The sequence below is a fragment of the Pseudomonas sp. GW821-FHT07G06 genome, from assembly GCF_058986625.1.
The window spans coordinates 1-113,431 of the sequence record NZ_JBYSVW010000003.1 but is presented as its reverse complement, the minus strand read 5'-3'; the positions used below and the strand labels follow the sequence as shown (position 1 = coordinate 113,431).

The window sequence follows — 113,431 nt, the reverse complement described above, 5'->3', positions numbered from 1 at the left end:
GACGCTGACAACCTTGTCGAAGCGACCATCCTGCGGCAAATCGCGATAGTCGAGCAGCTGCAGTTCGACCAGGTCCTCCAGGCCCTCCGCTTTTACGCGCTCCCGGGCCAGAGCCAACTGCTCCTTGCTGAGAGTGATACCGAACACTTTCGCGCCAAACTCTCGCGCAGCAAATCGCGCCAATCCGCCCCAACCACACCCCACATCCAGCAGATATTCACCGGGTTGCAGGCGCAGCTTGCGACACAAATGACGGAACTTGGCTTGCTGGGCCTGCTCGAGGCTTTCGCTGCCGGTCTCGAAGTAAGCGCAGGAATACGCCATGTCGCTGTCGAGCCAAAGCTGATAGAACGCGTTGGAAAGGTCGTAGTGGTAGGAAATCGCCTTGGCGTCTGTATCTTTGTCATGAACGCTACGAACAGGCTGATTGTCATCGTCTTCGTCCAGCAACGCCTGGCTCCATTCATCACAGACGCGGATCACATCGCTGATGGAGCCTTCGAGCTCCAGTTTGCCTTCGACAAAAGCAGCACCGAGGGCATCCAGGCTTGGATGGGTAAACTGGGAGACCATTTGCGGGTCCTTGACCACAATCGTGACGCTGGGCGTCGGTCCCAGATTGAATTCATGGCCGTCCCAGAGTCTCAGGCGAAGCGGTAACTGCAGATTCTGTAAGGCCGGTGGAAGTTGCGCGAGCATGGAGAATCCCCCTTGTTTCAGACGTCTGATCAGAGGGTAGACCATCCTTGAAAAATAGCTGGCTATCGAATTAATAGCCATTTTCAATGATTCGCGACGCCAGAACCGACCGCCGCGAACGCACAAAATGATGTGCCCTCATCTCCAATGACTACGAACCGGGCGCACAGTTCTAAAAAGTTTAAGACCTGTGATTGCCCGGTTTAGAGCGTTCGCCTTCAGCCTTCGTCCTTGAGCTTGAGCTTGAGCTTGAGCAACGGCTCCTGGAATCGCAGCAATCGACCGGCATTGCCCAACACCAGCAAGGTGCTGATGTTATGCAGCAACGCCGCAATCATCGCCCCGGCAGCGCCGAGCCAGCCAAACGCGGCGAAGGCCACAATGGCCAGGGTCCAGCCCAGCCCGATGATCACATTGACCTGCAATGTCTGGCGGCACTGCCGACTCAGACGCACGCAGGTGCCGAGGCGACGCAGGTCACTGCCGATCAGCACGATGTCAGCCGATGCCAGGGCGATGTCTGCACCGCCCGCGCCCATGGCTACACCGACCACACCCGCCTTGAGGGCCAGTGAATCATTGATGCCATCGCCGACCACCATCGGCCGAAAACCGCTGTCGATTTCCTTGAGTACACGGTTGAGTTTGTCTTCGGGCAGGGCTTGCGCTTCGACGTCACTGATCCCGACATCCCGGGCGAGTGTTTGCGCAACGCTATGGCGGTCACCCGTGAGCAACAACTGGCGACCCAGACCCAGTTCACGCAACTCACCCAAGGCAAATTGCGCCTCGGGTTTGACGCTGTCGGCCAGCAACAACCAGGCAAGAAACTCCCCGTTGAGCGCCAGCCCTGCAATCGGACCATCGTGATCGGGAACCGCCGTTGTACTGATGCCCAGTTGCGCGAACAACTCCGGCCGGCCGAGCGCCGCTTCGCCCTGCCCCGTCATCGCCACCACACCAAGGCCCTGGCGTTCATGAATGTCGGTCAGCAGCAGAAAATGTTCCTGGGCCACCAACCCCGCCAGGGCGCGGCTGACCGGATGACTGCTGGCCGAGCCGAGGCTCGCCGCCAGCTTCAGGACGTGGCTGCGATCCTCCAGCGGACTGTCGATGGATTGCAGACGCAAGGTGCCGAAGGTCAGCGTACCGGTCTTGTCGACCACCAGCGAGGTGAGGTCCGCCAACTCTTCAAGGAATGCAGAACTGCGGATCAGAATCCCGTGGCGTGCCGCCACCGCCACACCCGCAATCGCCGTGGCCGGCGCCGACAACACCAGCGCACAAGGACAGGCCGCCACCAACACCGCGAGCATTGCCTGGGCGTTGTTGGTGATGAACCAGGTCACGGCCGCCAGCAGCAACACCAGCACCATGTAGCTGCCGGCGTAGCGCTCCAGAAGACGAGTGATCGGCGGCTTCGAGCGCTCGGCGTTTTGCATCAGGGCAATCACTTTGCCGAGGGTCGACTCATGGCCGGTGCGGGTCACTTCGATTCGCAACAGACCATCGAGGTTGATCGCGCCACCGAACACCGACATGCCAACACCGGCCTCCATCGGTACCGATTCGCCGGTAATGGAGGCGGTGTCCAGACTGGCCTGGCCGGACAACACCCGGCCATCCGCCGGTACCCGGTCCCCGGCGCGCACCTCGACCCGATCGCCGGCCTTGAGTGTGCCGTTGTCGACTTCGATGATGGAGCCGTCCGCCTGTACCTTGCGTGCGTGGCTGCGGGTCAGTTTGCCGAGGGCGTGAATCGCCTCTTGGGAACCGATCACGCTGCGCTCCTCCAGCACGTGGCCGAAAATCATGATGATCGGCAACAGGGCCGCCGTCAGCAGATCCCCGGTGGCCCAGGCACCCAGCATGGCCAGGGCAATCAATTGATCGGTGATGCCGTGCAGGCTTGGATAACGCAGGCTGTACCAGGCCGAGCGCATGACCGGTACAGCAACCAGCAACGAAGCAAACCCCAGCAGCAATTGACTGACACCGGTCTGCTCCGGCGCCAGCCAACGCCAGATCAGGCCCAGCGCCAGCAGGCCCAATGCGAGCATGGCCAGGGTCAACTGGCGTGCGGCGCGGCGCTGTTCGGCCGAAGACAACAGGCTCGGTGTGGCGGCGGTTTGAGCGGTCATTGTGCAGCTCCCTGAATGATCAGGCGGGAATCGTCTTTGGGATCGACCGTAGTCACCGAACCGGCCTGGCCGAGAATTTTCGGCATACGCTCGCGATAGATACGCAGCAACATCTGCGGGTCGATACCTTGCTGCTCCGCCTTGGCCAGGCTCAACACGGTGGCCGTATCGGCAGACGCTTTGGCCAGCCGTTCACTCGCCTGGGCATGGGCCACTTGCAGCGTACGGTCGGCTTGCTCGTTGGCGGTCTGTGTCAGTTTCTCGGCTTCGGTGCGCGCATTGGCGACCGCCTTATCGGCTTGCTGGCTGGCGGTCAGTACCGCGTTGAAAGCGTTCACCGCAGGGCTTGGCAAACTCGATTGCACATCGACCCGTGCCACTTCGATGCCCAAGCCTTGCCCTGTTGCAGCAAGTTCGGCCAGCCGTTGATTGATGCCCTGCACCAGATCACCGCGCAAGCGCTCGCGTCGTTCCGCCGATTGGCTATCGGCACCGATCAGTTCCGGACGAGCGACCAGAATGGTGTCCAGATCCCGTGCGGCCGTGAGCGCCAGTGCACTGCGGGTCACCAGCCGATCCAGAGCCGGCAACACATGTCCGCCCTGAAGCACAAACGCATAGGGCTCGGTGACCTTGTAGAACACCCGCACATCGAGTTGCACCACACCGGCGTCACCCGTTAACAGATAGCCGGAGCCTGCGAGGGCATCGCTGATGGGCGTGGCAAAACTGGCCACGCGATCAGCCTGCGTCGCGGCATCACTGCGCAACAGGCTTTCCACTCGACGCTCGATCACCCGATCCGCCGCGGGCAACAGAATCACCTGCTCGAAGGGTTGCGGCCAAGCCAGAAGCAGCCCGGCATTCTGAATGCGATCCAGCGCGCCGAAATGCAAAACCACGGCGCGATTTTGTGGATCGATCTGCCGCACATTGGAAAACGCCCACGCCAAAGCCGCCAACACGGTCACCGCATACAGCGCAATAAACGCCAGGCGCCCGGCCTGAATCCAGGGGCTGCTCAACTCATTTGTTCCACGTGGAACCAAACTCATGGCTGCGATCCGGACTTGTTGTCGAGACTCGGCGGACCGTCTACCAACACCCGGAACGGTGCGGCATCGGTGCGCAGAATCAGCTTGGTGCCCGGGGTCACCACCGTGCCCAGGGTGTCGAGCGAGCGCAGCAGGTTGTAAAGCTGCGGCGAAGCCGCATAGGCGCGACCATAAATCTGCGCCGCCTCGACCCGCGATTGCGCTTCGATATCTGCCGCTTTCACTGTGGCATCAGCCTGCACAATTCGCGCATCACGTTCGGCAGCAGAACGAATTTGTGCGGCTTCACGCTTGCCGATGGCCGTGCGTTCAGTGGCGATGGTTTCACGCTCGGCGCGCATCCGGTCGACAGTTGCGGTGAGCGTTACCGAAGGCAGCGTCAGTCGTTCGATACCGACCTGCAACACGCGCACGCCATAAGTGGTGAGCAACTGCTGATCGATTTGCTTGCGCAGTTGCGCTTCGAAATCGGCGATGCGCACCTGGCTGGCATCGGTATTGACCAGACTCGCCAGATCGAAACTGCTGGCGGTGGTCTCCAGTGCGGAGCCGACAAAGGTACGAATCTGTCGTGCAGCCTCATCAGGCTGGTTCTGCACCGCACGCATGAAGCGTTGCACATTGTCCGGATCGCCCTGCACCTGCCACGCCACATAGGCCTGAACGATGATGCGCAAACCGTCCCGGGTGCCGACATCCTGCAAACCGCTGGACGTGGTGCGCAGTCGCAGATCCACCGGGATCGCCGCCTCGAACGGCGCCGGCCAGCGCCAGCCCAGCCCCGGATCCAGCAAGACCCGTGAAGGGTTGCCGAAGCGAGTGATCACCGTGGCCTCCCCCGAACGCACCTGTACCAGGCTCGCAGCGGCGACGGCAAACGCCACCAGCAATGCCGCCCAGCCCATACGACGCCACGGGAATGGACCGGCCTCTTGCGGATCGCCGTGGTGATGATGGTGATGGTGATGCCCGCCATGGCCGTGATCGTGGCCGCTGTGGTCATCGTGATCGTGCGTCTGGGACTGGCTCAATTGGCGGCTCCTGGCTGAACGGTTTTACGCGACGGCGCGGGGTCTACCGGCAGCGTGAAAGTACGGAGGTCGATGGTCGGCGCATTGCTGCTGCCGCCCAGACGATGATCGAGCACCAGCAATCTGGCGTTGGCCAACCCCTGGGACAACTGACTGAAATACCGCTCCAGCACGAAGGCCTGGCCAGCGCTGGCATAGGCTTTCTGCTCGGCGTTGAATTTCAGGTCCGCAGCCTCAGCGCCCGCATTGATTTCACGGGCGCTGGCCGTCGCCTGATCGCGGGCGATGCTGGCCTGCAACTGCGCCTGGTTAGTGGCTTCGGCGGCGGCACCGCGTTCACGGGCAATCAAGGCTTGCGCCCCAATCTGCGCCGCTTGCACGCCGTGATAGGCGTTGGCGGCACCGGCCGGCGGGTGAATCGCCTCGACCACCGTGGCGAGAATTTCCACGCCGCTGTCGAGTTTTTTCAGGTCCGCCTGGACGGCGCGGCCGATTTCTTCCGCCAGCCCTACCCTGTCCTCACCCAGTAAACCGTCGAGTGTGCGCGAGGCAAAATCGTGGACCAAGATTCGGCTGGCGGTGCTGCGAATCAACATCGGCACATCGGCACTGTTATAGGTCGCGGCCAATGCCGCCTCATCGCTCAGACCAATGCGATAGACGAAGCGCACATCCATGTTGACGATCTGAAAGCTCTGCCTGTCGGCTCGGCTGCTGGCGATCACCTGGGATTTGTCGTTCACATGGCTGGCGTCCCACAGGCGATTGGCAATTGCCGGGGCCGGGCCTTCGGCAGGGTCGGCCTGGGCAGGGGGCGTGGTTTCGCCAACACTGGTGGCCAACTCGTGAACCACGCCATTCTCGACGCTCAACACCCGGCCCAATGGCCAAGGCAGGCCTAGATGCAAACCCGGGCCAAACACCTCCACCGGCTTGCCGAATCGTTCATAGATGCCACGCCCTTGCAGCGCAATTTCGTGAATGCCCGTCAGCGACCAGCCAACCAGCGAAATCACCGCCAACACCGGAAGGAGCGCCCGACGCATGTACGTGAAGGCCCAGATTTGCCGCAGATCTATACCGAAACGGTTGTGTAATTCGTGCTGCAACGCCAGCAATGGCTGTGGTGGCCAGCGCAGCATGTCGGCGACAAAGCTGCGCGCCAGTAGCTCTGGCTCAAGGCGTTCGCGGCGCGGACTGAACAATGACAACACCGCACGCAGCAACAGTTCTGCCGCCACCAGCCCCGGCAACAGTCCGCACAACACCGCCAGGCGTACGGGCCATACCGAGGTTTCATCGGCAAACAACAGACAAAACGCAGCGAGTACCAGGCTGATGATCGGCACACGGGTCAATTGCGCCAACGCGGCGGCTTCAGGCCATTGCGCGGTGTTTTCCTGTGCCAGATGACGCTCCATCACCAACAGGCCGAAGGCCAGCAGCAATGAGCACGCCGCTCCGACCGTGGCCGCCAACCCCAGCGCTGCCGGGGGCAACCTAAGGTCCCAGGCCTGTTCGACGCCCAATACTGCCAACAATGCCCAACCGCCAAGCCACAGCGTCGGCGCGCCAATTTGCCCGAGCAGGTTGTGCGATTGCCGACTGATCCGGTCCAGCAAACGTTCATACCAGCCCAAAGGCTCGGCAGATTCGTCGACAACGACCACGGGCGCCACGGGATTCATGGCGCGGGCACGCCATTGGGCGACCCACCCGGCCGATTGCAAGCCTGCCATCAGCACCACAAACGCAGCGCTAAAATTCAGCAACAACGCTGCCCACAACGTTTTCGAGGCGAACAGCCCGGCAAAAAACGCCAGCAACGCACCCACGGTGGCGAGTACGCCCGCACCGATGGCGAACTGGCGCAAACGCCGCCCTTGAATGAACGCCTGCTGAAAACGGGGCAACCCGGCCAGCGGCGTTTCATCAACATCGAGATCGACTTGCATACCACCCCAGAGCGTCTTCGCTTACAGGACAATTCGTTACGATATAACGAAAATAGTGAAATTTCCGTATTCAAGCGCGCTATCTAAAGATGCCCAACCTGTCGCTTGGCTGAAGCCTTGACCGAAAGGCTGCAGAACGCACATATTACGTTCGTAATTTTATCCAGGAACTACTTTTACCCATCCCTTCCCCTTTCGATCCAGGAGTACATCCATGAGCACTTATGACGTCGTGATACTCGGCGGTGGCCCCGGCGGTTACAACGCGGCGATCCGCGCCGGACAACTGGGTCTGAAGGCGGCCTGCGTGGAAGGGCGTGCCACACTCGGCGGCACTTGCCTGAATGTCGGCTGCATGCCATCCAAGGCATTGCTGCATGCCTCCGAACTATACGACGCGGCCATGGGCGCGGAATTCGCCAACCTGGGGATCGACGTCAAGCCCAGCCTCAACCTCGCCCAGATGATGAAGCAAAAGGATGAAAGCGTTACCGGGCTGACCAAGGGCATCGAGTTTCTTTTCCGCAAGAACAAAGTCGACTGGATCAAGGGCTGGGGCCACATCGACGGCCCGGGCAAAGTCACGGTGACCGACAGCGCCGGCGGCAAGACCGAACTTGGCGCCAGGGACATCATCATCGCCACCGGTTCCGAGCCCACTCCCCTGCCCGGCGTGGACATCGATAACAAACGCATCCTCGACTCCACCGGCGCCCTGGCACTGACCGAGGTACCCAGGCATCTGGTGGTGATCGGCGCCGGCGTGATCGGCCTGGAGCTGGGTTCGGTATGGCGACGCTTGGGGGCGCAAGTGACGGTGGTCGAGTTCCTTGACCGGATCTGCCCCGGCGTGGACATCGAAGCCGGCAAAACCCTGCAACGCTCCCTGAGCAAGCAAGGCTTGAGCTTCAAGTTGAGTTCGAAAGTGACCAGCGCCACCACCTCCGCCACCGGTGTACAGCTCAGCATCGAGCCTGCCGCAGGTGGCACTGCCGAGTTGCTGGAAGCGGATTATGTGTTGGTGGCCATCGGACGCCGACCTTATACACAGGGCCTGGGCCTGGAGAACGTCGGCCTCGCCACGGACAAGCGCGGCATGCTCGCCAACAAGGGGCATCGCACCGAAGCCGCCGGGGTGTGGGTGATTGGTGACGTGACCTCCGGCCCCATGCTCGCGCACAAGGCCGAGGACGAAGCCATGGCCTGCGTCGAGCAAATCGTCGGCAAGGCTGGCGAGGTCAACTACGACCTGATTCCCAGCGTGGTCTATACCCGGCCGGAACTCGCCAGCGTCGGCAAGACCGAGGAGCAGCTCAAGGCCGAAGGCCGGGCGTACAAGGTGGGCAAGTTTCCCTTCACCGCCAACAGCCGGGCGAAGATCAACCACGAGACCGAAGGCTTCGCCAAAGTGCTGGCCGATGAGCGCACGGACGAAATTCTCGGCGTGCATCTGGTCGGCCCGAGCGTCAGTGAAATGATCGGCGAGTATTGCGTGGCCATGGAATTCAGCGCCTCGGCCGAAGACATCGCCCTGACCTGCCACCCACACCCGACCCGCTCCGAGGCGTTGCGCCAGGCGGCGATGAATGTGGAGGGGATGGCGACGCAGATGTAAGACCCAGAGGGCTTGGGTGGCAGGTCTATCGCCTTCGCGAGCAAGCCCGCTCCCACAGGTACAGCGCAATCCTTGTGGGAGCGGGCTTGCTCGCGAATCAGGCGACTCGGTTTAGAGCGGCAAATGCTCCAGCGGCAACGCTCCCGGCGCCTTCACCGTGTGAATCGCAAAATTGCTGCGGATGTCGCTCACACCCGGCAGCTTCAACAAACGCCCGGTGAGAAACCGGTCATAGGCGCGCAAGTCCGGCACCACCACCTGCAGCAGAAAGTCCGACTCCCCTGACACCAGAAACGCCGAAATCACCTCGGGCAATGCCGTCACCGCCAGGCGAAAGGCTTCGGCCTGTTCGTCGTTATGGCGCTCGACCTTGACCCCGACAAACACCGTCAGCCCCAACCCCACTTCGTCGCGATCCAGATTGGCCTGATAGCCGCGAATCACCCCCGCCTCTTCAAGCATCCGTACCCGGCGCAAGCAAGGCGATGCCGACAGGCCGATCTCGTCTGCCAGTTGCACATTGCTCAGGCGGCCGTCCCGTTGCAGTGCGGCGAGAATCTTGCGGTCGTAGGCGTCGAGTTTCATGGCTTGGCAGATTCCGATGGTGCATGCGAAAGAAAGTGGCAGATTATGCCAATACAGCCCCCGATAGAAGCTGACAACGCAAGCACCTGCCCTGCCCTCCGGCCCTAGACTGGCACCACCGAATCGACAACGAATGGGGTGCAACGTGGACGGACTCTGGATGTTTTTCATGGCGCTGGCGGTGGTCTATCTGTTGCCAGGGCCTGACATGATCCTGCTGTTGCAGACAGGTGCCCGCCAGGGCAAAGGCGCCGCGCTGGCCACCGCGGTGGGATTGGGCATCGCCCGGGGTTGTCATGTGGGACTGGCGGCGCTGGGGCTGGCGGCGCTGTTCAAGGCGGCGCCCTGGACCTTCGATGTGGTGCGCCTGGCCGGCGCCGCGTACCTGCTGTGGATCGGCATTCAGTGCCTGCGAACCACGATGCTACCGAACCTCGGAAGCGCCGACACAACCGGCGAAAAACCGCGCTGGAGCATAGCCATCCGGCGCGGATTGCTGACCAACCTGCTCAACCCCAAGGCACTGTTGTTCTGCTCGGTGCTGCTGCCACAATTCATCAACCCACAGGCCGGGTCGGTGCTCGGACAATTTGCGACCCTGGGCGTGGTGCTGGTCGGTGTCGGTCTGCTGTTCGACAGCGCTTACGCCCTGATCGGCGCGGCACTCGGCCGTTGGCTGCAACGCAGCCCTTCAGCCCAGCGCCTGCAACAATGGTTGTTCGGCAGCCTGTTGATCGGTTTCGCCGTGCGGCTGACCTTTGTGCAACAGGCTTGAACCTCACGGCGCCTTGCGGCGGCGACGCTTGAACAGCAACAGCGCGGCTGCCGCGAACGCCAGTACGCTACCGACCTGCAACGGCGTCTTATAGGGGCGCAAGGTCGAACGCGCCGCGTCGGTGACTTGAGTCACGTAGCGCTTGTCGGCGTTCTCGAAGTCGGGGTACGGGCATTGGTGGCCGAAGTCGGCGGCCCATTCCACGTAAGGCCCTTCCTTGACATAACGCTGATAAATCGCACTTTGCTCTTCAAGGCTGCTGTTCCACCCCGACGCCTCGCACAGCACCGCCGCAAACGCCTGACTGGTGTGAGGCAAGTTATCCGCCGCCCTGCTCGCCAGCGCCGTGGCCACGAAGCGATAGTGATAACGCTGATCGGGCTGGGCGGCGCTGGCCTGCTGACGCTTCACTTCGTCCTCGGCCATCAATGGACCGACCTTGAGTTCGGCGTTTTCGAGGATGTAATTACCGCCGAACGTGGCGTAATCCGGCGCCATTTCGTAGCCCAGGATATCCATGCCCCACTCGCGCGCCGTCCAGGCGGCATTGAACAGTGCAGCGGCGCGACGGGTCGGCCACCAGGCTGAATCTGCCGCCTGGCGTTGCTCGCCGTACAACCTGGCCTTGTGCCGCAAGCCGTCATTATCGAAGTACGCCAGCGCTTGCTCGTAATGGCCTTCGCGCAACAAACGCCGCCCCAGCAGATTGCGCAGGCTCGCCGCCACCGGCAAGGGCACGTAGTTGTCACGTTCCTGCTGGCTGAGCGGTGGCGGGGCCGGCACTTGCGTGTCGACATAGTGCTTGAGTTCTTCGAGGGTCAACACGCGCTCGGCAACGGTGGCGGCGTCGAACCAGTAAATGCTTTGGCTGCGATACAGCTGGTCGAAGGCTTGCAGGTAATCCCCGCGTTGCAGGGCGAGGATCGCACTTTCACCCTCGACCCGGCATTTGGGCTGGAGCGTTTCGTAATCGTAGTCCGGGGTCCGTCGCTCGCCCCAGGATTCATTCTGCGGGAAGGCCTGGGCCGCTTTGGCATAGGCTGCGGCGGCTGCGTTTTTATCGCCGTCGCGCACCGCCAGTTTTGCCCGTAGCCACCAGGCCAACCCGCCATCGCCGGCATGCTCGAGGAACGCCTTGGCGCTGGCGTAATCGCCCTGTTGATAATTCATCGCCGCCAGGCGGTCGGCGTTTTCGAGGCTGCCGCGCGTGCTGTTTTGCAACAGCTTGATCATTTTCTGTTCGTTCGGTGGTTGATCGCCAAACGACCAGCCCAAGCGGCTGATCAAGGACGCGGTCACCAACTGCTGCACGGGCTGGCCCTTGAGCAACTCGGCCACTTGATCATCCGACAGCGTCATCAGGTCCGCCATCAACAGCTTCAACGAGGTGTAGCCCACCGCGGAGCCGTGCAGATTCTGCGTGGCGTACAGCTCGATGGCACGGTTCCAGTCGCCGGCAGCGCGCACGACCCGGGCTTCTTCGCCGAGGCTGGCGACGCCCAGTTCCAGCGGATCGCTGAAGCCGTCGATGCTCAGTTGCCGGGTTTGCTCGAAGGCTTTGCGGGATTGTTCGAGAAAATCCGGCGCCGCATCGGCTTCAGCACTCATGGCGAACAACGCGCGCCCCAGCGAGTAAGCCGCCCAGGTGCTGCGCGAAGCCCGTTGCTCTGCAGGCAAGGCCAGCACTTTCTTGAAATACCCGGCGGCCAAGGCATTGTCACCCGCGCCAAATGCCACAGCGCCCGCCAGGTACCACCTGAGCTCGGGCGGCAGTTGCGCACCTTCGGTTTCAACCTGATGAGCATCCGTCAGGCCGCGCAGGTGTTTCACCAGCACTTGTTGTTCAGCGGAAAGTCCCGCCTGCTCGGCTTGATCCCGTAGTGCTACCGCGTCAGGTTGATCGCTGTAGTCGGCGCCAGCAGTGACGTTCTTCAAGCCGCTGATGGCGTGGCCGAGGCGGCTGATTTCAAAGCTGAAGTTGCCTTCGGGCAGTTCCGCCAGCGACTGGCCACGGTTATCCAGCAGACGCATGGGGAAGTCCGGGCCGCAGGCCAGCGCCGAGCCCAGCGGCAGGCTGAGGCTCAGGCAAAGCAAATGACGCGGCCAGTTACGGGTGAACATTCGAACCTCCTTGATCAATGTGTGCGCAGCGAGCCCAACCGATGGCACGCTGTCCGCCGGCCGGAATTCGGCCATCGCGCAGGCGGGTGAAGGTAAGCAGATCCGGTCGCTGTTGCAACGCGTAACCGGCCAAGGCATCGGCCCCGTCACAGCCGCTGACGGCGAGCGTCAGGCGTTCGGGCCAGGCGCTGTCGAGGTTGCCCTGGTTGCTGATGCCGATGTCATAGAGCCCATTGTCGGCCGAGAGTTGCAGCGTCAACTGACTATCGAGGACATCAGCACGCGCCACGGCGCGCAAGGTGGTCAAGCTCCAGGCCCGGCGGTCGTTGGCCAATGGCAGGCGAAACCAGATCAGGCCCGCCAGATGCTCGGGTGGATCGGCACGCAGCTCGGTGCCGAGGGTGCGCAGTGACTGCGGATCGGCGAGTAATTCCCGACGCAGACCTTCGCGCTCCAGCGTTACTTCGCTTTCCACAACCGGTGCGCCGTCCGCCGACGGCAGCAACGCCACGCCGTAGGCCGGCAGCGCCAGATAGAACGGTTTTGTCGTGACGCGGCTCCAGGCTTTCGCCCATTCCCGGGCCTGATCGGCATCAAACAAGCCACGACGCGGATCGCTCACCGCGTGCACCTGCAACACGCTGCTGTCGACTGTGGATAACAACGCCGGCAGTTCGCGACTGTCGAGCCAGGACGGCAGCGCAGTGATGCTCAGCGGCAGCGAAGTCGGCAATGCTTCACGCAGATGCGCGAGAAATTCGCGGTACGAAGGTAGCCGGGCATTACCGGCATCGTGGTCGATTTCTACACCAGCGAGGTTCAACCCTTGCCCCTGCCAGTCGCTGATCACCTGGCGGATCTGCGCGGTGACCTCTTCCTGATCGAGTGCCTTGAGCTGCCCGTCCAGGCGCACCACCGCAATCACCGGCCGGCCATCGCGCCTGAGCAATACCGGGTCAATGCGGGCACGGCTCCATCCGGCATTGGGGAAGGCCTGCAAGGCCAGCACCCGCAACGTTGAAAAGTCGGCACGGCTGTCCCTGAGGGCGGCGTCGTGGGCCGGCGTCCACTGCCGCTGCCAGACGTAGAGTTGCTGATCCAGCGGCGGTGCGTCGTGCCTTTCGCATCCGGCGGTCAGCGCCAGCGCCAGCAGCAAGGCGATCGAGCGAGTGAAAAAAACCATTGAAACGCCTGTTCCTGAAATGCAGAAAGGGCCTCTGCGGCTAATGCCGTTCAGTTAAGGGATTGGCCAGCACTGATTGACCTGTGGCGAGGGAGCTTGCTCCCGCTGGGCAGCGAAGCGGCCCTAACAAATGGGCCTGCTGCGCAGTCCAGCGGGAGCAAGCTCCCTCGCCACAACTGATCGGCCTTAACCTCTGGGCCCCTTTTCGTTCTGCCCACTACCCTACCCAGCCATCGACCGGCGGGCAATGTTCACGGGTAATCTTCCTTCAGATATCGAGCACCAACGGCTGCGCCCCCTGCGCCGGAATCGCACAGCAAATCAGCACCTGTCCGTCATCCGGTACCTCCGGTGGCGGCAGTGGGTAATGCACCTGACCGCTGACCAAACGCGTCTTGCAGGTGCCGCAGGAGCCGCCGCGACAACTGAATTCCGGGCGCAGGCCACGGCTTTCCGCCAACTCCAGCAAACTGCCGCCCTCCGGCTGCCAGCGCGCTTCCTTGGCCGAGCGCTGGAACACCACGGGCACCGACGTGGTGGCGGCAGGTGGTTGCTCGATGACCACGGCATCGGGGTCCGGACGCCGGCGCAAGGTGGACGGGCCGAAGGTTTCGGCGTGAATCCGCGAGTCGCGAATGTCCAGCTCGCGCAAGCCGTCGTACAGCGCCTGGGTAAAACTTCCGGGGCCACAGACAACAAAGTCCGGCTGATCGTAGTCCTCGACGGTCAGCAGCTCCTTGAGCAGCGCGACGTCGATCCGCCCACTGAGGTCGAAGTCCGCGCCTTGCACCGCCTCGGCTTCCGGTTGGCTGAGCACACGCACCACCCGCACCGCGTCACCGGCGTCTTCGAGCAAGCGATCCAGTTCACCGCGAAACGGCTGGTCGGCCAGCGTGCGCGAACCCTGGATAAACCACGTCGGGCGGATACGGCGGGTACGCAATCCCTGGTAAACCACCTCGCGCAGCATCGACAACAGCGGCGTGATGCCCACCCCGGCCGCCAGCAACACCAATGGCCGACGCTCATGGGGCGCCACGGTGAAATGCCCTTGCGGCGCCCGCGCCTCCAACAGGTCGCCGACCCGAATCCGCTCATGCAAATGGGTAGAGACCCGCCCATCGCGCTTCACGCTGATGCGGAAAAAATCATCGGACGGGGCGCTCGATAAACTGTACGTGCGGATGTGCACTTCACCGTCAATGTTAAAGCGCAGGGGCAAATGCTGCCCGGCCTGGAAAAGCGGTAATCCGGCTCCGTCGGCTGGCTCCAGGTAAATCGAGCGAATGCTGTGGCTTTGCGCTTCAATGCGCGTCACCCGCAACGGCCGCCATTGATCCCCCAGGGCTTTGGCCTGCAAACGCGCCGCGGCCTGCTCCCAGGTGCCGGTGAGCAAACTGGTGGGTGATACGCCGTCGAAGCGCCAGCGTAACGCCAGGGCGGCGGGGCGACGTACGACGTGTTCGACATCGATTGTCCACAGGCGCTCGGCTCCCTGGAACGCCTCGACCTGCGGGCCCTCGAGGATGATTTCGGTGCGCCCGCTGAGCTGCAGCAAGTCACCGGTATTGAAATCGATGAACAACAACCCGGCCCGGGGATTGAGCAGCAGGTTGCCCAAGGTGTTGAAATGCAGGTTGCCGGCGAAGTCCGGAATGGTCAGGCGATTGCCTTCCACGTGTACGAAACCGCTCTGACCGCCACGATGCGATACATCCACCGAGCGCTCGCCGTCGACCTCCACATAACTGGCAACGAAGAACGTGTCCGCCTCGGCGATCATGGCCCTGGCCGCGTCATCCAGTGCGTTGAAGTGTTGCGCGACTCGCGTCGAAGGGTCGGCCAGCGGTACCGAACGAAACTGGCGCAACTGAATGTACTGCGGGCAATTGCCGAAGGACTGATCCACCGTCACCGCGAAACTGCCGGTCGTCATGGCACGGACACGTCCATTGATGCGGTTGCGCCGACGGGTATGCAACTCGATACCCAACAGGCCGATGGCCGCGCCGTCACTCAACTGCGCGGGATCATCAAAGGCAGGCAGGCTGCTGAACTGCAACAAGCCAGGTGCTGGCGAGTGGGCGAATCCGGGCTGGCCTTCAAGGATGCTGGCCCAGGGATGACCGTCGGCATCCACCGCTCCGTACAGCATGAACGGCAGTTGCTGATAGAAGGTGCGGTGCTGGTCCGGCATCTCGCTGCGAATCACCTTACGACCGAAAATCTCCATTCGTTCGGCAACGCCCACATGCGCCTGCAATTGTTTCTCGCCGGCATGCCAGGGTGAACGGTCCATACGGCTTCTCCCTTGCGCCACTGGCGCAGATCGGGGCGGCCCGGCAACACCGGGCCGCGAGCATCAGGCAGTTTTTTGCAGGCCGGCGACGGTGCGCGGCATGCCGACAAAACCTGGCAAGGCTTCGATACGGGCCAGCCACGCGCGAATATTGGGGTACTCGTTCAGCGACACATTGCCCTCCGGCGCATGGGCGATGTAGCTGTAGGCGGCGACGTCGGCAATCGTCGGTTCAGTGCCGACCAGATACGCTGTATCGGCCAGTTCGTGATCGATCACTTTGAGCACGGTATGGGCGTAGGCAATCACTTCTTCAGCGTTGTAAGGCGCACCAAATACAGTGATCAATCGGGCCCGGGCCGGACCGAAGGCAATCGGGCCGGCAGCCACCGACAACCAGCGCTGGACTTTGGCCGCACCCACCGGATCAGCCGGCAGCCAACGGCCGTTGCCGTACCGTTGCGCCAGATACACCAGAATCGCGTTGGAGTCGGCCAACACCACGCCCTGGTCATCAATGACCGGCACCTGACCGAATGCATTGAGCGCCAGGAACGTAGGTTTCTTGTGCTCGCCCTTGGCGAGGTCAACGAAGATCAATTCGGTCGGCAATTTCAGCAGGGACAGCATCAACTCGACACGATGCGCGTGGCCGGAACGTGGGAAGTTGTAGAGTTTGATCGCTTGCATGGTCGACACCTCGGGTCAGTGGTGCTGTACAGGAAGGCCAGCGCCGGTGGGTCGTATCTTCCACTCACAAGCAAAACAACAGAATCACCAGCAAACGCAATCCATTATTTCACTGGGTGAAATAACTCAACGCTCGAGCGCTGGGTGTTCGCGTAGGGTCTTGACCGCGAAATCCACAAAACTGCGCACCCGGGCCGGGGCTTTGCGTCCGCCCTGATAGAGCACGTGGATGGGCAATGGCGGCAGTTCGAAGTCAGCCAGAACAATCTCCAGCTCACCGGCGGCCACCTTGCTCGCCACTTGATAAGACAGCACTCGTGTGAACCCCAACCCCAGACTGGCTGCCGTGATGGCCGCCTGATTCGCTGTCACCACCAGTCGCGGTTCAGCCCGCACACTCAGGGTTTCGCCGTCTTCAATGAATGGCCAACTCCTGAGTTGGCCAATGGCCGATGTCGCAATGATCGGCGCCTGAGCCAGTTCCTGTGGATGCCTGGGTCGACCATGGCTGGCCAGAAACTGTGGTGAGGCGCAGATCACCCGCCGCACCTCGCCCACGCGGATTGCATGCTGATTGCTGTCGGGTAGCTCGCCGATGCGGATGGCCACATCGACTCCCTCCTCGACCACGCTCACCACCCGGTCCACCAGCAGCGCGTTGATGCAGACCTCGGGGAACTGCGTCAGGTAGCTCACCATCAGTGGCGTGACAAACAGCTCGCCAAACAAGACCGGTGCGGTGATGGTCAGTTGCCCACGTGGATGGATATGGCTGCCCGCCGCCGAGTCCTCGGCTTCCTGCACCTCGGCGAGAATTCTCCGACAGTCCTCCAGATATCGCTGACCGGCCTCACTCAAATACACGCTGCGCGTCGTACGCGTGAGCAGTTGTGTCCCAATACGCTGCTCCAGCGCCGCCACCGCTCGGGTGACGCTGGCCGCCGACAGACCCAAACGCCGCGCCGCCGCCGAAAAACCCTGTTCCTGGGCGACGGCAGCGAAGACCTGCATTTCCTGGAAGCGGTCCATGGGCATGTCCTCATTTCAAATAAATAAATCGCAACCGAAGACCGGGATGTTAAACGCGAGCGCCCAACAACATCGTTGGGCACCCGACCATCAACTAAATCAACGGGCTACTGCACTCTAGCGCCTCCACCGTAAAAACGAAGCGTGGCACACACCTCAAAGAGCGGACCGGGGATTATTGATAATTAATGAGGGTTATTTTCTTGCGACGGATGCGACTGTTCGCAATGATCCGGCCCCGCCCGCTGAAGCGGCTAATGCCAGACCGGGAACAAATGCCTTCGGCTCCACTCCCCACTCGCTTCCGGCATGGGTTCGTCAGCGGACGCTATCCACAGCGGCAGAATTCCAGCCTGCGTAATCAGGCGGAATATTCGACTGCTCCTATACTACAAGCCACCCTGTTACCTATTGAGTTTCAGTAGGTACCTCGTTGAATTTTCCCTACATGAAGTAAGGCGTTAGTTATTAACGCTTGGACGACGGTCCATCGATCCTGCGTTCAAGACTCACGGGTAGGGAAGAGTGAACTTCAACTGGCTGGCTAACCTGGTGACACCGCAAGGAGTTCGAAAATGTTGCGCACTAACATTTCCGCTAGAGCACTGTCCGGTGGTTTGCTCGATGTACTGATACGCGCCGGGCTGATTACAGTGCTGGTACTGTTCTGCTTCCAGATCTTCCACCCCTTCCTCAACCTCATGCTCTGGGCACTGATTCTGGCGATCACCCTGTATCCCCTGCATGCGCTGATCAAGCGCAAGGTAGTCAACAAGGACGGTCGTGCCGCCACCCTGATCGTGGTGGTCGCCCTGGCCTTGCTGATGGTGCCGATCTACCTGCTGGGCACCTCGATCAGTGAATCGATCCAGGGCACCCTGGCGATCCTCAAGTCCGATACGCTGCAGATTCCGCTACCCAGCGAAAAAATCGCGTCCCTGCCGCTTGTTGGCCAGCCGCTCTACGACTACTGGATGCAGGCCGCCACCAACATGAGCAGCGTGCTCATGAAGCTGATGCCCTATATCAAGTCCATCGGCCTGACCTTGCTGGGCAAAATGGCCGACGTTGGTGTGGGTTTTCTGTTGTTCATCGGTGCCCTGATCATTGCCGGCGTGTTCATGGCCTATGGCGAAAACGGCGAAAGAAGCGCCCTGGCCATCACCTCGCGCCTTTCCGGCCCGGAGCGCGGCCCACGCATCACCGAGCTCTGCACCGCAACCATCCGCGCGGTGGCCCAGGGCGTGGTAGGCATCGCGTTCATTCAGATGTTGCTGGTTGGTGTGGGTTTCGTACTCATGGGTGTCCCCGGTGCCGGCTTGCTGGCGATGGTTGCGCTGCTGATGGGGATCATGCAATTGCCGGTGCTGCTGGTGACCCTTCCGGTGATCGCTTATGTCTTCGCCACCGAAGGGACGAGCCTGGCCACTGTTGTGTTTGGCATCTATAGCCTAATCGCCGGGATGGCCGACAACGTCCTCAAACCCTTGATGCTTGGCCGCGGCGTCGATGTCCCCATGCCGGTGATTCTGATTGGCGCCCTGGGTGGCATGGTCAGTGGCGGTTTCATTGGTTTGTTCATCGGCCCGGTGGCGCTGGCGGTGGGCTACCAACTGTTCTGGCAATGGGTCCAGGACCAACCGTCTGCCGAGCTACTGAGCGAAACACCAGAGATCGAGGCGTTGAACGAGACACCGCACATCGAGGCCATGAACGATCAGCGTCCCCTCTGAAGAGGTTGCGCTTGATGCCACGTCCTGCTCGCATCAGCCGGCTGCTGCTCTGTGGGACCGCCTTGCTGGGGGGCTGCGTGCAACTGGGCCCGGATTTCCAATCGCCGGCCCAGCCTTGGGTCGATCACTGGAACAGCCCGGCCCTGGAGCTCGCCGGCCAACAACACGCGCAACCTGACAGCCGCCAATGGTGGCGCGTGTTTAACGACCCGGTGCTGGACCACTTGATGGCCGAAGCCGATGCCCACAACCCCGACCTGCAGGTCGCCGGCCTGCGGGTCATGGAATCGAGAGCGCAATTGGGCATCGCCCTGAGTGGACGCTACCCGCAATTGCAGCAGGCCAGCGCGGACAGCCTGTACCTGAACCGTCGACAATCGGGCGGCGCCAACCCCCAGGACACGCATTTCTGGCAACACAGCGTCGGCTTCGATATTGGTTGGGAGCTGGATTTCTGGGGGCGTTTCAGCCGTGCCATCGAGTCGGCCGACGCGTCCTGGTTCGCCGCCCAGGCCAACTATGAAAATGCCCTGGTGCTGTTGCACGCGCAGCTGGCGCAAAACTACTACGCCCTGCGCACCGCCGAGGCACGCCTGGCCATCGCCCGCAGTAACGCCGCCTTGCAAAAACGCAGCTACGAGATCACCGAGCGCCTGTTCAAAAGCGGGGCCGAGGCCGAACTCGACCTGCAACAGGCCAAGACCCAGTACCTGGGCACCCTGAGTACCATCCCGGATTTCGAGAGCCAGGTGGCGAGCTTGCGAAATGCATTGTCCACCCTGACTGGCCAGCCACCCGGCTCCATCCCTGACCTGGATCGCTACACCGGGGTGGTGCCCTTGCTCGATACGGCGGTGCTGCAGGATGTACCGGCGAATCTGCTGGTGCGGCGTCCCGATGTTCGTGCGGCCGAGCTGCAAGTGGCGGCGCAGTCGGCGTTGATCGGTGTGGCCGAGACTGACTTGTACCCCTCCATCAGCCTGTTGGGCAGCATCGTCTGGTCTGCCAGCTCGCTCAACGGTGCATCCAATACCCTCGACATGGTGGCCGGTCCCAGCCTGCGATGGAATATCTTCGACCATGGCCGGATCACCAACAACGTCCGCGTTCAGGATGCGCGCTTGCAGCAGCTGATCGTTATCTACCAGGACAGCGTACGCCAGGCTGCACGCGAGGCTGACGATGCCGCGACCGGTTTGATCAAGGCCCTGGAGCGCGACCGGATCCTCAGCGATGCATCGGTGGCCGCCGAACGTTCGGTGACCCTGGCCAATGCCCAGTACCGCGAAGGCTATTCGGATTTCCAGCGCGTACTGGATGCACAGCGCGCCCTGTTTGCCCAACAGGATATCTACCTGGTCAACCGTGGCACCGCCGTCAACAGCCTGATCGCCCTGTACAAGGCGCTGGGCGGTGGCTGGTACAGCGACCAGCCGATGATCGACCCGGCCACCCGCCAACAGATGCAACAACGGACCGATTGGGGAGACCTGCTCGACGAACCGAAGGAAAATGCCCATGACTGACAGCCCACAACCGGCCGCCGAGAACACCTCGGCACCCGCCGCCGACCCGGCCAGAAAAGCCATCAACTGGGTAGTACTGCTGATCATCCTGAGCCTGGCCTGGTACCTGATGGCCGACCGTTACACGCCCTACACGCAACAGGCACGGGTGCAGGCCTTCATTGTGCCGGTGGCGGCCGAGGTATCCGGCCGGGTGACCAAGGTGCACGTGCGCAACAACCAGGACGTCAAGGCTGGCGAATTGCTGTTTGAAGTCAATCCGGAGCAGTACCAGATTGCCGTCGATCGCGCCCGCGCCGACCTTGAGTCGACCCGTCGCCAGGTGGGCGCCAACACCGCGGGCGTCGACTCCAAGCTGGCATCCCTGCGCGCGTCCCAGGCCAATGAACTCAAGGCTCGCCAGGATAGCCAGCGGCTTGAGCGGCTGTATCGCGAAGACCCGGGCACCATCTCGCTGCGCCGCCTCGAGATCTCCCGCGCCACCCTGGAAGAGTCCATCAGTCAGGTCGCCGCGGCCAAGGCCGAAGTGCAACGGGCGCGGGAACAACAGGGCGGTAACGAAGATGAAAACGCCCAGTTGCTCAGCGCCGCCAGCAACCTCGAAAAAGCCGAGCTGGACTTGAGCAATACCAAAGTCCACGCGCGCTCGGCCGGCCTGATCACCGATCTGCGCACCGATGTCGGCCAGTTCGCCGCCGCCGGTGCGCCGGTGATGACCCTGATCGCCATCCACGACGTGTGGATCAGCGCCGACATGACCGAAAACAACCTCGGCAGTGTCCAGCCCGGGACGCCGGTGTCCATCGTCCTCGACGCCCTGCCAGGGAAAATCTACAAAGGCCATGTGCGCAGCGTCGGCTATGGCGTCGACATCGGCCAGACCACCCAGCCGGGCAGCCTGCCGAAAGTGGAGAACAGTCGCGACTGGCTCCGTCCGGCCCAGCGCTTTCCGGTCATCATCGAGTTCGAACCCGGTGAGTTGACCGGTCCACAAGGCATCCGCTCCGGCGGACAGGCCGAAGTCATGGCCTTCCCGAGCGAAGGCAACCCGCTGAATGTTCTTGGGCGCGTGTTTCTGCGCCTGATGAGCTGGATGTCCTATGCGTATTGAGCGCCCGGCCCGGGTTCAGCGCGCGCTGCGCCTGGGCTTCGGTACGGCGCTGTGCCTGGCGGCGAGCTTCGGCCTGGCCCTGCCTATCCCGTTCCTCGCGCCGATGCTGGCGCTGATGATGCTGGCAGCGATGAACCGGCCGTTGCCGTTCAAGGCCAGCCTGGGTCTGATCCTGATCCTGATGTTGACCACCGGGACCGGCCTGTTGCTGATCCCCCTGCTGCGTTACTACCCGTTCAGTGGCGTGTTGCTGGTCGGACTGTGCCTGTTCATGGCTTTCGGTTACGGCCTGCGTGGTGGTAACCCGCTGGTGGCGACGTTCCTGGTGGTGGGCCTGACCTTGATCAGTGCCGCCGGAACCGCTGAATTCGCCCTGGCACTCGAGGTGATAGTTGCCCTGGTCAAGGGACTGTTCCTGGCCGTCACGACGTTGACCATCAGCCATTGGCTGTTTCCCGACCCCGCCAGCGCCCCACCGGCCAAGCCCGGCCCGAGCCTTACGCCCACCGAAAGCAGCTGGCTGGCGCTACGGGCCACGTTGGTGGTGCTGCCGACGTTCCTGCTGGCCATGATCGACCCGGCCAGCTATCTGCCGATCATCATGAAAGCCGTCAGTCTCGGCCAACAGAGCTGCGCAACCAGCGCCCGCAACGCCGGCCAGGAATTGCTCGGCTCGACCCTGCTCGGCGGCCTGATGGCGATCCTTTTCTGGTGCGCGCTGAGCCTGTTCGTGAATCTGTGGATGTTCTTTCTGTGGATGCTGCTGTTCGGTTTGCTGGTGGCCAGAAAACTCTACGGCCTGGCCAAAACCAAACAACCACCGAGTTTCTGGCTCAACAGCCTGGCAACCCTGATCATTCTGCTCGGCCAATCGGTACAGGACAGCGCAGCGGGCAAGGACGTCTACACCGCCTTCGCCATCCGCATGGGGCTGTTCATTCTGGTGACTTTGTATGCCTGTTTGATGGTGTATTTGCTGGACACGCGGCGGCAACGGCGAATTACGCTCTCCTAGAAACAGAAAAACCCCCTGAAGAGGGGGTTTTTCGTTGTGGATAACTTATTCCACGGTGACCGACTTCGCCAGGTTGCGCGGCTGGTCAACGTCGGTGCCTTTGAGTACGGCGACGTAGTACGACAGCAGTTGCAGCGGGATGGTGTAGAGGATCGGCGACAGGATGTCGTGGATGTGCGGCATGTGCACCACGTGGGTGCCTTCACCGTTGGTCATGCCGGCCTTCTCGTCAGCGAAGACGATCAACTGGCCACCGCGGGCGCGGACTTCCTGGAGGTTTGACTTCAACTTCTCCAGCAGCTCGTTGTTCGGCGCCACGGTCACCACGGGCATGTCGTTATCCACAAGCGCCAACGGGCCGTGTTTCAGCTCGCCGGCCGGGTAGGCTTCGGCGTGGATGTAGGAGATTTCCTTGAGCTTGAGCGCGCCTTCCATCGCTACCGGGAACTGCGCGCCGCGACCGAGGAACAGCGTGTGGTTTTTCTCGGCGAACAGCTCGGAGATTTTTTCCACAGTGCTGTCCATGGCCAGCGCCTCGCCCAGGCGGGTTGGCAAACGACGTAGTTCTTCAACCAGGGTCGCTTCTACGTCTTTGGCCAAGGTGCCACGAACCTGGCCCAGGGAAAGCGTCAGCAACAACAGGCCGACCAATTGCGTGGTGAAGGCTTTGGTCGAGGCCACGCCGATTTCGCGGCCGGCCTGGGTCAACAGGGTCAGGTCGGACTCACGCACCAGCGAGCTGATGCCGACGTTGCAGATCGCCAGGCTGGCGAGGAAGCCCAGTTCCTTGGCGTTGCGCAGAGCGGCCAGGGTATCGGCGGTTTCGCCGGACTGGGAAATGGTCACGAACAAGGTGTCGGGCTGCACCACCACCTTGCGGTAGCGGAATTCGCTGGCGACTTCGACCTGGCAAGGAATACCGGCCAGCTCTTCGAGCCAGTAACGCGCGACCATGCCGGCGTGGTAACTGGTGCCACACGCGACGATCTGTACGTTGCGCACTTTGGCGAACAGCTCGGCCGCCTGTGGACCGAATGCCTGTACCAGCACCTGGTTCTGGCTCAGGCGACCTTCCAGGGTGCGCTGCACCACGGACGGCTGCTCGTGGATTTCCTTGAGCATGAAGTGGCGGAACTCGCCCTTTTCAGCGGCTTCGGCACCGTCGCGATACTGCACGGCTTCGCGCTCGACAGCCTGGCCGTCAACGTCCCAGATCTGCACGCTGTCGCGGCGGATTTCGGCGATATCGCCTTCTTCCAGGTACATGAAGCGGTCAGTGACCTGACGCAGGGCCAACTGGTCGGAGGCCAGGAAGTTTTCCCCAAGGCCCAGGCCGATCACCAGCGGGCTGCCGCTGCGGGCCGCGACCAGGCGATCAGGTTGCTTGGAGCTGATCACTGCCAGGCCGTAAGCACCGTGCAGCTCTTTGACGGTCGCCTTGAGGGCCACGGTCAGGTCGCTCAGACCCTTGAGTTTGTGGTTCAGCAGGTGCGCGATGACTTCGGTGTCGGTGTCCGAGGTGAACACATAACCCAGGGCTTTCAGTTGTTCACGCAGGGCTTCGTGGTTTTCGATGATGCCGTTGTGCACCACCGCCAGGTCACCGGAGAAATGCGGGTGAGCATTGCGCTCGCACGGTGCGCCGTGAGTCGCCCAGCGGGTGTGGGCGATGCCCAGACGACCAACCAGCGGCTCGGTGGTCAATGCCTGCTCCAGCTCACTGACCTTGCCCGGACGACGCAGGCGCTCGAGTTTTTCATCGTTGGTGTAGACCGCCACGCCAGCGCTGTCATACCCACGGTATTCGAGGCGTTTCAGGCCTTCGACGAGGATGGCGGTGATGTTACGTTCTGCGACTGCGCCGACAATTCCACACATGCTATTTCTCCTGACTGACAGCCGCGCATATCAAATTGATGCCGCGGGCCTGAATCTGATCGCGAGCCTCGAGCGGCAGGCGTTCATCGGTAATAAGGGTATGGACGCTGCTCCAGGGCAGCTCCAGGTTGGGAATCTTGCGGCCGATCTTATCGGCCTCCACCATCACGACCACTTCACGGGCGACTTCGGCCATGACCCGGCTCAGTCCGAGCAGTTCGTTGAAGGTGGTTGTACCGCGAACCAGATCGATGCCATCGGCACCGATAAACAGCTGGTCGAAATCGTAGGAGCGTAGTACCTGCTCGGCAACCTGCCCCTGAAAGGACTCGGAGTGCGGGTCCCAGGTGCCACCGGTCATCAAAAGCACCGGTTCGTGCTCAAGTTCGCTCAAGGCATTGGCGACATGCAGCGAGTTGGTCATCACCACCAGGCCGGGCTGTTGGCCAAGTTCCGGGATCATGGAAGCGGTGGTACTGCCACTGTCGATAATGATGCGCGCATGCTCGCGAATCCGCGCGACGGCGGCGCGAGCGATGGCTTGTTTGTACTTGGAAACCGGCTGACCAAGGTCGGCCACCAGTTCTTGAGGCATGGTAATCGCCCCGCCGTAACGACGCAGCAACAGACCATTGCTTTCAAGTGCCGCCAGATCCTTGCGAATCGTAACTTCCGACGTTTCGAAGCGCTTGGCCAACTCATCCACACTGACTTCGCCCTGCTCAGTGAGCAAGGCGAGGATGTTGTGACGACGTTGAGGTGTGTTGCGCTTCGACATGACTTGGTAAGTTTCGATTCGAAAGATAACGGAAGCAATAAAAACCTATCAGCGAAACTTCGTCAAGTGCGGAGTGATGAAAAGACCTGTGGATAAACGAAAAAAGATCGCAGCCTGCGGCAGCTCCTACAAGGGTTTATGTTTTCCCTGTAAGAGCTGCCGAAGGCTGCGATCTTTTGATCTCAAAGGTCAGTGGATAACTCAGCCCTTCTTGACCTTCTCCGGCCGCTTCCAGCCATCGATGTTCTTCTGGCGAGCACGCCCGATAGCCAACTGGGATTTATCCACAGTCGACGTAATGGTCGAACCAGCCGCTGTGGTCGCGCCATCGAGGATATCCACAGGCGCCACCAACGAGTTGTTGGAGCCAATGAACACATCTTCACCCAACACGGTTTTCCACTTGTTCACACCATCGTAGTTGCAGGTGATGGTGCCGGCACCAATGTTGGTGCGCGCGCCGATCTCGGCATCGCCCAGATAGGCCAGGTGACCGGCCTTGGCGCCTTCGCCCAGGTGCGCGTTTTTCAACTCGACGAAGTTACCCACATGTGCGCGAGCTTCCAGCACAGTACCTGGACGCAGACGAGCGAACGGGCCGGCATCGCTGCCTTCACCCAGGATGGCACCTTCGATATGGCTGTTGGCCTTGATGACCACGCCTTTGCGCAGGGTACTGTCCTTGATCACGCAGTTCGGGCCGATCACCACGTCATCTTCGATGACCACCTTACCTTCGAGGATCACGTTGATATCGATCAGCACATCGCGGCCGACCGTGATGTCACCGCGGATATCGAAACGAGCCGGGTCGCGCAGCGTCACACCTTGAGCCATCAAACGACGACCGGCGCGCAATTGATAATGCCGTTCCAGTTCGGAAAGCTGCTTGCGATCGTTGGCGCCCTGCACTTCCATGGCGTCGTGGGGTTGCTCGGTGGCCACCACCAGACCATCGCTCACGGCCATGGCAATGATGTCGGTCAGGTAATACTCGCCCTGGGCGTTGTTATTGGAGAGACGGCTCATCCAGTCGCCAAGACGGGCAAAAGGCAGCGCCAGAATGCCGGTATTGCCTTCGGTGATTTTGCGCTCGGCTTCATTGGTATCTTTCTGCTCGACAATGGCCGTGACCTTGCCCTGCGCATCACGAACAATGCGGCCGTAACCGGTCGGATCATCCAGCTCGACAGTCAGCAAAGCCAATTGCTCTGGCCCCACCTGCTTGAGCAGGCGTTGCAGGGTATCGACTTCGATCAACGGCACATCGCCATAAAGCACCAGCACGTTGTCGGACTGAATGAACGGCACGGCTTGAGCAACGGCGTGACCGGTGCCCAGCTGCTTATCCTGCAGGACGAAGTTCAGATCATCCGCCGCCAGGCGTTCACGCACGGCATCGGCGCCATGGCCGATCACCACGTGAATGCGCTGTGGATCAAGTTGCCGGGCGCTGTGGATAACATGGCCGAGCATGGAGTTGCCGGCAATCGGGTGCAAAACTTTCGGCAAAGCGGAACGCATGCGCGTGCCTTGGCCAGCAGCGAGAATAACGATTTCAAGAGACATGACTGGCTACCAATCCTGGGTGGTCAGCGGCTGCGACCAGGTTGTAAAAATCGGAAAAGAAAAAAGGGTAGCCGAGGCTACCCTTTTTAATCAATCGCACAACAAGCGCAACCTTAGTGGCCGAACTTCTTGCGGATCTGCTGGACGGTGCGCAGCTGGGCTGCAGCCTCGGCCAGACGTGCGGCAGCAGAACCGTAATCGAATTCAGCGCCACGTTCATGCAAGGCCTTCTCGGCAGCCTTAACGGCTTCCTGAGCGGAGGCTTCATCCAGATCGGCAGCACGTTGCACGGTGTCGGCAAGTACCTTGACCATGTTCGGCTGAACCTCGAGGAAACCACCGGAGATGTAATACACCTCCTCTTCCCCGCCCTGCTTGACCAGGCGGATCGGACCTGGCTTCAGATTAGTGATCAGCGGCGCGTGACCCAGGGCGATACCAAGATCACCCAGTGCACCGTGCGCAATCACCATCTCGACCAGACCGGAAAAGATTTCCCCTTCCGCGCTGACGATATCGCAATGGACTGTCATAGCCATCTGATTGCCTCAACCTAAATTAGCGCCCGTTGCCGGGCGCCGGGATTACAGTTTCTTGGCTTTCTCGATCGCTTCTTCGATGCCGCCAACCATGTAGAACGCTTGTTCTGGCAGGTGGTCGTAGTCACCGTTGAGGATGCCTTTGAAGCCAGCAATGGTGTCTTTCAGGGAAACGTATTTACCCGATGCACCGGTGAAGACTTCAGCCACGAAGAACGGCTGCGACAAGAAGCGCTGGATCTTACGAGCACGGTTTACCAACTGCTTGTCGGCTTCCGACAGCTCGTCCATACCCAGGATCGCAATGATGTCCTTCAGTTCTTTGTAACGCTGCAGCACGTACTGAACACCGCGAGCGGTTTCGTAGTGGTCGTTGCCGATCACGTTCGGGTCCAGCTGACGCGAAGTCGAGTCCAGTGGGTCTACCGCTGGGTAGATACCCAGGGAAGCGATGTCACGGGACAGAACGACGGTGGCGTCCAAGTGGGCGAAGGTGGTCGCTGGCGACGGGTCGGTCAAGTCGTCCGCTGGTACGTATACCGCCTGGATCGAAGTAATCGAACCTTGCTTGGTCGAAGTGATGCGCTCTTGCAGCACGCCCATCTCTTCAGCCAGGGTCGGCTGGTAACCTACTGCCGAAGGCATACGGCCCAGCAGTGCGGATACTTCAGTACCGGCCAGGGTGTAACGATAGATGTTGTCGACGAACAGCAGAACGTCGTTACCTTCGTCACGGAACTTCTCGGCCATGGTCAGGCCGGTCAGTGCTACGCGCAGACGGTTTCCCGGCGGCTCGTTCATCTGACCGTAAACCAGTGCCACTTTGTCCAGAACGTTGGAGTCCTTCATCTCGTGGTAGAAGTCGTTACCCTCACGAGTACGCTCACCCACACCGGCGAACACGGAATAACCGCTGTGCTCGATGGCGATGTTACGGATCAGTTCCATCATGTTTACGGTCTTGCCTACACCGGCACCACCGAACAGACCGACTTTACCGCCCTTGGCGAACGGGCAAACCAGGTCGATAACCTTGATGCCTGTTTCCAGCAGCTCGTTGCCACCGGCTTGTTCAGCGAAGGTTGGCGCAGGGCGGTGAATGCCCCAACGCTCTTCTTCGCCGATCGGGCCAGCTTCGTCGATCGGGTTGCCCAGTACGTCCATGATCCGGCCCAGGGTCGCTTTACCGACCGGTACGGAGATGGCTGCGCCAGTGTTGTTGACGTCCAGACCGCGCTTCAAGCCTTCGGTGGAGCCCATCGCAATGGTACGAACCACGCCGTCGCCCAGCTGCTGCTGAACTTCCAGAGTGGTTTCGGCGCCTTGAACTTTCAAGGCGTCGTAGATGCTCGGTACGCTGTCGCGTGGGAATTCCACGTCGATAACGGCGCCGATGATTTGAACGATACGTCCGCTACTCATAGCTGGATCCTCTGAATATTTGAACCGTTAAACCGCGGCAGCGCCGCCGACGATTTCCGAGATCTCTTGGGTGATCGCAGCCTGACGCGCCTTGTTGTAGACCAGCTGCAAATCGCTGATCAAATCACCGGCGTTGTCGGTAGCGTTCTTCATCGCGATCATCCGCGCAGCTTGTTCAGCCGCGTTGTTCTCGACCACCGCCTGGTAGACCTGCGACTCCACGTAACGGACCATCAAGCCGTCGAGCAGCTCCTTGGCATCCGGTTCGTAGAGATAGTCCCAGTGGTGCTTGAGTTCTTGATCCGGGGTTGCCACCAGTGGAATCAACTGCTCCACGGTAGGCTGTTGTGTCATGGTGTTGATGAACTTGTTGGACACCACGGACAGGCGGTCAATACGGCCGTCCAGGTAGGCATCCAGCATCACCTTGACGCTGCCGATCAGATCATTGATCGACGGCTCTTCACCCAGGTGGCTGATAGCTGCAACGACGTTACCGCCGAAGTTGCGGAAGAAAGCCGCACCCTTGCTACCAACTACACACAGATCGATCTCGACGCCGTTTTCGCGGTTTACCGCCATGTCCTTGACCAAAGCCTTGAACAGGTTGGTGTTCAAGCCACCACACAGACCACGGTCACTGCTCACTACGACATAACCGACGCGCTTTACTTCACGGTCGATCATGAACGGGTGGCGATATTCCGGGTTAGCGTTGGCCAGATGGCCAATAACCTGGCGGATGCGCTCCGCATAAGGACGGCTAGCAGCCATGCGCATTTGTGCCTTGCGCATTTTGCTGACCGCCACTTTTTCCATGGCGCTGGTAATCTTTTGCGTGCTTTTGATGCTCGCAATCTTACTGCGAATCTCTTTTGCGCCTGCCATGTAACACCTATCAGGTTAGCAAGCGGGAGCCGCTAGGCTCCCGCTGCGGCTTACCAGGTTTGGGTGGCCTTGAACTTCTCGATACCGGCTTTCAGGCCGCCATCGATTTCGTCATTGAAGTCACCCTTCACGTTGATCTTCGCCATCAAGTCGGCGTGATCGCGGTTGAAGTAAGCAATCAGCGCTTGTTCGAAGCTGCCGATCTTGGCGATTTCAACGTCGGTCAGGAACCCACGCTCAGCGGCATACAGCGACAGCGACATGTCGGCGATCGACATTGGCGCGTATTGCTTCTGCTTCATCAGCTCGGTAACGCGCTGACCATGCTCAAGTTGCTTACGGGTCGCTTCGTCCAGGTCAGAAGCGAACTGGGCGAATGCCGCCAGTTCACGGTACTGAGCCAGAGCGGTACGGATACCACCGGACAGCTTCTTGATGATCTTGGTCTGAGCGGCACCACCCACACGGGATACCGAAACACCGGCGTTCACTGCAGGGCGGATGCCCGAGTTGAACATGGCCGATTCCAGGAAGATCTGACCGTCGGTGATGGAAATCACGTTGGTCGGAACGAACGCGGAAACGTCGCCAGCCTGGGTTTCGATGATCGGCAGTGCGGTCAGGGAACCGGTTTTGCCGGTCACTGCGCCGTTGGTGAACTTCTCTACGTACTCTTCCGAAACGCGGGATGCGCGCTCCAGCAGACGGGAGTGGAGATAGAACACGTCGCCTGGGTAAGCTTCACGGCCTGGTGGACGGCGCAGCAGCAGGGAAATCTGGCGGTAAGCCACTGCTTGCTTGGACAGATCGTCATAAACGATCAGCGCGTCTTCACCGCGGTCGCGGAAGTATTCGCCCATGGTGCAACCGGAGTACGGAGCCAGGAACTGCAGTGCTGCAGATTCCGAAGCGCTCGCTGCAACGATGATGGTGTTAGCCAGTGCACCGTTTTCTTCCAGCTTGCGAACAACGTTGGCGATGGTCGATTGTTTCTGACCGATCGCTACGTAGACGCAGAAAATGCCGCTGTCTTTCTGGTTGATGATCGCGTCGATCGCCAGAGCGGTTTTACCGATCTGACGGTCACCGATGATCAGCTCACGCTGGCCACGGCCGACAGGGATCATGGCATCGACAGCCTTGTAGCCAGTCTGTACAGGCTGGTCTACCGACTTACGCCAGATCACGCCTGGAGCAACTTTCTCGACCGCGTCGGTCTCGGTGTTGTTCAGCGGACCTTTGCCGTCAACTGGGTTACCCAGTGCGTCGACTACGCGACCCAGCAGTTCCTTACCAACCGGAACTTCCAGGATGCGGCCAGTGCACTTGGCGCTCATGCCTTCAGCCAGAGTCTGGTATGCGCCCAATACAACGGCACCTACAGAGTCTTGCTCCAGGTTGAGGGCCATGCCGAAGACGCCGCCCGGAAACTCGATCATCTCGCCGTACATTACGTCGGCCAGACCGTGAATCCGCACGATGCCGTCAGATACGCTGACGACAGTGCCTTCGTTACGGGCTTGGGAGGTCACATCGAGCTTGTCGATGCGGCCCTTGATAATTTCACTTATTTCGGAAGGATTGAGTTGCTGCATTGCTCTGCTGCCCCTTCAAACTCAAGATTTCAATGCTTCGGCAAGTTTCGCGATTTTGCCGCGAATCGAGCCATCGATAACCAGGTCGCCGGCGCGGATGACAACACCCCCAATAAGGGATGAATCTTCCTCGACTTGCAGGCGCACTTCCCGGTTGAGTCGTGCACTGAGAACCTTGGCGAGTTTGTCTTGCTGTTCTTGGTTCAATGCGAAGGCACTGGTCACTTCAACGTCTACCGATTTCTCTTGTTCGGCCTTGTACAGGTCGAACAGAGCGGCGATCTCCGGCAACAGCGGGAGACGGTCGTTTTCGGCAACGACGTGAATGAAATTCTGTGCCTTTACATCAAACTTGTCGCCGCACACGTCAATGAACGTGGCGGCCTTTTCTGCGCTCGTCAGTCGCGGGGCCTTGAGCACGCGCTGCATGGTGTCGTCTTCCGACACCGCTGCTGCCAGGCCGAGCATGGCTGACCAATTGGCCAGTTGCTGGTGGGCCTGAGCGTGCTCGAAGGCCGCCTTAGCGTAAGGTCGGGCCAACGTGGTCAGTTCTGCCATGATCGCCCTCGCTTAGATTTCAGCAGCCAGTTGGTTTACCAGCTCTGCGTGCGCGTTTTGATCGATTGTGGCACCCAGGATCTTCGCAGCACCGCCAACGGCCAGGCTACCCACTTGGGCGCGCAGCGCGTCTTTGACGCTGTTCAGTTCCTGTTCGATCTCGGCCTGAGCCTGAGCCTTCACACGGTCAGCTTCGACGCGAGCCTGTTCACGGGCTTCGTCGACAATCTGGGTACCGCGTTTCTTGGCTTGCTCGATGATTTCAGCTGCCTGAGCTTTCGCTTCGCGCAGTTGCTGACCCGCTTTCTCTTGGGCCAACTCCAGGTCGCGAGCTGCTCGGCTGGCAGCGTCCAGACCATCAGCGATCTTCTTTTGACGTTCGTGCAAAGCCGTGATGACCGGAGGCCATACGAACTTCATGCAGAACAGTACAAAAATCAGGAACGCAACGGACTGGCCAATCAGGGTCGCATTAATGTTCACGCCAACACCTCGCAGTTACGTTGTCCATCACACCAAATTACCCGGAAGATCCGAGTAATTAGCCAGCGATCTGACCAACGAACGGGTTCGCAAAGGTGAAGAACAGAGCGATACCAACACCGATCATGGTTACGGCGTCGAGCAGACCGGCAACGATGAACATTTTAACTTGCAGCATTGGAACCATTTCTGGCTGACGCGCTGCGCCTTCCAGGAACTTGCCGCCCAGCAGGCCGAAACCAATTGCGGTACCCAGTGCGCCCAGGCCGATCAACAGTGCAACAGCGATAGCGGTTAGACCAACTACAGTTTCCATCTTTCCTCCCGACTTTTACGTCGTATGGTTTAGGTTTTTTTAATTTAAAGCGGTAAAACAAATCGTTTCAGAGGCCCCGTGAAGAGCCCCTTCCCGTTTGACCGGGAAGGACATCAGACTAGTCGAGACTGGTCTTAATGGTTTTCTTCGTGCGCCATCGACAGGTAGACGATGGTCAACATCATGAAGATGAACGCCTGCAGGGTGATGATCAGGATGTGGAACACAGCCCACGCCCACTGCAGCACGACGCCCAGGCCGCTGAGCCAGAGCAGACCGCTGCCGAACATCACAGCAATCAGGATGAAGACCAGTTCGCCGGCATACATGTTGCCGAACAGACGCAGAGCCAGGGAGATCGGCTTGGCGATCAGGGTCACGAATTCCAGCAGGAAGTTCACCGGGATCAGCAGGGCCTGAACGAAGATGTTCTTGCTGCCGAACGGGTGCAGGGTCAGCTCGCCGATGAAGCCGCCGAGGCCCTTGACCTTGATGCTGTAGAAAATGATCAGTGCGAAAACCGAGAACGCCATGCCCAGGGTCGCGTTCGGGTCAGTGGTCGACACGGCACGGAACGGGATGTGTGCGTCGCCGGAGATCAGGATGGCCAGTTGAGGAATCCAGTCGACCGGTACCAGGTCGACGGCGTTCATCAGGAACACCCAGACGAAAATGGTCAGTGCCAGCGGTGCAATCACCGGGCTACGGCCATGGAAGCTGTCTTTCACGCTGCCATCGACGAATTCGACCAATACTTCAACGAAGTTCTGCAAAGCACCAGGCTGACCCGAGGTCGCTTTCTTTGCCGCCATGCGGAAAAGAAGAACGAAGATCAGACCCAATGCGACCGACCAGCCGAGGGTATCGACGTGGAAAGCCCAGAAGCCCATTTCCTTGGCTTCTGCTGCGGTGTGGGCAAAGCCCCAGCCGCCGGTTGGGTGCTGACCGAAGGTCAGGTTCTGCAAGTGGTGCTGGATATAGCCCGAAGCGGTTGTTTCTGCCATGGTTGCCTCAAACGCCCTAAGGTCTCGAAAGTCTTGTTCTCATCAGCAGGGGAGCGAACCAGCTGACTGACTGAGTCAGCACGAAGACACCGAATACTGCAATCGGCGCCAATGGCTTCACACCTGCAAACACCAGTGCAAACAGCACTGCCGTCAAAATCAGTTTGCCTGCCTCGCCGGCATAAAAAGACCGGACGATGGACTGGGCTGCTCGGGCGCCGGAAAACCGAAATGCCCTGTGAGCGAAATAAACATTGGGCAGCAAGGCTATCAGGCCTCCGCAAAGTCCCGAGTACCCGGCAACGACTCCCCGCCATTGCCAGAGCGCCAAAGCAGCGATGAGCAAAACGACAAATTGAGCCATTAACACCGGAAAAACTGCCAGGCGATGGAAGGGCAAGCGGTTTGGCGTGCGGGTTTCCATCACTTTTGCTCTCCAATGGTCGGCTGCCAGAATTCAATAACTTGGCATAATTTGTGCCGACAAAATGCGCGCAGAGTATAGGGGCGGTTCTGCCCCTATTCAACTGTCAGGTAGTGATTTCCGACTGCGCGCTACATGAGGAAATGTTTCAGCGAATATGTGCAAGTACGCCTTGAAGCTCATCCAGGGAGTTGTAGCCAATCACCAACTGCCCCTTACCCTTCTTACCGTGGCGGATCTGCACCGCAGAGCCTAGGCGCTCGGCCAGGCGCTGTTCGAGGCGGGCGATATCCGGGTCCGGTTTTGCAGGTTCCACAGGCTCCGGTTTGCCACTCAACCACTGGCGAACCAGTGCCTCAGTCTGGCGCACGGTCAGCCCGCGTGCGACAACATGTCGCGCCCCTTCAACCTGTTGATTTTCCGGCAAACCGAGCAAAGCACGGGCATGACCCATTTCCAGGTCGCCGTGGGACAGCATGGTCTTGATGACTTCCGGCAAGGAAATCAGGCGCAGCAGGTTGGCCACGGTCACCCGGGACTTGCCCACGGCTTCGGCCACCTGTTGCTGGGTCAGCTGGAACTCCTGCTGCAAACGCTGCAGGGCCACCGCCTCTTCAATCGGGTTCAGGTCTTCGCGCTGGATGTTCTCGATCAGGGCGATGGCGATCGCGGTTTCATCCGGTACATCGCGAACCATCGCCGGGATGGTTTCCTGCCCCGCCTGCTGGCTGGCACGCCAGCGACGTTCGCCCGCAATGATTTCAAAACGACCGCTGCCGATCGGGCGAACCACGATGGGCTGCATGACGCCCTGGGCCCTGATCGACTGCGCCAATTCTTCCAGCGCCTGCGGGTCCATGTCACGACGCGGCTGGTATTTGCCGCGCTGGAGCAGATCCAGGGGAAGGTGTTGCAGCTCACGCTGATCGGCTTGCGCCGCTTGTTCTTCCAGCGAGCTGACAGTCGGACCACTCAACAGAGCATCCAGTCCACGTCCGAGACCTCGTTTCTTGACGGCCATGGGGATTCCTTAAGTTGCCTGAGCGGCGGCGATGCGTGAGTTTTTGCGTTGACGACGAACCATTTCGCCCGCCAATGCCAGATAGGCAACGGCACCTCGCGACGATTTGTCGTACGCCAGCGCCGGCATGCCGTAGCTTGGCGCTTCGGCCAGACGGATGTTGCGCGGAATGACGGTGTCGTAGAGCTGTTCGCCGAAGTGTTCCTTGAGCTGCGCCGAGACATCGTTCATCAGGCTCAGTCGCGGGTCGTACATGGTCCGCAGCAGGCCTTCGACCTTGAGGTTCGGATTGAGCAGTTCAGCGATACGCTTGATGTTATCCACAAGGTCGCTCAAGCCTTCGAGTGCGAAGTACTCGCATTGCATGGGGATAATGACCCCATCGGCGGCAACCAGTGCATTCAAGGTCAGCATCGACAGCGACGGCGGGCAGTCGATCAGGATGTAATCGTAGTTTTCCCGGATAGGCGCCAGCGCACTGCGCAGACGGCTTTCCTTCATCTGCATTTCCAGCAGCACCACTTCGGCCGCAGTCAGGTCGCGGTTGGCCGGCAACAGCTGGTAACCACCGTGTTCGGAGAAGTGCATGGCCTGGGCCAGGTCGCACTCACCGATCAACAGGTCGTAGACCGAGTTTTCCAGACCATGTTTATCCACACCGCTACCCATGGTGGCGTTGCCCTGTGGATCGAGGTCGATCAACAGCACCCGGCGCTTGGTCGCGACCAGGGATGCTGCGAGGTTGATGCAGGTGGTGGTTTTGCCCACGCCACCTTTTTGGTTCGCTATCGCGAATACCTTAGCCATTCTTGCTTGTGTTCCCAATCATGCCGTGCGGCGCAGTATCAGCAGATGGCGTTGGCCTTGGCAACCAGGTACGGCCAGGGCGTGTTCGCTATCGAGGTGGAAGTCTGCCGGCAATGCTACCAGCTCATCGGCCGGATGAACGCCCTTCATTGCCAGCCAGCGTGTTTCGCTATCGCCGAGGTGGCGAGTCCAGTTGCTGAAGTTTTCCATGCTGCTGAACGCCCGGGAAATGATCCCGTTGAAGGGTTGGGCAGGCTGGAACGCTTCGACGCGACTGTGGATAACTTGCAGGTTATCCAGTTTGAGTTCGAGTTTGACCTGGGTCAGGAAGCGGGTTTTCTTGCCGTTGCTGTCCAGGCACGTCACCTGGGACTCGGGAAACAGGATAGCCAGCGGAATGCCAGGCATGCCGCCGCCACTACCGACGTCGAGCCAGCGTCCGTTTTCGATGAATGACATCACGCTCAGACTGTCGAGCAGGTGACGGGAGACCATTTCGTCCGGATCACGCACGGCGGTGAGGTTGTAAGCCTTGTTCCATTTGATCAACAGGGCCAGATAACCCAGCAGTTGCGCGTGCTGGGTTTCTGTCAGCGTGACGCCAAGCTGGCGGGCACCTGTGGATAACTCTTCTGCATGTTGCGAAGTGACCAACGAACTCAAGCGCTTTGCTCCAACTGACGGCCCGCGCCGCGTTTTTTCAAATGAATCATCAACAGCGAAATGGCTGCCGGCGTTACGCCCGGGATACGCGAGGCCTGGCCCAAGGTTTCAGGGCGGGTCGCACCGAGCTTGCTCTGGATCTCTTTGGAGAGACCGGAAATATTCGTGTAATCGATATCCACAGGCAGTTTGGTGTCTTCGCTGGCGCGCAGGCGGGCGATTTCGTCCTGTTGACGATCGATGTAGCCGGCGTACTTGGTCTTGATTTCGACCTGTTCGGCGACTTGTGGATCTTCTGCGCCGCCACCAGTCACGGCGATCAGACCAGCGTAGTCGATTTCCGGACGGCTCAAGAGATTCAGCAGGTTGTATTCGTGGGTCAGCGGCGTGCCGAATTTTTCGGCAATCGCATCGCCCTGTTCAGTGCCCGGGCGAACCCAGGTGCTTTTCAGGCGCTGCTCTTCCAGTTCGATGCTTTCGCGTTTTTTGCAGAAAGCCGCCCAACGCGCGTCATCCACCAGGCCCAGTTCGCGACCCTTTTCGGTCAGGCGCAGGTCGGCGTTGTCTTCGCGCAGGATCAAACGGTATTCGGCGCGGGAGGTGAACATCCGGTACGGCTCTTGGGTGCCGAGGGTAATCAGGTCATCGACCAACACGCCGATATAGGCTTCGTCGCGACGCGGGCACCAGGCGTCTTTGCCCTGCGCGCGCAGTGCCGCGTTGGTTCCGGCGAGCAAACCTTGTGCGCCGGCTTCTTCGTAACCGGTGGTGCCGTTGATTTGCCCGGCGAAGAACAGGCCGCCGATCACTTTCGTTTCCAGGCTGTACTTCAGGTCGCGTGGATCGAAGTAGTCGTACTCGATGGCGTAGCCCGGGCGCACGATGTGTGCGTTTTCCATGCCGCGGATCGATTGCACGATCTGCAATTGCACATCGAACGGCAAGGATGTGGATATCCCGTTCGGGTACAGCTCGTTCGTGGTCAAACCTTCCGGTTCGATGAAGACCTGGTGGCTTTCCTTGTCGGCAAAGCGGTGAATCTTGTCTTCGATCGACGGGCAGTAACGCGGGCCGATGCCTTCGATCTCGCCTGCATCGGAATACATCGGCGAACGGTCGAGGTTGGCCGCGATGATTTCGTGGGTACGGGCGTTGGTGTGGGTAATCCAGCAACTGATCTGCCGTGGATGCTGCTCTTTGGAACCCATGAACGACATCACCGGGATCGGCGTATCGCCGGCCTGCTCGGTCATCACCGAAAAATCCACGGAACGGGCGTCGATACGCGGCGGTGTACCGGTCTTCAGGCGACCGACCCGCAAAGGCAATTCACGCAGACGGTGAGCCAGGGCAATCGACGGTGGATCACCGGCACGGCCGCCGGAGAAATTCTGCAATCCAATGTGGATAAGTCCACCGAGGAAGGTGCCGGTGGTCAAAACCACCGAGTCGGCGAGGAAACGCAGGCCCATCTGGGTCACTACGCCGCGCACTTGTTCCTGCTCGACGATCAGGTCATCGGCGGCCTGTTGAAATATCCACAGGTTCGGCTGGTTTTCCAGGATTTCGCGGACAGCGGCCTTGTACAGAATCCGGTCTGCCTGTGCACGGGTTGCACGCACGGCCGGGCCTTTGCGGCTGTTCAACACGCGAAACTGGATGCCGCCTTTATCGGTAGCCATGGCCATCGCGCCGCCGAGGGCATCGATTTCCTTGACCAGGTGGCTTTTGCCGATCCCGCCAATGGCCGGGTTGCAACTCATGGCACCGAGGGTTTCCACGTTATGCGTCAGCAACAGGGTTTTCACCCCCATACGTGCTGAGGCCAGTGCTGCCTCGGTACCGGCATGACCGCCGCCGATGACGATCACTTCAAAACGGGAAGGGAAATCCACCACGCACCTCGTGCCTGCTTAAGTAGGTAATTCAGGAATAGTTTGAGCTCAGGTTTTCGGACCTGGTCGACAAGTATAGGGACTTCGCCCTTCCTAAAGAACCCTTTGCACAAAATTTAACCAGCTGTGGAAAAGTCGGAGTTATAGAAATTAAAAAGAGAGAAATTTATTAAATCTTTGTTTTTATGTTTATTTCTATGCACATGCCTTTCTGTGGATAGAACGCTACAGGCCTTTATTTTCAATATGTACAGCGATTCAAAACCCTGTGTTCATGTGCCAATGAGACCCTTGGATAACCGGTGTAAGCCTGTGGATGAAAGGGGTGGTTATCCACAGAGGCGGTTATGTTCAGTTTTCAGGCCCTGTTATCAACTGACCTTAGCGGCGGTTATTCACAGGGCTTAATCCACAGAAAAGTGTCACTCGCTCGAAATTCAGGCACGAGAATTTCGCTCAAGCAGACAAAGTCCGCTCGGCACTGGAGGGTTTATTCAGAAAAAGAGAGAGCAGACAGGCACGAACGGCCTGTCTGTGAACAACAGGAGGGCTACTTGCCGATGCAGAAGCTGGAGAAAATTCGCCCCAACAGGTCGTCAGAGCTGAAAGCACCGGTGATTTCACCCAGCGATTGCTGAGCCTGGCGCAGATCTTCGGCCAACAACTCGCCAGCACCGGCCAGGGTCAATTGGGCTCGACCATGTTCAAGGGCAGCACTGGCATGACTTAGCGCCTCCAGGTGGCGCCGGCGGGCACTGAAGCTGCTTTCGGACGTTTGCTCGTAGCCCATGCAGGCCTTGAGGTGATCACGCAGCAGCTCCAGACCGACACCTCCGGACCTGGCGCTCAGGCTGATGGTGACGTGGCCGTCATCGCTGATCTCCAGGGCAATGGCTTCGCCCGTAAGGTCGGCCTTGTTGCGGATCAGGGTAACTTTTGCGGGATCGGGACGGGTTTCGAGAAATTCTGGCCACAGTGCGAACGGATCGAGGGCTTCCGGCGCGGTGGCATCGACCACCAGCAGTACCCGATCCGCTTCACCGATGGCTTTCAGGGCACGTTCGACACCGATTTTTTCCACATGGTCATCGGTATCGCGCAGACCGGCGGTATCCACCACATGCAGCGGCATACCATCGATGTGGATATGTTCACGCAGTACGTCACGGGTAGTGCCGGCAATTTCGGTCACGATCGCCGCTTCACGCCCTGCCAGTGCATTGAGCAGGCTGGATTTACCGGCATTCGGACGACCGGCAATGACCACGGTCATGCCGTCACGCAGCAAAGCACCCTGCCCGGCTTCGCGCATGACAGTGGATAACTCGTCGCGAACTTTGTCGAGCATGCTCAGGACATGGCCATCGGCGAGGAAGTCGATTTCCTCTTCCGGGAAATCGATGGCCGCTTCGACATAGATACGCAGGCCGATCAGTTGCTCGGTGAGGTTATGCACACGTGACGAGAAAGCCCCCTGCAGGGAGCGCAACGCGTTTCGCGCAGCCTGGGCAGAACTGGCCTCAATCAGGTCGGCAATTGCCTCGGCCTGGGCCAGGTCAAGCTTGTCGTTGAGGAACGCGCGCTCGCTGAACTCCCCCGGCCGGGCGAGCCGACAACCCAGTTCCAGGCAGCGCTTGAGCAACATATCCAGAACGATCGGGCCACCATGTCCCTGGAGTTCCAGCACATCCTCGCCGGTAAACGAGTTTGGCCCCGGAAAATACAGCGCGATGCCCTGGTCCAGCACCTCGTCGTGTTCACCCAAAAACGGGCCGTAGTGGGCAAATCGCGGCTTGAGCTCGCGACCACTGAAAGCCTTGGCCGCAACGCTGGCCAACGGCCCGGAAATACGCACGATGCCTACACCGCCACGACCTTGAGCGGTGGCGACGGCGGCGATGGTTTCACGAGGAACGCTCATAAACCGGTATCCAGACAAAAGTGACAGATAGCAAAACGCCCCACTAGGGGGCGTCTTGAGTGGTTATCCACAGTGTAAATCAGGCAGCTGCTTTGGCAGCCGCTTCGATCTTACGAGTGATGTACCACTGTTGGGCGATCGACAGGCAGTTGTTCACTACCCAGTACAGCACCAGACCCGCCGGGAACCACAGGAAGAAGAAGGTGAAGATGATCGGCATCAGCTTCATCACCTTGGCCTGCATCGGATCCGGAGGAGTCGGGTTCAGTTGCTGCTGGATGAACATGGTTGCACCCATGATGATCGGCAGAATGAAGAACGGATCCTTGATCGACAGGTCGGTAATCCACAGCATGAACGGCGCCTGGCGCATTTCAACGCTTTCCAGCAGAACCCAGTACAGCGAGAGGAAAACCGGCATCTGCACGAGGATTGGCAAGCAACCACCCAGCGGATTGATCTTCTCTTTCTTGTACAGCTCCATCATGGCTTGCGACATTTTCTGCCGGTCATCGCCATGTTGCTCTTTCAGCGCGGCCAGTTTCGGTGCCACTGCACGCATGCGCGCCATGGATTTGTAGCTGGCAGCCGACAACGGGAAGAAGATCCCTTTGATCAGCATGGTCAGGAAGATGATCGACCAACCCCAGTTACCCACAATGGCGTGGATGTGTTGCAGCAACCAGAAGATCGGTTGGGCGATGAACCACAGAATGCCGTAGTCGACAGTCAGTTCCAGGCCTGGGGACAACTCTTTCAGCACGGCCTGGCTTTTCGGACCAGCGTACAGAACAGCGCTGGTTTCGGCCTTGGCACCCGGTGCAACACTCATCGATGGGCCGGTGTAGCCGATGATGTAGTTGCCTTTGCTGTCTTTACGGGTCTGGACGACGTTGTTTTCGCCCTTGGCCGGAATCCATGCGGTCACGAAGTAGTGCTGCAACCAGGCAACCCAACCGCCAGTGACGGTTTCTTTCAGCGGTGCCTTGTCCATGTCCTTCATGGACACTTTCTTGTACGGCTCGGAACTTGTCCACAGGGCGGCGCCCAGGTAAGTCGCGGTACCGGTCGCCGTGGTCGACGAAGGATCGGCGCTGGCGTCACGCTTCAACTGGGCGAACATCGCACCGGTCCAGGGCTGGGCGCTCTGGTTGTCGATCAGGTAGGAAACGGTTACGTCATACAGGCCGCGTTTCAGGGTGAAACGCTTGATGTAGTTGACGCCGTCCTTGCTGAACTTCAGGTCCACGACCAATTGGTCCTGACCGTCAGCCAGTTGATAAACCTTCTTCTCCGAGGAATAAACCGGACGACCGGCCGGATTTGCATCCGGACCGTTGGTGCCGATCAGACCGCTTTGTGCCAGATAAGTACGTTCGCCGCCGTTATCGAACAGCTGGAACGGAATTTCCGGGTGATCCTGACGACGCGGATACAGCGGCAGGGTCAGCAGGGCAACATCACCACCTTGTGGGTCGACAGCCAGGTCCAGTACATCCGTTTTGATCTGGATGAGGTCCTTGCTCACAGCCACCGGCGTTTCGGCAGGTGCGCTGGTGTCGCTTGCAGCACGTGGAATGTCGTCACTGGCGGAAGCGTTGGAGCCAGATGCCGTATCCGGCAGGCCCGATGCAGTCGTATTGGTGGCAACATTCTGAGTCGGCAGGGCAGCCTGGCCATAGTCCTGGTTCCATTTAAGAACCATTACATAGGACACGATTGCCAGGGCGACGATCAGGATCGTGCGTTTGATATCCATGATTACTCGGCCATCGAAGAAGAACGGGAGGTAGGGATAGGTGGAACCGGGTCATAACCACCGGGATTCCACGGATGACAGCGACCTAAACGACGAAAGGTCAGCCAGCCACCGCGAAGAAGGCCATGATTTTCGATGGCTTCTAACGCGTAGCAGGAACAACTGGGGTAGAAACGACAGTGACTGGCCATCAGGGGACTAATGGCATAGCGATAAAACTGGATCGGAACGAGTGCCAGTTTACGCATCTGGACTGTCTACCCCTACAGTTTCGGTTTTGACTGCTGGTACCGGCGAACTGCGAGCCAGGCGTTTCCAGAGTTTGCCGAAATGCTGAATCAATTCGGGGTTTTCTACGTCACCCAAACCTTTGCGCGCGACGATAACAATGTCCCAACCGACCAGTGAATCCTGGTTCAGGCGAAACGATTCGCGCATCAGACGTTTGAGGCGATTGCGCTCGACGGAGAGCTTTACGCTCTTTTTCCCGATAACCAACCCGAGACGGGGGTGATCAAGATCGTTGTTGCGCGCAAGGAGCAGGAGATTTTTCCCCGGAACCTTGCCGGTAGGGGAGTCAAAGACTGCCTTGAAATGCCGGGGAGTAAGCAGACGCTTTTCCCGACTGAAGTCCTGACTCACCTCCAGTGCCGGCTTATCAAACTGCCAGACGCGCACGACCTTTGGCGCGACGACGCGACAGAACGGCACGACCGTTCTTGGTAGCCATGCGAGCACGGAAACCGTGGGTACGAGCGCGTTTGATAGTGCTTGGTTGGAAAGTACGTTTCATTGTCGTGTTACCTGGTTCGTCCACAACGGGCCGGAATGGCCCCCGTTTTAAGAGACCGGGGATTCTAGAGAAAGCAAGCCTTCAGGTCAATTTCCAACCAGCGTTTCCTTATAAATAGATCTCCAGGCGTTTTGCGCTGAACGAACCGCCGGTAAATATAAAAATAAGAAAGGAAAGTATTTAAAGCTTTTCTGTAAAGCTTATAAAAGCTAGGCTCGCACTCTTCTGTGGATAAGTGGCTTCAGACCTTGTTTTACCTGCTGTACAGAGAATGACAACTACAGTGGAAAACCGTGTTCAGCCTGTGCTGCGCTGTCGGATAACCTGTGTGTGGAAAGCCTGTTTATCCACAGGCAGGTTATCCACCGAGTTTCGCTCCCACTTGTGCAATGACCTTAACCCTGGTTATCCACAGGGCTTATGCACAGACCACTGGTCGTCTTTTTTTCGTATGAAACGGCGATTCTTCTTGGTCGATGAACCACCTTCGTGTGGATAAGTCGGCGTCTGGTCGCTACAATGGCCGCTTGTTTTTGCCTCACCGGCTTTCAACTTAGGGGATATCCGTGTCAGTGGAACTTTGGCAGCAGTGCGTGGAGCTTCTGCGCGATGAGCTGCCTGCCCAACAATTCAACACTTGGATCCGTCCACTACAGGTCGAAGCCGAAGGCGACGAGTTGCGTGTCTATGCACCCAATCGTTTTGTTCTGGACTGGGTCAACGAAAAGTACCTGGGGCGTGTTCTCGAATTGCTCGATGAGCACGGCAATGGCATGGCGCCTGCGCTTTCCTTATTAATAGGCAGCAAACGCAGTTCGGCACCGCGTGCGGCGCCAAATGCTCCCCTGGCAGCCGCGGCCTCCCAGGCCCAGGCTGCTCAAACTCTCGCCAGTCCGCCGCCGCCAGCACCTGCTGCGGCTTCGACCAAGCGCGCCACGCAAAAAGTGGCCGAGGTCACCGAGGAAGAACCTTCCCGTGACAGCTTCGACCCGATGGCCGGCGCCAGTTCGCAACAGGCCCCGGTTCGCGCCGAGCAACGTACCGTGCAGGTCGAAGGTGCGCTCAAGCACACCAGTTACCTGAACCGTACCTTTACCTTCGAGAATTTCGTTGAAGGTAAATCCAACCAGTTGGCGCGCGCCGCCGCCTGGCAGGTGGCTGACAACCCCAAGCACGGTTACAACCCGCTCTTCCTTTATGGTGGCGTGGGCCTGGGTAAAACCCACTTGATGCACGCTGTGGGTAACCATCTATTAAAGAAGAACCCGAATGCCAAGGTGGTGTACCTGCATTCCGAGCGTTTCGTGGCGGACATGGTCAAGGCCCTGCAACTGAACGCGATCAACGAGTTCAAACGCTTTTACCGTTCGGTGGATGCGTTGCTGATCGATGACATTCAGTTCTTCGCCCGTAAAGAGCGTTCCCAGGAAGAGTTTTTCCACACCTTCAACGCCCTGCTCGAAGGTGGCCAGCAGGTCATTCTCACGAGTGACCGCTACCCGAAGGAAATCGAAGGCCTTGAAGAACGCCTCAAATCCCGCTTTGGCTGGGGCCTGACCGTAGCGGTCGAGCCACCGGAGCTGGAAACCCGCGTGGCGATCCTGATGAAAAAGGCCGACCAGGCCAAAGTCGAGCTGCCGCATGACGCCGCGTTCTTCATTGCCCAGCGTATTCGCTCCAACGTCCGTGAGCTGGAGGGCGCGCTCAAACGCGTGATCGCCCACTCGCACTTCATGGGTCGCGATATCACCATCGAGCTGATTCGCGAATCCCTGAAGGACTTGTTGGCGTTGCAGGATAAACTGGTCTCTGTGGATAACATTCAGCGCACCGTCGCCGAGTACTACAAGATCAAGATCTCCGACTTGCTGTCCAAGCGTCGTTCTCGCTCGGTCGCACGTCCGCGTCAGGTTGCAATGGCCTTGTCCAAAGAGTTGACTAACCACAGCCTGCCGGAAATCGGCGACGTGTTTGGCGGCCGCGACCATACGACTGTTTTGCACGCCTGCCGCAAGATCAACGAACTTAAGGAATCCGACGCGGACATCCGCGAGGACTACAAGAACCTGCTGCGTACACTGACCACTTGATGAACACCAGCGCAGCTAATTAAGGCAAGGGACTAGACCATGCATTTCACCATTCAACGCGAAGCCCTGTTGAAACCCCTGCAACTGGTCGCAGGCGTCGTCGAACGCCGCCAGACCTTGCCGGTGCTCTCCAACGTGCTGCTGGTTGTCGAAGGCCAGCAATTGTCGCTGACCGGTACCGACCTGGAAGTCGAGCTGGTCGGTCGTGTTCAACTCGAAGAGCCGGCGGATCCGGGTTCCATCACCGTGCCCGCGCGCAAGCTGATGGACATCTGCAAGAGCCTGCCCAACGATGCGCTGATCGATATCAAGGTCGATGAGCAGAAGCTTGTGGTCAAGGCCGGCCGTAGCCGCTTCACCCTGTCGACGCTGCCGGCTAACGACTTCCCTACCGTGGAAGAAGGCCCGGGCTCGCTGACCTGCAGCCTGGAGCAAAGCAAGCTGCGCCGTCTGATCGAGCGCACCAGCTTCGCCATGGCCCAGCAGGATGTTCGTTACTACCTCAACGGTATGCTGCTGGAAGTCTCGAATGGACTGATGCGTGCAGTCGCGACCGATGGTCACCGCTTGGCGATGTGCAGCATGGTTGCCGAAATCGGCCACCCGGATCGCCATCAAGTGATCGTCCCGCGTAAAGGGATTCTGGAGTTGGCGCGCCTGTTGACTGAACCGGATGGTACGGTTGCCATCGTTCTGGGTCAGCACCACATCCGCGCCACCACCGGTGAATTCACCTTCACCTCGAAACTGGTCGACGGCAAATTCCCTGACTACGAACGCGTTCTGCCAAAAGGCGGCGACAAGCTGGTACTGGGCGATCGCCAGGCGCTGCGCGAAGCGTTCAGCCGTACCGCGATCCTGTCCAACGAGAAGTACCGTGGTATCCGTCTGCAACTGGCCAGTGGTCAGCTGAAGATCCAGGCGAACAACCCGGAGCAGGAAGAAGCGGAAGAAGAAGTGGGCGTCGAATACAACGGTGGCTCTCTGGAAATCGGCTTCAACGTGAGCTACTTGCTCGACGTGCTGGGCGTGATGACCACCGAGCAGGTTCGTCTGATCCTGTCCGACTCCAACAGCAGTGCGCTGGTGCAGGAATCGGATAACGACGACTCGGCCTACGTTGTCATGCCGATGCGTCTGTAATCATGCCCAGCAGAAGCTAGATGTCCTTAAGTCGCGTCTCGGTCACCGCGGTGCGCAATCTGCACCCGGTGACCTTCTCCCCCTCCCCCCGAATCAATATCCTTTACGGCGCCAACGGCAGCGGCAAAACCAGTGTTCTGGAAGCCATCCATCTGCTGGGGCTTGCCCGTTCGTTTCGCAGCACCCGACTGTTGCCGGTCATTCAATACGAGCAACTGGCATGCACGGTCTTTGGCCAGGTTGAACTGGCGGAGGGTGGGCACAGCGCCCTGGGCATTTCGCGGGATCGCCAAGGCGAATTCCAGATCCGTATCGATGGACAGAACGCGCGCAGCGCCGCGCAACTGGCGGAGATATTGCCGCTGCAACTGATCAATCCTGACAGTTTTCGATTGCTGGAAGGTGCGCCGAAGATTCGCCGGCAGTTTCTCGACTGGGGCGTGTTCCACGTGGAACCGCGCTTCATGTCAACCTGGCAGCGCTTGCAGAAGGCCCTGCGCCAGAGAAACTCTTGGCTGCGGCATGGTACACTTGACGCCGTTTCGCAAGCGGTTTGGGACAGGGAACTGTGTCAGGCCAGCGCTGAAATTGATGAATACCGCCGCGCTTATATCAAAGCCTTGAAACCAGTCTTTGAACAAACCTTGAGCGAACTGGTTGAGCTTGAAGGCTTGACGCTCAGCTATTACCGCGGCTGGGACAAGGACCGTGAACTGAGTGCTGTGCTCGCCGGGTCTTTGCAGCGGGACCAGCAAATGGGGCATACCCAGGCCGGACCACAACGAGCTGATTTGCGTCTCAGACTGGGCGCACACAACGCTGCGGACATCTTGTCCCGTGGCCAGCAGAAGTTGGTGGTTTGCGCATTGCGGATTGCCCAAGGGCACCTGGTCAGCCAGGCTCGACGCGGTCAGTGTATTTATCTGGTGGATGACTTGCCGTCCGAGTTGGACGAGCACCACCGTCGCGCGCTTTGCCGCTTGTTGGAAGACTTACGCTGCCAGGTATTTATCACCTGTGTAGATCACGAATTATTGAGGGAAGGCTGGCAGACGGAAACGCCAGTCGCTCTGTTCCACGTGGAACAGGGCCGTATCACCCAGACCCACGACCATCGGGAGTGAAGGCATTGAGCGAAGAAAATACGTACGACTCAACGAGCATTAAAGTGCTGAAAGGCCTGGATGCCGTACGCAAACGTCCCGGTATGTACATTGGTGATACCGACGATGGCAGCGGTCTGCACCACATGGTGTTCGAGGTGGTCGATAACTCGATCGACGAAGCGCTCGCCGGCTACTGCGACGATATCAGCATCATCATCCACCCGGATGAGTCCATCACCGTTCGCGACAACGGCCGTGGCATCCCGGTAGACGTACACAAAGAAGAAGGCGTTTCGGCAGCCGAGGTCATCATGACCGTGCTGCACGCCGGCGGTAAATTCGACGACAACTCCTACAAAGTTTCCGGTGGTCTTCACGGTGTGGGTGTGTCGGTAGTTAACGCCCTGTCGGAAGAGCTGGTCCTGACCGTTCGCCGTAGTGGCAAGATCTGGGAACAGACTTACGTCCACGGTGTTCCGCAAGAGCCGATGAAAATCGTTGGCGACTCCGAAACCACCGGTACGCAGATCCACTTCAAGGCTTCCAGCGAAACCTTCAAGAACATCCACTTCAGCTGGGACATCCTGGCCAAGCGGATTCGTGAACTGTCCTTCCTCAACTCCGGTGTCGGCATCGTCCTCAAGGACGAGCGCAGCGGCAAGGAAGAGCTGTTCAAGTACGAAGGCGGCCTGCGTGCGTTCGTTGAATACCTGAACACCAACAAGACCCCGGTCAACCAGGTGTTCCATTTCAACATCCAGCGTGAAGACGGCATCGGCGTGGAAATCGCCCTGCAGTGGAACGACAGCTTCAACGAGAACCTGTTGTGCTTCACCAACAACATTCCACAGCGCGACGGCGGTACTCACCTGGTGGGTTTCCGTTCCGCACTGACACGTAACCTGAACACCTACATCGAAGCAGAAGGCCTGGCGAAGAAGCATAAGGTCGCCACTACCGGTGACGATGCCCGTGAAGGCTTGACCGCGATCATTTCGGTGAAGGTACCGGATCCGAAGTTCAGCTCCCAGACCAAAGACAAGCTGGTATCTTCCGAAGTGAAGACTGCGGTCGAACAGGAAATGGGCAAGTACTTCTCCGACTTCCTGCTGGAAAACCCGAACGAAGCCAAGCTGGTTGTCGGCAAGATGATCGACGCCGCCCGTGCCCGTGAAGCGGCGCGCAAGGCCCGTGAGATGACCCGCCGCAAAGGTGCGCTGGACATCGCCGGCCTGCCAGGCAAACTGGCCGACTGCCAGGAAAAAGACCCTGCCCTGTCCGAACTGTACCTCGTGGAAGGTGACTCCGCGGGCGGCTCTGCCAAGCAGGGACGTAACCGCAGGACCCAGGCGATTCTGCCTCTCAAGGGTAAGATCCTGAACGTCGAGAAGGCACGCTTCGACAAGATGATCTCTTCCCAGGAAGTAGGCACCTTGATCACCGCGCTGGGCTGCGGCATCGGTCGCGAAGAGTACAACATCGACAAGCTGCGCTATCACAACATCATCATCATGACCGATGCTGACGTCGACGGTTCGCACATCCGTACCCTGCTGCTGACCTTCTTCTTCCGTCAGTTGCCGGAGCTGATCGAGCGTGGCTACATCTACATCGCCCAGCCGCCTCTGTACAAAGTGAAGAAAGGCAAGCAAGAGCAATACATCAAAGACGACGACGCCATGGAAGAGTACATGACGCAGTCGGCCCTGGAAGATGCGAGCCTGCACCTGAACGAGGAAGCACCGGGTATCTCCGGCGAAGCCCTTGAGCGTCTGGTAAACGACTTCCGTCTGGTAATGAAGACCCTCAAGCGTCTGTCGCGCCTGTACCCGCAGGAACTGACCGAGCACTTCATCTACCTGCCGGCGGTCAGCATGGATCAACTGTCCGATCACGCAGCGATGCAGGATTGGCTGGCCCAGTACGAAGTGCGTCTGCGCACCGTCGAGAAGTCGGGTCTGGTCTACAAGGCCAGCCTGCGTGAAGACCGTGAGCGTAACGTCTGGCTGCCAGAGGTCGAACTGATCTCCCACGGCCTGTCCAACTACGTCACCTTCAACCGCGACTTCTTCGGCAGCAACGACTACAAGACCGTAGTTTCCCTGGGCGCTCAACTCAGCACCTTGCTGGACGACGGCGCGTACATCCAGCGTGGCGAGCGCAAGAAGCAGGTCACCGAGTTCAAGGAAGCCCTTGAGTGGTTGATGGCCGAAAGCACCAAGCGCCACACCATCCAGCGATACAAAGGACTGGGCGAGATGAACCCGGATCAGCTGTGGGAAACCACCATGGACCCGGGCTCGCGCCGCATGCTTAAAGTGACCATCGAAGACGCCATTGGCGCGGACCAGATCTTCAACACCCTGATGGGTGATGCGGTCGAGCCTCGTCGTGACTTCATCGAGAGCAACGCCCTGGCGGTGTCCAACCTGGACTTCTGATTCCGGTCGACGCCAACGAAAAGGCCAATGCATCTGCATTGGCCTTTTTTTTGGTTCATCACGTAATTCCGGGAAACTGTAGGTGCCAGCTTGCTGGCGATGACGGCCACTTAAGATTCCGCCTTTACGGCGGGTAACTCGGAAAAACGGAACGCCGCCCGGCCCCAAGTAACCAAGGGCTCTTGCCCCTGACGTTCGACCTCTCGAAGGGGCGCACACCGCAACAGCACCGTGAGGCGAGCTAACGCTCGACCTCGTTGTTTGGTGGTGCACGCGTTCCCCTGTAGGAGCTGCCGAAGGCTGCGATCTTTTGATCTTGCTTTTTCGATCTGGAGATGTCTGAAGATCAAGATCAAAAGATCGCAGCCTTCGGCAGCTCCTACAGATATTTCGTAATCTGTGTTCCCCCGGGAATGCGTAATGAACCTTTTTTATTGCCTGCGACTCTCGCTCGCCGGTGCCACACTCTCCAACCGATACCCATACCCGTAAATCGTCAGCAACTGCCAACCGCGATCCGCTGTCAGGCCAAGCTTGTTGCGCAGGCGATAGATGTGGGTGTCCAGCGGCCGGGACGAGGACATTTCTTCGTGGGGCCAGAATCGTTCGTACAGGTAATCCCGCGACAGCGGTCGACCGAGGTTGCTGAACAGGCAATGCGCCAGGCGGTATTCGCGTTCGGTCATGACGATCGGTTTGCCGTCGCGAGTGATGGTCAGTTCGGCGTCGTCGAACACCAGGTCATTGAAGCTCAACCCTTCGGCGGCGGCCATGCGCTGCTGGCCATGGCGGCGCAGGACCGCGCCAACACGGGCTTTCAGTTCATTGGGGCGGAACGGTTTGCTGACGTAGTCGTCGGCGCCGGCATTCAGGGCCTGAACGATATCGCTTTCGCCGTCGCGACTGGTGAGCATGATGGCCGCGGGCGGCGCTTCCATGTGTTCGCGGGTCCATTGCAGTAATGACAAACCCGAGAGGTCGGGCAGTTGCCAGTCGAGGATCAGCAGGTCGAAGGTTTCCCGCCGTAGTTGGCGCAACAGGTCTTCGGCCCGTTCGAAGCTGTGCAGTGACCACGGCTGCTCTCCTTTCTCGGCCATCTGTTGCAGGGTTTGTTCGACCCGGCGCAGTTCATCCGCCCAGGGTATCGATGGCGTGGGGTTGGGATTGTCGATAGTCAAAGCGGTTGTGGACCGGCACGGCGGGCGAATCGAGTGTCAGAGCGAGGTGGGCCAGGGGACGACATTCAGGCTGCAATTTCCGCTGTTTACGGAATGAAAGCGAACGATCCAGGTTGCTCCGTCGTGTCGACTGCCGGCGATTATTCCGGGCATAAAAAAACCGGCTATATCAGCCGGTTTTTTTACGTCCAAAAAAAACTTATGCACGTTTTTATGGGATTTATCATTCTAAGAAATATGTAAAAAAATCATAAAGTTACGTGCAAATAACGACGGTTTTAAAGGAAACGGTACACAGGTTATCCACAGAATCTCAGACAGTCACCTGATCGTTTGAAACCGGCGCTTGCGGAGCCGGGGGCAGTGAGCCCATTTCCCGTTGCATCTGCTCGTTCCAGGCCTGGACCCGGTCGTTCAATTCAGCAATGGCTCGCGGTCCGGTGCCTTCGGCATACATCGGTGTGCCAATGATCACGGTGATGACGCCCTGCTTCTTCGCCCAACCGGTTTTCGGCCAGAACTTGCCGGCGTTGTGCGCAATCGGCAACACGGGCAATTCGGCGTTGACCGCCAATGCGCTGCCACCGCGCGAGAACTTTCCGATGGTGCCGTAAGGAACGCGCGTGCCTTCGGGGAAGATCAGCACCCAGACATTGTCCTTGAGCAACTCATCGCCTTTCTGCGCCACATGCTTGAGTGCGGCTTTCGGGTTGTCACGATCGATGGCGATCGGTCGCAGCATGGCCATGGCCCAACCGAAGAACGGCACATAGAGCAATTCGCGTTTGAGCACCTGGCTCAGCGGTGAGAAGTAGGCAGAGAGAAAGAATGTCTCCCAGGTGCTCTGGTGGTTCGACTGAATGACGCAAGGCCGTTCAGGGACGTTCTCGGCACCCTTCACTTCGTAGCGGATACCCAGAAACACTTTGCTCAGCCACAAGGCGCAGCGGCACCAGTACACGTTGATGAAGCGATAGCGTGCCTTGAACGGCAGAAACGGCGCGATAAAAAAGCTCAGGCTGCACCACAGCAAGGAGCTGGTGCCCAGCAGCAGGTAAAAGAGGAATGTTCTGATGGCCTGCAGTATCGACATGGTGACGTTTACCAATGCGGGCAATGCCCGTCTATATAAAGCGCACTTCCCTTTCATCCTTTGTCAGGAACAATCGAAGCGCACCACTTATTAACGGCAGTTGTGGATAAGTTCTGCGGCAATCGCCGCCAGATCGTCAAAAATCAAGGTGCCTGCCGGAAGGGTCTTGCCCAAAGTCTTTTCGCCTTTTCCGGTCTTAACCAAAACTGGCTGTGAATCGACGGCTTTAGCGGCTTCCAGGTCACCAAGGCTATCGCCGACGAACCATAGATCAGTCAGCGACACGTTGTAATGTGCGGCGATGTTTTTCAACATCCCGGGTTTCGGCTTGCGGCAATCGCAGCCTTCGTCCGGCCCGTGGGGGCAGTAGACGATCAGGCCGACTTCACCGCCCTGCTCCGCCACCAGCGCGCGCAAGCGCTCGTGCATGGCATCCAGGGTGGCGAGGTCGTAGTAGCCGCGAGCGATGCCCGACTGGTTGGTAGCGACGGCTACCGTCCAGCCGGCCTTGCTCAACTGCGCGATGGCTTCGATCGAACCGGGGAGTGGAATCCACTCCTCCACCGACTTGATGTAAGCGTCGGAGTCGTAATTGATCACTCCGTCCCGATCGAGAATCAGCAGTTTCAACAGCAACTCCTCAGCCCAGCAGCGAAATGTCGGCGACGCCGAGGAACAACCCACGCAGACGCGCCAGCAATGCATAACGGTTGGCGCGGACTTTTGCGTCCTCCGCGTTGACCATCACCGCTTCGAAGAACGCATCCACCGGCTCGCGCAGGGCGGCCAGGCGTGCCAGGGATTCGCTGTACTGACGCGAGGCGGCCATTGGCTGTACAGCCTGGTCAGCCTGCTGGATCGCCGAGTACAGGGAGAACTCGTTGGCATTGTCGAAGTACTTGGCTTCCACGACCGTAGGCACCGAACCTTCGACCTTGCTCAGCAGGTTCGACACGCGCTTGTTCACCGCGGCCAGGGCAGCGGCTTCCGGCAATTTGCGGAAGGCCTCTACCGCTTGCACGCGCTGGTCGAAGTCCAGGGCCGAGCCCGGCTTCAGGGCACGTACCGACAGGTAGGTGGCGACATCGACGCCTTCGTCTTCGTAACGGGCACGCAGACGGTCGAAGATGAATTCCAGCACCGAGTCGTTGAGGCCGGCAGCCTTGACCTTGGTACCGAACGCATCCACGGCGAAGGCCACGGCCTCGGTCAGGTCCAGATCCAGTTGTTTCTCTATCAGGATGCGCAACACGCCCAGTGCCGCACGGCGCAGGGCATACGGGTCCTTGCTACCGGTTGGCAGCATACCGATGCCGAAAATACCGACCAGCGTATCGAGCTTGTCGGCGATGGCCACGGCCGCACCGGTCAGGGTGGACGGCAGTTCAGCACCGGCACCGCGCGGCATGTACTGCTCGTTCAGGGCCAGTGCGACATCTTCCGGCTCGCCATCGTTGAGGGCGTAGTAGTAACCGGCGACACCTTGCATCTCCGGGAACTCACCGACCATTTCGGTCGACAGGTCGCACTTCGACAGCAGGCCGGCACGAGCGGCCCACGCGGCGTTGCCGCCGATGCGTTGAGCGATGAACGCGGCCAGTTTGGAAACACGCTCGGCCTTGTCGTAGACGCTGCCGAGTTTTTCCTGGAACACCACGTTCTGCAGGCGCAGGTTGAAGTCTTCGAGCTTCTGCTTCTTGTCTTGCTTGAAGAAGAATTCGGCGTCGGTCAGGCGTGGGCGAACCACTTTCTCGTTACCGGCGATGATCTGCTGCGGGTCTTTGCTTTCGATGTTGGCCACGGTGATGAAACGTGGCAGCAACTTGCCGTCGGCATCCAGCAGGCAGAAGTACTTCTGGTTGTCCTGCATGGTGGTGATCAGGGCTTCTTGCGGCACGTCAAGGAAGCGTTCCTCGAACGAACACACCAGCGGCACCGGCCATTCGACCAGCGCAGTCACTTCGTCGAGCAGGGCCGGCGGAACGATTGCCGTGCCTTCCTGACGGGTGGCCAGCTCTTCGGTGCGCTTGCTGATGATCTCGCGACGCTCGTTGGCATCGGCCAGCACGTAGGCGGCACGCAGGTCGGCCAGGTAGCTGGACGGCGAACCGATACGCACGCTTTCCGGGTGATGGAAGCGGTGACCACGTGAATCGCGACCGGCTTTCTGGGCAAGGATGGTGCAGTCGATGACCTGGTCACCGAGCAGCATCACCAGCCATTGGGTCGGACGCACGAACTCTTCCTTGCGCGCACCCCAACGCATGCGTTTCGGGATCGGCAGGTCGTTCAGGGAATCTTCGACGATGGTTGGCAGCAGGCTCGCGGTCGGCTTGCCGGCGATGCTCTGGCTGTAGCGCAGTTTCGGGCCGCTCTGATCGATTTCGCTCAGCTCGACGCCGCACTTTTTGGCAAAACCCAGTGCCGCTTGCGTCGGATTGCCTTCGGCATCGAATGCAGCCTGACGTGGCGGGCCATCGAGGTTGATGCTGCGATCCGGCTGCTGGGTGGCCAGCGAGGTGATCAGCACAGCCAGGCGGCGTGGCGCGGCATAAACGGTTTTGGTCTCGTAGTTCAGGCCGGCAGCTTGCAGGCCCTTGTCGATACCGGCAAGAAACGCCTCGGCCAGGGTGTTCAGGGCCTTGGGTGGCAGTTCTTCAGTGCCCAGTTCAACCAGAAAATCCAGAGCACTCATTGTGCAGCCTCCAGCTTGGCCAGTACTTCGTCACGCAGGTCCGGGGTCGCCATCGGGAAGCCCAGCTTGGCGCGAGCCAGCAGGTAGGCTTGCGCAACGGAACGCGCCAGGGTGCGTACACGCAGGATGTATTGCTGACGCGCGGTCACGGAAATTGCCCGGCGCGCATCCAGCAGGTTGAAGGTATGGGAAGCCTTCAACACCATTTCGTAGCTCGGCAACGGCAGCGGCTGGTCGAGTTCGATCAGGCGCTTGGCTTCGCTTTCGTAGAAATCGAACAGTTCGAACAGCTTGTCGACGTTGGCGTGTTCGAAGTTGTAGGTCGATTGCTCCACTTCGTTCTGGTGGAACACATCGCCGTAGGTCACTTTGCCGAACGGACCGTCAGCCCAGACCAGGTCGTAGACCGAGTCCACGCCTTGCAGGTACATGGCCAGGCGCTCGAGGCCGTAGGTGATCTCGCCGGTCACCGGGTAGCACTCGATGCCGCCCGCTTGCTGGAAGTAAGTGAACTGGGTCACTTCCATGCCGTTGAGCCAGACTTCCCAGCCCAGACCCCAGGCGCCGAGGGTCGGCGATTCCCAGTTGTCTTCGACGAAGCGGATGTCGTGGACCAGCGGGTCCAGGCCGACGTGCTTGAGGGAGCCCAGGTACAGTTCCTGGAAGTTGTCCGGGTTCGGCTTCAGGACCACCTGGAACTGGTAGTAGTGCTGCAGACGGTTCGGGTTTTCGCCGTAGCGGCCGTCAGTCGGACGACGGCTTGGCTGCACGTAGGCGGCGTTCCAGGTTTCCGGGCCAATGGCGCGCAGGAATGTAGCAGTGTGGAAAGTGCCGGCGCCTACTTCCATATCGTAGGGCTGAAGTACCACACAACCTTGCTCGGCCCAGTATTGCTGGAGGGCGAGGATCAAGTCTTGGAAGGTACGCACGGCTGGCGTAGGCTGGCTCACGAAATTCACCTGTTTCTTGGGCTGCGATTTAAAGAGCGGGAGTATACCCGATTCATTGCTGCGCACGCCCCCTGGAGCCTTATGCCACGCTGCTTTTGGTGTTCCGAAGATCCGCTGTACATGGCTTATCACGATCAGGAGTGGGGCACGCCGCTACGCGATGCGCAGGGTTTGTTCGAGTTGCTTTTGCTCGAAGGGTTCCAGGCCGGGCTTTCCTGGATCACTGTGCTGCGCAAACGCGAGCATTATCGTCAGGTGATGTTCGGTTTTGATGTCCAGCGCGTGGCGCAGATGAGCGATGCCGAAATCGACGAGTTGATGCTCGATCCGGGGATCATCCGCAACCGCCTCAAGCTCAACGCGGCCCGGCGCAATGCCCAGGCCTGGCTGGCGTTGGAGGACCCGGTGGCGTTTCTCTGGTCGTTCGTCGGTGGCACGCCTGTGATCAATCATTTCAAGGATCGCAGCGAAGTCCCGGCCGTGACGCCGACCGCCGTGGAGATGAGCAAAGGCCTGAAAAAAGCCGGATTCACGTTCGTCGGACCGACCATTTGCTACGCGCTGATGCAGGCCTCGGGCATGGTCATGGATCACACCCGGGATTGCGACCGCTACGCGCAGTTGGCGAACGGCGGTTAGAATAGCCGCCTCGCGCACAGCACAAGATCAGGAGTGACCTGTGGATAAGTTTAAAGGCGCCTTGCTGGTAGGCGCTCTGCGGCTGTTTGCCCTGCTTCCGTGGCGGGCCGTGCAGGCCGTGGGCTCGGCGATTGGCTGGGTCATGTGGAAAACCCCGAACCGTTCCCGCGACGTGGTACGGATCAACCTGTCCAAGTGCTTTCCGGACATGGACCCCGCCGAGCGCGAACGTTTAGTCGGACAGAGCCTCAAGGACATCGGCAAGTCCCTGACCGAAAGCGCCTGTGCCTGGATCTGGCCGGCCCAGCGCTCCATCGACCTGGTGCGCGAGGTCGAAGGCCTCGACATATTGAAGGACGCCCTCGCCTCCGGCAAAGGCGTGGTTGGCATCACCAGCCATCTGGGCAATTGGGAAGTGCTCAATCACTTCTATTGCAGCCAGTGCAAACCGATCATTTTCTACCGCCCGCCAAAATTGAAGGCGGTGGACGAGTTGCTGCAAAAGCAACGGGTGCAACTGGGTAACAAGGTCGCTGCTTCCACCAAGGAAGGCATCCTCAGCGTCATCAAGGAAGTGCGCAAAGGTGGTGCAGTGGGCATTCCTGCTGACCCGGAACCGGCCGAATCCGCCGGGATCTTCGTGCCGTTCTTCGCCACCCAGGCACTGACCAGCAAATTCGTACCCAACATGCTCGCTGGCGGCAAAGCGGTCGGCGTGTTCCTGCATGCGCTGCGCCTGCCCGACGGTTCAGGCTACAAAGTGATCCTCGAAGCCGCGCCAGAGGCCATGTACAGCACCGATACGGCGGAATCCTGTGCGGCCATGAGTAAAGTGGTCGAGCGTTATGTCGGGGCCTACCCGAGCCAGTACATGTGGAGCATGAAGCGCTTCAAGAAGCGGCCACCGGGTGAAGAGCGCTGGTACTGACTTACCTGGCACACTCTGTGGATAACCTTGTAGGAGCGAGCTTGCTCGCGATGGACGTTAACGATGATGCGGGCTGCCTGGTTGAACGCGGCGCCCTTGCATCCATCGCGAGCAAGCTCGCTCCTACATGTATCCACCACCCGTTCTCAAGGGCGCAGAAGATGTCCGAACATCGCAAGTCATTCCGCATCAAGATCAGTCACGAAAACATCGGCGAATGCCTGGGCCAGACGCGCAACCTGTCGACCACCGGCGTTTACGTCAAGCATCCGAAACTGTCGGCGTTGCCCCGGGGCGCGGTGGTCTACGGGCAGGTGCAAGACTTACCCACAGGCGCACCGCGGGTACGCATGGAAGTGGTGTTGGTGGATGCCGAAGGGATTGGCTTGCGCTATCTCTGAGCTGTGCGATCCAGCTTTTTCAGAAACACTGTCATTTCCTTTTCTGCCTGCTTGTCGCCATGGTTGCGAGCGGCTTCCAGGCCTTGTTCCCAGGCTTGGCGCGCGGCCGCAACGTCCGCCAGCGCCAGATGGGCCTTGCCCAGCAGTTTCCACGCCGCCGAATACTTCGGATCGAATTCGACGCAGCGCTGAAAATGCTCCGCCGCCTTGGCGTTCTCCCCCAGATCCAGATAACCCTTGCCCAGGCCGAAGCGCAGCAATGAGTTATCCACACCCTTGGCGAGCATTTTTTCCAGGGATTCGATCATCGGTGGATTCCTTTTTGAGGTAGGTCGGTTAGAGGTCAGGTGCCAGTCCGACCGCTATCGCGAGCAAGCTCGCTCCCACAGGGGCTTTGTGATCGACATATAACCAATGTGGGAGCGAGCTTGCTCGCGATGAGGCCAGTCTGATCACCGAAAAATCCGGATCAGAAGAAGCTCAACCCCACATGGAACAACTTCTCCACATCGCGAATATGTTTTTTATCCACAAGGAACAGAATCACATGGTCGCCTGCTTCGATCACAGTGTCATCGTGGGCGATGATCACTTCTTCGTCGCGGATAATCGCACCGATGGTGGTGCCCGGCGGCAGGCCGATATTCTCGATGGCCTTGCCGATCACTTTGCTTGATTTCGCATCGCCGTGGGCAATCGCCTCGATGGCCTCTGCCGCGCCACGGCGCAGTGAGTGCACGCTGACGATGTCGCCACGGCGTACGTGGGCCAGCAAGGTGCCGATGGTCGCCAGTTGCGGGCTGATGGCGATGTCGATGTCGCCGCCCTGGATCAGATCGACATAGGCCGGGTTGTTGATGATGGTCATCACCTTCTTCGCACCGAGACGCTTGGCCAGCAGCGACGACATGATATTGGCTTCGTCGTCGTTGGTCAGGGCGAGGAACAGGTCGGCGTCGGCGATGTTCTCTTCCAGCAGCAGGTCGCGGTCCGAGGCGCTGCCCTGCAACACCACGGTGCTGTCGAGGTGGTCCGAGAGGTGACGGCAGCGTGCCGGGTTCATCTCGATGATCTTTACCTGATAACGGCTTTCGATGGCCTCGGCCAGACGCTCGCCGATCTGCCCGCCACCGGCGATGACAATACGTTTGTAGGTTTCGTCGAGACGGCGCATTTCGCTCATGACCGCGCGAATGTTCGCTTTGGCGGCGATGAAAAACACCTCGTCGTCGGCCTCGATCACGGTATCGCCCTGGGGTAGGATCGGCCGGTCGCGGCGGAAAATGGCGGCCACGCGGGTTTCGACGTTCGGCATGTGTTCACGCAGCTGTCGCAGTTGCTGGCCCACCAGCGGCCCGCCGTAATAGGCGCGAACCGCGACCAGTTGTGCCTTGCCTTCGGCGAAGTCGATCACCTGCAAGGCGCCCGGATGCTGGATCAGACGCTTGATGTAGTTGGTGACCACTTGTTCCGGGCTGATCAGCACGTCCACCGGAATCGCTTCATTCTGGAACAACTGCTCTTCGCGGGTCAGGTACGCGGCCTCACGAACCCGGGCGATCTTGGTCGGGGTGTGGAACAGGGTATGGGCGACTTGGCAGGCGACCATGTTGGTTTCGTCGCTGTTGGTCACGGCGACCAGCATGTCGGCGTCGTCGGCACCGGCCTGGCGCAGCACGGTCGGAAACGAACCGCGGCCCTGCACCGTGCGGATGTCCAGGCGGTCGCCAAGGTCGCGCAGGCGTTCGCCGTCGGTGTCGACCACGGTTATATCGTTGGCTTCGCTGGCCAGGTGTTCCGCCAGCGAACCGCCGACCTGTCCTGCGCCGAGGATGATGATTTTCATCCAGTCACTCCATTGAATCCGTTTAACCGCGTGCGGCGGCGATCTTGATCAGCTTGGCGTAGTAGAACCCGTCGTGGCCGCCTTCCTGGGCCAGCAACTGGCGACCATGGGGCTGCTTGATACCGGCCGCCGTGGCGAGGTCCAGTTCACGGGCGCCCGGCGTGCGGGCGAGGAACGCTTCGATGACTTCGGTGTTCTCGGTCGGCAGCGTTGAGCAGGTGGCGTATAGCAGAATGCCGCCGACTTCCAGGGTGTTCCACATGGCGTCGAGCAACTCGCCTTGCAGCAGCGCCAGCGCGGCGATGTCGTCGGGCTGGCGGGTCAGCTTGATGTCCGGATGACGACGGATCACGCCCGTCGCCGAGCATGGCGCGTCCAGCAGAATGCGCTGGAACGGCTTGCCGTCCCACCACGCCTGAGTGTCGCGGCCGTCGGCGGCAATCAGTTCGGCGCTCAGTTTCAGGCGTTCGAGGTTTTCCCGCACCCGCACCAGACGCTTGGCTTCCAGGTCTACCGCCACCACCCCGGCCAGCTTTGGCTCGGCTTCGAGAATATGACAGGTCTTGCCGCCGGGTGCGCAGCAGGCGTCCAGTACCCGTTGGCCCGGTGCCAGATCGAGCAGATCAGCGGCCAGTTGTGCCGCTTCGTCCTGCACGCTGATCCAGCCCTCGGCGAAACCCGGCAGGCTGCGCACGTCGGCGGCGGCTTCGAGCACGATACCGTCACGGCTGTACACACAGGGTGTGGCGGCGATACCGGCGTCGGTCAGCAAACCGAGGTAAGCATCCCGGCTGTGATGGCGACGGTTGACCCGCAGGATCATTGGCGGATGCGCGTTGTTGGCGGCGCAGATGGCTTCCCATTGCTCTGGCCAGAACGCCTTCAGGGATTTCTGCAGCCAACGCGGGTGGGCGGTGCGCACCACCGGATCGCGTTCCAGTTCGGCGAAAATCGTTTCGCTTTCGCGCTGAGCGTTACGCAGGACAGCGTTGAGCAAGGCCTTGGCCCATGGTTTTTTCAACTTGTCGGCGCAACCGACCGTCTCGCCAATCGCGGCATGGGCCGGGACGCGGGTGTAGAGCAACTGATAGAGGCCGACCAGCAGCAGCGCCTCAACATCGGCATCGGCAGCCTTGAACGGCTTTTGCAGCAACTTGGCCGCCAGCGCCGACAAACGTGGCTGCCAGCGTGCGGTGCCGAACGCCAGGTCCTGGGTGAAGCCGCGATCACGGTCCTCGACCTTGTCCAACTGCGTTGGCAGTGAACTGTTGAGCGAGGCTTTTCCGTTCAGGACGGCGGCAAGTGCCCTGGCGGCGGCCAGACGCGGATTCATTGAGCGTCCGCCGCTTGACCGAGGACAGTGCCAGTGGCGAATTTCTCACGGCGGCTGTTGAACAGGTCGCTGAAGTTCAGCGCCTTGCCACCGGGCAATTGCAGACGGGTCAGGCACAACGCCTGCTCGCCGCACGCGACGATCAGGCCGTCCTTGCTGGCGCTGAGGATTTCACCGGGTGCACCTTTGCCTTCGGCCAGGTTCGCGGCCAGCACTTTCAGGGCTTCGCCATTCAAGGTGCTGTGGGTGATCGGCCATGGGTTGAATGCACGCACCAGACGCTCCAGCTCAACCGCCGGGCGACTCCAGTCGATGCGAGCTTCGTCCTTGTTCAATTTGTGCGCGTAGGTGGCGAGGCTGTCGTCCTGCACTTCGCCTTCCAGCGTACCTGCGGCGAGACCGGCAATCGCCTGAACCACGGCCGGTGGACCCATTTCGGCCAGACGGTCGTGAAGGCTGCCGCCAGTGTCTTCGGCGCTGATCGGCGTGGTGACTTTAAGCAGCATCGGCCCGGTGTCGAGGCCGGCTTCCATGCGCATCACGGTCACGCCGCTTTCGGCATCCCCTGCTTGCACGGCACGCTGGATCGGTGCCGCACCACGCCAGCGCGGGAGCAGCGAAGCGTGGCTATTGATGCAACCCAGGCGCGGAATGTCCAGCACCACTTGCGGCAGGATCAGGCCGTAGGCGACAACCACCATCAAGTCCGGTTTCAGCGCGGCCAGTTCGGCTTGCGCGTCTTCGTTGCGCAGGGTTGGCGGCTGCAACACCGGGATGTTGTTCTCCAGAGCAAGCTGCTTGACCGGGCTCGGCATCAGTTTTTGCCCGCGACCGGCCGGACGATCCGGTTGGGTGTAGACCGCGACGATCTCGTAAGGGCTGCTCAGCAGGGCCTTGAGATGTTCGGCGGCGAATTCCGGGGTGCCGGCAAAGACAATGCGCAGTGGCTCAGTCATGGGTGACGTCTCTTGAAAAGAAAAAGGCTTGCCGCAGCAAGCCTTTGAAGATGGGCATCAGGCGTTCTGGCGATGAAGCTTTTCCAGTTTTTTCTTGATGCGGTCGCGTTTGAGCGTGGACAGGTAATCGACGAACAATTTGCCATTGAGGTGGTCGCATTCGTGCTGGATACACACCGCGAGCAAATCTTCGGCGATCAGTTCGTATGGCTTGCCGTCGCGGTCCAGCGCCTTGACCTTGACCCGTTGCGGGCGATCGACGTTTTCGTAGAAGCCCGGCACCGACAGGCAGCCTTCCTGGTACTGGCCCATGTCATCGGTCAGCGGTTCGAGCTCGGGGTTGATGAACACTCGCGGCTCGGTGCGGTCTTCGGAGAGGTCCATCACGACGATACGTTTGTGCACGTTGACCTGGGTAGCGGCGAGGCCGATGCCAGGCGCTTCATACATTGTTTCAAACATGTCGTCGACCAACTGACGCACTTCGTCGTCCACTACGGCCACTGGCTTGGCGATAGTGCGCAGACGCGGATCAGGGAATTCGAGGATGTTTAAAATGGCCATAAGCTTGATCAGTGCACGTGTGAAGTAAGGTCGGGTCGATGGCCTGGCGGGTCCGAAGAAATGCAGGCTACCGTTGTAAAACGTAGCTCCCTTCTGTTGACAAGCAAGTTTTGACAAGCAAGCCGGGAGCGAGCCACTGACGGCTCTGGCGTTTCACGCGAATGCACATAATAAAGGGATTCACCGCATGAGGAAATCACTACTCGCCCTGCTGCTCCTGGCTTCGGCAGGCTGGGCGTACGGGCAGGTGCAACTTCGGGAAGATATTCCCACCATAAAGCTGTCGCCTCAGGTTCGCAGCAGCCCGGTGACCGAGGTTATCCCCAGCATTGCGCTCAAATCGATCAACAGCTTTCTGCTGAGCAACCGCATCGTCGACAAGGCCGAGGATTTCACCAAGGCGCCTTACATCGTCGCTGGTGATTCCGAGCGGGTGCTCAGCGGCGCGGGTGACCGCATCTTTGCCCGCGGCCATTTCGATCCGGCAAAACCGGCGTACGGTATCTTCCGCCAAGGCAAGGTCTACACCGATCCGCAGAGCAAGGAAATCCTGGGGATCAACGCCGACGACATCGGCGGCGGCGATGTCGTGGCCATCGAAGGTGACGTCGCCACCCTTGAGTTGCAACGCACGACCCAGGAAGTTCGCCTCGGCGATCGCTTGTTCAGCGGTGAAGAACACGCGATCAACTCGACCTTCACGCCCAGCGCACCGAGCCACGACATCAACGGTTTGATCATCGATGTTCCGCGCGGGGTCACGCAGATCGGCGAGTTGGACGTGGTTACCCTGAACAAGGGGCAGCGCGACGGTCTGGTCGAAGGCAATTTGCTGGCAGTGATGAAAACCGGTGAAACAGTGCGGGACCGGATCACCGGCCAGCCATTGAAAATTCCCGATGAGCGCGCCGGTCTGCTGATGGTTTTCCGTACCTACGACAAACTCAGTTATGGGCTGGTGCTCAGCGCTTCGCGCTCGCTGTCGGTGATGGACAAGGTACGAAATCCGTAAGAGTGCTTCACAAGTTACCAACAGAGTTATCCACAGCTTATTCCCGTTTGTACGGGTGCTCATAACGATCAAGGATGATCCATGTCGCTGTCTGCCGTTACACCGGTTTCCCCCGCGGAACTGGAAGCTCGTTTACGTTTGCACCGTTTGCCGGAACTCGGCCCGGCGCGTTTCAAGAAATTGCTCGAAGCCTTCGGCTCGGCATCCAAAGCCCTCAGTGCACCTGCCAGTGCCTGGCGCGCGCTGGGCTTGCCACTGACCTGTTCCGAGGCCAGGCGTAGCGCTGAGATCCGAGACGGCGCCAGTCATGCATTGGCGTGGCTGGAGCATCCGACCCAGCATTTACTGATGTGGGACCAACCGGACTACCCGGCACTGCTGGCACAAATCAGCGATGCACCACCGCTGTTATTTGTCGCCGGCGATCCCGGCATTCTGGAAAAACCGCAACTGGCGATGGTCGGCAGCCGTCGCGCTTCCCGGCCGGGGATGGACACCGCTGCCGCGTTTTCCCGGAGCCTGGCGGGTGCCGGTTTTGTCATTACCAGCGGCCTGGCCTTGGGCATTGACGCCGCCGCACATCAGGCCGCATTGGACATTGGCGGGCAAACGGTGGGTGTGCTCGGCACGGGGCTCGAGAAGTTTTATCCACAGCGAAATAGACGCCTGGCGGACGCCATGATCGCTTCGGGCAGCGCAGTGCTTTCGGAGTTTCCGCTGGATGCCGGCCCCAGCGCCGGCAACTTCCCCCGGCGCAACCGGATCATCAGCGGTTTGTCCCTCGGGGTGCTGGTGGTCGAAGCCAGTGTCGCCAGCGGTTCACTGATCACCGCGAGGCTGGCGGCGGAACAGGGGCGCGAGGTGTTTGCGATGCCCGGGTCGATCCATCATCCCGGTGCCCGCGGCTGCCATCAGTTGATCCGTGACGGTGCGGTGCTGGTGGAAACCATCGAACATATCCTCGAAGCCTTGCGCGGCTGGCAACGAGTGTCGTTATCCACAGAATCCTTCACCCCTGAAACGACCCACCCCCTGTTGAAGTTGCTGCATGCCGCACCTCTGACCAGTGAAGCGCTGGCCGACGCAAGCGGCTGGACCTTGCCGAAAGTGCTGGCGGCGTTGACGGAACTGGAAATGGACGGTCGCGCTATTTGCGAAAGCGGGCGCTGGTTTGCACGGGTGAGCTAGGTTTTATAAACAAGATCGGTAAACTGCGCAGAGCCTTATTCTGGAGAGTTTTTCATGGTCAACAGTTGGCGTGTGCAACAAGCCGCGCAAGCAATTCGCGCCGGGGCGGTGATTGCCTACCCAACCGAAGCAGTCTGGGGCCTGGGTTGCGACCCGTGGGACGAGGAAGCGGTGGAGCGTCTGCTGCTGATCAAGGGGCGGTCCGAGGATAAAGGGCTGATCCTGGTCGCCGACAACATCCGTCAGTTCGATTTCCTCTTCGAAGACTTCCCCGAATTGTGGATGGACCGCATGGCCAGTACCTGGCCGGGACCGAACACCTGGCTGGTGCCGCACCAGAACCTGCTGCCGCAGTGGATTACCGGCGTGCATGAAACAGTGGCGCTGCGGGTCAGTGATCACCCACTGGTGCGGGACTTGTGCGCACTGGTCGGGCCGCTGGTGTCGACGTCGGCCAACCCGCAGGGACGCCCGGCGGCACGCACGCGGCTTCGCGTCGAGCAGTACTTCCGTGGGCAGGTGGATCTGGTGCTGGGTGGCAATCTGGGCGGGCGCAAGAACCCGAGCGTGATTCGCGATCTGGCGACCGGCAAGGTTGTGCGCCCGGATTAATACCGAGGCGCGCCCTTCGCGAGCAGGCTCGCTCCCACATTGGTTCTGTGTCGAACACAAATCCCCTGTGGGAGCGAGCCTGCTCGCGATGGCGTCAGTCAGGGCAACAGAACCACCGAACCCGTCGTACGCCGCGCCGACAACTCGGTCTGCGCCTTCGCCGCGTCAGCCAGTGGAAAACGCTGACTGATGTCCACGGTCAACTTGCCGTTGATGATCATCTCGAACAACTCGTCGGCCATGCGTTGCAGGTTCTCGGCGTTGTTCGCATAAGTGCCCAGGGTTGGCCGGGTCACGTACAGCGAGCCTTTCCCCGCCAGGATCCCCAGGTTCACGCCATCGACCGCGCCGGACGCATTGCCGAAACTCACCACCAGGCCACGCGGTGCGGCGCTGTCGAGCGAAGTCAGCCAGGTGTCCTTGCCAACGCCGTCGTACACCACCGGGACTTTTTTGCCGTCGGTCAATTCCAGCACGCGCTGGGCGACGTTTTCATGGCTGTAGTCGATGGTCGCCCAAGCGCCGTTGGCCTTGGCCAGTGCGGCTTTCTCGGGCGAACTGACCGTACCGATCAGCTTCACGCCCAAGGCCTTCGCCCATTGGCAGGCCAGAGAGCCTACCCCGCCGGCTGCGGCGTGGAACAGGATGGTTTCGCCACCCTTGAGTTCATAAGTCTGACGCAGCAGGTATTGCACGGTCAGGCCCTTGAGCATCACGCCTGCGGCCTGTTCGAAGCTGATTGCATCCGGCAGTTTCACCAGATTGGCCTCGGGCAACACATGAACTTCGCTATAGGCGCCCAGAGGGCCGCTGCCATAGGCCACGCGATCGCCGATCTTGAAGCGGGTCACGTCGCTGCCGACCGCCTCGACCACGCCCGCACCCTCCGAGCCAAGGCCCGATGGCAGGGATGGCGGTGGGTACAGGCCGCTACGGTAATAGGTGTCGATGAAGTTCAGGCCGATGGCCTTGTTGGTCACGCGCACTTCCTTCGGACCTGGTTCGGCGGGTTGATGATCCACATACTCGAGCACTTCGGGACCGCCATGGGCGCGAAACTGGATACGCTTTGCCATCAGAACTCTCCATAGGTCGTTTTACCAAGCGTCCTATCGGACTCCTAAGCTTGATTTTCGTCAACTGCGAAGGGGTAACTTGCGATGTTATGCTACGCGCCCATTTGCGCAGGCTGAGCTCCAATGGAGCGCCGCGTTGTTTTGCCCGATTCAAGGTGATGACATGACGACCCGCACCGAGGCCGTAAAAGCCTACCTGCTCGACCTGCAAGACCGTATCTGCGCCGCCCTGGAAGCCGAAGACGGTGGCACGCAATTCGTCGAAGACGCCTGGACCAGGCCGGCCGGCGGTGGCGGTCGCACCCGCGTGATTGAAAACGGCACGGTGATTGAAAAGGGTGGCGTGAACTTTTCCCACGTCTTCGGCAGCGGTCTCCCACCCTCAGCCAGCGCCCACCGGCCGGAACTGGCGGGCCGTGGCTTTGAAGCCCTGGGTGTGTCGCTGGTGATTCACCCGCACAACCCCCATGTGCCGACTTCCCACGCCAACGTGCGCTTTTTCATCGCTGAAAAAGAAGGTGAAGAACCGGTCTGGTGGTTTGGCGGCGGCTTCGACCTGACCCCGTATTACGGCAACGAAGAAGACTGCATCCACTGGCATCGCATCGCCGAGCAGGCCTGTGCGCCGTTCGGCCCGGACGTCTACCCGCGTTACAAGGCCTGGTGCGACAGCTACTTCCACATCAAGCATCGTCACGAGCCGCGTGGCATCGGCGGGTTGTTTTTCGACGACCTGAACGAGTGGGATTTCGACACCAGCTTCGCCTTCATGCGTGCCATCGGTGACGCGTACATCGATGCTTACCTGCCGATCGTGCAGCGCCGCAAGAACGACGCGTTCACGGCTAAACAGCGCGAGTTTCAGGAGTTCCGCCGTGGCCGCTACGTTGAATTCAACCTGGTCTACGACCGCGGCACGTTGTTCGGCCTGCAATCGGGCGGGCGTACCGAGTCGATCTTGATGTCGCTGCCACCGCAAGTGCGCTGGGGCTACGACTGGAAGGCTGAGCCTGGCAGCGAAGAAGCGCGCCTGACCGAGTACTTCCTGCAGGACCGCGATTGGTTGGCTGAAGCTTGAACGAGGAATCCTGATGGACCGTTATGTCGTATTCGGTAACCCGATTGGCCACAGCAAATCGCCGTTGATCCACCGTCTGTTCGCCGAGCAGACCGGGCAAAAGCTGGACTACAACACAATGCTGGCGCCACTCGACGACTTTTCCACCTGTGCCCGGACGTTTTTCCTCGAAGGACGCGGCGCCAACGTGACGGTGCCATTCAAGGAAGAAGCCTATCGGCTGGCGAACAGCCTGACGGCGCGGGCGCAGCGCGCCGGTGCGGTCAATACCTTGAGCAAACTGGCCGATGGCAGCCTGCTGGGCGACAACACCGACGGTGCCGGGCTGGTGCGGGACCTGACGGTCAACGCCGGATTCAGCCTCAAGGGCAAACGTATCCTGCTGCTCGGCGCTGGCGGCGCGGTGCGCGGTGCCCTGGAGCCGCTGCTGGCCGAGCAGCCGGTTTCGGTGATCATCGCCAACCGTACGGTGGACAAGGCCGAGTTGCTGGCGGAACTGTTCTGCGATCTGGGGCCGGTTTCGGCCAGTGGCTATGACTGGTTGCAGGAATCGGTGGACCTGATCATCAACGCGACCTCCGCGAGCCTCACGGGCGATGTGCCTCCAATTGCGCCCAGCCTGATCGAACCGGGCAAAACGGTGTGCTACGACATGATGTACGGCAAGGAGCCGACCTCGTTCTGCCGCTGGGCCAGCGAACACGGGGCTGCGGTGGCGATGGATGGCTTGGGGATGCTGGCCGAGCAGGCCGCGGAGGCGTTTTTCCTGTGGCGCGGCGTGCGACCGGATACAGCGCCGGTGTTGGCGGAGTTGCGTCGGCAGTTGGCCCTTTAACTTCAAAGATCGCAGCCTTCGGCAGCTCCTACAGACATTCACAAAACCTTGTAGGAGCTGCCGAAGGCTGCGATCTGTTTAATCCTCAAACCGGATCGGGCATTTCTCCGCGCCTTCGAGCTTCCTCAGCTCTTCTACCACCTGCGGCCGGGCCCGGCGCAAGGTCAGGCTGCGGTCCTGGCGCAGCAATCGTCGCGCTTCCTGGTGCAGCATTTCCACCCCTGAGTAATCGATGAAGTTGATCTGCTGCGCCTCGATCACCACGCGCGCGCCGTGCATGCGTTGCAGGCGTACTTGCAGGTAGTGGCTGGCACCGAAAAAGATCGAACCGCCGACCCGCAGAATGTCCTCCTCACCATCACGTACATGCTGCACCCGTGGCTGGGATGTGCGTTTGAGATAGAAAAAAAGCGAGGCCAGTACGCCGGCGTAGATCGCCGTCTGCAATTCCAGCAGCAGCGTAGCGACGCAGGTCAGCGCCATGACCACGAACTCGGCGCGGCTGACCCGCAACAATGCGCGAATGCCGCGATGGTCCACCAGGCCCCAGGCGATCAACAGAATGCTGCCGGCCATGGCCGGGATCGGGATGTGTTCGATCAACCGCGCGCCGAATATGGCGAACATCGCCACCCACAGTGCCGAAAAAATCCCCGCCAGCGGTGAGCAGGCGCCGGCCTCGTAGCTGAGACCCGAGCGGGTGAAGGAGCCAGCAGACAGCGAACCGGAAAAAAACGCGCCGACCATGTTCGACAAGCCCTGGGCGCGAACTTCCTGGTTGGCGTCGAGCAGTTGCTGCGAACGTGCCGAAATCGAGCGGGCAATCGACAGGCTGGTGACCAGCCCGAGCATGCCGACCGCCACGGCGCTGGGCAGCAGGCGCAGGATCAGATCGAGATCCAGTGGCAACGGACTGAAAGGCGGCAGCTTGCCGGTGAAGGCGCTGACCAGTTGCACGTGCCCGAGCATCGATGGCCAGAGCCAGACCAGCAATCCGCCAAGGATCAGGGTGATCAATAGCGTCGGCCAGCGTGGCAGCAGGAGTTTGAGGATCACGCCCACCACCACGGTCGCCAGCCCCAGCGCCAGCGAAGGTTTGTCGATTTCGCCGATATGGCGCAACAACGTGATGAAACTGTCCAGCGCGGTGGCTTGGCTGGGTAAGTCCAGTCCCAGCAGGTTAGGCAATTGACCGATGGCAATCACCACGGCAGCACCCAGGGTGAAGCCGAGTACCACCGAGTGCGAGACGAAATTCACCAGCGCACCAAACCGCAGCAAACCCAACAGCCATTGAAAGATGCCGGCCAGGAAGGTGAGCAACAGGATCACGGTGACGTAGTCCTGCGTCGCCGGAACGGCCAGAGGACTGACGCTGGCGTAGAGGACAATCGAGATGGCCGCCGTAGGGCCGCAGATCAAATGCCACGACGAGCCCCAGAGGCAGGCGATCAGCACCGGGATGATTGCGGCATAGAGGCCGTATTCCGGAGGGAGGCCGGCAATCAGCGCGTAGGCAATGGATTGCGGCAACGCGAGAATCGCGCCGCTGAGGCCGACGACCAGGTCGCGCCCGATGCTGGCGCGGGTTTGCTTGGGCAACCAACTGAGGAATGGAAAGAGTGAATGGCGGCTTGGCAGGGCCATGGGGCCTCTCGGTGAATAAACGGCGCAATATGTCAGGGTGGTGGGTCAGAAACAGTAGTGCAAGGGCGACTATTGAATCGCGGGCAAGCCCGCTCCCACAAGGATCTCCGAAAACCTGTGGGAGCGGGCTTGCCCGCGATGGCGTCCTTGAGCCTTACAACTTGGCTTTGACCGCCGGCAGCGCGTCCTTGCCATCCACGGTCTTCACTCCATCAAGCCACTTGTCCAACACCGCGGGGTTGGCCTTGATCCATGCCTTGGCGGCGTCGGCGTTACTGACCTTGTTGTTCACCACCTCGGCCATGATGCTGTTTTCCATATCCTGGGTGAAGCTCAGGTTGGTCAGCAGCTTGCCGACGTTCGGGCAGGCCTGTGCATAACCTTTGCGGGTCAGTGTGTGCACGCTGCCGGTGTCACCGAAGTACTTCTCGCCGCCCTTGAGGTAATGCATCTTCAGTTGCACGTTCATCGGGTGCGGGGTCCAGCCGAGGAAGGTCACGAATTTCTGCTTTTTCACCGCGCGGGACACTTCCGCCAGCATGGCTTGCTCGCTGGACTCGACCAGTTTCCACTGGCCCATGTCGAAATCATTTTTCTTGATGATCTCTTGCAGCGAGATGTTCGCCGGTGCGCCGGAGCCGATGCCGTAGATCTTGCGATCGAACTTGTCGGCGTATTTGTTCAGGTCGGCAAAGTTATGCACACCCGCGTCCCACACATAGTCTGGAACGGCAAGGGTGAATTCGGTGCCGTCGAGGTTCTTCGCCAGTTGTGTGACATCGCCGTTGGCGACGAATTTGTCGTAGAAGCCCTGCTGCGCCGGCATCCAGTTACCCAGGAACACATCGACCTGGCCATCCTTGAGCCCGCCAAAAGTAATCGGCACCGCGAGGGTGTCGACCTTGGCCTTGTAGCCCATGCCGTCCAGCAGAAACCCGGTGATAGCGTTGGTCGCGGCGATGTCGCTCCAACCCGGGTCGGCCATCTTCACGGTCTCGCAACTCTGATCGGCAAACGCCGATGCACTGCCCAGAGCCAGGAGCCCGACCGTCAGTACTGTGGATAACCTTTGCATGGACTTCCCCTTAACGTTATTGGTTTTGGCAGGGTTGTGGATAACGTGCTTTACGTTCCAGATCGTCGAGGTCGATGTGGTTGCGCATGTATTGCTGACTGGCGTCCACCAGCGGCTGGTGATCCCAGCTCTTCAGCTTGCCGAGGGTCAGCGCCTCGGCCACGAAACGCCGGCGCCGCTGGCTGGCGAGCACCTGCTGGTGGATTGCCGGAATATTCCATTTCGCCCGCGCCTCAGCGAGAAAATCGTCGAACAACTGGCGATGTTGCGGCGAATGGCTGAGTTCTTCCAGTTCGTGAGGGTCATTGTGTACGTCGAAGAGCAGACAAGGGTCGTCTTCGCTGTAGATGAATTTATAGGCACCGCGGCGGATCATCATCAGCGGGCTGATGGTGCCTTCGGCCATGTATTCGCCAAACACTTCATCGTGGCCACCCTGCCCTTGCAGGTGCGGCACCAGCGAACGGCCATCCAGCGGCAAGCCCGGTTCCAGCGAGCCGCCGGCCAGTTCGACGAATGTCGGCAGCAGGTCCGCCGTGGAAACACTGGCGCTGACCCGACCAGCCCCGAACTGCGCCGGTGCGCTGATCAGCAGCGGCACCCGTGCGGCCATTTCATACCAGTGCATTTTGTACCAGAGGCCGCGCTCGCCGAGCATGTCGCCGTGGTCACCGGAAAACACGATGATGGTGTCTTCGATCAGCCTGGTATCTTCAAGGGTTTGCAGGAGTTTGCCGACGTTGCTGTCGATATAGCTGCACGCGCCGAAATAGGCACGACGGGCATCGCGGATCTTATCCACAGGCAGTGGCTTGTCCCACAGGTCATAGACCTTGAGCAACCGCTGCGAGTGCGGATCGAGGTCATGCGGGTCCGGGGTTGCAGGCAGCGGGATATCGGCATCGTCGTACAAATCCCAGAAAGCCTTGGGAATCGTGTACGGATCGTGTGGGTGAGTCATGGAAACGGTCAGGCAGAACGGCTGGTCGCCCTCCTCGCGGATATGGTCGAACAGGTACTGCTGGGCCTTGAATACAACCTCTTCGTCGAAATCCAGCTGGTTGGTGCGCACGCAGGGTCCGGCTTGCAGAACCGAGGACATGTTGTGGTACCAGGTCGGACGCACGTCCGGTTCATCCCAGTTCACTGCCCAGCCGTAGTCGGCCGGGTAGATGTCGCTGGTCAGGCGTTCTTCGTAGCCATGCAACTGGTCCGGCCCGCAGAAATGCATCTTGCCCGACAGGGCGGTGCGGTAGCCGAGGCGGCGTAAATAATGGGCATAGGTCGGTACGTCGGCGGGGAAGTCGGCGGCGTTGTCGTAGGCGCCGATCTTGCTCGGCAACTGGCCGCTGACCAGGGTGAAACGCGACGGCGCGCACAGGGGGCTGTTGCAATAAGCCGAGTCGAACACCACGCCTTGTGCGGCGAGGCGGCTGAGATTGGGTAACTTGATGGGCGATGGACCGTAGAACGGCAACATTGGCGCGGCCATTTGATCGGCCATGATGAAAAGAATGTTCTTGCGCTTCATGTGATCGCGGCATTCCATAGTGGATGTTTATGCGAGAGTGCTGGCTTCGAGAATGGAACCCAAGCTCTTCGCGGTAAAGCCCATGCACGGCAATGACTAGGATAAGCACAGCTTATGTATGACGCCCTTGGTGACCTGTCACTGGATCTGCTTCGAGCCTTCGAAGCGGCAGCCCGTCAGCGCAGCTTCACCGCGGCGGCGGTTGAACTCGGCACCACGCAGCCGGCCATCAGTCAGCAGATCAAGCGCCTTGAAGAACAACTGGCGACCCGATTGTTCGACCGCATTTATCGCGGTATCGAGTTGACTGAGGCCGGGCTGATACTTTTTCAGCAGGTTCAGCTCGGATTGCAGAATATCGACGCAGGATTGAGCGCAATCAGTGCCCAGCAACAGCATGAGGTGCTGCAGGTGGCCACGGATTTTGCCTTCGCCGCCTATTGGTTGATGCCGCGTCTGCACCGCTTTCACGCGGCCAATCCGCAGGTGGATGTCAGCCTGGTCACCAGTGAACGCAGCCATAACATGCTACGTACCGATATCGACGTGGCTGTACTGTTTGGCGATGGCCGCTTCAAACAGGGTGAAAGCCATTGGCTGTTCAGTGAGGAAGTGTTTCCGGTGTGCAGCCCGCAGTTGCTGGGTGAGCGTTCCCTGCCCTTGCCCCCCCAGGCATTGCTCGAGTTTCCGTTGCTGCATCTGCGTGGGGAAAACAGCAGTAACTGGTTCGACTGGAGTGGTGTATTCCGCGAGTTGGGCATCACCTCGCCCCCGGCACCCGGTCAACTGCGTTTCGACAATTACACCTTGCTGATTCAGGCAGCGATTGGTGGTCAGGGCGTGGCCATCGGCTGGCGCCACCTTGTGGATAACTTGCTGGCGCAAGGGTTGTTGTGTCGACCGATCGGCGAAACGGTGATTTCCCGGCTGGGCTATTACGTGGTTTTGCCCCAGCGTAAACGGCGCGGAGTGTTGATCCAGCAGTTTGTGGATTGGTTGATGGCTGAACAGGCGGGTAGCGCGGAGTCGTTGACGGGGTTGGCGTTTCCTTCGATTGCGGTTTGAGTGTTAAAAGATCGCAGCCTGCGGCAGCTCCTACAGGAGCAGCCAATTCAAGGTTCCGAGGTCTCGATGAAACTGACGTGCTCGCCGATGTGCAGTTTCAGGTGCAATTCATCGGCAATGCCCACGGCGGTGCGGGCTAGTCGTCCGAGCGGTTCGGCCAGCCCCGGCTCGAGGTTGCCGCCGGGTTTGGCGAAATGTTCGATGGTCAGCCCCGGTACCCCGCGCGGTTCGTTAACCAGCGTCCACTGCAAAGGACTGCTTTGCAGTGCCTCGCGGATTTCCTCTGCGGCGTGACGTTGCAGGCTGTCCTCGAGCTCCGGCTCGTCCAGCACCCCGAAATCTCCCACCAGAAACAGCCGGGCAACGCCTGCCCCGTGCAGGCCTTCAATCAAGGCGTCGACTGCCAGCACTTGCTCGACCGGACCCGGTACGATGGTTTTTTCCACGTGTTCGCTGTTGAACGGTAAGCCAGGAGCGTCCAGCAAACAGATGACCACGGAGCTGCCGGCCACACTCTGCTTGACCCGTTGCGCGTCGAACAGGTCGCCAGTCTTGGTGCGCAGCCCCGGACGGGGTGCCAGCGCATTGAGGTCATCGAGAATCGCGATCACTTCATGCTGGCGTCGCAGCATTTCAGCCATCAGCGCACTGCCCAGGCTACTCATGGCACCATAAAGCACCACTTTCACAACGGGGGTTTCGGCATTTTTCATGGCTGGACCCTTTTTTCCAGCGTCTATATGACGTGAGACCCGCAGGCAACGGCGAGGGTTCGAACAGCTTTCAGAGGGATTGCAATGCAGCAGATCACGGGCTATCACGCCCATGTTTACTTCGATGCCGACTCGATCGGACAGGCGCGGGCCCTGTGTGAGCAGGCGGCGCAATTGTTTCCAGTGAAAATGGGCCGTGTGCATGAGCGCCCGGTCGGTCCGCACCCGGACTGGAGCTGCCAGTTGGCGTTCGAGCCGCAGGTGCTGGGCGACGTGCTGCCGTGGCTGGCGCTCAATCGCAAGGGGCTGGTGGTGTTTTTACACCCGGACACTGGCGACGATCTGCGCGATCACACCGAGCATGCGATCTGGATGGGCGCGATTCGACCGCTGGATCTGTCTATTTTTTGATCAGAGTGTTTCTTCAGCCTCGCCGGGCAAGTGTTCGTCCAGATGCAGCCACGGCAAGCGGCTGTCGGTCCAGATGTGCCGCTGCGCCGGTGCCTGCTCGGGGTGGTCGAGGGTGGCGATGGTCAGGTCGATGCTGTCCGGGCTCAGGTGCGTTACCACCGCCAGTTGCGCCCCGCAGTGACCGCAGAAATAACGTGCGCAGGTGGATGAAGAATCGTACCGCGACGGCGTCCCGGCCAGCCATTGAAAGGCGGATGCCGGCACGGTGATCCAGGTGGTCACGATGCCGCCGCTGACCCGTCGGCAAATCGAACAATGACAGTGGACGATATCGTGCAGTGGCCCGCTGAATTGATAGCGTAGTTGCCCGCAGTGGCAGCCACCGGTGTGAACGTTGTTCATGACATTCCTCCTGCTGCGTAATGACTGACGCCTTCGCGAGCAAGCCCGCTCCCACATTGGCTTTGTGTACGACACAGATCCAGTGTGGGAGCGGGCTTGCTCGCGAAGGCCGTAACCCGGTTCACCTCCCTGCCCCCGTCCGACGACCGGTCGTGCATCCGGTCAAAGCTTTCAATTGCGAAAGCTGGCTGAAAGCTTCCCCGATTAGGATCGCCGCCACTACCGGCAAAAGACCGGTGGCCAATGCGAGTGTTCGATTGCTCGAAAGGCCCATTTAACAACAACAATGGTGATTCTGATGTCCTCTTCTACCCGCCACTTCGCTGCGCCTCCGTCCGTACCTCTCGTGCTTCCCGTTCTGCGCTGATCCCGCCCGATCCGCCCATTCCCTAGCCGCGCTACGCCTGGAGTACTCCCATGCTGACTTTCCTTGGCTTCGCCATGGTCATCACGTTCATGTTCCTGATCATGACCAAGCGCCTGTCCGCGCTGATCGCCCTGATCCTCATTCCAATCATCTTCGCCCTGTTCGGCGGCTTCGGCCCCAAGATCGGCCCGATGATGCTAGAAGGCATCACCAAGCTCGCGCCGACCGGCGTGATGCTGATGTTCGCTATCTTGTATTTCGCCCTGATGATCGACTCCGGCCTGTTCGACCCGGCCGTGCGCAAGATCCTCAAAATGGTCAAGGGCGACCCGCTGAAAGTTTCGGTCGGCACCGCCGTACTGGCGCTCGTCGTTTCCCTCGATGGTGACGGCGCGACCACCTACATGATCTGCGTGGCCGCGATGCTGCCGCTCTACAGCCGCATCGGCATGAGCCCGCGGATCATGGCCGGCCTGATCATCCTCGCCGGTGGCGTGATGAACATGACCCCATGGGGCGGCCCGACCGCCCGTGCCGCCAGCGCACTGCACGTGGACCCGTCGGCTATTTTCGTCCCGATGATCCCGGCGATGCTGGCCGGTGTGGTGGCGATCCTGGCCATCGCCTACTTCTACGGCAAACGTGAGCGTGCGCGCCTGGGTGAACTGCACCTGGTGGGCGATGAAATCGACCACAGCGAAATCAGTGTTTCGCAGTTCCCGGATGCCCGTCGTCCGAAACTGATCTGGTTCAACGGCGCCCTGACGCTTGGCCTGATGTGCACCCTGATCGCCGGCCTGCTGCCGTTGCCGGTGTTGTTCATGGTGGCGTTCAGTATCGCCATGATCGTTAACTATCCTTGCCTGCAACAGCAGAAGGATCGCGTCGCGGCTCACGCCGGTAGCGTACTGGCCGTGGTCGGGCTGATCTTTGCGGCCGGCATCTTCACCGGTATCCTGTCGGGCACCGGCATGGTCGATGCCATGTCGAAAAGCCTGTTGTCGGTGATTCCGGATTTCCTCGGCCCGTACCTGGCGGTGATCACGGCGCTGGTAAGCATGCCGTTCACCTTCTTCATGTCGAACGATGCATTTTATTACGGCGTGTTACCGGTACTTGCCGAAGCCGCCAGTCATTACGGTATAACCGCGGTGGAAATGGCACGTGCCTCGATCGTCGGTCAGCCCGTCCACCTGTTGAGCCCGCTGGTTCCATCGACTTATCTGTTGGTGGCCCTGGCCGGTATCGATTTCGGTGACCACCAGCGCTTCACCCTGAAGTGGGCAGTGCTGGTTTGTATCTGCATACTGATTGCTGCACTGCTGTTGGGGACTTTCCCGATGTTCAGCACTCTATAAGCCCAAGACTCACCACTTCGGGTCCAGGCTTCGCTGTTTGAAGCCCGGGCCCTTTGTGGTTTAACAATCGCTCAAAGGAATACACATGGAATGGCTGACCAACCCTGAAATCTGGGTTGCCTTCTTTACCCTGACCGCCCTGGAAATCGTCCTGGGCATCGATAACATCATCATGATTTCGATCCTGGTCAGCCGCATGCCCAAACACATGCAGGCGCGCACCCGGATTTTCGGTCTGGCGCTGGCCATGATCACGCGAATCCTGCTGCTGCTGTCGATCACCTGGGTCATGCGCCTCACCGCCGACCTGTTCGAAGTGTTTGGCCAGGGTATTTCCGGACGTGACCTGATCCTGTTCTTCGGTGGTCTGTTCCTGCTGTGGAAGAGCTCGCAAGAGATGTATCACGCCCTGGAAGGTGAAGACGAAACCAACGAAGCGCCTTCGGGCAAGGGCGGCAACTTCCTCTACACCATCATCCAGATCGCGATCATCGACATCGTGTTCTCGCTGGACTCGGTCATTACCGCGGTCGGCATGGTCTCCCACGTGCCGGTCATGGTCGCGGCGATCATCGTGGCCGTGCTGGTGATGATGTGGGCTTCCGGCACCATCAGCGAGTTCATCGACAAGCACCCGTCGCTGAAGATGCTGGCGCTGTCGTTCCTGTTGATCGTCGGTACCGTGCTGATTGCCGAATCCCTGGATATGCATATTCCTAAAGGCTACGTCTATTTCGCCATGGCGTTCTCGCTGGCGGTGGAAGCGATCAATATCAAGATGCGCACGGCCATCGCGAAAAAGAAGAAACAGCAGGATCCGGTAAAACTGCGCAAGGACATTCCGGGCCAGTAACCCGGTAGCGCTAAATACGCAAAACCTGTGGGAGCGAGCTTGCTCGCGATGGCGGTCCGTCAGTCAACATCGATGTTGGATCTGATGGCCTCATCGCGAGCAAGCTCGCTCCCACAGTGCTTTGTGTGGCTGTAAGATCGCCGTTTTCATGACAGTTTTGTTTCAATCCCTTCTTTGGCTGTGCGATGCTGGCGCGCAGACCGTTAGCCAACTACAGCTTAAGTACAGAACGTAGAACGTCGCGCGGCACCGTTAACTTGCTCCTTTGGGGCGCTACACCACAGGGGGTCATTATGCTCACCCTGCTCAATTTGCTTTCCGCTGTGGCCCTGCTGATCTGGGGCACACACATCGTCCGAACCGGCATTCTGCGGGTCTACGGCACCAATTTGCGCCATGTCATCAGCCATAACATGGCCAACCGCTGGCTGGCTTTCGCCTCCGGGATCGCCGTGACGGCGATGGTCCAGAGCAGCAACGCCACTGCCATGCTCGTCACTTCCTTTGTCGGCCAGGGCCTGATGGCGCTGACCCCGGCGCTGGCCACCATGCTGGGTGCGGACGTCGGTACGGCGCTGATGGCACGGGTGCTGACGTTCGATCTGTCGTGGCTGTCGCCATTGCTGATTTTTGTCGGGGTGATTTTCTTTCTGTCGCGCAAGCAGACCCGGCTCGGGCAGTTGGGCCGTGTCGCCATTGGCTTGGGGTTGATCATTCTGGCGCTGCAACTGATTGTCGAGGCGGCGCATCCGATTACCCATGCCAAAGGGGTGAAGGTGATTTTCGCTTCGCTCACCGGCGACATCCTGCTCGACGCCCTGGTTGGCGCGCTGTTCGCGATGATTTCCTATTCCAGCCTGGCCGCCGTGCTGCTGACCGCGACCCTGGCGGGTGCCAACGTGATCAGCCTGCCGGTGGCCATCGGGCTGGTGATCGGCGCCAATATCGGCAGCGGCATACTCGCCTTCCTCAGCACCAGCATGCAGAACGCCGCCGGTCGCCAAGTGGCGCTGGGCAGCCTGCTGTACAAACTGATTGGTCTTTTATTGATCATTCCGGTGCTCGACCCGCTGGTGCACTGGCTCGATGGTCTGGATTTCAGCCCTCAGGAAATGGTCATTGGCTTTCACCTGCTCTACAACACCGTGCGCTGCCTGATCCTGCTGCCCAGCCTCGAACCGATGGCCAGGTTTTGCGCCTGGGTGCTACCGGAGCGCCCGCTGGCCAATGGCACGGCCAAGCCCCGGCATCTTGACCCCACGGCATTGGTCACGCCCGGTCTGGCGCTGGCCAACGCGGCCCGGGAAACCTTGCGCATGGGCGACCTGATCGACAACATGCTCGAAGCCATGCTCGACGTGTTGCGTGGCAAGCAAACGGCCGTCACCCAGGAAGTCCGCCGCCTGAGCGACGATGTCGAAGCGCTCTACAGCGCGATCAAGTTGTACCTGGCGCAAATGCCCCGGGAAGACCTCAGCGATCAGGACAGCCGGCGCTGGGCGGAAATCATTGAGCTGGCGATCAACCTGAAGCTCTCCAGCGACTTGATCGAACGCATGCTGCGCAAGATTCAGCAGCAGAAAACCTCGCAGCGCCGGTCGTTTTCCGAAGTCGGGCTGGACGAACTGACCGGACTGCACACTCAGTTGATTTCCAGCCTGCGGCTCGGGATGTCTGTGTTTCTCAGTGGTGACCCGGAAAGTGCGCGCCAACTGGTGCGTGAAAAACGTCGTTTCCGTGCACAGGAACGGCGCCTGGCCCACGCTCATGTCAGCCGTTTACACCGTAAAATCGTGCAAAGTATCGAAACCAGCTCGTTGCACCTGGAGCTGATCGCCGACATGAAGCGTCTGAATTCTTTGTTTTGCAGCAGTGCCTACGTGGTGCTGGAAACATCGGACACCGGTGCGCTGGTGGTCGACGATTTGAGCGACATCACTCATTCACCCTGAACGTCCACAGTCGCCTGAAGTCTGTTGAACTTACGCTGGTCGTATGGAAGCTTGTTATGCGTTGTCTGTTGTTCGCCTGCCTGTTGCTTGGTTCACTCCCGTCATTCGCCCTGGATCGCTTCCAGGTCGAGGGCTACACGCTGCGCAACGGCTTGCAGTTGCTGCTCAAACCCGGCACTGATCGCGGGCATGTGGCAATCCGGCTGGTGGTCGGCGTTGGCCTGGACGATTTCGGCTGCGAAGAAAAGGAATTGCCGCATCTGCTGGAGCACCTGTTGTTCAGCGGCATCGACGCCAGTGGCGAAGGTGGCCTGGAGGAGCGCATGCAGGCCTTGGGCGGTGAGTGGAATGCCTTCACCAGCAATGCCGATACGACCTTCGTCATCGAGGCTCCGGCGAAAAACCAGCGCAAGGTGCTCGACCTGTTGCTGGCGCTGCTGACCCAGACCCGCTTCGACGACAGCGCCATCAACGCGGCCAAGCAAGTGGTCGAGCGTGAAGATGGCGGCCACTACTCGCACCTGCAACGCTGGCTCGATCGTCAGGACCTCGGCCACACGGCCAGCAACCAGTTGGCCGTCGAGTTGGGTCTCAAATGCCCGGAGCGTGCGCAAGTCGATGACCTGACCCGTGAACAACTGGAGCAGGTGCGCAAGGACTGGTATGCGCCGAACAACATGACCCTGATCGTGGTCGGCGATCTCGACAAGTTGCTGCCAGCCTATCTGGAGCGGGCGTATGGTGCGCTGGAAGCAATCACCCCCGGCGAGCATCCGCCACTGCCGCAGATCCAGGCCAGCGCCGCCCATGAGCGCACCTTGCCCCACGGTCTGGTCGGCAACGGCGCCAAGTTGCACTGGCTGGTGCCGGAGCCGGTGCTGGAAGATGGGCACGACCAAACCTTCGATTTACTCAAGGACTATCTGGATTGGGCGCTCTATCGCCAGCTGCGCCTGGCTCATGGTTTATCCTACGGCCCGTGGGCGGAACGCGAAGTGTTCGGCGGCGTGGGTTTCATGAGCCTCAATGCCGACCTTGAACGCGACGACGTGCCCGAGGCCGAACAAGTGCTCGATGACTTGAAGGCCGGACTGCTCAGAGACGGCCTCAATGCCGACACCTTCAACCGCCTGAAGCAGGCCGCGATCGCCCGCCAGGCCTGGGCTGTACAAGGCAACAGTGCGTTGGCCGACTACTACTGGAGCGCCATCGGCGACTACGAGGACGGCCGCTTCACTAATCCGGCCAAGGAGCTGCAGGGGGTGACGCTGGAAGAGGCGAACAAGGCCGTGCGTGAACTGCTGTTGCAGCCGGGGTATTTGCGGATCGAGAAGCCGTTGTTCAGCTATGACCAGTTGATGTGGTTGGTGGTTGGTGGGGCGGGCTTGATCGTGTTGATGCTGGTGGGCTGGCGTTTGCATCGCAGGAAGTAATTACTCTGTTTGGCAAGCAAACTCCTTGTGGGAGCGAGCTTGCTCGCGATAGCGGATTGTCAGCCGACAAAAATGTTGGATGTGCCGGCCTCATCGCGAGCAAGCTCGCTCCCACAGGTGGCGTGGTGTCACTGACCGTGAACCCTCGCCACAGCGCCACACCAGCGTTACCCTGTCGAGGTTTTTTCCTACAACCACTGTGAACCCGTCGAATGCAAAACCTGACCCGTTTCGTACAGCGCATCCTCGAATTGATGAAGCGCTACCCCGGGGTCATTGCGCTTGCCGGTTTCATCTCCGGGGTAGGCAGCTTCATCCTGGTCGATCGCCAGCAAGGCCTGGCGAGCTGGATCACCACCATCATGCTGATCAGCTGGATCTGGCTGATGCTGGAGAACAGCCTGACCAAGTTGTTCACGCGCATTTTCAAGCGCGAAATCCCGGAACCCTTGCTGCGTTATGCAACGCAGATGATCCATCAGGAAAGCCTGTTCTTTGTCCTGCCGTTCTTCTTCATCACCACGACGTGGAACAGCGGCCAGTTGTTTTTCACCGGGCTGCTGGGCGTCGCGGCACTGATTTCGATCATCGACCCGCTGTACTACAAGTGGCTGGCGCCACGACGCTGGGCATTTCTGGCCCTGCACACCCTGACCCTGTTCGCCGCGCTGCTCACCGCATTGCCGGTGATCATGCACCTGACCACCGCGCAAAGTTTCAAATGGGCGCTGGGAATCTCGGTGCTGCTGTCGTTCCCGAGCCTGGCGTCGATCTTCCCGATTCGTACCCTGCGCAGTGCGCTGGCGATTTTGAGTATCACGCTGGGCATTGGCGCCGTCGGGTGGGAGCTGCGCTCGTGGGTGCCACCGGCGACGCTGTGGATGACCGACGTGGCCATCAGTACGCAAATGCAGGACCGCACGCCTGGCGCCAGTCTCGACGAAGTCAGCGCCGAGCAGATCCGCAATGGCGGGCTTTACGCGTACACCGCGATCAATGCCCCGCGTGGCCTGGACGAGCGGATTTATCACGTCTGGCAGTTCAACGGCAAAGAGGTCGACCGTATCCCTCTGGATATTCGTGGCGGGCGCAAGGAAGGTTACCGGGCCTGGACCCACAAGCAAAATTTCCCGGGCAACCCGGCCGGCAAATGGCAGGTCCGGGTGCTGACCGAAGATGGCCAGGTCATCGGCGTGCTGCGTTTCAAGGTCACGGACAGCACAGCGATCAAAGAAAAGTAGTACGGTTCGTGCTATTACGTAGAGCTGCCTAATCACTGAACAAGCACGGAGCTTATGATCAGCAGCACGATGGCCGGCAATGCCCAGTTGGACACGTCGCTCACCCCGGCACGGTTGCGGGTGACGGGCGACTGGACGCTTGCCCATTACGCTGACCTCAAGCTGTTGAGCGAAAAACTCCACGGCCAGTACGACGCCAACACCCCCATCGACCTCAATGGCCTCGGCGCCCTCGACACCGCCGGCGCCTCGCTGTTGGTCGAGCTGCTCGGCTCCGAGCGCCTCGGTCGCTCCGCCGAACATCCTGATTGCACACTCTCCGCCGCCGATCGGGCGTTGCTGCAAACCGTCTACTGCTCTTTGACCGATTTCTGCGTACCGATCAAGGAACCGGAAGTCAGCGTTTCCATTCAGTTGCTGACCCGCATTGGCCGTGCGGTGGACACCGTCTGGCAGGACACCCTGCAACTGTTGGGTTTCGTGGGCCTGATCATCGAAACCATCGTCCGCGGTCTGTTCCGTCCCAAGCGCTGGCGCGTCACGCCGATGATTGCCCACATCGAACAGACCGGCCTCGACGCCGCCCCCATCGTTGCGTTGCTGACTTTTCTGGTGGGCGCCGTGGTGGCGTTCCTCGGGTCGACGGTGCTGGCCACCTTCGGCGCCACCGTCTTCACCGTGGACCTGGTGGGGTTTGCCTTCCTGCGCGAATTCGGTGTGTTGCTGACCGCAATCCTGATGGCCGGGCGCACCGCCAGTGCGTTCACGGCGCAAATCGGTTCGATGAAGGCCAACGAGGAAATCGACGCCATCCGCACCCTGGGCCTCGACCCCGTGGAGTTACTGGTGGTGCCGCGGGTTCTGGCGTTGCTGATCGCCCTCCCGATGCTGACCTTTCTGGCGATGCTGTCGGGGATTATCGGCGGTGCCGTGGTCTGCGCGGTGTCGCTGGATATCTCGCCGGCGATGTTCCTGTCGCTGCTGCAAACGGACATCGGCGTTCAGCACTTTCTGGTGGGGATCGTCAAAGCCCCGATCTTCGCCTTCCTCATCGCCGCCATTGGTTGTCTCGAAGGCTTCAAGGTCAGTGGGAGCGCCGAGTCTGTGGGCGCGCACACCACGTCGAGTGTGGTGCAGTCGATTTTCGTGGTGATCGTGATGGATGCGGTCGCCGCGATGTTTTTCATGGAGATGGGTTGGTGAGTCGTATCCCCAGAGCGCCCTCCGAGGCGGTGATTGAAGTCCGTGGACTGTGCAACCGCTTTGGTAGCCAGAGCGTGCACGAGAACCTTGACCTGGACTTGTACAAGGGCGAGATCCTCGCCGTGGTCGGCGGCTCCGGCAGCGGCAAATCGGTGCTGCTGCGCAGCATTGTCGGGCTGCGCCAGCCCAGCGAAGGGGTGGTGAAAGTCTTCGGCAAGAACCTGCCAACCTTGTCCGAGCACGAGCGCTCGCTGGTGGAACGGCGATTTGGCGTGCTGTTCCAGAAAGGCGCGCTGTTCTCTTCGCTGACCGTGACCGAGAACGTTGCCCTGCCGCTGATCGAGCACGCCGGCTTGAGCCGCAACGACGCCGAGCATCTGGCGGCGGTGAAAATGGCCTTGGCCGGGTTGCCACTGTCGGCGGCGGAGAAGTACCCCGCGTCGCTGTCCGGCGGCATGATCAAGCGTGCCGCACTGGCCCGGGCATTGGCGCTGGACCCGGACATCCTGTTTCTCGATGAGCCCACCGCCGGTCTCGACCCGATTGGCGCTGCCGCGTTCGACCAATTGATCCTGACCCTGCGCGATGCCCTGGGCCTGAGTGTCTTTCTGGTGACCCACGACCTCGACACGCTCTACACCATCACCGACCGGGTGGCGGTGCTGGCGCAGAAAAAGGTGCTGGTGGCGGACGCCATCGACAAGGTCTCGGAAACCAACGATCCGTGGATTCACGAGTACTTCCATGGCCCTCGCGGCCGCGCGGCGTTGACGGCCGCCCAACAGCTCAACGAGGTCTGACATGGAAACCCGAGCCCATCATGTATTGATCGGCCTGTTCACCGTGATTGTGGTGACGGCCGCGCTGTTGTTCGGTCTGTGGCTGGCGAAGTCCAGTGTCGACACCGAGTTCAAGGACTACGAGGTCGTATTCAACGAGGCGGTCAGCGGTTTGTCCAAGGGCAGTTCGGTGCAGTACAGCGGGATCAAGGTCGGCGATGTGATCTCGCTGCGCCTGGACCCGAAAGACCCGCGCCGGGTGTTGGCGCGAATCCGCCTGGCCGGCGATACCCCGGTCAAGGAAGACACCCAGGCTAAACTGGCCCTGACCGGCGTTACCGGGACCTCGATCATCCAGCTCAGCGGCGGCACGCCACAGAGCCCGACGCTCAAGGGCAAGGACGGCAACCTGCCGACCATTGTCGCCTCGCCCTCGCCCATCGCCCGCCTGCTCAATGACAGCGAAGACCTGATGGCCGGGGTGAACACGCTGATGCATAACGCCAACCTGATGTTCTCCACGGAAAACATCGCGCGCATCAGCAACACCCTGGAGCATCTGGAGCAAACCACCGGAACCATTGCCGATCAGCGCGGCGATATCCGACAGGCCATGCAGCAACTGGCTTCGGTGGGCAAGCAGGCCAACAACATGCTGGAGCAGACCACAACGCTGATGCGTAACGCCAACGGGCTACTCAACGAGCATGGCAAGGAAGCGCTGGGCAGCGCCGAGCAGGCGATGAAGTCGCTGCAGGAGAGCAGCGCCACCCTCAACACACTGATCAGCGCCAATCAGGATTCGCTAAACAGCGGCATGCAAGGCCTCAATGGCCTGGGCCCGGCCGTGCGCGAGATGCGCGAAACCCTGTCCTCGTTGCGCGTCATTACCAAACGTCTGGAGGCCGACCCCAGCGGTTACCTGCTGGGCAGTGACAAGACCAAGGAATTCACGCCATGAAGCTGATTCGGATCGCCCTCCTCGCTGGCTTCACGCTGATCGGCGCGTGCTCGATCCTGCCCAAGCCAGAGCTTTTCGAGGTTTATCGATTGCCCTCAGCCCCAAGCAGCACGCCAGCCAGCCATGGCACGCCGCAGCACTGGTCGCTGCGCCTGACCAAGTTCCAGTCCAGTGAAGCGTTGAACAGTCCGAACATTGCAGTCATTCCTCAGGGCGACGTGATCAGTCACTACAAGGGTTCTCGCTGGAGCGACCCGGCGCCGGTGCTGGTGCGCAATCGCCTGCTGCAAGGTTTCCAGCATGACGGACGGGTGATACTGCTGAGCACCGATGACAGCATTTTCCAGACCGATCTTGAATTGGGCGGCAGCCTGCAGGCGTTCCAGACGGAGTACCAGGGTCCGAATGCCAGCGTGGTCGTGCGTCTGGATGCATTGCTGGTGCGCAGCTACGACCAACGCATCCTCGCCAGTCGCCGCTTCGAAGTGCGCCAGCCGTTGAGCAATGTGCAGGTCCCGGCGGTGGTGACCGGGTTCGGTCAGGCGAACGATCAGTTGACTGCGCAGGTGGTGAACTGGGCGGTGGAGCAAGGACAGAAACTGGCGCCACCACCTCGACCATGAAGGCCTGCGCAATTCCTTTGTAGGAGCGAGCTTGCTCGCGAAAAACCTGAGAGCGCCGCGGGGCGTCAGGCTTCCAGCGTTATCGTTCACGGCCATCGCGAGCAGGCTCGCTCCTACGGGGAGACGTCGTATCAGCGCAAAAACGCCTGATGCAACTCAGCCAGCGTTTCAAAGTGATACGCCGGCGCTTCGGCGCTCAGTTCTTCATGGCTGCCGAACCCGTAACCCACCGCCGCTGCATCCAGGCCGTTGCTGCGCGCGCCGATGAGGTCGTGCTTGCGGTCGCCGATCATCAAGGTATTGGCCGGGTCCAGCTTTTCTTCGGCCATCAGGTGAGCGATCAGATCGACCTTGTTGGTCCGGGTGCCGTCCAGTTCGCTGCCGTAAATCACCTTGAAGTGCCTGGCAAAATCGAAATGCCGGGCGATTTCACGGGCGAACACCCAGGGTTTCGAGGTCGCAATGTACAGCTGCCGGCCTTGTCCGCTCAGGGTTTCCAGTAGCGGCGTGACGCCGTCGAACACACGGTTCTCGTAGAGTCCGGTGACCTTGAAGCGCTCGCGGTAGAAATTCACCGCCTCCCACGCCTTGGCTTCATCGAAGTCGTAGAACTGCATGAAGGCCTGCAACAATGGCGGGCCGATGAAGTGTTCGAGTTTGCCCAGGTCCGGTTCATCGATACCCAGTTTGCCCAGGGCGAACTGGATCGAACGGGTGATGCCCTCGCGCGGGTCGGTCAGGGTGCCATCGAGGTCGAACAAAACGGTTTGGTAGTGCATGTTGAGTCCTGAATGAGGGGGCCGGGTCAAAGCTGGTCGTAGCCTTCGGCCAGATGCAGGTCCTTGAGCTTCACGTAGTTCGCCGCGCTGTAGGTGAAAAAAGCGCGTTCCTTGTCCGTCAGCGGGCGGATCTGCTTCACCGGGCTGCCCACATACAGGAAGCCGCTTTGCAGGTGCTTGCCCGGTGGCACCAGGCTGCCGGCGCCGATGATCACGTCATCGTCGACCACTGCGCCGTCCATGACGATGCTGCCCATGCCGATCAACACCCGGCTGCCCACCGAACAGCCATGCAGCATGACCTTGTGGGCGATGGTCACGTCATCGCCGATCAGCAACGGAAAGCCATCAGGGTTGAACGGACCGGCGTGGGTGATGTGCAACACACAACCATCCTGCACGCTGGTGCGCGCGCCGATGCGGATGCGGTGCATGTCGCCTCGGATCACCGTCAGCGGCCAGACCGAGCTGTCTTCGCCGATTTCAACGTCGCCGATCACCACGGCCGAGCCATCGACAAAAGCGCCTTTACCCAGCAGCGGCGTGTGGTTCTGATACTTGCGAAGGTTCACGATAGGGTTTCTCTCTGTTGCTGATAGCTGCGGTGAACGTCGATTGTAATTAAGATGGCTGCATGTTTCTCCAGCCAAGGTATCAACCGTGAGCGTGAACAACCCTCTTTTGCAGTCCTATGACCTGCCGCCGTTCTCCGCCATCCGCGCCGAACATGTACAGCCGGCCATTGAACAGATCCTGGCTGACAACCGCGCCGCCATCGTCGAGATCCTCAAGACTCAGGCCAAGCAGCCAACGTGGGCCGGCCTGGTGCTGGCGATGGACGAACTCAACGACCGCCTGGGTGCCGCCTGGAGCCCGGTCAGCCACCTCAATGCCGTGTGCAACAGCGCCGAACTGCGTGAAGCCTACGAGTCGTGCCTGCCTGCCTTGAGCGCCTACTCCACCGAAATGGGCCAGAACCGCGAGCTGTTCCAGGCCTTCGAAGCCCTGGCCAGCAGTCCTGAAGCCGCCGGTTTCGACGTGGCGCAGAAAACCATCCTGGAACACTCGCTGCGTGACTTCCGTCTGTCGGGTATCGACCTGCCGGAAGCCGAACAGAAACGTTACGCCGAAGTGCAGAGCAAGTTGTCTGAACTGGGCAGCCGTTTCTCCAACCAGTTGCTCGATGCCACTCAGGCGTGGACCAAGCACGTCACTGATGAGGCCACCCTAGCCGGCCTGACCGATTCGGCCAAGGCGCAAATGGCTGCCGCGGCCGAGGCCAAGGGGCTGGACGGCTGGCTGATCACCCTGGAGTTCCCGAGCTATTACGCGGTGATGACCTACGCCCAGGACCGCGCCCTGCGTGAAGAGGTTTATGCCGCGTACTGCACCCGTGCCTCGGACCAGGGACCGAATGCCGGCCAGAACGACAACGGCCCGGTCATGGAAGAAATCCTCGACCTGCGCCAGGAGTTGGCAAAGCTGTTGGGTTTCAGCAGTTTCTCCGAGCTGAGCCTGGCGACCAAAATGGCCGAATCCAGCGATCAGGTCCTGAGCTTCCTGCGCGACCTGGCCAAGCGCAGCAAGCCGTTCGCCGCCCAGGATCTGGAACAGCTCAAGGCCTACGCTGCCGAGCAAGGTTGCCCGGACCTGCAAAGCTGGGACAGCGGTTTCTACGGCGAAAAACTCCGTGAACAACGTTACAGCGTGGCTCAGGAAGCCCTGCGTGCCTACTTCCCGATCGACAAGGTGCTCAGCGGCCTGTTCGCCATCGTCCAGCGCCTGTACGGCATCGAGATTGCCGAGCTCAAAGGCTTCGACACCTGGCACCCGGATGTGCGCCTGTTCGAAATCAAGGAAAACGGCCAGCATGTCGGCCGCTTCTTCTTCGACCTCTACGCTCGCGCCAACAAGCGCGGTGGTGCCTGGATGGATGGCGCCCGCGACCGTCGCCGCACGGCTGGCGGCGTGCTGCAAAGCCCGGTGGCGAACCTGGTGTGCAACTTCACCCCGGCTGACAGCGGTAAACCTGCGCTGCTGACCCACGATGAAGTCACTACCCTGTTCCATGAATTCGGTCACGGCCTGCATCACCTGCTGACCCGCGTCGAGCATGCTGGCGTGTCCGGCATCAACGGTGTGGCCTGGGATGCCGTCGAACTGCCAAGTCAGTTCATGGAAAACTGGTGCTGGGAGCCGGAAGGCCTGGCGCTGATTTCCGGTCATTACGAAACCGGCGAGCCACTGCCTCAGGACTTGCTCGGGAAAATGCTCGCGGCGAAAAACTTCCAGTCCGGCCTGATGATGGTCCGCCAACTGGAGTTCTCGCTGTTCGACTTCGAACTGCACGCGACCCATGGCGACGGCCGCAGCGTGTTGCAAGTGCTCGAAGGCGTACGCGACGAGGTTTCGGTGATGCGTCCGCCGGCCTACAACCGCTTCCCCAACAGCTTTGCGCACATCTTCGCCGGCGGTTATGCCGCGGGTTACTACAGCTACAAATGGGCTGAAGTGCTCTCGGCCGATGCGTTCTCGAAGTTTGAAGAAGAAGGTGTGCTCAACGCCGACACCGGTCGCGCCTTCCGCGAAGCGATCCTGGCCCGTGGCGGTTCCCAGGAGCCGATGGTGCTGTTCGTCGACTTCCGTGGCCGTGAGCCATCGATTGACGCACTCTTGCGCCACAGCGGCCTGAGTGAGGACGCGGCAGCATGAGTGAGGGACCTGTGATTACGAAAAAACGCTTTATCGCCGGGGCGGTCTGCCCGGCATGCAGCGAGCCGGACAAGTTGATGATGTGGAACGAAGACCAGGTCCCGCACCGGGAGTGCGTGGCCTGCGGTTACTCCGACACACTCAATGAGCAAGGGCTGTCGGTGCCCAAGGAGCTTGGCACGCGGGTCAACACCACCGCACCCAAAGCCCCGGACACCAAGGTTCAGGCGGTTCAGTTCTTCCCGAACCCGAAGCTGAAGAAAAAGCCCGACGAACAGCACTGAGTGAAAAAAGCCCCCGTTGCTCCATGCAACGGGGGCAATTACGAAATATCTGTAGGAGCTGCCGAAGGCTGCGATCTTTTGATCTTGCTTTTGCGATCTGGAGATTTCTGAAGATCAAGATCAAAAAATCGCAGCCTTCGGCAGCTCCTACAGTTTCCCGGGATTGCGTGAAGAACTTTTTTATTCGATATGCGCGGATTTGAACCAACTCTTCATTGAGCACGCGGCGAACGGGCTGGTACTGCAATCGCCATTGGCCAGGGCCGTGCGCAGTTTGTCGACGTCGATCTGCATCATGTAGCGGATGCCGTCCTTGAAGTGGGTACTGTCACCAAAGCCGCCCTCGGTCATTTCGTTCAGGGCCTCCTCCTTGCTCCAGCCCTGGATGACAACCCGATACATGGCCGCCATCAGGCCGGTACGGTCAGAGCCGTGTTTGCAATGCATCAGCACCGGGCCTTTGGCTTCGGCAGACTGGATCGCGCGCAGGGCCTTGAGCACATCGGCGTCATCTACATGGTTGGTGCGATAAGGCAGCTGTACTTGTGTGATACCTGGTGTGGACAACCAACTGGAGTCCGCTTCAGGCAGGAAGTTGATCACCGTGCCGACATTGAGTTTCTCCAACAGCGGCACCGCACCCCTGTCCGGCAAGGCGCTGCGGTAGAGGGTTGGCGACATTTGAAAGAGGTTGTATTGCTTCTCGACCGGTTGAGCCCAGTCTGTCGGACGGTGCATGGCGCTGTCGTCAGCAAATGCCGGTGCCAGGTTAACGAGTGTGACCAGCGACAGGCATATTGCAGATAAAAAACGTGATAGTGGCATGCTTGGGCGACCGTTCAGAAAGGGACGGGAAGATGCTGACAAGGTTCAGGCATGCACGGTCAAAGGCCTGTGAGTTGACCGTCAAAGAATTGTGAAGCTGACGGGATGATGAATGCTTCATCAAGGATCGAGCCTCGTTCATTGAAAGAACAATGTTATAGGCGATAAAAATCAAACCCGATCGATTATTAACTTCGACCGGACCTGATTAATAACAATATATTTGCCTGGACCTTTGGTTCAAGGTTTCGCAATGCCGGCGTACGCTTTGGCCAGAGCCAGCAATTTTTCCTTATCATCGGAATTGATGGTTCCGTTACCATCAATGTCTTTGTCGACACTGCGGATACTAAAAGACTGGCCGCCGTCGTATGAGGACGCAATCAGCGTGGTGGAGTCCAGCAAAGAGGTGGTCACGACCGAGTTTTTTTCATCCCAGCCTTCTTCCTTGAGTGCGAACTGCATCGATACCAGTACTTCATTGGGGTCGACTACAGTCGGTCCAAGTTTTTGCAAAAAGATACCGCGGCGATTAAAAAACGACATAAATAAATCCTTTTATAGAATATCGGTGTTTATGTTTTGTAGCGAAAAAATAGTACATGCAGTTTTGTCGCAACAGCCAGGCTTTATATGTTTCTCCTGGTTGCTTCACTCAAGTGTGCATGACCAATAATCAGAAAGTGCCGAACGGCGCTGGTCGAGTGGTTTTGATCGATGTACTGTATGTGCATACAGTCATTGGGTGTTTTTCATGCACACGCCATTTCCTCCCCGTGGCCGCGGCACTGCGACCAACCCGCACAACCGTTTCGCCCCCAGTCATTCGGTGGCCGAAGACGACGGCTGGTATCAGGAAGTCCCGCTCACCCAGGGCACCGAGGTGTGCATTGAAACGGCGAAAACCATCATCACCCGCAACACGTCGCCGGACTTGCCCTTCGATCGTTCGATCAACCCCTATCGCGGCTGCGAGCACGGTTGCATTTATTGCTATGCGCGCCCTAGTCATGCCTATTGGGACATGTCGCCCGGGCTGGATTTCGAGACAAAACTGATCGCCAAGACCAACGCCGTGGATGTGCTGGAGGAGCAGTTGTCCAAACGTGGCTATCAATGTGCACCGATCAACCTCGGCTCCAACACCGATCCGTATCAGCCGATCGAGCGTGAATACAGGATCACCCGTCGAACCCTCGAAGTGCTCCTGCGTTACCGGCACCCGGTGACCATCGTGACCAAGGGCTCGCTGATTCTTCGTGACCTGGACCTCCTGACCGAGCTCGCCAGCCAAAGACTGGTGGCGGTAATGATCAGCCTGACTACCCTGGACGACGAGCTCAAGCGCATCCTCGAACCCCGCGCCGCAGCGCCCAAGGCGCGGTTGCGGGCGATCAGGGTCATGCGGGAGTCGGGCATTCCGGTGGGTGTGCTGTGCTCACCGATGATCCCGATGATCAATGACAGTGAACTCGAAAGTCTGCTCACTGAGGCCCATGCGGCCGGGGCGCAAAGTGCCGCCTACATGATGCTGCGCTTGCCGCTTGAAGTGGCGTCTTTGTTCGAGGAATGGTTGGCGACCCACTACCCTCAACGGGCGACGCATGTACTGAGCCTGATTCGCCAGAGCCGTGGCGGTGAACTCTACGACAGCCGCTTTGGCGCTCGAATGCGCGGCGAAGGTCCCTTCGCCGACCTGCTGGCACAGCGCTTTGCCAAAACCATCAAGCGCCTGGGGCTCAATCGCCGGGAAGGCTTTGACCTGGACTGCAATGCCTTTTGTCCGCCCGGTCGCCAAATGTCGTTGATTTGAGGACAATTGGCCTATGGTTGAGTACTGAGGATTGCGCTCGCGCCTTAGGCTGGTCACGTTTTTTGTGACCTGTAACACGCATTCTAGAGCGTTTTATTCAGTTTCAATTAAGATTCGGCCGCTACCTTGTTCATCGAGTGACTGATGGGTCGAGATGTTTGGCCTGGATGTTTTTTAACCAGCCACTGGCTTCACACCGGACCACACGGGATGACTCCCTGAGCCCGCCAATGAGGATGAATTGATGAGTGACAAGGATAAACAGCCGTTGGCTGCGTCGGCTTCAGCCCAACCCGAGGCCGAAACCGCCGATGCAGCGTTGCAGCATATCGTTGACGGCTTTTTGCATTTTCATCATGAGATCTTTCCTCAGCAGGAAGAGCTCTTCAAGAAACTCGCCACGGCCCAGCGGCCACGAGCGATGTTTATCGCCTGCGCCGATTCGCGCATCGTTCCTGAATTAATCACACAAAGCTCCCCGGGCGATCTGTTCGTGACCCGTAACGTCGGCAACGTTGTGCCGCCTTACGGGCAAATGAACGGTGGTGTTTCCACGGCCATCGAGTACGCGGTACTGGCTCTGGGGGTGCATCACATCATCATTTGCGGGCATTCCGACTGTGGCGCCATGCGCGCGGTACTCAACCCGGACAGTCTGGAGAAAATGCCCACGGTCAAAGCCTGGCTGCGTCATGCCGAAGTGGCCAAGACCATGGTGCAGGAGAACTGCAACTGCTCTAACGAGAGCGAAAGCATGCACATCCTCACCGAGGAGAATGTGATCGCCCAATTGCAGCATCTGCGTACCCATCCGTCGGTTGCCTCGCGCATGGCCAACGGTCAGCTGTTTATCCACGGCTGGGTCTACAACATCGAAACCAGCGAAATCAAAGCCTACGACGCCGATCAGGGCTGTTTCCTGCCGCTCAATGGCAGCCTGCCAATTCCCGTGGCGACGCCCAAAGCGCGCTTCTAACTCTTCCTAAATCGTTGTGTGGTTTAGCCGAGGCTGCCGTTCAGGCAGCCTGGCTTTGCCATGCCTGAAGAAAACTTCGGGAGACTCACCATGCGTGCTGCTCGACTCAAAGCTGTTCTGCCACGGGAGCTGTTGGCTTCGGTGGTCGTGTTTCTGGTCGCCCTGCCCCTGTGCATGGGCATCGCCATTGCCTCGGGACTGCCACCGGCCAAAGGTTTGATCACCGGCATCATCGGCGGTCTGGTGGTCGGCTGGTTGGCCGGCTCGCCGCTGCAAGTCAGTGGCCCGGCGGCGGGTCTGGCCGTTCTCGTCTTCGAGTTGGTCCGCCAGCACGGTATCGCCATGCTTGGGCCCATCCTGTTACTGGCGGGTTTGCTGCAACTGGTGGCGGGTCGATTGAAGCTGGGATGCTGGTTTCGGGTGACGGCGCCTGCGGTGGTGTACGGCATGCTGGCCGGGATTGGTGTGCTGATCGTCCTGTCCCAGGTGCATGTGATGCTGGATGCCGTGCCCAAACCCTCGGGCCTCGATAACCTGGCAGCCTTCCCGGCGGCGCTGGCTCAGGCATTGCCCACGTTTGGCTGGCAAGCCGGTTTGCTCGGGCTGTCGACGATTGCTGTCATGTGGCTGTGGGATAGATTCCGTCCGCAATCCCTGCGCTTCATTCCCGGGGCGCTACTGGGTGTCGGTCTGGCCACGCTTGCCAGCCTGGTGCTGGCGTTGCAGGTCAAACGGGTTGAGGTACCGGCCAACCTGACGGAGGCCATCGACTGGCTGAAGCCGGTGGACCTGCTCAACCTCGCCGATCCGACATTGCTGATTGCAGCGTTTGCCGTGGCCTTTATTGCCAGCGCCGAAACCTTGCTCTCAGCCGCGGCGGTTGATCGCATGCACAGCGGCCAGCGCTCGGACTTCGACCGGGAATTGTCGGCGCAAGGTATCGGCAACATGCTGTGCGGCCTGCTTGGGGCATTGCCGATGACCGGCGTTATCGTGCGCAGTTCGGCGAATGTTCAGGCCGGAGCAACCACGCGGTTTTCGACCATATTCCACGGCCTGTGGCTGCTGGCGTTCGTACTGTTGCTGTCCAGCGTCCTGCAAAGCATTCCGGTGTCAAGCCTGGCGGGCGTGCTGGTGTACACCGGTTTCAAACTGGTGGATCTCAAGGTCTTTCGGGGTTTGGGCCGGTATGGTCGGGCGCCGATGTTCACTTACGCGGCAACCGCGTTGGCCATCGTTTTTACCGACCTGCTGACGGGCGTGTTGATTGGCTTTGGCTTGACCCTGGTGAAATTGGCGCTGAAAGCCTCGCGCTTGAAGATCAGCCTGATCGACCTGCCCCGGGAAGGGGAAATGGAGTTGCGCCTGACGGGCGCGGCGACCTTCCTCAAAGTGCCGGTGCTGACCCGGGTGCTGGGCAGCATTCCGGTGGGTACGACGGTGCATGTGCCGCTCAATAACCTGAGCTACATCGATCACTCGTGCCTGGAGTTGCTGGAGGAATGGGGGCGGGCCAATGCGGGCAAGGGTTCGAAGCTGTTGATTGAATCGCGGGGGCTGAAGCGCAGGCTCGAGGGGCGGGTGCGGACGAATACCGGCGTCGGCGCGGCTGGCTGAAGTACCTGTGTGGGAGCGGGCTTGCTCGCGAAAGCGGCGTGTCAGTCGACATCAACGTTGAATGATTGACCGTATTCGCGAGCAAGCCCGCTCCCACAGGTTTCAGGGATCAGGCAGCCGGCTGATCCAGTTCCAGACCTACGCCCAGGCGGCGGGACATGCACGGCCAGCGTTTCCATGCGGCGCCGGTGTCCGGGCTGCTGAGCTTGTCGCGGTAGGTTTCCACCGACTCCAGGGCAAAACTCTCTTCGTTGAGCATCTCGTCGATGGCGTGATGCACCGCCTCATCCAGTTGGTTGGCGAACTCCTCACCGATCAATTGGTGAGCAATCAGGTTGGCGACAGTCATGTCCAATGGGATCAGTGGCTGGCCGAAATGCTTGATGTACAGGTCGTTGACCTCTTCGACAAACCGGTGCGCCAGATAGGCTTCATCCAGCAGGCCGTCGAGACCGACATGGCCGGCCATGATGGCAGGCGGCTGGAGGAAGTACTGCTCGGCGATTTTCAGCACCGGTTTGATCTGTGACTCAATGCCCGCTTCCCTGGCGACTTCATTGGCTGCATCCAGCAGATCGGGCACTTCTTCGATGTAGGCGGCGACAAATCGCGTCAGCACGCCATTGGCGTCCGCTTCCGGCAATTGGATCGCCGGGTGCAGGTGAGGCAGCTTACTTTCCAGCTGACGCGTCAGCAGGCCGGTCTCGGCTTCGTGTTGTTGGGCTTTTTGGATCTGCTCGCGCAATGCGGCGGTGTTCATGAAAACTCCAGGAAACAAGGCAATGAAATAGGGAAGACATAACTTAGCTGGCTTACGAAAAATGCTAAGACGCATTTGTCATAATTATTTCATCCTTGAGACGGCCCCGTTATATCGGTTTGCCACCACTCGTCTGCATCCTTCTCCATTCGTGCCCTGCAAAGCAAGTTAATGCTGTTTCAGATGATTTACGCCTTCGCATTGCGAGGTCAGAGGTGCTGTCTATACTCGGGGTGGAATGGAGTTAGCTGATGACGCCCGACTGCATATGCAGCAAGGCCCGGTGCTCAAGTTCGTAGTCTGATGCAGCCGCTCCCTTGCCGCAGGTGAAAGCCGGCGGGATAACAAGAACGATAAGGGGAACCCGCAATGATGCGACATCCACATGTCTGGATGGGCCTCCTGTTGTGGTCGATTTTCAGTCAGGCGCAAGCGGCCTGGACTGTGAATATGGCGCCTGGAGCGACTGAAATCAGTCACGCAGTATTCGACCTGCACATGACCATTTTCTGGATCTGTGTGGTGATCGGCATCATCGTTTTTGGTGCCATGTTCTGGTCGATGATTCTCCACCGCCGCTCGACCGGGCAGGTGGCCGCCAAATTTCATGAAAGCACCACCGTCGAAATCCTCTGGACCATCGTGCCCTTCCTGATCCTGGTGGCCATGGCGGTTCCCGCTACCGCGACCCTGATCAAGATGTACGACGCCAGCGAGCCGGAGATCGATATCCAGGTCACCGGCTACCAGTGGAAGTGGCACTACAAATACCTGGGCCAGGACGTCGAGTTCTTCAGCAACCTGACCACCCCCCAGGATCAAATCCACAACAAGGAAGCCAAGAGTGAGCACTACCTGCTCGAGGTCGACAAGCCATTGGTGCTGCCGGTCGGCACCAAAGTGCGCTTCCTGGTGACCTCCGCCGACGTGATCCACTCTTGGTGGGTGCCGGCTTTCGCGGTCAAGCGCGATGCAATACCCGGGTTCGTCAATGAAGCCTGGACCCGCATCGACAAGCCCGGCATCTACCGTGGCCAGTGCGCCGAGTTGTGCGGCAAGGATCACGGCTTTATGCCGACCGTGGTCGAGGTCAAGGAAAAGGCCGATTACGAAAAATGGCTGGCCGATCGCAAGGTCGAGGCCGCGCAACTCAAAGAACTGACCAGCAAGGAATGGACCCTCGACGAGCTCAAGGAGCGTGGCGACAAGGTCTATCACACCACCTGCGTGGCCTGTCACCAGGCCGAAGGCCAGGGCCTGCCGCCGATGTTCCCGGCACTCAAGGGCTCGAAAATCGCCACCGGACCGAAAGAAGATCACCTGAGCATTGTCTTCCACGGCAAGCCTGGCAGCGCCATGGCCGCGTTCGGCAAACAGCTCTCGGAAGTCGATATCGCAGCGGTCGTGACCTATGAACGTAACGCCTGGGGCAACAACAAGGGCGACATGGTCACGCCAAAAGAAGTGCTGGAGCTGAAACAGGCGGAAAGCAAATGACCCGGTCTATTGCGCACGTAAGGAACCGGTCGGGGCTACGCACCCCGGCCTGCCCACCCCATCTGTTTGCAGGAGACAGGACATGACTGCTGTAGTCGATGAACATGTTCATACCGCCACCGACCACGTCCACGGCCCCGCCAAAGGCCTGATGCGCTGGGTGCTGACCACCAACCACAAGGACATCGGTACGCTATACCTGTGGTTTGCGTTCTCCATGTTCCTGCTTGGCGGTTCGTTCGCGATGGTGATTCGCGCCGAGCTGTTCCAGCCTGGGCTGCAGATCGTCCAGCCGGAATTCTTCAACCAGATGACCACCATGCACGGTCTGGTGATGGTATTCGGTGCGGTGATGCCGGCCTTCGTCGGCCTCGCCAACTGGATGATCCCGCTGATGATCGGCGCGCCGGACATGGCCCTGCCGCGTATGAACAACTTCAGCTTCTGGCTGTTGCCGGCGGCGTTCCTGCTGCTGGTGTCGACCCTGTTCACCGCCGGTGGCGGGCCGAACTTCGGCTGGACGTTCTATGCGCCGCTATCGACGACCTATGCGCCGGAAAGCGTGACCTTCTTCATCTTCGCCATTCACTTGATGGGGATCAGTTCGATCATGGGGGCGATCAACGTGATCGCCACCATCCTCAACCTGCGCGCCCCCGGCATGACGCTGATGAAAATGCCGCTGTTCGTCTGGACCTGGCTGATCACCGCGTTCCTGCTGATCGCGGTGATGCCGGTGCTGGCCGGTTGCGTGACGATGATGCTGATGGACATCCACTTCGGCACCAGCTTCTTCAGCGCCGCCGGTGGCGGTGACCCGGTGCTGTTCCAGCACGTGTTCTGGTTCTTCGGCCACCCCGAGGTGTACATCATGATCCTGCCGGCGTTCGGTGCCGTCAGCTCGATCATTCCGGCCTTCTCGCGCAAGCCGCTGTTCGGCTATACCTCGATGGTCTACGCCACGGCGAGTATCGCGTTCCTGTCGTTCATCGTCTGGGCGCACCACATGTTCGTGGTCGGCATTCCGCTGGTGGGCGAGCTGTTCTTCATGTACGCCACCCTGCTGATTGCGGTGCCAACGGGCGTGAAGGTATTCAACTGGGCCAGCACCATGTGGCAGGGCTCGCTGACCTTCGAGACACCGATGCTCTTTGCCGTGGCGTTCGTGATCCTGTTCTCCATCGGCGGTTTCTCCGGATTGATGCTGGCCATCGCCCCGGCGGACTTCCAGTACCAGGACACCTACTTCGTGGTCGCGCACTTCCATTACGTGCTGGTACCGGGGGCGATCTTCGGGATCTTCGCCTCGGCCTACTACTGGCTGCCGAAATGGACCGGCCATATGTACGACGAAACCCTCGGCAAGCTGCATTTCTGGCTGTCGTTCATCGGCATGAACCTGGCTTTCTTCCCTATGCACTTTGTGGGGCTGGCGGGCATGCCGCGACGGATTCCGGACTACAACCTGCAGTTCGCCGACTTCAACATGGTGTCGTCGATCGGCGCATTCATGTTCGGGGCCACGCAGATCTTCTTCCTGTTCATCGTGATCAAGACCATTCGCGGTGGCCCGCCGGCTCCGGCCAAACCGTGGGATGGGGCTGAAGGCCTGGAGTGGAGCATCCCGTCGCCGGCGCCGTATCACACCTTCACCACGCCGCCGGAAGTGAAATGAACGCCTGCCCTTCTGTGGGAGCGAGCCTGCTCGCGAAGAACGATAACGCGGTGTGCCTGCTAAACCGCGGTGTCTGCTTCGCGAGCAGGCTCGCTCCCACAGGTGTCTCGGTCGAGGTTCGAAATCATGGCTGACTCGATTTCAATGAAGAAACTGGTCACGCGCCTGCTGACGGTGGTGGTGGCAATGTTTGTGTTCGGGTTTGCGCTGGTGCCGATCTACGACGTGATGTGCAGGGCCTTCGGTATCAATGGCAAGACCGCCGGGCAGTACGAGGGGGAGCAGACGGTCGACACCTCGCGGCAGGTGCGTGTGCAGTTCTTGTCGACCAATACCGCCGATATGCCATGGGATTTTTACCCCAAGCATGACGAGTTGACCGCTAACCCGGGGGCGGTGAACGAGATGATCTTCATCGCCCACAACCCTACCGATAAGCCGATGAGTGCTCAGGCCGTGCCGAGCATCGCGCCAAGCTCCGCGGCGGCGTACTTCCACAAGACCGAATGTTTCTGCTTTACCCAGCAAGTGCTGCAGCCCGGTCAACGGATCGAGATGCCGGTACGTTTCATCGTTGACCGTGACATGCCCAAGGATGTGAAGCACCTGACGCTGTCTTACACGCTGTTCGATATCACCGCCCGACATCCACCGGTAGCTGTAAACACTGGCGGCTGAGCGTGCCCGATAAGGAGAACAATAAATGGCAACTCATGAACATTATTACGTACCGGCCCAGAGCAAATGGCCAATCATCGCCACGGTCGGCATGTTCGTCACGGTGTTTGGCCTGGCCACCTGGTTCAACGATCTGAAAGCGGCGCGCCCGGAATCCCACGGGCCACTGATCTTTTTCGTCGGCGGGCTACTGCTGGCCTACATGCTGTTCGGTTGGTTCGGCACGGTGATCAAGGAAAGTCGCGGCGGCTTGTACAGCGCGCAAATGGATCGCTCGTTCCGCTGGGGCATGAGCTGGTTCATTTTCTCGGAAGTGATGTTCTTCATCGCCTTTTTCGGCGCACTGTTTTATGTGCGTCACATCTCCGGGCCGGCGCTTGGCGGTGAAGGCGCCAAAGGCATCGCGCACATGCTGTGGCCGAGTTTCCAGTTCACCTGGCCGCTGCTGGACAACCCCGACTCGAAACTGTTTCCGCCACCCAAGGAGGTCATCAGCCCCTGGGGCCTGCCGCTGCTCAACACCGTGTTGCTGGTGAGCTCCAGCGTGACTGTGACCATCGCCCACCACGCCTTGAAAAAGGGCCATCGCGGCGCACTGAAACTCTGGCTGGCGCTCACCGTAGTGTTGGGCTGTGCATTCCTCATCTTCCAGGCCGAAGAGTACATGCACGCCTACCGCGAACTGGGCCTGACCCTGGGTTCGGGCATCTACGGCGCGACCTTCTTCATGCTCACCGGGTTCCACGGCGCCCACGTGACCATCGGCACCATCATCCTGTTCGTGATGCTGATGCGGGTCATGCGCGGGCACTTCGACAGCGAGCACCAGTTCGGCTTCGAAGCGGCGAGCTGGTACTGGCACTTCGTGGATGTGGTGTGGATCGGGTTGTTCGTTTTCGTCTATGTGCTTTGAAGCAGCTTGAAGCTAAAAGCTTGAAGCTTTGAGCTACCACGGCACGTGGGACACCAGCTGGCCGCTGAAAAACCCCCAGGTGATCAGACCGAGGGTAATGGCGGCCAGCGTGACACGCACACTCAAGGCAATGACGAGGCGGTTTGAATGGCTGTCGTCCTTGACCAGAAAAAACAGGCCGCTGAACAGGCTGACAACCGTGGCAATCAGCATCAGGACGATGGCTGTTTTGAGCATGGTGAGACTCCGGGGGGACAAGCGATGCACTTGAGTATAGCTATCGCGATGACCGACTTTCTGGCAATGCCATGAAGCGCTTTCGGCCGGGTATCGTGCCAACGCTGGTGGTCGCGCTGTTGCTGCCGCTACTGGTGTCCCTGGGGTTCTGGCAATTGAGCCGGGGCGCGGAGAAAAGCGCGCTGTTGCAAACCTACGCCGAGCGCCGGGCCGCCGAGCCGATGGCCAGCACCGAACTGCAATACACCGCTGACCCGGCTTTCCGCCGGGTTCGCCTGCACGGCCGCTTCGATGCCGAACACAGCCTGCTGCTCGACAACAGTCAACGTAACGGCAGAGTCGGCGTCGAGCTGTTGCAACCCTTTCATGATCAGGCCAGCGGGCTCTGGCTGCTGGTCAATCGCGGCTGGCTGCCCTGGCCGGAACGCCGCACACCCGTGCAATTCAAGACACCTGTCGAGGCAGTCAGCCTCGATGCGTGGGTCTACGTCTCCCCCGGTGCGCCGTTTCAGTTGCATGCAGACCCGGCGACAGCGACGTGGCCGAAGCTGATTACGGCCGTTGAACCGGCCGGTCTCTGGAAGACGCTGAACCGCGAAGGCTTTGTCTTTGAGCTGCGCGCCGAAACCGCTCCGGCCACCTATCAGGCCGACTGGCCGGTAGTCGCCACGGGCCCGGAAAAACATATCGCTTATGCCGTGCAGTGGTTCGCCATGGCGATCGCCCTGTTCGGTCTTTATCTCTATCTCGGCTGGCACAACGCAAAGGAGATACACCATGGGAGCGGCCATGAATCCACCCAGCATGTCTGAGGCGAAACCTTCGGTGAACCGGCGCAAGGGCCGTATGCAACTGCTGCTGATCCTGCTCGGGGTGATCGGTCCGATGATCCTTGCCACCGGCATGTACAAGCTGAATTTCTGGGTGCCCGAGGGCCGCAGTTATCACGGCGAACTGATCGGCAACGGTCAGACCCGCGCGGACATCGGCGTGCAGGCCCCGGAGGAGCGTTGGCAGATCCTGGTGACCGCGCCCAAGGATTGCGCGGTGGACTGCCAGCAACTGGTGTACCTGGCGCGGCAGATCCAGATCGGCCTCGGCCGCGATGCGTCCCGTGCCAGCCATGCATTGGCCGCCGCGCAGGCGCTGAACAGCGATTACGAGACTAAACTTCAACGCGAGTACCCGCAGTTGCAACGCTATCCACTGGACTTGCCTGCCTACACAAAAGGCGCTCAGAGCAATGATGCGCCGCACCTGTGGATCATCGACCCCCACGGCAATCTGGTGCTGCGCTATGACCCGTCGGTGAAGGGCAAGGACCTGCTGAACGATCTGCGCCACCTGCTGAAACTGTCGAACATCGGATAAGGGCATCGTCATGGCCAAGCCTGGATTTCGCCTCGCGTTGTTTGCCACCTTGCTGGCACTGATTGTGGTGTTGCTCGGCGCCTACACCCGCCTGACCCACGCCGGCCTCGGCTGTCCGGACTGGCCAGGCTGCTACGGTTTCATCAGCGTGCCGAAAAGCGAAGCCCAGCTGGCCCATGCCGAATTGCACTTCCCGGACGCTCCGGTCGAGGCCCACAAAGGCTGGAACGAGATGATCCACCGCTACTTCGCTGGCACGCTGGGCGTGTTGATCGCGGTGTTGGCCGGTCGTGCGTGGTTGCATCGCCGTCATCCGGGGCAACCGGTGAAGTTGCCATTGTTTCTGTTGGCGGTGGTCGTTGGCCAGGCCGCGTTCGGTATGTGGACGGTAACGCTCAAGCTCTGGCCGCAGGTGGTCACCGGGCATTTGCTTGGCGGCTTCGCGACCTTGAGCCTGCTGTTTCTGCTGACCTTGCGCCTGTCCGGCGTACTGCCGGCGCTGACCGTGCCACGACGTTTGCAGCACTGGGCGACGGCAGGGTTGTTGTTGGTGATCGGGCAAATCGCCCTCGGTGGCTGGGTCAGTTCCAACTACGCCGCCGTGGCCTGCATCGACTTTCCAACCTGTCACGGCCAATGGCTGCCGCCTGCCGATTTTGCCAACGGCTTTCATCTGACCCAACACATCGGCCCGAATTACCTCGGCGGGCAACTGGACAGCGACGCCCGTACGGCCATCCACCTGACCCATCGCATCGGTGCCTTGCTTGTCACCCTGGTGTTGCTCGGCCTGGCCTGGCAATTGAAAGCGGTCGGCATGACACGCCTGGCAGGCCTGGTGCTGATCGCCCTTGGCGCACAAATCACCCTGGGCATCAGCAACGTGTTGTTCCATCTGCCGCTACCGGTGGCCGTCGCGCATAACGCGGGCGGCGCCGCGCTGTTGCTGACCATGGTGCTGGTCAATTACCACGCTCGAACCAGTCTGGTCCGGGTCAAGCAGCCAACGCGCTGGCGCTTCAGCCTGCGTAAACACTCAGCCGGGCCCATAACAATAAAAGGAGAGATGCCATGGCGATTCTGATCGGCGAACGTCCCAGTCAGGCGATCTGGCGTGACTACCTGGAACTGACCAAACCCAAAGTCGTGGTGTTGATGCTCATCACTTCACTGGTGGGGATGTTCCTTGCGACCCGTGCCGGGGTGCCGTGGACGGTGCTGGTATTCGGCAACCTGGGCATCGCCCTGTGTGCCGGTGGTGCCGCGGCGGTCAATCATGTGGTGGACCGGCGCATCGACGCGGTGATGGCGCGCACCCACAAACGGCCGCTCGCCGAAGGGCGGATTTCTCCGACCGCCGCGCTGACGTTCGCGCTGGTATTGGCGGCCCTCGGGCAAGCCATGCTGCTGGCGTTTACCAACCCGCTGACCGCGTGGCTGACCCTCGCCTCGCTGCTTGGCTATGCGGTGATCTACACCGGATTCCTCAAGCGTGCGACCCCGCAGAACATTGTCATCGGCGGTCTGGCCGGTGCCGCGCCGCCCTTGCTCGGCTGGACCGCCGCCACCGGTCACGTCAGCGCCGAACCGCTGCTGCTGGTGCTGATCATCTTCGCCTGGACTCCGCCGCACTTCTGGGCACTGGCGATCCATCGCAAGGAGGAATACGCCAAGGCCGACATCCCGATGCTGCCGGTCACCCATGGCGAGCACTACACCAAGATTCATATCCTGCTGTATACCTTTGCGCTGCTCGCCGTCAGCCTGATGCCCTACGTGATCCACATGAGCGGTATGCTCTACCTGGTCTGCGCGCTCGGGCTGGGCGCGCGGTTTCTGCAATGGGCCGTGGTGTTGTACCGTGGCACTCGGCCGCACGCGGCGATCAATACGTTCAAGTACTCTATTTACTACTTGTTCCTGCTGTTTATCGCCCTGCTCGTAGACCACTACTTACTGTTGAACCTATGACTCGAACCCAGAAAACCGTCTTCATCCTTGTCGCCCTGGTCGCACTGATCCTGGGCCTGACCGTCAACAAGGTACTGTCCGGGAAAAACCAGGGCGATCCGACGGCGCTGATCGACGCCGGTATCATTTTGCTGCCGCAGAGCCGCAATCTGCCGGACGTGACGATGACCAATCAGGACGGCCAGCCGGTCATGATCAATGAATTGAAGGGTAAATGGAGCCTGCTGTTCTTCGGCTACACCTTCTGCCCGGACGTCTGCCCGACCACCCTCGCCCAGCTGAGACAGATCAAGAGCGAGTTGCCGCCCGAGGCGGTGGACAAGCTGCAGATCGTGCTGGTCAGCGTCGACCCCCATCGCGACACGCCCCAGCAGCTCAAGCAGTACCTGGGTTACTTTGACCCGCAGTTTGTCGGCTTGGCGCCAAAGTCGACCGATGAGCTGCAAAAGGTCGCCAACGCGGTGAGCATTCCGTTCATTCCGGCGGACACCAACAAGCCAAACTACACGGTCGACCACAGTGGCAACCTCGCGGTGATCGGGCCGGACGGCACGCAACGCGGCTTCATCCGGGCGCCGTTGAACAACGCGAAGCTGGTGGCGCAGTTGCCGGTGATGCTCAAACGCAACTAAAGACACCGCTAAACCTGTGGGAGCGAGCTTGCTCGCGATGAGGCCGTAATATTCAACATCTACATTGACTGATACACCGCCATCGCGAGCAAGCTCGCTCCCACAGGGGGGGCGGTGTTTCTGGCACAAAAAAAGGGCGCATTCGATGCGCCCTTTTTTGTTGCTTTCAGTCGGTCAGAACGCCGGCACTACCGCGCCTTTGTACTTCTCGAGGATGAAGGCCTTCACTTCCGGGCTGTGCAAAGCGGCAACCAGCTTCTTCATCGCGTCGCTGTCCTTGTCATCCGGGCGAGCCACCAGGATGTTCACGTACGGCGAGTCGTTGCCTTCGATGACCAGTGCGTCCTTGGCCGGATCGAGCTTGGCTTCCAGCGCGTAGTTGGTGTTGATCAGCGCCAGGTCGACCTGGGTCAGCACGCGCGGGATGGTCGCGGCTTCCAGTTCGCGGATTTTCAGGTCTTTGGTGTTCTCGGTGATGTCCTTCACGGTCGACAGGATGTTGTTCGAATCCTTCAGCTTGATCAGCCCGGCCTTGGCCATCAGCAACAGTGCACGGCCGCCGTTGGTGGCGTCGTTCGGGATCACCACGTTGGCGCCGCCAGGCAGCTCAGCGAGGGTCTTGTACTTGCTGGAGTAAGCGCCCAGGGGTTCCAGGTGCACGCCGGCGACGGATACCAGGTTTGTGCCCTTGGCCTTGTTGAACTCATCCAGGTACGGCTGGTGCTGGAAGAAGTTGGCGTCCAGGCGCTTTTCCGCGACCTGCACGTTCGGCTGGATGTAGTCGGTGAAGACCTTGACCTTCAGGTCCACGCCTTCTTTGGCCAGGGTCGGCTTCACGAATTCGAGGATCTCGGCGTGTGGCACCGGGGTGGCCGCGACGGTCAGGGTGTCAGCCGCGTGGGCCGAGAATGCGGCAACGGCAGCGAAGGCGACGAGTAGTTTTTTCATTCAGCTAACTCCTTGTGAGGCGCCCGTTTGGCGCCTGCCAGCGAATGGCCGGCTCATGTCTTACTTACGGGAAAAGTGGACGACCAACTTGTCGCCAACGGTTTGTAGTACCTGGACCAGGACCAGCAGCAACACCACCGTCACGACCATCACATCGGTCTGGAAACGCTGGTATCCGAAGCGGATCGCCAGGTCACCCAGACCACCGGCGCCGACAACACCCGCCATCGCCGTGTAGGACACCAGTGTAATTGCAGTCACCGTAATCGCCGCGAAGATGCCCGGACGAGCCTCAGGCAGCAACGCATTGGTGATGATCTGTCGCGTGGTCGCACCCATGGCCTGGGTGGCTTCGATGATGCCGCGGTCCACTTCACGCAGGGCGGTTTCCACCAGGCGCGCGAAAAACGGCGTGGCACCCACCACCAGCGGCGGGATCGCACCGGCAACACCGAGGGACGTGCCGGTGATCAACACGGTGAACGGAATCATCACGATCAACAGGATGATGAACGGCAGCGAACGCAGAATGTTCACCACCAGCGACAACATCGCGTAGACACCTTTGGCTTCCAGCAACTGGCGCGGGCTGCACAGGAACAGCAGCACACCCAGCGGCAAGCCGAGCAGCACGGTGAACAACAGCGAACCGCCGAGCATCAGCAGGGTGTCGCCAGTGGCCAGCCAGATTTCGAACCAGTCGATATTGGCGAAGAAACTTGTCAGGGCTTCCATTAGCGCAGCACCTCCATGTGGACGTCGGCTGCGATGAAGCGGGCGAATGCCGCTTCCATGTCACCGCCGGTCACGGCCAGGGTCAGTTGCCCGTAAGGGATGTCTTTGATGCGGTCGATACGGCCGGCCAGGATGCTGTAGTCCACCCCGGTTTCCCGGGCGACGGTGCCCAGCAACGGCGCGTAGGTCGCTTCGCCCTGGAAGGTCAGACGCACGATGCGGCCCGGTACGTGAGCGAAGTCGTCACGCTGTTCGCTTTCGTCGATCTGCTCGTCTTCCTGCACAAAGCGTTTGGTGGTCGGGTGCTTCGGATGCAGGAACACTTCGGCTACCGAGCCTTGCTCGACGATCACGCCGGCGTCCATCACGGCCACCTGGTCGCAGACCCGGCGGATCACGTCCATTTCGTGGGTGATCAACACGATGGTCAGTTTCAGCTCGCGATTGATCTCGGCCAGCAATTGCAGGACCGATGCAGTGGTTTGCGGGTCGAGGGCGCTGGTGGCTTCATCGCACAGCAGGATTTTTGGCTTGGTCGCCAGGGCGCGGGCAATGCCGACACGCTGCTTTTGCCCGCCGGACAATTGCGCCGGGTACTTTTTCGCGTGGTCGGACAAGCCGACCCGCGCCAGCAACTCGGCCACGCGCGAGTCGATCTCGCTGCGCGACAGTTCGCCGGCCAGGGTCAGCGGCAGTGCGACGTTGTCGGCGACGGTCTTGGAGGCCAGCAGGTTGAAGTGCTGGAAAATCATCCCGACCTGCTGACGGAATCGGCGCAGGCCGTTGGCGTCGAGCGCGGTGACTTCTTCACCGTCGACGGTGATCTTGCCGCCACTGGCGTTTTCCAGGCGATTGATAAGACGCAGCAGGGTACTTTTTCCTGCGCCGGAATGACCGATCAAGCCGAAAACCTGCCCGTTCTCAATCGTCAGACTGGTCGGATGCAGCGCGGGGATTTCCTTACCGGCGACGCGGTAGGTTTTATGGACGTTTTGAAACTCGATCACGTAGCGAACCTTGTGGGGCGCGTTGGAAAAGGGTCAGCGGTTAGCCGGGCGCGCATTTTAGCCTGTCCGTATAGAGGTTCTTAGCATTTATTTCGCATTTGTCCTGTCATTTGGCAATAACGCGATCAAAGGTCAGAAAAAAGGAACGGCTGAATAAGCTCATCAGTCACTACTTAGGCCACTGGAATATGCCTGAGGAGTTCACGCCTGATGAGTACCAAGAAGCCTGCTGCCACCAAGAGCGTCCTGGCCGGGACCGATACCCCGGATCGCCACAACACCAATGCCAAGCTCGACAACCTGGAAACATTTCGCTCCGATGCCACTGAGCAGGCCTTGCGCACCAACCAGGGCGTGAAGGTGGCGGACAACCAGAACACCCTGAAGGCCGGGGCCCGCGGGCCGTCGCTGCTGGAAGATTTCATCATGCGTGAAAAGATCACGCATTTTGATCACGAGCGCATTCCCGAACGCATCGTTCACGCTCGCGGCACCGGCGGCCACGGTTATTTCCAGAGCTATGAAAACCACTCGATGCTGACCAAGGCCGGTTTCCTGCAGGACGCCGCGAAGAAAACCCCGGTGTTCGTGCGCTTTTCCACGGTACAGGGGCCGCGAGGGTCAGGCGATACCGTGCGTGATGTGCGGGGTTTCGCCGTGAAGTTCTTCACCGACGAAGGCAACTTCGACTTGGTGGGCAATAACATGCCGGTGTTCTTCATACAGGATGCGATCAAGTTTCCCGACTTCGTGCACGCGGTCAAACCCGAGCCGCATAACGAGATCCCTACCGGTGGCTCGGCCCATGACACTTTCTGGGACTTTGTTTCGTTGGTGCCGGAGTCGGCGCACATGGTGATGTGGGCAATGTCCGACCGGGCGATCCCGAAAAGCCTGCGCAGCATGCAGGGCTTCGGCGTGCACACCTTTCGCCTGATCAATGCCGAGGGCAAGTCGCGCTTCGTCAAATTCCACTGGCGCCCTACGGCCGGCACTTGCTCCCTGGTGTGGGACGAAGCGCAGAAGCTTGCGGGAAAGGATGCCGACTACCATCGGCGTGATCTGTGGGAATCGATTGAGATCGGCGACTACCCGGAATGGGAGTTGGGGGTGCAGGTCATCGAAGAAGAAAACGAACATGCCTTCGATTTCGACATTCTCGATCCGACCAAGCTGATTCCCGAAGAACTCGTGCCCATCACACCGTTGGGCAAGATGGTGCTGAACCGCAACCCGGACAACTTCTTCGCCGAAACCGAGCAGGTTGCCTTCTGCCCCGGGCATATCGTCCCCGGCATCGATTTCTCCAACGACCCTCTGCTGCAAGGCCGATTGTTTTCCTACACCGACACGCAAATCAGCCGACTCGGCGGGCCGAACTTTCACGAGATCCCGATCAACCGTCCGGTGTCGCCGTTCCACAACGGTCAGCGGGATGCCCAACACCGCACCACCATCGACAAGGGACGTGCGTCTTATGAGCCGAACTCCATCGATGGCGGCTGGCCAAAGGAAACACCTGTTTCGGCGCAGGATGGAGGATTCGAGAGTTATCCGGAGCGCATCGACGCCAACAAGATTCGCCAGCGCAGCGAGTCGTTCGCTGACCACTTCTCCCAGGCTCGCTTGTTTTTCAACAGCATGAGTGAGCATGAGCGGGAGCACATCATTTCGGCCTACAGTTTTGAGTTGGGCAAGGTAGAGCGCGAGGCGATCCGGGCTCGGGAAGTGAACGAAATTCTCGCCAATATCGATCTGGAGTTGGCCAAGCGCGTGGCGCAGAACCTTGGATTGCCTGCGCCGGCTCGAGGAACCGTCGAGGTGCGCAAAACCGCGCCGGATCACTCTCCGGCATTGAGCCAGGCCAATCTGTTGCCGGAGAACATCAAGACGCGAAAAGTCGCGATTCTGGCGGCCAATGGCGTTGATAGCGCCGCGATTGATGCGATGAAGAAAGCGCTTGCAGCGGAGGGGGCTCACGCGAAATTACTGGGGCCGACCTCTGCACCCGTGAAAACCGCCGATGGCAAAACCCTGGCGGTCGATGCTTCGATGGAGGGCTCGCCGTCGGTGGCATTCGACGCGGTGTTCGTGCCGGGCGGAGCCGCGTCGATCAAGGCGCTGAGTACGGACGGCGTGGCGTTGCATTACCTGCTGGAGGCATACAAACATCTCAAGGCTATCGCCTTGCAAGGTGAAGCGAAGCAGTTGCTGGATGTATTGAAGCTGGAGGCTGATTCGGGATTGATCGTGGGGACTGATGCGAAGTTGATCAAAGCGTTTTTCGCCGCGATCGGGCAGCATCGGGTTTGGGACAGGGAGGCGAAGGCCAGGGCGATTCCAGCCTGAGGATCTTCGGAGCTAGATAAATCATCGCGAGCAGGCTCGCTTCCACATTGGATCTGTATAAAGACGCAGAACCATTGTGGGAGCGAGCCTGCTCGCGAAGCTTTTTAAGGTTTGCGTGGACTCAGAACCATCTGCGCCGGAACACTGCGCAAAATCTGCCGCTCCAGCTTCAGGTCAAACTCGGGATCGAGCTTTTTCACCCGTTTTGTCAGCAATGTCGCCAGCCAAGGGTAATCATTGGTGCGTGGAGCCTGAATGCTCACGTCGCACTGAAAATTCACCACATCGGCGGCGATGGCATCCAGTTGGCGACGCAGTTTGCCCATATCGTTGATATTCAGCGAGACCGTGGTGCTTTCAGCCGTCAGATCGATGACCTTGGCTTTTGGCTTGGCTTCGGCAGCCTTCAGGGCCGCTTCGGCTTTTTCCAGCTCGGCCTTGCGCGCCTGGGCAATCGAGCCGTTGACTCCGCCGGTCAGTGCCGGAGCCTTGGGCATCAACGAGCGGGCACGGCTCAGGGCGGTCGCAGCGGCATCCACATCACCTTTTTGCAGCACGATCTGGCTGCGGCGCAGATAGGCTTCGGCCAGTTGCCGCTGGTACTGCTCAAGGGACGCATCGTTGGGCGATTCGGCCTGCAAGGCCGCCAATTGGTCTTCGGCGGTGGCCAGTTCATCGCTGGCGATGTTTTGCTCCAGCTGTACGATGGCCGTGGCTCGCGCATTGGCAGCCTCGGTGGCCGCCGGTGGCGTGCTTTGGCAGGCGCCCAGCAGCAAAGAAAATGCGACAAGGAGCAGATAACGGGAGGCGAACGACTTCATTCCTGCGACTCTCTATTTGCGCAAAAAACGAGCAAGTCTACACCCCTCGACGGGGCAGAACAAAACTCAGCAGAAACAGCGCGGCGGCTGCCACCACAATCGACGGGCCGGCCGGGGTGTCCTTGAACCAGGACAACGCCAGACCGCCACACACGGCGAGTATGCCCAGCAGGCTCGCGCCCAGTGCCATCTGTTCCGGCGAGCGGGCGTGACGTTGTGCCGCCGCCGCCGGGATGATCAGCAATGAAGTGATCAGTAACACGCCGACAATCTTCATCGCCACGGCAATCACCACGGCGATCAGCAACATCAGCGCCAGACGCAATCCGGCCACCGGAAGGCCTTCGACCCTGGCCAGTTCTTCATGCACCGTGATCGCCAGCAATGGCCGCCACAATGCAACCAGCAAGGCCAGCACGGCCGCACTGCCGCCAAGAATCCAGGCCAGATCGGTTGGACTGATTGCCAGCAGGTCACCGAACAGATAGGCCATTAGGTCAATCCGCACTTCGTGCATGAAGCTTAGTACCACCAGGCCTAGAGAGAGCGTGCTGGGTGCGAGAATTCCCAAAAGCGTGTCGGATGCCAATGGCTGGCGTTGTTGCAAGGTCACCAGTAACACCGCCAGCAGCAGGCAACCAACGGTCACGGCAACCGTCGGGCTGACATCCAGCAGGAAGCCCAGGGCCACGCCGAGCAATGCCGCGTGGGACAGGGTGTCGCCAAAATAAGCCATGCGCCGCCAGACCACGAAAGACCCCAGCGGGCCTGCGACAACGGCCAGGGCCAGGCCTGCAAGCAGGGCGTAGAGCAGAAAATCAGCCATGCTTGCAGCCATCTCCGTGAACATGGGGTTGGCCCGATGCGGGCGCCTTGACCACTGAACCGTGCAAGTCGTGGGCGTGGTCGTGATGGTGGTGATAAATCGCCAGGCTTTGTGCGTTTTTTCCGAACAGCTCGACGAACGCCGGATCGCCGCTGACCTGCTCGGGATGGCCTGAACAGCAGACGTGACGATTGAGGCAAACCACCTGATCCGTGGTGCTCATCACCAGATGCAAATCGTGGGAGACCATCAGCACACCGCAACCGTGACGGTCGCGCAGGCGGGTGATCAGGCTGTACAGCTCAGCCTGGCCGGCCACGTCGACACCCTGTACCGGTTCGTCGAGAACCAGCAGTTCCGGTTCGCGCAACAAGGCCCGGGCCAGCAGCACGCGTTGCATTTCGCCACCGGAAACGCTTTGCACCGGGCTGTCGATGACCTGTTCGGCGCCGACTTCCTTGAGTGCCGCCAAGGCCATTGCACGGTCTACGCCCGGCACCAGGCGCAGGAAGCGCAGCACCGACAGCGGCAGGGTCGGGTCGACATGAAGTTTCTGCGGCATGTAGCCGACCCGCAGTTTCGGCTTGCGCCAGACGTTGCCGCTGTCCGGTTTCAACAGGCCGAGCACGGCACGTACCAGTGTGGTTTTGCCGGCGCCATTGGGGCCGATCAGGGTCACGATCTGCCCCGGCTCGACACTCAACTCAATGTTGTCCAGCACCGGTTGCCCGGCGAACGTGACGGCAACCTGCTCTAGACGGATCAGCGCGTTGCTCATCAAGCCCCCTGGCAACCCGAGCACAGACCGACCACTTCGACGGTCTGGCCTTCGACGATAAACCCGACATCCCTGGCGCTGGCAATGATCGCGTCGCTGATGGATTTTTGCTCGAGCTCGATGGCGGCGTGGCACACACGGCAGATCAGGAACTGACCCTGATGTGCATGTTCCGGGTGATTGCAGCCGATGAAGGCGTTGAGCGAGGAAATCCGATGGACCAGGCCGTTTTCCAGCAGGAAATCCAGCGCGCGATATACCGTCGGCGGCGCGGCGCGGCGACCGTCCTGCTCGCTGAGGACCGCAAGAATGTCGTAGGCACCCAGCGGCTTGTGGCTTTGCCACACCAGTTCCAGCACGCGCCGGCGCAATGCGGTCAGGCGCAGGCCTTGACGAGCGCACAGGGCATCGGCCTCGGACAAAGCACTGTGAACGCAATGCGAGTGGTCGTGGGGGCGGCTGGCAATCGGTGTTTTTAGCATGAGCGGCGACGAGTTTTGTGAGAGACGTTATTATGTTACCCGTTCTCGCCTCTTCGAGTGGTCATCGTGTCCCGTCTTTTTTCTATCTTTGTCGCATTTTTCGCAAGTTTTCTGCTGATCGGTCCGGCGCAGGCCGAGGTCAAGGTCCTTACCAGCATCAAGCCCCTGCAGTTGATCGCCGCGGCGGTGCAGGACGGCGTGGCGATTCCTGAGGTCTTGCTGCCACCGGGTGCCTCGCCGCACAACTATGGGCTGCGCCCTTCCGACGTACGCAAGGTGCAATCGGTGGACCTGCTGTACTGGATCGGCCCGGACATGGAAGGTTTCCTGCCGCGGGTGCTCAATGGTCGTACGCTGCCCAGTGTCGCCGTGCAGGATTTGCCAGGCATGAAACTGCGCCGTTTTGCCGAAGATAGCCACTCCCACGCCGAAGAAGCCGACGACCACGACCACGATCATCGCCCAGGCAGCCTGGATGCACATTTGTGGCTGTCGCCGGTCAACGCCCGGGTCATCGCCACGAAAATGGCGGCAGACCTGAGTGCCGTCGATCCTGACAACGCCGTGCGCTATCAAAGCAACCTGAAAGCCTTCGACGAGCGTCTCGATGCGTTGGATGCGCGCCTGAAGAAACGCCTGGCCGATGTTCAGGGCAAGCCTTACTTCGTGTTCCACGAAGCGTTCGATTACTTCGAAGACGCCTACGGCCTGAAGCACGTGGGTGTGTTCAGTGTCGCGGCCGAAGTGCAACCCGGTGCCCAGCATGTCGCGGCGATGCGCGCGCGCCTGCAGGAAGTCGGCAAGACCTGCGTGTTCAGCGAACCACCGCTGCGTCCGCGCCTGGCGGAAACCCTGGTGGCGGGTTTGCCGGTGAAGCTGGCGGAACTGGATGCGTTGGGCGGGTACACGCCGGCGACGGCCCAGGGCTATGAGCAGGTGCTGGAGAAATTGGGGAATGATCTGGCGGGGTGCCTGGAGTCGTTGTAACCGCTGAAACAAAAAGATCGCAGCCTGCGGCTCGGGCGCACTGACCCAGGGCGTACCGAGTTCGGCCGGCGTACCGGCAGCGTTCGCCAAACATACCCTGACCC

General features: G+C 60.0%; 105 protein-coding genes and 3 pseudogenes (1 of these 108 cut by a window edge). 47 read left to right on the top strand and 61 right to left on the bottom strand.

Annotated features, from left to right (window positions below):
• From cfaB to hflK (AC3WJW_RS07090), 5 genes are all read right to left on the bottom strand, one after another.
• On the bottom strand, positions 1–699 hold the 5' portion of the coding sequence (cfaB, locus tag AC3WJW_RS07110; RefSeq protein ID WP_493725578.1) for a C17 cyclopropane fatty acid synthase CfaB. It extends 486 nt beyond the left edge of the window; 699 of the gene's 1,185 nt are visible here — the first part of the coding sequence; its start codon is at positions 697–699; its stop codon lies off the left edge, out of view.
• 218 nt (positions 700–917) lie between these two features.
• Positions 918–2,840, bottom strand: coding sequence for a cation-translocating P-type ATPase (locus AC3WJW_RS07105; RefSeq protein ID WP_493725577.1), 1,923 nt, complete (start codon positions 2,838–2,840; stop codon positions 918–920).
• Positions 2,837–3,895, bottom strand: a complete 1,059-nt coding sequence (hflK, locus tag AC3WJW_RS07100) for a protease modulator HflK (RefSeq protein ID WP_493725576.1) — start codon at positions 3,893–3,895, stop codon at positions 2,837–2,839. Before hflK (AC3WJW_RS07100) ends, AC3WJW_RS07105 begins: the two co-directional genes overlap by 4 nt.
• Entirely contained in the window at positions 3,892–4,926 is a 1,035-nt protein-coding gene (gene hflC / locus AC3WJW_RS07095; protein WP_493725575.1) for a protease modulator HflC, read from the bottom strand. The genes hflK (AC3WJW_RS07100) and hflC overlap by 4 nt, the downstream gene beginning before the upstream one ends.
• Positions 4,923–6,881: a protease modulator HflK gene (hflK, locus tag AC3WJW_RS07090; RefSeq protein WP_493725574.1), complete on the bottom strand. Its 1,959-nt coding sequence runs from the start codon at positions 6,879–6,881 to the stop codon at positions 4,923–4,925. Before hflK (AC3WJW_RS07090) ends, hflC begins: the two co-directional genes overlap by 4 nt.
• A 214-nt stretch (positions 6,882–7,095) precedes the next feature.
• Between hflK (AC3WJW_RS07090) and lpdA the strand changes: the two genes are divergently transcribed.
• Positions 7,096–8,496, top strand: a complete 1,401-nt coding sequence (lpdA, locus tag AC3WJW_RS07085) for a dihydrolipoyl dehydrogenase (RefSeq protein WP_493725573.1) — start codon at positions 7,096–7,098, stop codon at positions 8,494–8,496.
• Between the two features lie 111 nt (positions 8,497–8,607).
• Here the strand turns inward: lpdA and AC3WJW_RS07080 are convergent, their stop codons facing one another.
• The gene (locus AC3WJW_RS07080; RefSeq protein WP_007969928.1) at positions 8,608–9,081 is read right to left on the bottom strand and encodes an Lrp/AsnC family transcriptional regulator; all 474 of its coding nucleotides are present in this window, start codon (positions 9,079–9,081) and stop codon (positions 8,608–8,610) included.
• Between the two features lie 145 nt (positions 9,082–9,226).
• Between AC3WJW_RS07080 and AC3WJW_RS07075 the strand changes: the two genes are divergently transcribed.
• Complete coding sequence (locus tag AC3WJW_RS07075; RefSeq protein ID WP_493725572.1) at positions 9,227–9,856, top strand: LysE family translocator; 630 nt, start codon at positions 9,227–9,229, stop codon at positions 9,854–9,856.
• Positions 9,857–9,859: 3 nt separating this feature from the next.
• Here the strand turns inward: AC3WJW_RS07075 and AC3WJW_RS07070 are convergent, their stop codons facing one another.
• The 5 genes from AC3WJW_RS07070 to AC3WJW_RS07050 form a co-directional block, all read right to left on the bottom strand.
• Positions 9,860–11,977, bottom strand: a complete 2,118-nt coding sequence (locus AC3WJW_RS07070) for a hypothetical protein (RefSeq protein WP_493725571.1) — start codon at positions 11,975–11,977, stop codon at positions 9,860–9,862.
• Entirely contained in the window at positions 11,964–13,160 is a 1,197-nt protein-coding gene (locus tag AC3WJW_RS07065) for a DUF3142 domain-containing protein (protein WP_493725570.1), read from the bottom strand. Before AC3WJW_RS07065 ends, AC3WJW_RS07070 begins: the two co-directional genes overlap by 14 nt.
• A gap of 268 nt (positions 13,161–13,428) precedes the next feature.
• Positions 13,429–15,459, bottom strand: a complete 2,031-nt coding sequence (locus tag AC3WJW_RS07060; RefSeq protein ID WP_493725569.1) for a 2Fe-2S iron-sulfur cluster-binding protein — start codon at positions 15,457–15,459, stop codon at positions 13,429–13,431.
• A 63-nt stretch (positions 15,460–15,522) separates the two neighbouring features.
• Positions 15,523–16,149, bottom strand: a complete 627-nt coding sequence (locus tag AC3WJW_RS07055) for a glutathione S-transferase family protein (RefSeq protein ID WP_493725568.1) — start codon at positions 16,147–16,149, stop codon at positions 15,523–15,525.
• 126 nt (positions 16,150–16,275) lie between these two features.
• The gene (locus AC3WJW_RS07050) at positions 16,276–17,178 is read right to left on the bottom strand and encodes a LysR family transcriptional regulator (RefSeq protein WP_218503773.1); all 903 of its coding nucleotides are present in this window, start codon (positions 17,176–17,178) and stop codon (positions 16,276–16,278) included.
• 575 nt (positions 17,179–17,753) lie between these two features.
• Between AC3WJW_RS07050 and AC3WJW_RS07045 the strand changes: the two genes are divergently transcribed.
• The 4 genes from AC3WJW_RS07045 to AC3WJW_RS07030 are packed head-to-tail and all read left to right on the top strand — an operon-like array spanning position 17,754 to position 22,563.
• Positions 17,754–18,911, top strand: coding sequence for an AI-2E family transporter (locus AC3WJW_RS07045; RefSeq protein ID WP_493725567.1), 1,158 nt, complete (start codon positions 17,754–17,756; stop codon positions 18,909–18,911).
• A 14-nt stretch (positions 18,912–18,925) separates the two neighbouring features.
• Positions 18,926–20,437 (top strand): efflux transporter outer membrane subunit, encoded by a 1,512-nt coding sequence (locus tag AC3WJW_RS07040; protein ID WP_493725566.1) that lies wholly within the window; start codon positions 18,926–18,928, stop codon positions 20,435–20,437.
• Positions 20,430–21,548, top strand: coding sequence for an HlyD family secretion protein (locus AC3WJW_RS07035; protein ID WP_493725565.1), 1,119 nt, complete (start codon positions 20,430–20,432; stop codon positions 21,546–21,548). The genes AC3WJW_RS07040 and AC3WJW_RS07035 overlap by 8 nt, the downstream gene beginning before the upstream one ends.
• Positions 21,538–22,563 carry a DUF2955 domain-containing protein gene (locus AC3WJW_RS07030; RefSeq protein ID WP_493725564.1) on the top strand — a complete coding sequence of 342 codons (1,026 nt, stop codon included), beginning with the start codon at positions 21,538–21,540 and terminating at the stop codon, positions 22,561–22,563. The genes AC3WJW_RS07035 and AC3WJW_RS07030 overlap by 11 nt, the downstream gene beginning before the upstream one ends.
• 45 nt (positions 22,564–22,608) lie before the next feature.
• Here the strand turns inward: AC3WJW_RS07030 and glmS are convergent, their stop codons facing one another.
• The 21 genes from glmS to rpmH all read right to left on the bottom strand — a co-directional run bounded on the left by glmS (position 22,609) and on the right by rpmH (position 42,876).
• A complete protein-coding gene (glmS, locus tag AC3WJW_RS07025; RefSeq protein WP_493725563.1) occupies positions 22,609–24,441 on the bottom strand; it encodes a glutamine--fructose-6-phosphate transaminase (isomerizing) in 1,833 nt (610 codons plus the stop codon).
• A 1-nt stretch (position 24,442) separates the two neighbouring features.
• Positions 24,443–25,219: a DeoR family transcriptional regulator gene (locus AC3WJW_RS07020; protein WP_007969913.1), complete on the bottom strand. Its 777-nt coding sequence runs from the start codon at positions 25,217–25,219 to the stop codon at positions 24,443–24,445.
• A 201-nt stretch (positions 25,220–25,420) separates the two neighbouring features.
• Positions 25,421–26,788, bottom strand: a complete 1,368-nt coding sequence (gene glmU / locus AC3WJW_RS07015; RefSeq protein WP_493725562.1) for a bifunctional UDP-N-acetylglucosamine diphosphorylase/glucosamine-1-phosphate N-acetyltransferase GlmU — start codon at positions 26,786–26,788, stop codon at positions 25,421–25,423.
• Positions 26,789–26,901: 113 nt separating this feature from the next.
• Positions 26,902–27,327 (bottom strand): F0F1 ATP synthase subunit epsilon, encoded by a 426-nt coding sequence (locus AC3WJW_RS07010; RefSeq protein WP_007969909.1) that lies wholly within the window; start codon positions 27,325–27,327, stop codon positions 26,902–26,904.
• A 45-nt stretch (positions 27,328–27,372) separates the two neighbouring features.
• Positions 27,373–28,749 carry a F0F1 ATP synthase subunit beta gene (gene atpD / locus AC3WJW_RS07005; protein WP_007969907.1) on the bottom strand — a complete coding sequence of 459 codons (1,377 nt, stop codon included), beginning with the start codon at positions 28,747–28,749 and terminating at the stop codon, positions 27,373–27,375.
• Between the two features lie 27 nt (positions 28,750–28,776).
• Positions 28,777–29,637, bottom strand: a complete 861-nt coding sequence (atpG, locus tag AC3WJW_RS07000) for a F0F1 ATP synthase subunit gamma (RefSeq protein ID WP_007934344.1) — start codon at positions 29,635–29,637, stop codon at positions 28,777–28,779.
• 50 nt (positions 29,638–29,687) lie between these two features.
• Entirely contained in the window at positions 29,688–31,232 is a 1,545-nt protein-coding gene (gene atpA / locus AC3WJW_RS06995; protein WP_007969905.1) for a F0F1 ATP synthase subunit alpha, read from the bottom strand.
• 21 nt (positions 31,233–31,253) lie between these two features.
• The gene (locus tag AC3WJW_RS06990) at positions 31,254–31,790 is read right to left on the bottom strand and encodes a F0F1 ATP synthase subunit delta (RefSeq protein ID WP_007985049.1); all 537 of its coding nucleotides are present in this window, start codon (positions 31,788–31,790) and stop codon (positions 31,254–31,256) included.
• Positions 31,791–31,802: 12 nt separating this feature from the next.
• On the bottom strand, positions 31,803–32,273 hold the full coding sequence (locus AC3WJW_RS06985; protein WP_047535495.1) for a F0F1 ATP synthase subunit B: 471 nt from the start codon (positions 32,271–32,273) through the stop codon (positions 31,803–31,805).
• Between the two features lie 58 nt (positions 32,274–32,331).
• Complete coding sequence (gene atpE, locus AC3WJW_RS06980; RefSeq protein ID WP_003097235.1) at positions 32,332–32,589, bottom strand: F0F1 ATP synthase subunit C; 258 nt, start codon at positions 32,587–32,589, stop codon at positions 32,332–32,334.
• A 134-nt stretch (positions 32,590–32,723) separates the two neighbouring features.
• On the bottom strand, positions 32,724–33,593 hold the full coding sequence (gene atpB, locus AC3WJW_RS06975) for a F0F1 ATP synthase subunit A (RefSeq protein WP_015097443.1): 870 nt from the start codon (positions 33,591–33,593) through the stop codon (positions 32,724–32,726).
• Between the two features lie 16 nt (positions 33,594–33,609).
• Positions 33,610–34,017: a F0F1 ATP synthase subunit I gene (locus tag AC3WJW_RS06970; RefSeq protein ID WP_007969901.1), complete on the bottom strand. Its 408-nt coding sequence runs from the start codon at positions 34,015–34,017 to the stop codon at positions 33,610–33,612.
• A 148-nt stretch (positions 34,018–34,165) separates the two neighbouring features.
• Positions 34,166–35,038, bottom strand: coding sequence for a ParB/RepB/Spo0J family partition protein (locus AC3WJW_RS06965; protein ID WP_102700984.1), 873 nt, complete (start codon positions 35,036–35,038; stop codon positions 34,166–34,168).
• Positions 35,039–35,047: 9 nt separating this feature from the next.
• Positions 35,048–35,845: a ParA family protein gene (locus AC3WJW_RS06960; RefSeq protein ID WP_008002319.1), complete on the bottom strand. Its 798-nt coding sequence runs from the start codon at positions 35,843–35,845 to the stop codon at positions 35,048–35,050.
• An 18-nt stretch (positions 35,846–35,863) separates the two neighbouring features.
• Positions 35,864–36,508, bottom strand: coding sequence for a 16S rRNA (guanine(527)-N(7))-methyltransferase RsmG (gene rsmG / locus AC3WJW_RS06955; protein ID WP_007969895.1), 645 nt, complete (start codon positions 36,506–36,508; stop codon positions 35,864–35,866).
• Positions 36,505–38,403 carry a tRNA uridine-5-carboxymethylaminomethyl(34) synthesis enzyme MnmG gene (gene mnmG, locus AC3WJW_RS06950; protein ID WP_102701003.1) on the bottom strand — a complete coding sequence of 633 codons (1,899 nt, stop codon included), beginning with the start codon at positions 38,401–38,403 and terminating at the stop codon, positions 36,505–36,507. Before mnmG ends, rsmG begins: the two co-directional genes overlap by 4 nt.
• 550 nt (positions 38,404–38,953) lie before the next feature.
• Positions 38,954–40,324 (bottom strand): tRNA uridine-5-carboxymethylaminomethyl(34) synthesis GTPase MnmE, encoded by a 1,371-nt coding sequence (gene mnmE / locus AC3WJW_RS06945; protein WP_493725561.1) that lies wholly within the window; start codon positions 40,322–40,324, stop codon positions 38,954–38,956.
• A 79-nt stretch (positions 40,325–40,403) separates the two neighbouring features.
• Positions 40,404–42,083, bottom strand: a complete 1,680-nt coding sequence (gene yidC / locus AC3WJW_RS06940) for a membrane protein insertase YidC (protein WP_493725560.1) — start codon at positions 42,081–42,083, stop codon at positions 40,404–40,406.
• 2 nt (positions 42,084–42,085) lie between these two features.
• Positions 42,086–42,331, bottom strand: a complete 246-nt coding sequence (yidD, locus tag AC3WJW_RS06935) for a membrane protein insertion efficiency factor YidD (protein WP_010207715.1) — start codon at positions 42,329–42,331, stop codon at positions 42,086–42,088.
• Positions 42,324–42,725 carry a ribonuclease P protein component gene (gene rnpA, locus AC3WJW_RS06930; protein WP_015097448.1) on the bottom strand — a complete coding sequence of 134 codons (402 nt, stop codon included), beginning with the start codon at positions 42,723–42,725 and terminating at the stop codon, positions 42,324–42,326. Before rnpA ends, yidD begins: the two co-directional genes overlap by 8 nt.
• 16 nt (positions 42,726–42,741) lie before the next feature.
• Complete coding sequence (gene rpmH / locus AC3WJW_RS06925) at positions 42,742–42,876, bottom strand: 50S ribosomal protein L34 (RefSeq protein WP_003213577.1); 135 nt, start codon at positions 42,874–42,876, stop codon at positions 42,742–42,744.
• Between the two features lie 566 nt (positions 42,877–43,442).
• On the opposite strand from rpmH, the gene dnaA reads away from it, so the two are divergent.
• From dnaA to gyrB, 4 genes are read left to right on the top strand one after another with little or no spacing between them, the layout of a single operon-like run.
• Positions 43,443–44,966 (top strand): chromosomal replication initiator protein DnaA, encoded by a 1,524-nt coding sequence (gene dnaA, locus AC3WJW_RS06920; protein WP_007969887.1) that lies wholly within the window; start codon positions 43,443–43,445, stop codon positions 44,964–44,966.
• A gap of 39 nt (positions 44,967–45,005) precedes the next feature.
• Positions 45,006–46,109: a DNA polymerase III subunit beta gene (dnaN, locus tag AC3WJW_RS06915; protein WP_493725559.1), complete on the top strand. Its 1,104-nt coding sequence runs from the start codon at positions 45,006–45,008 to the stop codon at positions 46,107–46,109.
• A gap of 20 nt (positions 46,110–46,129) precedes the next feature.
• The gene (gene recF / locus AC3WJW_RS06910) at positions 46,130–47,233 is read left to right on the top strand and encodes a DNA replication/repair protein RecF (RefSeq protein WP_007969883.1); all 1,104 of its coding nucleotides are present in this window, start codon (positions 46,130–46,132) and stop codon (positions 47,231–47,233) included.
• A 5-nt stretch (positions 47,234–47,238) separates the two neighbouring features.
• On the top strand, positions 47,239–49,656 hold the full coding sequence (gene gyrB / locus AC3WJW_RS06905; RefSeq protein WP_007969881.1) for a DNA topoisomerase (ATP-hydrolyzing) subunit B: 2,418 nt from the start codon (positions 47,239–47,241) through the stop codon (positions 49,654–49,656).
• Between the two features lie 431 nt (positions 49,657–50,087).
• Here gyrB and AC3WJW_RS06900 read toward each other — a convergent pair whose 3' ends face one another.
• On the bottom strand, positions 50,088–50,801 hold the full coding sequence (locus tag AC3WJW_RS06900; RefSeq protein WP_493725783.1) for a response regulator transcription factor: 714 nt from the start codon (positions 50,799–50,801) through the stop codon (positions 50,088–50,090).
• On the opposite strand from AC3WJW_RS06900, the pseudogene AC3WJW_RS06895 reads away from it, so the two are divergent.
• Positions 50,776–50,931: pseudogene (locus tag AC3WJW_RS06895) on the top strand (ATP-binding protein); the annotation flags it as partial. The gene AC3WJW_RS06900 and the pseudogene AC3WJW_RS06895 overlap by 26 nt on opposite strands.
• A gap of 216 nt (positions 50,932–51,147) precedes the next feature.
• Here the strand turns inward: AC3WJW_RS06895 and AC3WJW_RS06890 are convergent.
• From AC3WJW_RS06890 to glyQ, 4 genes are all read right to left on the bottom strand, one after another.
• Positions 51,148–51,927 carry a lysophospholipid acyltransferase family protein gene (locus AC3WJW_RS06890; RefSeq protein ID WP_104450370.1) on the bottom strand — a complete coding sequence of 260 codons (780 nt, stop codon included), beginning with the start codon at positions 51,925–51,927 and terminating at the stop codon, positions 51,148–51,150.
• Positions 51,928–52,017: 90 nt separating this feature from the next.
• Complete coding sequence (gene gmhB / locus AC3WJW_RS06885) at positions 52,018–52,563, bottom strand: D-glycero-beta-D-manno-heptose 1,7-bisphosphate 7-phosphatase (protein ID WP_493725558.1); 546 nt, start codon at positions 52,561–52,563, stop codon at positions 52,018–52,020.
• A gap of 4 nt (positions 52,564–52,567) precedes the next feature.
• On the bottom strand, positions 52,568–54,622 hold the full coding sequence (gene glyS, locus AC3WJW_RS06880; RefSeq protein WP_104450371.1) for a glycine--tRNA ligase subunit beta: 2,055 nt from the start codon (positions 54,620–54,622) through the stop codon (positions 52,568–52,570).
• Complete coding sequence (glyQ, locus tag AC3WJW_RS06875; RefSeq protein WP_003187265.1) at positions 54,619–55,572, bottom strand: glycine--tRNA ligase subunit alpha; 954 nt, start codon at positions 55,570–55,572, stop codon at positions 54,619–54,621. The genes glyS and glyQ overlap by 4 nt, the downstream gene beginning before the upstream one ends.
• Positions 55,573–55,653: 81 nt before the next feature.
• On the opposite strand from glyQ, the gene AC3WJW_RS06870 reads away from it, so the two are divergent.
• The 3 genes from AC3WJW_RS06870 to AC3WJW_RS06860 all read left to right on the top strand — a co-directional run bounded on the left by AC3WJW_RS06870 (position 55,654) and on the right by AC3WJW_RS06860 (position 57,540).
• Positions 55,654–56,211: a DNA-3-methyladenine glycosylase I gene (locus AC3WJW_RS06870; RefSeq protein WP_007985082.1), complete on the top strand. Its 558-nt coding sequence runs from the start codon at positions 55,654–55,656 to the stop codon at positions 56,209–56,211.
• 40 nt (positions 56,212–56,251) lie between these two features.
• The gene (locus tag AC3WJW_RS06865) at positions 56,252–57,139 is read left to right on the top strand and encodes a lysophospholipid acyltransferase (protein WP_493725557.1); all 888 of its coding nucleotides are present in this window, start codon (positions 56,252–56,254) and stop codon (positions 57,137–57,139) included.
• A gap of 161 nt (positions 57,140–57,300) precedes the next feature.
• Positions 57,301–57,540, top strand: a complete 240-nt coding sequence (locus tag AC3WJW_RS06860; RefSeq protein ID WP_015092855.1) for a PilZ domain-containing protein — start codon at positions 57,301–57,303, stop codon at positions 57,538–57,540.
• Here AC3WJW_RS06860 and AC3WJW_RS06855 read toward each other — a convergent pair.
• The 5 genes from AC3WJW_RS06855 to def all read right to left on the bottom strand — a co-directional run bounded on the left by AC3WJW_RS06855 (position 57,531) and on the right by def (position 62,239).
• A complete protein-coding gene (locus tag AC3WJW_RS06855) occupies positions 57,531–57,848 on the bottom strand; it encodes a tetratricopeptide repeat protein (RefSeq protein WP_493725556.1) in 318 nt (105 codons plus the stop codon). The two genes, AC3WJW_RS06860 and AC3WJW_RS06855, sit on opposite strands and share 10 nt — an antisense overlap.
• Positions 57,849–58,009: 161 nt before the next feature.
• On the bottom strand, positions 58,010–59,386 hold the full coding sequence (trkA, locus tag AC3WJW_RS06850; RefSeq protein ID WP_007969870.1) for a Trk system potassium transporter TrkA: 1,377 nt from the start codon (positions 59,384–59,386) through the stop codon (positions 58,010–58,012).
• A gap of 22 nt (positions 59,387–59,408) precedes the next feature.
• Positions 59,409–60,719 (bottom strand): 16S rRNA (cytosine(967)-C(5))-methyltransferase RsmB, encoded by a 1,311-nt coding sequence (gene rsmB, locus AC3WJW_RS06845; protein ID WP_493725555.1) that lies wholly within the window; start codon positions 60,717–60,719, stop codon positions 59,409–59,411.
• A complete protein-coding gene (gene fmt, locus AC3WJW_RS06840) occupies positions 60,716–61,675 on the bottom strand; it encodes a methionyl-tRNA formyltransferase (protein ID WP_015092859.1) in 960 nt (319 codons plus the stop codon). Before fmt ends, rsmB begins: the two co-directional genes overlap by 4 nt.
• A 57-nt stretch (positions 61,676–61,732) precedes the next feature.
• Positions 61,733–62,239: a peptide deformylase gene (gene def / locus AC3WJW_RS06835; protein WP_007969867.1), complete on the bottom strand. Its 507-nt coding sequence runs from the start codon at positions 62,237–62,239 to the stop codon at positions 61,733–61,735.
• A 265-nt stretch (positions 62,240–62,504) separates the two neighbouring features.
• On the opposite strand from def, the pseudogene AC3WJW_RS06830 reads away from it, so the two are divergent.
• The 3 genes and pseudogenes from AC3WJW_RS06830 to tsaC form a co-directional block, all read left to right on the top strand.
• Positions 62,505–63,251: pseudogene (locus AC3WJW_RS06830) on the top strand (peptidoglycan-binding protein); the annotation flags it as partial.
• Positions 63,252–63,332: 81 nt separating this feature from the next.
• Positions 63,333–64,439 carry a DNA-processing protein DprA gene (gene dprA / locus AC3WJW_RS06825; RefSeq protein ID WP_493725554.1) on the top strand — a complete coding sequence of 369 codons (1,107 nt, stop codon included), beginning with the start codon at positions 63,333–63,335 and terminating at the stop codon, positions 64,437–64,439.
• Between the two features lie 54 nt (positions 64,440–64,493).
• Positions 64,494–65,051, top strand: coding sequence for an L-threonylcarbamoyladenylate synthase type 1 TsaC (gene tsaC, locus AC3WJW_RS06820; RefSeq protein WP_102700999.1), 558 nt, complete (start codon positions 64,494–64,496; stop codon positions 65,049–65,051).
• Between the two features lie 98 nt (positions 65,052–65,149).
• On the opposite strand, the gene AC3WJW_RS06815 is transcribed toward tsaC, so the two are convergent.
• Positions 65,150–66,127 (bottom strand): NADPH:quinone reductase, encoded by a 978-nt coding sequence (locus AC3WJW_RS06815; protein ID WP_493725553.1) that lies wholly within the window; start codon positions 66,125–66,127, stop codon positions 65,150–65,152.
• Positions 66,128–66,290: 163 nt separating this feature from the next.
• On the opposite strand from AC3WJW_RS06815, the gene hemF reads away from it, so the two are divergent.
• Complete coding sequence (gene hemF / locus AC3WJW_RS06810) at positions 66,291–67,205, top strand: oxygen-dependent coproporphyrinogen oxidase (RefSeq protein ID WP_015092863.1); 915 nt, start codon at positions 66,291–66,293, stop codon at positions 67,203–67,205.
• Positions 67,206–67,218: 13 nt separating this feature from the next.
• Positions 67,219–68,040: a shikimate dehydrogenase gene (gene aroE / locus AC3WJW_RS06805; protein WP_493725552.1), complete on the top strand. Its 822-nt coding sequence runs from the start codon at positions 67,219–67,221 to the stop codon at positions 68,038–68,040.
• A 78-nt stretch (positions 68,041–68,118) separates the two neighbouring features.
• Here aroE and AC3WJW_RS06800 read toward each other — a convergent pair whose 3' ends face one another.
• The 3 genes from AC3WJW_RS06800 to betC all read right to left on the bottom strand — a co-directional run bounded on the left by AC3WJW_RS06800 (position 68,119) and on the right by betC (position 72,293).
• On the bottom strand, positions 68,119–69,687 hold the full coding sequence (locus AC3WJW_RS06800; RefSeq protein ID WP_493725551.1) for a SulP family inorganic anion transporter: 1,569 nt from the start codon (positions 69,685–69,687) through the stop codon (positions 68,119–68,121).
• A 154-nt stretch (positions 69,688–69,841) separates the two neighbouring features.
• Entirely contained in the window at positions 69,842–70,762 is a 921-nt protein-coding gene (choX, locus tag AC3WJW_RS06795) for a choline ABC transporter substrate-binding protein (RefSeq protein WP_007969855.1), read from the bottom strand.
• Between the two features lie 16 nt (positions 70,763–70,778).
• Positions 70,779–72,293 (bottom strand): choline-sulfatase, encoded by a 1,515-nt coding sequence (betC, locus tag AC3WJW_RS06790; RefSeq protein WP_493725550.1) that lies wholly within the window; start codon positions 72,291–72,293, stop codon positions 70,779–70,781.
• A 114-nt stretch (positions 72,294–72,407) separates the two neighbouring features.
• On the opposite strand from betC, the gene AC3WJW_RS06785 reads away from it, so the two are divergent.
• Positions 72,408–73,358 carry a choline sulfate utilization transcriptional regulator gene (locus AC3WJW_RS06785; RefSeq protein ID WP_493725549.1) on the top strand — a complete coding sequence of 317 codons (951 nt, stop codon included), beginning with the start codon at positions 72,408–72,410 and terminating at the stop codon, positions 73,356–73,358.
• A 47-nt stretch (positions 73,359–73,405) separates the two neighbouring features.
• On the opposite strand, the gene AC3WJW_RS06780 is transcribed toward AC3WJW_RS06785, so the two are convergent.
• Entirely contained in the window at positions 73,406–74,071 is a 666-nt protein-coding gene (locus tag AC3WJW_RS06780) for an NAD(P)-dependent oxidoreductase (RefSeq protein ID WP_493725548.1), read from the bottom strand.
• Between the two features lie 84 nt (positions 74,072–74,155).
• On the opposite strand from AC3WJW_RS06780, the gene AC3WJW_RS06775 reads away from it, so the two are divergent.
• Complete coding sequence (locus tag AC3WJW_RS06775) at positions 74,156–74,482, top strand: DOPA 4,5-dioxygenase family protein (protein ID WP_015092870.1); 327 nt, start codon at positions 74,156–74,158, stop codon at positions 74,480–74,482.
• Here the strand turns inward: AC3WJW_RS06775 and AC3WJW_RS06770 are convergent, their stop codons facing one another.
• Positions 74,483–74,884, bottom strand: a complete 402-nt coding sequence (locus AC3WJW_RS06770; protein ID WP_015092871.1) for a GFA family protein — start codon at positions 74,882–74,884, stop codon at positions 74,483–74,485.
• A 417-nt stretch (positions 74,885–75,301) separates the two neighbouring features.
• Between AC3WJW_RS06770 and AC3WJW_RS06765 the strand changes: the two genes are divergently transcribed.
• From AC3WJW_RS06765 to AC3WJW_RS06725, 9 genes are all read left to right on the top strand, one after another.
• A complete protein-coding gene (locus tag AC3WJW_RS06765; RefSeq protein ID WP_116579845.1) occupies positions 75,302–76,609 on the top strand; it encodes a CitMHS family transporter in 1,308 nt (435 codons plus the stop codon).
• 85 nt (positions 76,610–76,694) lie between these two features.
• Entirely contained in the window at positions 76,695–77,462 is a 768-nt protein-coding gene (locus tag AC3WJW_RS06760; protein ID WP_493725547.1) for a TerC family protein, read from the top strand.
• A gap of 293 nt (positions 77,463–77,755) precedes the next feature.
• Positions 77,756–79,414 carry a Na/Pi cotransporter family protein gene (locus AC3WJW_RS06755; protein ID WP_493725546.1) on the top strand — a complete coding sequence of 553 codons (1,659 nt, stop codon included), beginning with the start codon at positions 77,756–77,758 and terminating at the stop codon, positions 79,412–79,414.
• A gap of 56 nt (positions 79,415–79,470) precedes the next feature.
• Positions 79,471–80,847: a M16 family metallopeptidase gene (locus tag AC3WJW_RS06750; RefSeq protein WP_493725545.1), complete on the top strand. Its 1,377-nt coding sequence runs from the start codon at positions 79,471–79,473 to the stop codon at positions 80,845–80,847.
• Positions 80,848–81,059: 212 nt separating this feature from the next.
• Positions 81,060–82,088 carry a DUF5924 family protein gene (locus AC3WJW_RS06745; protein WP_007969841.1) on the top strand — a complete coding sequence of 343 codons (1,029 nt, stop codon included), beginning with the start codon at positions 81,060–81,062 and terminating at the stop codon, positions 82,086–82,088.
• A 54-nt stretch (positions 82,089–82,142) separates the two neighbouring features.
• On the top strand, positions 82,143–83,291 hold the full coding sequence (locus tag AC3WJW_RS06740) for an ABC transporter permease (RefSeq protein WP_493725544.1): 1,149 nt from the start codon (positions 82,143–82,145) through the stop codon (positions 83,289–83,291).
• Entirely contained in the window at positions 83,288–84,091 is an 804-nt protein-coding gene (locus AC3WJW_RS06735) for an ABC transporter ATP-binding protein (protein WP_458373652.1), read from the top strand. The genes AC3WJW_RS06740 and AC3WJW_RS06735 overlap by 4 nt, the downstream gene beginning before the upstream one ends.
• Position 84,092: 1 nt before the next feature.
• Positions 84,093–85,031 (top strand): MlaD family protein, encoded by a 939-nt coding sequence (locus AC3WJW_RS06730; RefSeq protein WP_493725543.1) that lies wholly within the window; start codon positions 84,093–84,095, stop codon positions 85,029–85,031.
• Entirely contained in the window at positions 85,028–85,654 is a 627-nt protein-coding gene (locus AC3WJW_RS06725) for an ABC-type transport auxiliary lipoprotein family protein (protein ID WP_493725542.1), read from the top strand. Before AC3WJW_RS06730 ends, AC3WJW_RS06725 begins: the two co-directional genes overlap by 4 nt.
• 131 nt (positions 85,655–85,785) lie before the next feature.
• On the opposite strand, the gene AC3WJW_RS06720 is transcribed toward AC3WJW_RS06725, so the two are convergent.
• Together AC3WJW_RS06720 and AC3WJW_RS06715 are read right to left on the bottom strand one after the other, a co-directional pair.
• On the bottom strand, positions 85,786–86,433 hold the full coding sequence (locus AC3WJW_RS06720) for an HAD family hydrolase (RefSeq protein WP_493725541.1): 648 nt from the start codon (positions 86,431–86,433) through the stop codon (positions 85,786–85,788).
• 26 nt (positions 86,434–86,459) lie between these two features.
• Positions 86,460–87,005, bottom strand: coding sequence for a gamma carbonic anhydrase family protein (locus tag AC3WJW_RS06715; protein ID WP_056726737.1), 546 nt, complete (start codon positions 87,003–87,005; stop codon positions 86,460–86,462).
• Positions 87,006–87,093: 88 nt separating this feature from the next.
• Here AC3WJW_RS06715 and prlC point away from each other — a divergent pair, with 88 nt between their 5' ends.
• Complete coding sequence (prlC, locus tag AC3WJW_RS06710) at positions 87,094–89,145, top strand: oligopeptidase A (RefSeq protein WP_493725540.1); 2,052 nt, start codon at positions 87,094–87,096, stop codon at positions 89,143–89,145.
• The gene (locus AC3WJW_RS06705; RefSeq protein WP_007969831.1) at positions 89,142–89,429 is read left to right on the top strand and encodes a YheV family putative zinc ribbon protein; all 288 of its coding nucleotides are present in this window, start codon (positions 89,142–89,144) and stop codon (positions 89,427–89,429) included. The genes prlC and AC3WJW_RS06705 overlap by 4 nt, the downstream gene beginning before the upstream one ends.
• Before the next feature lie 180 nt (positions 89,430–89,609).
• Here AC3WJW_RS06705 and AC3WJW_RS06700 read toward each other — a convergent pair whose 3' ends face one another.
• Together AC3WJW_RS06700 and AC3WJW_RS06695 are read right to left on the bottom strand one after the other, a co-directional pair.
• Positions 89,610–90,254 carry a dual specificity protein phosphatase family protein gene (locus tag AC3WJW_RS06700; protein ID WP_493725539.1) on the bottom strand — a complete coding sequence of 215 codons (645 nt, stop codon included), beginning with the start codon at positions 90,252–90,254 and terminating at the stop codon, positions 89,610–89,612.
• Positions 90,255–90,494: 240 nt separating this feature from the next.
• Positions 90,495–90,800, bottom strand: coding sequence for a hypothetical protein (locus AC3WJW_RS06695; RefSeq protein ID WP_493725538.1), 306 nt, complete (start codon positions 90,798–90,800; stop codon positions 90,495–90,497).
• A gap of 208 nt (positions 90,801–91,008) precedes the next feature.
• Here AC3WJW_RS06695 and AC3WJW_RS06690 point away from each other — a divergent pair, with 208 nt between their 5' ends.
• The 3 genes from AC3WJW_RS06690 (at position 91,009) to AC3WJW_RS06680 (ending at position 94,660) form a co-directional block, all read left to right on the top strand.
• Positions 91,009–92,067, top strand: coding sequence for a PA0069 family radical SAM protein (locus AC3WJW_RS06690; protein WP_493725537.1), 1,059 nt, complete (start codon positions 91,009–91,011; stop codon positions 92,065–92,067).
• A gap of 244 nt (positions 92,068–92,311) precedes the next feature.
• Positions 92,312–93,043, top strand: a complete 732-nt coding sequence (locus tag AC3WJW_RS06685; protein ID WP_007969824.1) for a carbonic anhydrase — start codon at positions 92,312–92,314, stop codon at positions 93,041–93,043.
• A gap of 90 nt (positions 93,044–93,133) precedes the next feature.
• Entirely contained in the window at positions 93,134–94,660 is a 1,527-nt protein-coding gene (locus tag AC3WJW_RS06680; protein ID WP_493725536.1) for a SulP family inorganic anion transporter, read from the top strand.
• Positions 94,661–94,769: 109 nt separating this feature from the next.
• Here the strand turns inward: AC3WJW_RS06680 and AC3WJW_RS06675 are convergent, their stop codons facing one another.
• Positions 94,770–95,420, bottom strand: coding sequence for a hypothetical protein (locus tag AC3WJW_RS06675; RefSeq protein ID WP_493725535.1), 651 nt, complete (start codon positions 95,418–95,420; stop codon positions 94,770–94,772).
• A 369-nt stretch (positions 95,421–95,789) separates the two neighbouring features.
• On the opposite strand from AC3WJW_RS06675, the gene coxB reads away from it, so the two are divergent.
• The 4 genes from coxB to AC3WJW_RS06655 all read left to right on the top strand — a co-directional run bounded on the left by coxB (position 95,790) and on the right by AC3WJW_RS06655 (position 100,183).
• Positions 95,790–96,917: a cytochrome c oxidase subunit II gene (coxB, locus tag AC3WJW_RS06670; protein ID WP_493725534.1), complete on the top strand. Its 1,128-nt coding sequence runs from the start codon at positions 95,790–95,792 to the stop codon at positions 96,915–96,917.
• A gap of 82 nt (positions 96,918–96,999) precedes the next feature.
• Positions 97,000–98,592, top strand: coding sequence for a cytochrome c oxidase subunit I (gene ctaD, locus AC3WJW_RS06665; protein WP_493725533.1), 1,593 nt, complete (start codon positions 97,000–97,002; stop codon positions 98,590–98,592).
• A gap of 126 nt (positions 98,593–98,718) precedes the next feature.
• Positions 98,719–99,270: a cytochrome c oxidase assembly protein gene (locus AC3WJW_RS06660; protein ID WP_102702119.1), complete on the top strand. Its 552-nt coding sequence runs from the start codon at positions 98,719–98,721 to the stop codon at positions 99,268–99,270.
• Positions 99,271–99,295: 25 nt separating this feature from the next.
• The gene (locus tag AC3WJW_RS06655) at positions 99,296–100,183 is read left to right on the top strand and encodes a cytochrome c oxidase subunit 3 (RefSeq protein ID WP_218472948.1); all 888 of its coding nucleotides are present in this window, start codon (positions 99,296–99,298) and stop codon (positions 100,181–100,183) included.
• A 33-nt stretch (positions 100,184–100,216) separates the two neighbouring features.
• Here AC3WJW_RS06655 and AC3WJW_RS06650 read toward each other — a convergent pair whose 3' ends face one another.
• On the bottom strand, positions 100,217–100,420 hold the full coding sequence (locus AC3WJW_RS06650; RefSeq protein WP_493725532.1) for a twin transmembrane helix small protein: 204 nt from the start codon (positions 100,418–100,420) through the stop codon (positions 100,217–100,219).
• A 71-nt stretch (positions 100,421–100,491) separates the two neighbouring features.
• Here AC3WJW_RS06650 and AC3WJW_RS06645 point away from each other — a divergent pair, with 71 nt between their 5' ends.
• The 5 genes from AC3WJW_RS06645 to AC3WJW_RS06625 are packed head-to-tail and all read left to right on the top strand — an operon-like array spanning position 100,492 to position 104,394.
• Positions 100,492–101,232: an SURF1 family protein gene (locus tag AC3WJW_RS06645; protein ID WP_493725531.1), complete on the top strand. Its 741-nt coding sequence runs from the start codon at positions 100,492–100,494 to the stop codon at positions 101,230–101,232.
• The gene (locus AC3WJW_RS06640) at positions 101,198–101,791 is read left to right on the top strand and encodes a PA_0111/PP_0108 family redox-active disulfide protein (protein WP_493725530.1); all 594 of its coding nucleotides are present in this window, start codon (positions 101,198–101,200) and stop codon (positions 101,789–101,791) included. Before AC3WJW_RS06645 ends, AC3WJW_RS06640 begins: the two co-directional genes overlap by 35 nt.
• Before the next feature lie 10 nt (positions 101,792–101,801).
• Positions 101,802–102,875 (top strand): COX15/CtaA family protein, encoded by a 1,074-nt coding sequence (locus AC3WJW_RS06635; protein WP_102702115.1) that lies wholly within the window; start codon positions 101,802–101,804, stop codon positions 102,873–102,875.
• Entirely contained in the window at positions 102,863–103,762 is a 900-nt protein-coding gene (cyoE, locus tag AC3WJW_RS06630; protein ID WP_015092898.1) for a heme o synthase, read from the top strand. Before AC3WJW_RS06635 ends, cyoE begins: the two co-directional genes overlap by 13 nt.
• A complete protein-coding gene (locus AC3WJW_RS06625) occupies positions 103,759–104,394 on the top strand; it encodes an SCO family protein (RefSeq protein ID WP_493725529.1) in 636 nt (211 codons plus the stop codon). Before cyoE ends, AC3WJW_RS06625 begins: the two co-directional genes overlap by 4 nt.
• Before the next feature lie 174 nt (positions 104,395–104,568).
• On the opposite strand, the gene AC3WJW_RS06620 is transcribed toward AC3WJW_RS06625, so the two are convergent.
• The 3 genes from AC3WJW_RS06620 to AC3WJW_RS06610 are packed head-to-tail and all read right to left on the bottom strand — an operon-like array spanning position 104,569 to position 107,084.
• Positions 104,569–105,342: a MetQ/NlpA family ABC transporter substrate-binding protein gene (locus tag AC3WJW_RS06620; protein WP_007969811.1), complete on the bottom strand. Its 774-nt coding sequence runs from the start codon at positions 105,340–105,342 to the stop codon at positions 104,569–104,571.
• A 60-nt stretch (positions 105,343–105,402) separates the two neighbouring features.
• Positions 105,403–106,077, bottom strand: a complete 675-nt coding sequence (locus AC3WJW_RS06615) for a methionine ABC transporter permease (protein ID WP_008002212.1) — start codon at positions 106,075–106,077, stop codon at positions 105,403–105,405.
• Positions 106,077–107,084 carry a methionine ABC transporter ATP-binding protein gene (locus tag AC3WJW_RS06610; protein ID WP_102701561.1) on the bottom strand — a complete coding sequence of 336 codons (1,008 nt, stop codon included), beginning with the start codon at positions 107,082–107,084 and terminating at the stop codon, positions 106,077–106,079. The genes AC3WJW_RS06615 and AC3WJW_RS06610 overlap by 1 nt, the downstream gene beginning before the upstream one ends.
• Positions 107,085–107,294: 210 nt before the next feature.
• Here AC3WJW_RS06610 and katE point away from each other — a divergent pair, with 210 nt between their 5' ends.
• On the top strand, positions 107,295–109,433 hold the full coding sequence (gene katE, locus AC3WJW_RS06605; RefSeq protein WP_493725528.1) for a catalase HPII: 2,139 nt from the start codon (positions 107,295–107,297) through the stop codon (positions 109,431–109,433).
• A gap of 104 nt (positions 109,434–109,537) precedes the next feature.
• Here katE and AC3WJW_RS06600 read toward each other — a convergent pair whose 3' ends face one another.
• From AC3WJW_RS06600 to zur, 4 genes are read right to left on the bottom strand one after another with little or no spacing between them, the layout of a single operon-like run.
• Positions 109,538–110,254 (bottom strand): PA5502 family lipoprotein, encoded by a 717-nt coding sequence (locus tag AC3WJW_RS06600; protein WP_493725527.1) that lies wholly within the window; start codon positions 110,252–110,254, stop codon positions 109,538–109,540.
• A 37-nt stretch (positions 110,255–110,291) separates the two neighbouring features.
• Complete coding sequence (gene znuB / locus AC3WJW_RS06595; RefSeq protein WP_015092904.1) at positions 110,292–111,080, bottom strand: zinc ABC transporter permease subunit ZnuB; 789 nt, start codon at positions 111,078–111,080, stop codon at positions 110,292–110,294.
• Positions 111,073–111,858, bottom strand: a complete 786-nt coding sequence (gene znuC / locus AC3WJW_RS06590) for a zinc ABC transporter ATP-binding protein ZnuC (protein ID WP_095967855.1) — start codon at positions 111,856–111,858, stop codon at positions 111,073–111,075. The genes znuB and znuC overlap by 8 nt, the downstream gene beginning before the upstream one ends.
• Positions 111,858–112,340, bottom strand: coding sequence for a zinc uptake transcriptional repressor Zur (gene zur, locus AC3WJW_RS06585; protein ID WP_007969799.1), 483 nt, complete (start codon positions 112,338–112,340; stop codon positions 111,858–111,860). Before zur ends, znuC begins: the two co-directional genes overlap by 1 nt.
• 66 nt (positions 112,341–112,406) lie before the next feature.
• Between zur and AC3WJW_RS06580 the strand changes: the two genes are divergently transcribed.
• Both AC3WJW_RS06580 and AC3WJW_RS06575 read left to right on the top strand, forming a co-directional pair.
• Complete coding sequence (locus AC3WJW_RS06580) at positions 112,407–113,327, top strand: zinc ABC transporter substrate-binding protein (protein ID WP_493725526.1); 921 nt, start codon at positions 112,407–112,409, stop codon at positions 113,325–113,327.
• Between the two features lie 16 nt (positions 113,328–113,343).
• Positions 113,344–113,431, top strand: a pseudogene (locus AC3WJW_RS06575) (hypothetical protein); the annotation flags it as partial.

What these genes read in the sequence shown, in the direction of transcription:
- AC3WJW_RS07105 (WP_493725577.1), bottom strand. Translation starts at nt 2,840, where the DNA reads ATGACCGCTCAAACCGCCGCCACACCGAGCCTGTTGTCTTCGGCCGAA.
- hflK (WP_493725576.1), bottom strand. Translation starts at nt 3,895, where the DNA reads ATGAGTTTGGTTCCACGTGGAACAAATGAGTTGAGCAGCCCCTGGATT.
- hflK (WP_493725574.1), bottom strand. Translation starts at nt 6,881, where the DNA reads ATGCAAGTCGATCTCGATGTTGATGAAACGCCGCTGGCCGGGTTGCCC.
- lpdA (WP_493725573.1), top strand. Translation starts at nt 7,096, where the DNA reads ATGAGCACTTATGACGTCGTGATACTCGGCGGTGGCCCCGGCGGTTAC.
- AC3WJW_RS07080 (WP_007969928.1), bottom strand. Translation starts at nt 9,081, where the DNA reads ATGAAACTCGACGCCTACGACCGCAAGATTCTCGCCGCACTGCAACGG.
- AC3WJW_RS07070 (WP_493725571.1), bottom strand. Translation starts at nt 11,977, where the DNA reads ATGTTCACCCGTAACTGGCCGCGTCATTTGCTTTGCCTGAGCCTCAGC.
- AC3WJW_RS07065 (WP_493725570.1), bottom strand. Translation starts at nt 13,160, where the DNA reads ATGGTTTTTTTCACTCGCTCGATCGCCTTGCTGCTGGCGCTGGCGCTG.
- AC3WJW_RS07060 (WP_493725569.1), bottom strand. Translation starts at nt 15,459, where the DNA reads ATGGACCGTTCACCCTGGCATGCCGGCGAGAAACAATTGCAGGCGCAT.
- AC3WJW_RS07055 (WP_493725568.1), bottom strand. Translation starts at nt 16,149, where the DNA reads ATGCAAGCGATCAAACTCTACAACTTCCCACGTTCCGGCCACGCGCAT.
- AC3WJW_RS07050 (WP_218503773.1), bottom strand. Translation starts at nt 17,178, where the DNA reads ATGGACCGCTTCCAGGAAATGCAGGTCTTCGCTGCCGTCGCCCAGGAA.
- AC3WJW_RS07045 (WP_493725567.1), top strand. Translation starts at nt 17,754, where the DNA reads ATGTTGCGCACTAACATTTCCGCTAGAGCACTGTCCGGTGGTTTGCTC.
- AC3WJW_RS07040 (WP_493725566.1), top strand. Translation starts at nt 18,926, where the DNA reads ATGCCACGTCCTGCTCGCATCAGCCGGCTGCTGCTCTGTGGGACCGCC.
- AC3WJW_RS07035 (WP_493725565.1), top strand. Translation starts at nt 20,430, where the DNA reads ATGACTGACAGCCCACAACCGGCCGCCGAGAACACCTCGGCACCCGCC.
- AC3WJW_RS07030 (WP_493725564.1), top strand. Translation starts at nt 21,538, where the DNA reads ATGCGTATTGAGCGCCCGGCCCGGGTTCAGCGCGCGCTGCGCCTGGGC.
- glmS (WP_493725563.1), bottom strand. Translation starts at nt 24,441, where the DNA reads ATGTGTGGAATTGTCGGCGCAGTCGCAGAACGTAACATCACCGCCATC.
- AC3WJW_RS07020 (WP_007969913.1), bottom strand. Translation starts at nt 25,219, where the DNA reads ATGTCGAAGCGCAACACACCTCAACGTCGTCACAACATCCTCGCCTTG.
- glmU (WP_493725562.1), bottom strand. Translation starts at nt 26,788, where the DNA reads ATGTCTCTTGAAATCGTTATTCTCGCTGCTGGCCAAGGCACGCGCATG.
- AC3WJW_RS07010 (WP_007969909.1), bottom strand. Translation starts at nt 27,327, where the DNA reads ATGGCTATGACAGTCCATTGCGATATCGTCAGCGCGGAAGGGGAAATC.
- atpD (WP_007969907.1), bottom strand. Translation starts at nt 28,749, where the DNA reads ATGAGTAGCGGACGTATCGTTCAAATCATCGGCGCCGTTATCGACGTG.
- atpG (WP_007934344.1), bottom strand. Translation starts at nt 29,637, where the DNA reads ATGGCAGGCGCAAAAGAGATTCGCAGTAAGATTGCGAGCATCAAAAGC.
- atpA (WP_007969905.1), bottom strand. Translation starts at nt 31,232, where the DNA reads ATGCAGCAACTCAATCCTTCCGAAATAAGTGAAATTATCAAGGGCCGC.
- AC3WJW_RS06990 (WP_007985049.1), bottom strand. Translation starts at nt 31,790, where the DNA reads ATGGCAGAACTGACCACGTTGGCCCGACCTTACGCTAAGGCGGCCTTC.
- atpE (WP_003097235.1), bottom strand. Translation starts at nt 32,589, where the DNA reads ATGGAAACTGTAGTTGGTCTAACCGCTATCGCTGTTGCACTGTTGATC.
- atpB (WP_015097443.1), bottom strand. Translation starts at nt 33,593, where the DNA reads ATGGCAGAAACAACCGCTTCGGGCTATATCCAGCACCACTTGCAGAAC.
- AC3WJW_RS06970 (WP_007969901.1), bottom strand. Translation starts at nt 34,017, where the DNA reads ATGGAAACCCGCACGCCAAACCGCTTGCCCTTCCATCGCCTGGCAGTT.
- AC3WJW_RS06965 (WP_102700984.1), bottom strand. Translation starts at nt 35,038, where the DNA reads ATGGCCGTCAAGAAACGAGGTCTCGGACGTGGACTGGATGCTCTGTTG.
- AC3WJW_RS06960 (WP_008002319.1), bottom strand. Translation starts at nt 35,845, where the DNA reads ATGGCTAAGGTATTCGCGATAGCGAACCAAAAAGGTGGCGTGGGCAAA.
- mnmE (WP_493725561.1), bottom strand. Translation starts at nt 40,324, where the DNA reads ATGAGCGTTCCTCGTGAAACCATCGCCGCCGTCGCCACCGCTCAAGGT.
- yidC (WP_493725560.1), bottom strand. Translation starts at nt 42,083, where the DNA reads ATGGATATCAAACGCACGATCCTGATCGTCGCCCTGGCAATCGTGTCC.
- yidD (WP_010207715.1), bottom strand. Translation starts at nt 42,331, where the DNA reads ATGCGTAAACTGGCACTCGTTCCGATCCAGTTTTATCGCTATGCCATT.
- rpmH (WP_003213577.1), bottom strand. Translation starts at nt 42,876, where the DNA reads ATGAAACGTACTTTCCAACCAAGCACTATCAAACGCGCTCGTACCCAC.
- dnaN (WP_493725559.1), top strand. Translation starts at nt 45,006, where the DNA reads ATGCATTTCACCATTCAACGCGAAGCCCTGTTGAAACCCCTGCAACTG.
- recF (WP_007969883.1), top strand. Translation starts at nt 46,130, where the DNA reads ATGTCCTTAAGTCGCGTCTCGGTCACCGCGGTGCGCAATCTGCACCCG.
- AC3WJW_RS06890 (WP_104450370.1), bottom strand. Translation starts at nt 51,927, where the DNA reads ATGTCGATACTGCAGGCCATCAGAACATTCCTCTTTTACCTGCTGCTG.
- glyS (WP_104450371.1), bottom strand. Translation starts at nt 54,622, where the DNA reads ATGAGTGCTCTGGATTTTCTGGTTGAACTGGGCACTGAAGAACTGCCA.
- AC3WJW_RS06870 (WP_007985082.1), top strand. Translation starts at nt 55,654, where the DNA reads ATGCCACGCTGCTTTTGGTGTTCCGAAGATCCGCTGTACATGGCTTAT.
- AC3WJW_RS06860 (WP_015092855.1), top strand. Translation starts at nt 57,301, where the DNA reads ATGTCCGAACATCGCAAGTCATTCCGCATCAAGATCAGTCACGAAAAC.
- AC3WJW_RS06855 (WP_493725556.1), bottom strand. Translation starts at nt 57,848, where the DNA reads ATGATCGAATCCCTGGAAAAAATGCTCGCCAAGGGTGTGGATAACTCA.
- trkA (WP_007969870.1), bottom strand. Translation starts at nt 59,386, where the DNA reads ATGAAAATCATCATCCTCGGCGCAGGACAGGTCGGCGGTTCGCTGGCG.
- rsmB (WP_493725555.1), bottom strand. Translation starts at nt 60,719, where the DNA reads ATGAATCCGCGTCTGGCCGCCGCCAGGGCACTTGCCGCCGTCCTGAAC.
- fmt (WP_015092859.1), bottom strand. Translation starts at nt 61,675, where the DNA reads ATGACTGAGCCACTGCGCATTGTCTTTGCCGGCACCCCGGAATTCGCC.
- def (WP_007969867.1), bottom strand. Translation starts at nt 62,239, where the DNA reads ATGGCCATTTTAAACATCCTCGAATTCCCTGATCCGCGTCTGCGCACT.
- dprA (WP_493725554.1), top strand. Translation starts at nt 63,333, where the DNA reads ATGTCGCTGTCTGCCGTTACACCGGTTTCCCCCGCGGAACTGGAAGCT.
- tsaC (WP_102700999.1), top strand. Translation starts at nt 64,494, where the DNA reads ATGGTCAACAGTTGGCGTGTGCAACAAGCCGCGCAAGCAATTCGCGCC.
- AC3WJW_RS06815 (WP_493725553.1), bottom strand. Translation starts at nt 66,127, where the DNA reads ATGGCAAAGCGTATCCAGTTTCGCGCCCATGGCGGTCCCGAAGTGCTC.
- hemF (WP_015092863.1), top strand. Translation starts at nt 66,291, where the DNA reads ATGACGACCCGCACCGAGGCCGTAAAAGCCTACCTGCTCGACCTGCAA.
- aroE (WP_493725552.1), top strand. Translation starts at nt 67,219, where the DNA reads ATGGACCGTTATGTCGTATTCGGTAACCCGATTGGCCACAGCAAATCG.
- AC3WJW_RS06800 (WP_493725551.1), bottom strand. Translation starts at nt 69,687, where the DNA reads ATGGCCCTGCCAAGCCGCCATTCACTCTTTCCATTCCTCAGTTGGTTG.
- choX (WP_007969855.1), bottom strand. Translation starts at nt 70,762, where the DNA reads ATGCAAAGGTTATCCACAGTACTGACGGTCGGGCTCCTGGCTCTGGGC.
- betC (WP_493725550.1), bottom strand. Translation starts at nt 72,293, where the DNA reads ATGAAGCGCAAGAACATTCTTTTCATCATGGCCGATCAAATGGCCGCG.
- AC3WJW_RS06785 (WP_493725549.1), top strand. Translation starts at nt 72,408, where the DNA reads ATGTATGACGCCCTTGGTGACCTGTCACTGGATCTGCTTCGAGCCTTC.
- AC3WJW_RS06780 (WP_493725548.1), bottom strand. Translation starts at nt 74,071, where the DNA reads ATGAAAAATGCCGAAACCCCCGTTGTGAAAGTGGTGCTTTATGGTGCC.
- AC3WJW_RS06775 (WP_015092870.1), top strand. Translation starts at nt 74,156, where the DNA reads ATGCAGCAGATCACGGGCTATCACGCCCATGTTTACTTCGATGCCGAC.
- AC3WJW_RS06770 (WP_015092871.1), bottom strand. Translation starts at nt 74,884, where the DNA reads ATGAACAACGTTCACACCGGTGGCTGCCACTGCGGGCAACTACGCTAT.
- AC3WJW_RS06765 (WP_116579845.1), top strand. Translation starts at nt 75,302, where the DNA reads ATGCTGACTTTCCTTGGCTTCGCCATGGTCATCACGTTCATGTTCCTG.
- AC3WJW_RS06760 (WP_493725547.1), top strand. Translation starts at nt 76,695, where the DNA reads ATGGAATGGCTGACCAACCCTGAAATCTGGGTTGCCTTCTTTACCCTG.
- AC3WJW_RS06755 (WP_493725546.1), top strand. Translation starts at nt 77,756, where the DNA reads ATGCTCACCCTGCTCAATTTGCTTTCCGCTGTGGCCCTGCTGATCTGG.
- AC3WJW_RS06750 (WP_493725545.1), top strand. Translation starts at nt 79,471, where the DNA reads ATGCGTTGTCTGTTGTTCGCCTGCCTGTTGCTTGGTTCACTCCCGTCA.
- AC3WJW_RS06745 (WP_007969841.1), top strand. Translation starts at nt 81,060, where the DNA reads ATGCAAAACCTGACCCGTTTCGTACAGCGCATCCTCGAATTGATGAAG.
- AC3WJW_RS06740 (WP_493725544.1), top strand. Translation starts at nt 82,143, where the DNA reads ATGATCAGCAGCACGATGGCCGGCAATGCCCAGTTGGACACGTCGCTC.
- AC3WJW_RS06730 (WP_493725543.1), top strand. Translation starts at nt 84,093, where the DNA reads ATGGAAACCCGAGCCCATCATGTATTGATCGGCCTGTTCACCGTGATT.
- AC3WJW_RS06725 (WP_493725542.1), top strand. Translation starts at nt 85,028, where the DNA reads ATGAAGCTGATTCGGATCGCCCTCCTCGCTGGCTTCACGCTGATCGGC.
- AC3WJW_RS06720 (WP_493725541.1), bottom strand. Translation starts at nt 86,433, where the DNA reads ATGCACTACCAAACCGTTTTGTTCGACCTCGATGGCACCCTGACCGAC.
- AC3WJW_RS06705 (WP_007969831.1), top strand. Translation starts at nt 89,142, where the DNA reads ATGAGTGAGGGACCTGTGATTACGAAAAAACGCTTTATCGCCGGGGCG.
- AC3WJW_RS06700 (WP_493725539.1), bottom strand. Translation starts at nt 90,254, where the DNA reads ATGCCACTATCACGTTTTTTATCTGCAATATGCCTGTCGCTGGTCACA.
- AC3WJW_RS06695 (WP_493725538.1), bottom strand. Translation starts at nt 90,800, where the DNA reads ATGTCGTTTTTTAATCGCCGCGGTATCTTTTTGCAAAAACTTGGACCG.
- AC3WJW_RS06690 (WP_493725537.1), top strand. Translation starts at nt 91,009, where the DNA reads ATGCACACGCCATTTCCTCCCCGTGGCCGCGGCACTGCGACCAACCCG.
- AC3WJW_RS06685 (WP_007969824.1), top strand. Translation starts at nt 92,312, where the DNA reads ATGAGTGACAAGGATAAACAGCCGTTGGCTGCGTCGGCTTCAGCCCAA.
- AC3WJW_RS06680 (WP_493725536.1), top strand. Translation starts at nt 93,134, where the DNA reads ATGCGTGCTGCTCGACTCAAAGCTGTTCTGCCACGGGAGCTGTTGGCT.
- AC3WJW_RS06675 (WP_493725535.1), bottom strand. Translation starts at nt 95,420, where the DNA reads ATGAACACCGCCGCATTGCGCGAGCAGATCCAAAAAGCCCAACAACAC.
- coxB (WP_493725534.1), top strand. Translation starts at nt 95,790, where the DNA reads ATGATGCGACATCCACATGTCTGGATGGGCCTCCTGTTGTGGTCGATT.
- ctaD (WP_493725533.1), top strand. Translation starts at nt 97,000, where the DNA reads ATGACTGCTGTAGTCGATGAACATGTTCATACCGCCACCGACCACGTC.
- AC3WJW_RS06660 (WP_102702119.1), top strand. Translation starts at nt 98,719, where the DNA reads ATGGCTGACTCGATTTCAATGAAGAAACTGGTCACGCGCCTGCTGACG.
- AC3WJW_RS06655 (WP_218472948.1), top strand. Translation starts at nt 99,296, where the DNA reads ATGGCAACTCATGAACATTATTACGTACCGGCCCAGAGCAAATGGCCA.
- AC3WJW_RS06650 (WP_493725532.1), bottom strand. Translation starts at nt 100,420, where the DNA reads ATGCTCAAAACAGCCATCGTCCTGATGCTGATTGCCACGGTTGTCAGC.
- AC3WJW_RS06645 (WP_493725531.1), top strand. Translation starts at nt 100,492, where the DNA reads ATGAAGCGCTTTCGGCCGGGTATCGTGCCAACGCTGGTGGTCGCGCTG.
- AC3WJW_RS06640 (WP_493725530.1), top strand. Translation starts at nt 101,198, where the DNA reads ATGGGAGCGGCCATGAATCCACCCAGCATGTCTGAGGCGAAACCTTCG.
- AC3WJW_RS06635 (WP_102702115.1), top strand. Translation starts at nt 101,802, where the DNA reads ATGGCCAAGCCTGGATTTCGCCTCGCGTTGTTTGCCACCTTGCTGGCA.
- cyoE (WP_015092898.1), top strand. Translation starts at nt 102,863, where the DNA reads ATGGCGATTCTGATCGGCGAACGTCCCAGTCAGGCGATCTGGCGTGAC.
- AC3WJW_RS06625 (WP_493725529.1), top strand. Translation starts at nt 103,759, where the DNA reads ATGACTCGAACCCAGAAAACCGTCTTCATCCTTGTCGCCCTGGTCGCA.
- AC3WJW_RS06620 (WP_007969811.1), bottom strand. Translation starts at nt 105,342, where the DNA reads ATGAAAAAACTACTCGTCGCCTTCGCTGCCGTTGCCGCATTCTCGGCC.
- AC3WJW_RS06615 (WP_008002212.1), bottom strand. Translation starts at nt 106,077, where the DNA reads ATGGAAGCCCTGACAAGTTTCTTCGCCAATATCGACTGGTTCGAAATC.
- katE (WP_493725528.1), top strand. Translation starts at nt 107,295, where the DNA reads ATGAGTACCAAGAAGCCTGCTGCCACCAAGAGCGTCCTGGCCGGGACC.
- AC3WJW_RS06600 (WP_493725527.1), bottom strand. Translation starts at nt 110,254, where the DNA reads ATGAAGTCGTTCGCCTCCCGTTATCTGCTCCTTGTCGCATTTTCTTTG.
- znuB (WP_015092904.1), bottom strand. Translation starts at nt 111,080, where the DNA reads ATGGCTGATTTTCTGCTCTACGCCCTGCTTGCAGGCCTGGCCCTGGCC.
- znuC (WP_095967855.1), bottom strand. Translation starts at nt 111,858, where the DNA reads ATGAGCAACGCGCTGATCCGTCTAGAGCAGGTTGCCGTCACGTTCGCC.
- zur (WP_007969799.1), bottom strand. Translation starts at nt 112,340, where the DNA reads ATGCTAAAAACACCGATTGCCAGCCGCCCCCACGACCACTCGCATTGC.